The sequence below is a fragment of the Marinobacter bryozoorum genome, from assembly GCF_023156245.1.
Taxonomy (GTDB): domain Bacteria; phylum Pseudomonadota; class Gammaproteobacteria; order Pseudomonadales; family Oleiphilaceae; genus Marinobacter; species Marinobacter bryozoorum.
Genome location: NZ_JAKZAH010000005.1, coordinates 1 through 115,343 on the forward strand (window position 1 = coordinate 1; position 115,343 = coordinate 115,343).

General features: G+C 61.0%; 106 protein-coding genes and 2 tRNA genes (1 of these 108 running past the window's edge). 29 read left to right on the forward strand and 79 right to left on the reverse strand.

The genetic code is table 11. The annotated features are described in order from the left end of the window. Positions 1 to 95: 95 nt before the first annotated feature. Entirely contained in the window at positions 96 to 401 is a 306-nt protein-coding gene (locus MLC59_RS04210; RefSeq protein ID WP_248231165.1) for a PilZ domain-containing protein, read from the forward strand. Positions 402 to 454: 53 nt separating this feature from the next. On the opposite strand, the gene rraA is transcribed toward MLC59_RS04210, so the two are convergent. Together rraA and ppsA are read right to left on the reverse strand one after the other, a co-directional pair. Further along, complete coding sequence (gene rraA / locus MLC59_RS04215; protein WP_248231167.1) at positions 455 to 931, reverse strand: ribonuclease E activity regulator RraA; 477 nt, start codon at positions 929 to 931, stop codon at positions 455 to 457. 39 nt (positions 932 to 970) lie between these two features. Continuing rightward, positions 971 to 3,343 carry a phosphoenolpyruvate synthase gene (gene ppsA / locus MLC59_RS04220; protein ID WP_248231169.1) on the reverse strand — a complete coding sequence of 791 codons (2,373 nt, stop codon included), beginning with the start codon at positions 3,341 to 3,343 and terminating at the stop codon, positions 971 to 973. Between the two features lie 192 nt (positions 3,344 to 3,535). Between ppsA and ppsR the strand changes: the two genes are divergently transcribed. Continuing rightward, positions 3,536 to 4,351, forward strand: a complete 816-nt coding sequence (ppsR, locus tag MLC59_RS04225; RefSeq protein WP_248231173.1) for a posphoenolpyruvate synthetase regulatory kinase/phosphorylase PpsR — start codon at positions 3,536 to 3,538, stop codon at positions 4,349 to 4,351. Between the two features lie 116 nt (positions 4,352 to 4,467). Here ppsR and MLC59_RS04230 read toward each other — a convergent pair whose 3' ends face one another. Then, positions 4,468 to 7,392, reverse strand: a complete 2,925-nt coding sequence (locus tag MLC59_RS04230) for an insulinase family protein (protein WP_248231174.1) — start codon at positions 7,390 to 7,392, stop codon at positions 4,468 to 4,470. Positions 7,393 to 7,635: 243 nt separating this feature from the next. Here MLC59_RS04230 and MLC59_RS04235 point away from each other — a divergent pair, with 243 nt between their 5' ends. The 3 genes from MLC59_RS04235 to MLC59_RS04245 all read left to right on the forward strand — a co-directional run bounded on the left by MLC59_RS04235 (position 7,636) and on the right by MLC59_RS04245 (position 10,224). After that, positions 7,636 to 8,115 carry a hypothetical protein gene (locus MLC59_RS04235; RefSeq protein WP_248231176.1) on the forward strand — a complete coding sequence of 160 codons (480 nt, stop codon included), beginning with the start codon at positions 7,636 to 7,638 and terminating at the stop codon, positions 8,113 to 8,115. A gap of 109 nt (positions 8,116 to 8,224) precedes the next feature. Next, positions 8,225 to 9,238 (forward strand): response regulator, encoded by a 1,014-nt coding sequence (locus tag MLC59_RS04240; protein WP_248231178.1) that lies wholly within the window; start codon positions 8,225 to 8,227, stop codon positions 9,236 to 9,238. 137 nt (positions 9,239 to 9,375) lie between these two features. Continuing rightward, positions 9,376 to 10,224, forward strand: coding sequence for a 6-pyruvoyl trahydropterin synthase family protein (locus tag MLC59_RS04245; RefSeq protein WP_248231180.1), 849 nt, complete (start codon positions 9,376 to 9,378; stop codon positions 10,222 to 10,224). A gap of 666 nt (positions 10,225 to 10,890) precedes the next feature. Here MLC59_RS04245 and MLC59_RS04250 read toward each other — a convergent pair. From MLC59_RS04250 to gltX, 3 genes are all read right to left on the reverse strand, one after another. Beyond that, positions 10,891 to 10,966 (reverse strand) — tRNA-Glu (locus MLC59_RS04250). Between the two features lie 7 nt (positions 10,967 to 10,973). Further along, positions 10,974 to 11,049 (reverse strand) — tRNA-Ala (locus tag MLC59_RS04255). A 112-nt stretch (positions 11,050 to 11,161) separates the two neighbouring features. Continuing rightward, a complete protein-coding gene (gene gltX / locus MLC59_RS04260; RefSeq protein WP_248231185.1) occupies positions 11,162 to 12,649 on the reverse strand; it encodes a glutamate--tRNA ligase in 1,488 nt (495 codons plus the stop codon). Positions 12,650 to 12,822: 173 nt separating this feature from the next. On the opposite strand from gltX, the gene MLC59_RS04265 reads away from it, so the two are divergent. Next, the gene (locus MLC59_RS04265; protein ID WP_248231186.1) at positions 12,823 to 13,815 is read left to right on the forward strand and encodes a zinc ABC transporter substrate-binding protein; all 993 of its coding nucleotides are present in this window, start codon (positions 12,823 to 12,825) and stop codon (positions 13,813 to 13,815) included. On the opposite strand, the gene MLC59_RS04270 is transcribed toward MLC59_RS04265, so the two are convergent. The 5 genes from MLC59_RS04270 to potA form a co-directional block, all read right to left on the reverse strand. Then, entirely contained in the window at positions 13,786 to 14,709 is a 924-nt protein-coding gene (locus MLC59_RS04270) for an AEC family transporter (protein ID WP_248231187.1), read from the reverse strand. The genes MLC59_RS04265 and MLC59_RS04270 overlap by 30 nt on opposite strands. A 111-nt stretch (positions 14,710 to 14,820) precedes the next feature. Next, on the reverse strand, positions 14,821 to 15,867 hold the full coding sequence (locus MLC59_RS04275; RefSeq protein ID WP_248231188.1) for an extracellular solute-binding protein: 1,047 nt from the start codon (positions 15,865 to 15,867) through the stop codon (positions 14,821 to 14,823). Next, a complete protein-coding gene (gene potC / locus MLC59_RS04280) occupies positions 15,864 to 16,634 on the reverse strand; it encodes a spermidine/putrescine ABC transporter permease PotC (RefSeq protein ID WP_248231189.1) in 771 nt (256 codons plus the stop codon). Before potC ends, MLC59_RS04275 begins: the two co-directional genes overlap by 4 nt. After that, complete coding sequence (gene potB / locus MLC59_RS04285; RefSeq protein ID WP_248231190.1) at positions 16,631 to 17,491, reverse strand: spermidine/putrescine ABC transporter permease PotB; 861 nt, start codon at positions 17,489 to 17,491, stop codon at positions 16,631 to 16,633. Before potB ends, potC begins: the two co-directional genes overlap by 4 nt. Next, positions 17,484 to 18,605: a spermidine/putrescine ABC transporter ATP-binding protein PotA gene (gene potA, locus MLC59_RS04290; RefSeq protein WP_248231192.1), complete on the reverse strand. Its 1,122-nt coding sequence runs from the start codon at positions 18,603 to 18,605 to the stop codon at positions 17,484 to 17,486. The genes potB and potA overlap by 8 nt, the downstream gene beginning before the upstream one ends. Positions 18,606 to 18,756: 151 nt before the next feature. Here potA and dusA point away from each other — a divergent pair, with 151 nt between their 5' ends. The 5 genes from dusA (at position 18,757) to MLC59_RS04315 (ending at position 23,393) form a co-directional block, all read left to right on the forward strand. Further along, a complete protein-coding gene (gene dusA / locus MLC59_RS04295) occupies positions 18,757 to 19,782 on the forward strand; it encodes a tRNA dihydrouridine(20/20a) synthase DusA (RefSeq protein WP_248231194.1) in 1,026 nt (341 codons plus the stop codon). A 186-nt stretch (positions 19,783 to 19,968) separates the two neighbouring features. Beyond that, complete coding sequence (gene tal, locus MLC59_RS04300) at positions 19,969 to 20,934, forward strand: transaldolase (protein WP_248231196.1); 966 nt, start codon at positions 19,969 to 19,971, stop codon at positions 20,932 to 20,934. Positions 20,935 to 20,952: 18 nt separating this feature from the next. After that, a complete protein-coding gene (locus MLC59_RS04305; protein ID WP_248231198.1) occupies positions 20,953 to 21,411 on the forward strand; it encodes a tellurite resistance TerB family protein in 459 nt (152 codons plus the stop codon). 69 nt (positions 21,412 to 21,480) lie between these two features. Then, positions 21,481 to 22,608, forward strand: coding sequence for a 3-deoxy-7-phosphoheptulonate synthase (locus MLC59_RS04310; RefSeq protein WP_248231199.1), 1,128 nt, complete (start codon positions 21,481 to 21,483; stop codon positions 22,606 to 22,608). Then, complete coding sequence (locus MLC59_RS04315; protein WP_248231200.1) at positions 22,605 to 23,393, forward strand: glycerophosphodiester phosphodiesterase; 789 nt, start codon at positions 22,605 to 22,607, stop codon at positions 23,391 to 23,393. The genes MLC59_RS04310 and MLC59_RS04315 overlap by 4 nt, the downstream gene beginning before the upstream one ends. Before the next feature lie 50 nt (positions 23,394 to 23,443). On the opposite strand, the gene sthA is transcribed toward MLC59_RS04315, so the two are convergent. The 10 genes from sthA to MLC59_RS04365 all read right to left on the reverse strand — a co-directional run bounded on the left by sthA (position 23,444) and on the right by MLC59_RS04365 (position 34,014). Beyond that, positions 23,444 to 24,838, reverse strand: coding sequence for a Si-specific NAD(P)(+) transhydrogenase (gene sthA / locus MLC59_RS04320; protein WP_248231202.1), 1,395 nt, complete (start codon positions 24,836 to 24,838; stop codon positions 23,444 to 23,446). Between the two features lie 103 nt (positions 24,839 to 24,941). Next, complete coding sequence (gene nqrM / locus MLC59_RS04325) at positions 24,942 to 25,187, reverse strand: (Na+)-NQR maturation NqrM (RefSeq protein WP_248231205.1); 246 nt, start codon at positions 25,185 to 25,187, stop codon at positions 24,942 to 24,944. Positions 25,188 to 25,199: 12 nt separating this feature from the next. Beyond that, positions 25,200 to 26,237: an FAD:protein FMN transferase gene (locus MLC59_RS04330; RefSeq protein WP_248231207.1), complete on the reverse strand. Its 1,038-nt coding sequence runs from the start codon at positions 26,235 to 26,237 to the stop codon at positions 25,200 to 25,202. A 21-nt stretch (positions 26,238 to 26,258) separates the two neighbouring features. Further along, the gene (nqrF, locus tag MLC59_RS04335; RefSeq protein ID WP_248231208.1) at positions 26,259 to 27,485 is read right to left on the reverse strand and encodes an NADH:ubiquinone reductase (Na(+)-transporting) subunit F; all 1,227 of its coding nucleotides are present in this window, start codon (positions 27,483 to 27,485) and stop codon (positions 26,259 to 26,261) included. Positions 27,486 to 27,522: 37 nt separating this feature from the next. Further along, positions 27,523 to 28,131, reverse strand: a complete 609-nt coding sequence (gene nqrE / locus MLC59_RS04340) for an NADH:ubiquinone reductase (Na(+)-transporting) subunit E (RefSeq protein ID WP_248231210.1) — start codon at positions 28,129 to 28,131, stop codon at positions 27,523 to 27,525. Then, positions 28,131 to 28,796 (reverse strand): NADH:ubiquinone reductase (Na(+)-transporting) subunit D, encoded by a 666-nt coding sequence (locus MLC59_RS04345; RefSeq protein ID WP_248231211.1) that lies wholly within the window; start codon positions 28,794 to 28,796, stop codon positions 28,131 to 28,133. Before MLC59_RS04345 ends, nqrE begins: the two co-directional genes overlap by 1 nt. Before the next feature lie 2 nt (positions 28,797 to 28,798). Continuing rightward, positions 28,799 to 29,602: a Na(+)-translocating NADH-quinone reductase subunit C gene (locus MLC59_RS04350; protein WP_248231212.1), complete on the reverse strand. Its 804-nt coding sequence runs from the start codon at positions 29,600 to 29,602 to the stop codon at positions 28,799 to 28,801. Further along, positions 29,595 to 30,803: an NADH:ubiquinone reductase (Na(+)-transporting) subunit B gene (locus MLC59_RS04355; RefSeq protein ID WP_248231215.1), complete on the reverse strand. Its 1,209-nt coding sequence runs from the start codon at positions 30,801 to 30,803 to the stop codon at positions 29,595 to 29,597. The genes MLC59_RS04350 and MLC59_RS04355 overlap by 8 nt, the downstream gene beginning before the upstream one ends. Before the next feature lie 3 nt (positions 30,804 to 30,806). Further along, positions 30,807 to 32,153: a Na(+)-translocating NADH-quinone reductase subunit A gene (locus MLC59_RS04360; protein ID WP_248231217.1), complete on the reverse strand. Its 1,347-nt coding sequence runs from the start codon at positions 32,151 to 32,153 to the stop codon at positions 30,807 to 30,809. Positions 32,154 to 32,517: 364 nt separating this feature from the next. Next, positions 32,518 to 34,014, reverse strand: a complete 1,497-nt coding sequence (locus MLC59_RS04365; protein ID WP_248231220.1) for a glyceraldehyde-3-phosphate dehydrogenase — start codon at positions 34,012 to 34,014, stop codon at positions 32,518 to 32,520. A gap of 307 nt (positions 34,015 to 34,321) precedes the next feature. Here MLC59_RS04365 and mfd point away from each other — a divergent pair, with 307 nt between their 5' ends. Next, positions 34,322 to 37,828, forward strand: coding sequence for a transcription-repair coupling factor (gene mfd, locus MLC59_RS04370; RefSeq protein ID WP_248231222.1), 3,507 nt, complete (start codon positions 34,322 to 34,324; stop codon positions 37,826 to 37,828). A 92-nt stretch (positions 37,829 to 37,920) separates the two neighbouring features. Continuing rightward, entirely contained in the window at positions 37,921 to 38,670 is a 750-nt protein-coding gene (locus MLC59_RS04375; protein WP_248231223.1) for a CsiV family protein, read from the forward strand. A 77-nt stretch (positions 38,671 to 38,747) separates the two neighbouring features. On the opposite strand, the gene MLC59_RS04380 is transcribed toward MLC59_RS04375, so the two are convergent. The 6 genes from MLC59_RS04380 to MLC59_RS04405 all read right to left on the reverse strand — a co-directional run bounded on the left by MLC59_RS04380 (position 38,748) and on the right by MLC59_RS04405 (position 43,225). Then, entirely contained in the window at positions 38,748 to 39,539 is a 792-nt protein-coding gene (locus MLC59_RS04380; RefSeq protein WP_248231225.1) for an S-methyl-5'-thioinosine phosphorylase, read from the reverse strand. After that, complete coding sequence (locus MLC59_RS04385; RefSeq protein ID WP_248231461.1) at positions 39,536 to 40,783, reverse strand: mechanosensitive ion channel family protein; 1,248 nt, start codon at positions 40,781 to 40,783, stop codon at positions 39,536 to 39,538. Before MLC59_RS04385 ends, MLC59_RS04380 begins: the two co-directional genes overlap by 4 nt. A gap of 45 nt (positions 40,784 to 40,828) precedes the next feature. Then, a complete protein-coding gene (locus MLC59_RS04390; protein ID WP_282450848.1) occupies positions 40,829 to 41,365 on the reverse strand; it encodes a L,D-transpeptidase family protein in 537 nt (178 codons plus the stop codon). A gap of 88 nt (positions 41,366 to 41,453) precedes the next feature. Further along, entirely contained in the window at positions 41,454 to 42,143 is a 690-nt protein-coding gene (locus MLC59_RS04395) for a TetR/AcrR family transcriptional regulator (RefSeq protein ID WP_248231228.1), read from the reverse strand. A gap of 55 nt (positions 42,144 to 42,198) precedes the next feature. After that, positions 42,199 to 42,390: a hypothetical protein gene (locus MLC59_RS04400; protein WP_248231230.1), complete on the reverse strand. Its 192-nt coding sequence runs from the start codon at positions 42,388 to 42,390 to the stop codon at positions 42,199 to 42,201. Further along, positions 42,371 to 43,225, reverse strand: a complete 855-nt coding sequence (locus MLC59_RS04405; RefSeq protein WP_248231234.1) for a hypothetical protein — start codon at positions 43,223 to 43,225, stop codon at positions 42,371 to 42,373. Before MLC59_RS04405 ends, MLC59_RS04400 begins: the two co-directional genes overlap by 20 nt. Before the next feature lie 243 nt (positions 43,226 to 43,468). Between MLC59_RS04405 and MLC59_RS04410 the strand changes: the two genes are divergently transcribed. After that, the gene (locus tag MLC59_RS04410; RefSeq protein ID WP_248231236.1) at positions 43,469 to 44,083 is read left to right on the forward strand and encodes a riboflavin synthase subunit alpha; all 615 of its coding nucleotides are present in this window, start codon (positions 43,469 to 43,471) and stop codon (positions 44,081 to 44,083) included. Here MLC59_RS04410 and MLC59_RS04415 read toward each other — a convergent pair. The 3 genes from MLC59_RS04415 to MLC59_RS04425 all read right to left on the reverse strand — a co-directional run bounded on the left by MLC59_RS04415 (position 44,062) and on the right by MLC59_RS04425 (position 51,345). After that, positions 44,062 to 45,270 (reverse strand): class I SAM-dependent methyltransferase, encoded by a 1,209-nt coding sequence (locus tag MLC59_RS04415; protein WP_248231237.1) that lies wholly within the window; start codon positions 45,268 to 45,270, stop codon positions 44,062 to 44,064. The two genes, MLC59_RS04410 and MLC59_RS04415, sit on opposite strands and share 22 nt — an antisense overlap. Next, on the reverse strand, positions 45,267 to 46,367 hold the full coding sequence (locus MLC59_RS04420; protein ID WP_248231239.1) for a class I SAM-dependent methyltransferase: 1,101 nt from the start codon (positions 46,365 to 46,367) through the stop codon (positions 45,267 to 45,269). Before MLC59_RS04420 ends, MLC59_RS04415 begins: the two co-directional genes overlap by 4 nt. Positions 46,368 to 46,479: 112 nt before the next feature. Next, a complete protein-coding gene (locus tag MLC59_RS04425) occupies positions 46,480 to 51,345 on the reverse strand; it encodes an NAD-glutamate dehydrogenase (RefSeq protein ID WP_248231240.1) in 4,866 nt (1,621 codons plus the stop codon). A gap of 159 nt (positions 51,346 to 51,504) precedes the next feature. On the opposite strand from MLC59_RS04425, the gene MLC59_RS04430 reads away from it, so the two are divergent. From MLC59_RS04430 to MLC59_RS04455, 6 genes are read left to right on the forward strand one after another with little or no spacing between them, the layout of a single operon-like run. After that, positions 51,505 to 52,470 carry an AAA family ATPase gene (locus MLC59_RS04430; RefSeq protein WP_248231241.1) on the forward strand — a complete coding sequence of 322 codons (966 nt, stop codon included), beginning with the start codon at positions 51,505 to 51,507 and terminating at the stop codon, positions 52,468 to 52,470. 15 nt (positions 52,471 to 52,485) lie between these two features. Further along, positions 52,486 to 53,442 (forward strand): DUF58 domain-containing protein, encoded by a 957-nt coding sequence (locus MLC59_RS04435; RefSeq protein WP_248231244.1) that lies wholly within the window; start codon positions 52,486 to 52,488, stop codon positions 53,440 to 53,442. Then, a complete protein-coding gene (locus MLC59_RS04440; RefSeq protein ID WP_248231246.1) occupies positions 53,439 to 53,897 on the forward strand; it encodes a DUF4381 domain-containing protein in 459 nt (152 codons plus the stop codon). The genes MLC59_RS04435 and MLC59_RS04440 overlap by 4 nt, the downstream gene beginning before the upstream one ends. Then, positions 53,891 to 54,919: a vWA domain-containing protein gene (locus MLC59_RS04445; RefSeq protein ID WP_248231248.1), complete on the forward strand. Its 1,029-nt coding sequence runs from the start codon at positions 53,891 to 53,893 to the stop codon at positions 54,917 to 54,919. Before MLC59_RS04440 ends, MLC59_RS04445 begins: the two co-directional genes overlap by 7 nt. Next, positions 54,916 to 56,706 carry a vWA domain-containing protein gene (locus tag MLC59_RS04450; RefSeq protein ID WP_248231250.1) on the forward strand — a complete coding sequence of 597 codons (1,791 nt, stop codon included), beginning with the start codon at positions 54,916 to 54,918 and terminating at the stop codon, positions 56,704 to 56,706. The genes MLC59_RS04445 and MLC59_RS04450 overlap by 4 nt, the downstream gene beginning before the upstream one ends. Further along, complete coding sequence (locus tag MLC59_RS04455) at positions 56,700 to 58,115, forward strand: BatD family protein (RefSeq protein WP_248231253.1); 1,416 nt, start codon at positions 56,700 to 56,702, stop codon at positions 58,113 to 58,115. Before MLC59_RS04450 ends, MLC59_RS04455 begins: the two co-directional genes overlap by 7 nt. A gap of 65 nt (positions 58,116 to 58,180) precedes the next feature. Here MLC59_RS04455 and ccmI read toward each other — a convergent pair whose 3' ends face one another. The 9 genes from ccmI to ccmA all read right to left on the reverse strand — a co-directional run bounded on the left by ccmI (position 58,181) and on the right by ccmA (position 65,605). Next, positions 58,181 to 59,485: a c-type cytochrome biogenesis protein CcmI gene (gene ccmI / locus MLC59_RS04460; RefSeq protein WP_248231255.1), complete on the reverse strand. Its 1,305-nt coding sequence runs from the start codon at positions 59,483 to 59,485 to the stop codon at positions 58,181 to 58,183. 42 nt (positions 59,486 to 59,527) lie between these two features. Then, on the reverse strand, positions 59,528 to 60,013 hold the full coding sequence (locus tag MLC59_RS04465) for a cytochrome c-type biogenesis protein (protein WP_248231257.1): 486 nt from the start codon (positions 60,011 to 60,013) through the stop codon (positions 59,528 to 59,530). Next, positions 60,010 to 60,549, reverse strand: coding sequence for a DsbE family thiol:disulfide interchange protein (locus MLC59_RS04470; protein ID WP_248231260.1), 540 nt, complete (start codon positions 60,547 to 60,549; stop codon positions 60,010 to 60,012). Before MLC59_RS04470 ends, MLC59_RS04465 begins: the two co-directional genes overlap by 4 nt. Next, on the reverse strand, positions 60,546 to 62,588 hold the full coding sequence (locus MLC59_RS04475; protein WP_248231262.1) for a heme lyase CcmF/NrfE family subunit: 2,043 nt from the start codon (positions 62,586 to 62,588) through the stop codon (positions 60,546 to 60,548). The genes MLC59_RS04470 and MLC59_RS04475 overlap by 4 nt, the downstream gene beginning before the upstream one ends. Positions 62,589 to 62,629: 41 nt before the next feature. Beyond that, the gene (gene ccmE / locus MLC59_RS04480; protein WP_248231264.1) at positions 62,630 to 63,094 is read right to left on the reverse strand and encodes a cytochrome c maturation protein CcmE; all 465 of its coding nucleotides are present in this window, start codon (positions 63,092 to 63,094) and stop codon (positions 62,630 to 62,632) included. Further along, positions 63,091 to 63,351, reverse strand: a complete 261-nt coding sequence (gene ccmD / locus MLC59_RS04485) for a heme exporter protein CcmD (protein ID WP_248231267.1) — start codon at positions 63,349 to 63,351, stop codon at positions 63,091 to 63,093. The genes ccmE and ccmD overlap by 4 nt, the downstream gene beginning before the upstream one ends. Positions 63,352 to 63,355: 4 nt before the next feature. After that, entirely contained in the window at positions 63,356 to 64,123 is a 768-nt protein-coding gene (locus MLC59_RS04490; RefSeq protein WP_248231269.1) for a heme ABC transporter permease, read from the reverse strand. A 63-nt stretch (positions 64,124 to 64,186) separates the two neighbouring features. Then, the gene (gene ccmB / locus MLC59_RS04495; RefSeq protein WP_248231464.1) at positions 64,187 to 64,849 is read right to left on the reverse strand and encodes a heme exporter protein CcmB; all 663 of its coding nucleotides are present in this window, start codon (positions 64,847 to 64,849) and stop codon (positions 64,187 to 64,189) included. A gap of 72 nt (positions 64,850 to 64,921) precedes the next feature. After that, the gene (gene ccmA, locus MLC59_RS04500) at positions 64,922 to 65,605 is read right to left on the reverse strand and encodes a cytochrome c biogenesis heme-transporting ATPase CcmA (protein WP_248231273.1); all 684 of its coding nucleotides are present in this window, start codon (positions 65,603 to 65,605) and stop codon (positions 64,922 to 64,924) included. Positions 65,606 to 65,777: 172 nt separating this feature from the next. On the opposite strand from ccmA, the gene fliK reads away from it, so the two are divergent. Both fliK and MLC59_RS04510 read left to right on the forward strand, forming a co-directional pair. After that, entirely contained in the window at positions 65,778 to 67,169 is a 1,392-nt protein-coding gene (gene fliK, locus MLC59_RS04505; protein WP_248231274.1) for a flagellar hook-length control protein FliK, read from the forward strand. Positions 67,170 to 67,190: 21 nt separating this feature from the next. Next, entirely contained in the window at positions 67,191 to 67,475 is a 285-nt protein-coding gene (locus MLC59_RS04510) for an EscU/YscU/HrcU family type III secretion system export apparatus switch protein (RefSeq protein ID WP_248231277.1), read from the forward strand. 14 nt (positions 67,476 to 67,489) lie between these two features. Here the strand turns inward: MLC59_RS04510 and MLC59_RS04515 are convergent, their stop codons facing one another. The 14 genes from MLC59_RS04515 to flhA all read right to left on the reverse strand — a co-directional run bounded on the left by MLC59_RS04515 (position 67,490) and on the right by flhA (position 82,121). Beyond that, positions 67,490 to 67,888: a DUF2802 domain-containing protein gene (locus MLC59_RS04515; protein WP_248231467.1), complete on the reverse strand. Its 399-nt coding sequence runs from the start codon at positions 67,886 to 67,888 to the stop codon at positions 67,490 to 67,492. 102 nt (positions 67,889 to 67,990) lie between these two features. Then, entirely contained in the window at positions 67,991 to 68,479 is a 489-nt protein-coding gene (locus MLC59_RS04520) for a chemotaxis protein CheW (protein WP_248231279.1), read from the reverse strand. A 218-nt stretch (positions 68,480 to 68,697) separates the two neighbouring features. Next, positions 68,698 to 69,492, reverse strand: a complete 795-nt coding sequence (locus MLC59_RS04525) for a chemotaxis protein CheW (protein WP_248231281.1) — start codon at positions 69,490 to 69,492, stop codon at positions 68,698 to 68,700. Between the two features lie 114 nt (positions 69,493 to 69,606). Then, on the reverse strand, positions 69,607 to 70,395 hold the full coding sequence (locus MLC59_RS04530) for a ParA family protein (protein WP_248231282.1): 789 nt from the start codon (positions 70,393 to 70,395) through the stop codon (positions 69,607 to 69,609). 177 nt (positions 70,396 to 70,572) lie between these two features. Beyond that, positions 70,573 to 71,376, reverse strand: a complete 804-nt coding sequence (gene motD / locus MLC59_RS04535; protein ID WP_248231283.1) for a flagellar motor protein MotD — start codon at positions 71,374 to 71,376, stop codon at positions 70,573 to 70,575. Positions 71,377 to 71,397: 21 nt separating this feature from the next. Further along, positions 71,398 to 72,141, reverse strand: a complete 744-nt coding sequence (locus MLC59_RS04540) for a flagellar motor protein (RefSeq protein ID WP_248231285.1) — start codon at positions 72,139 to 72,141, stop codon at positions 71,398 to 71,400. Beyond that, positions 72,141 to 73,301: a protein-glutamate methylesterase/protein-glutamine glutaminase gene (locus tag MLC59_RS04545; protein WP_248231286.1), complete on the reverse strand. Its 1,161-nt coding sequence runs from the start codon at positions 73,299 to 73,301 to the stop codon at positions 72,141 to 72,143. Before MLC59_RS04545 ends, MLC59_RS04540 begins: the two co-directional genes overlap by 1 nt. 28 nt (positions 73,302 to 73,329) lie before the next feature. Then, positions 73,330 to 75,465 (reverse strand): chemotaxis protein CheA, encoded by a 2,136-nt coding sequence (locus tag MLC59_RS04550; RefSeq protein ID WP_248231287.1) that lies wholly within the window; start codon positions 75,463 to 75,465, stop codon positions 73,330 to 73,332. Positions 75,466 to 75,478: 13 nt separating this feature from the next. Next, positions 75,479 to 76,261 carry a protein phosphatase CheZ gene (locus MLC59_RS04555; RefSeq protein WP_248231288.1) on the reverse strand — a complete coding sequence of 261 codons (783 nt, stop codon included), beginning with the start codon at positions 76,259 to 76,261 and terminating at the stop codon, positions 75,479 to 75,481. Positions 76,262 to 76,308: 47 nt separating this feature from the next. Further along, positions 76,309 to 76,692, reverse strand: coding sequence for a chemotaxis response regulator CheY (cheY, locus tag MLC59_RS04560; protein ID WP_248231289.1), 384 nt, complete (start codon positions 76,690 to 76,692; stop codon positions 76,309 to 76,311). Positions 76,693 to 76,886: 194 nt separating this feature from the next. Further along, entirely contained in the window at positions 76,887 to 77,636 is a 750-nt protein-coding gene (locus MLC59_RS04565; RefSeq protein WP_248231290.1) for an RNA polymerase sigma factor FliA, read from the reverse strand. A 31-nt stretch (positions 77,637 to 77,667) separates the two neighbouring features. Next, positions 77,668 to 78,486 carry a MinD/ParA family protein gene (locus MLC59_RS04570; protein ID WP_248231297.1) on the reverse strand — a complete coding sequence of 273 codons (819 nt, stop codon included), beginning with the start codon at positions 78,484 to 78,486 and terminating at the stop codon, positions 77,668 to 77,670. Between the two features lie 89 nt (positions 78,487 to 78,575). Continuing rightward, complete coding sequence (gene flhF / locus MLC59_RS04575; RefSeq protein WP_248231298.1) at positions 78,576 to 79,919, reverse strand: flagellar biosynthesis GTPase FlhF; 1,344 nt, start codon at positions 79,917 to 79,919, stop codon at positions 78,576 to 78,578. Positions 79,920 to 79,943: 24 nt separating this feature from the next. After that, complete coding sequence (gene flhA / locus MLC59_RS04580; RefSeq protein ID WP_248231468.1) at positions 79,944 to 82,121, reverse strand: flagellar biosynthesis protein FlhA; 2,178 nt, start codon at positions 82,119 to 82,121, stop codon at positions 79,944 to 79,946. 194 nt (positions 82,122 to 82,315) lie between these two features. Here flhA and upp point away from each other — a divergent pair, with 194 nt between their 5' ends. Both upp and MLC59_RS04590 read left to right on the forward strand, forming a co-directional pair. Continuing rightward, entirely contained in the window at positions 82,316 to 82,954 is a 639-nt protein-coding gene (upp, locus tag MLC59_RS04585) for a uracil phosphoribosyltransferase (RefSeq protein ID WP_248231299.1), read from the forward strand. A gap of 1 nt (position 82,955) precedes the next feature. Beyond that, the gene (locus tag MLC59_RS04590; protein ID WP_248231300.1) at positions 82,956 to 84,257 is read left to right on the forward strand and encodes a uracil-xanthine permease family protein; all 1,302 of its coding nucleotides are present in this window, start codon (positions 82,956 to 82,958) and stop codon (positions 84,255 to 84,257) included. 259 nt (positions 84,258 to 84,516) lie between these two features. Here the strand turns inward: MLC59_RS04590 and flhB are convergent, their stop codons facing one another. From flhB to MLC59_RS04700, 22 genes are all read right to left on the reverse strand, one after another. Further along, positions 84,517 to 85,653, reverse strand: a complete 1,137-nt coding sequence (gene flhB / locus MLC59_RS04595; protein WP_248231302.1) for a flagellar biosynthesis protein FlhB — start codon at positions 85,651 to 85,653, stop codon at positions 84,517 to 84,519. A gap of 255 nt (positions 85,654 to 85,908) precedes the next feature. Further along, positions 85,909 to 86,694, reverse strand: a complete 786-nt coding sequence (fliR, locus tag MLC59_RS04600) for a flagellar biosynthetic protein FliR (RefSeq protein WP_248231304.1) — start codon at positions 86,692 to 86,694, stop codon at positions 85,909 to 85,911. A gap of 7 nt (positions 86,695 to 86,701) precedes the next feature. Continuing rightward, entirely contained in the window at positions 86,702 to 86,971 is a 270-nt protein-coding gene (gene fliQ, locus MLC59_RS04605; RefSeq protein ID WP_248231305.1) for a flagellar biosynthesis protein FliQ, read from the reverse strand. Positions 86,972 to 86,982: 11 nt separating this feature from the next. Then, positions 86,983 to 87,729: a flagellar type III secretion system pore protein FliP gene (gene fliP, locus MLC59_RS04610; RefSeq protein WP_248231309.1), complete on the reverse strand. Its 747-nt coding sequence runs from the start codon at positions 87,727 to 87,729 to the stop codon at positions 86,983 to 86,985. Beyond that, positions 87,729 to 88,199, reverse strand: coding sequence for a flagellar biosynthetic protein FliO (gene fliO / locus MLC59_RS04615; RefSeq protein ID WP_248231310.1), 471 nt, complete (start codon positions 88,197 to 88,199; stop codon positions 87,729 to 87,731). The genes fliP and fliO overlap by 1 nt, the downstream gene beginning before the upstream one ends. Continuing rightward, positions 88,196 to 88,705, reverse strand: a complete 510-nt coding sequence (gene fliN, locus MLC59_RS04620; RefSeq protein ID WP_248231311.1) for a flagellar motor switch protein FliN — start codon at positions 88,703 to 88,705, stop codon at positions 88,196 to 88,198. The genes fliO and fliN overlap by 4 nt, the downstream gene beginning before the upstream one ends. After that, entirely contained in the window at positions 88,698 to 89,696 is a 999-nt protein-coding gene (fliM, locus tag MLC59_RS04625) for a flagellar motor switch protein FliM (RefSeq protein ID WP_248231312.1), read from the reverse strand. Before fliM ends, fliN begins: the two co-directional genes overlap by 8 nt. Before the next feature lie 74 nt (positions 89,697 to 89,770). Further along, positions 89,771 to 90,268 carry a flagellar basal body-associated FliL family protein gene (locus tag MLC59_RS04630; protein WP_248231313.1) on the reverse strand — a complete coding sequence of 166 codons (498 nt, stop codon included), beginning with the start codon at positions 90,266 to 90,268 and terminating at the stop codon, positions 89,771 to 89,773. Between the two features lie 269 nt (positions 90,269 to 90,537). After that, positions 90,538 to 91,815, reverse strand: coding sequence for a flagellar hook-length control protein FliK (locus MLC59_RS04635; RefSeq protein WP_248231314.1), 1,278 nt, complete (start codon positions 91,813 to 91,815; stop codon positions 90,538 to 90,540). A gap of 149 nt (positions 91,816 to 91,964) precedes the next feature. After that, on the reverse strand, positions 91,965 to 92,312 hold the full coding sequence (locus MLC59_RS04640) for an Hpt domain-containing protein (protein ID WP_248231316.1): 348 nt from the start codon (positions 92,310 to 92,312) through the stop codon (positions 91,965 to 91,967). Positions 92,313 to 92,452: 140 nt separating this feature from the next. After that, on the reverse strand, positions 92,453 to 94,174 hold the full coding sequence (locus MLC59_RS04645) for an ATP-binding SpoIIE family protein phosphatase (RefSeq protein WP_345799749.1): 1,722 nt from the start codon (positions 94,172 to 94,174) through the stop codon (positions 92,453 to 92,455). 63 nt (positions 94,175 to 94,237) lie between these two features. After that, a complete protein-coding gene (locus MLC59_RS04650) occupies positions 94,238 to 94,543 on the reverse strand; it encodes an STAS domain-containing protein (protein ID WP_248231318.1) in 306 nt (101 codons plus the stop codon). A gap of 193 nt (positions 94,544 to 94,736) precedes the next feature. Continuing rightward, a complete protein-coding gene (gene fliJ / locus MLC59_RS04655) occupies positions 94,737 to 95,180 on the reverse strand; it encodes a flagellar export protein FliJ (RefSeq protein ID WP_248231324.1) in 444 nt (147 codons plus the stop codon). Then, positions 95,177 to 96,556 (reverse strand): flagellar protein export ATPase FliI, encoded by a 1,380-nt coding sequence (fliI, locus tag MLC59_RS04660; protein WP_248231325.1) that lies wholly within the window; start codon positions 96,554 to 96,556, stop codon positions 95,177 to 95,179. Before fliI ends, fliJ begins: the two co-directional genes overlap by 4 nt. Continuing rightward, positions 96,537 to 97,385 carry a flagellar assembly protein FliH gene (locus tag MLC59_RS04665; RefSeq protein WP_248231327.1) on the reverse strand — a complete coding sequence of 283 codons (849 nt, stop codon included), beginning with the start codon at positions 97,383 to 97,385 and terminating at the stop codon, positions 96,537 to 96,539. The genes fliI and MLC59_RS04665 overlap by 20 nt, the downstream gene beginning before the upstream one ends. Further along, a complete protein-coding gene (gene fliG, locus MLC59_RS04670; RefSeq protein WP_248231329.1) occupies positions 97,385 to 98,422 on the reverse strand; it encodes a flagellar motor switch protein FliG in 1,038 nt (345 codons plus the stop codon). The genes MLC59_RS04665 and fliG overlap by 1 nt, the downstream gene beginning before the upstream one ends. Further along, on the reverse strand, positions 98,415 to 100,127 hold the full coding sequence (gene fliF, locus MLC59_RS04675) for a flagellar basal-body MS-ring/collar protein FliF (RefSeq protein WP_248231331.1): 1,713 nt from the start codon (positions 100,125 to 100,127) through the stop codon (positions 98,415 to 98,417). The genes fliG and fliF overlap by 8 nt, the downstream gene beginning before the upstream one ends. Before the next feature lie 35 nt (positions 100,128 to 100,162). Then, positions 100,163 to 100,531, reverse strand: a complete 369-nt coding sequence (gene fliE / locus MLC59_RS04680; protein WP_248231340.1) for a flagellar hook-basal body complex protein FliE — start codon at positions 100,529 to 100,531, stop codon at positions 100,163 to 100,165. A gap of 245 nt (positions 100,532 to 100,776) precedes the next feature. Continuing rightward, a complete protein-coding gene (locus tag MLC59_RS04685; RefSeq protein WP_248231341.1) occupies positions 100,777 to 102,255 on the reverse strand; it encodes a sigma-54-dependent transcriptional regulator in 1,479 nt (492 codons plus the stop codon). Positions 102,256 to 102,280: 25 nt separating this feature from the next. Then, positions 102,281 to 103,543 carry a sensor histidine kinase gene (locus MLC59_RS04690; RefSeq protein ID WP_248231342.1) on the reverse strand — a complete coding sequence of 421 codons (1,263 nt, stop codon included), beginning with the start codon at positions 103,541 to 103,543 and terminating at the stop codon, positions 102,281 to 102,283. Positions 103,544 to 103,686: 143 nt separating this feature from the next. Then, positions 103,687 to 105,138 carry a sigma-54 dependent transcriptional regulator gene (locus tag MLC59_RS04695; RefSeq protein WP_248231344.1) on the reverse strand — a complete coding sequence of 484 codons (1,452 nt, stop codon included), beginning with the start codon at positions 105,136 to 105,138 and terminating at the stop codon, positions 103,687 to 103,689. A gap of 178 nt (positions 105,139 to 105,316) precedes the next feature. Continuing rightward, complete coding sequence (locus tag MLC59_RS04700) at positions 105,317 to 105,649, reverse strand: SOS cell division inhibitor (protein WP_248231346.1); 333 nt, start codon at positions 105,647 to 105,649, stop codon at positions 105,317 to 105,319. Between the two features lie 174 nt (positions 105,650 to 105,823). On the opposite strand from MLC59_RS04700, the gene MLC59_RS04705 reads away from it, so the two are divergent. Then, positions 105,824 to 106,297 (forward strand): DUF6586 family protein, encoded by a 474-nt coding sequence (locus tag MLC59_RS04705; protein WP_248231349.1) that lies wholly within the window; start codon positions 105,824 to 105,826, stop codon positions 106,295 to 106,297. 31 nt (positions 106,298 to 106,328) lie between these two features. Next, positions 106,329 to 106,589: a hypothetical protein gene (locus tag MLC59_RS04710; protein ID WP_248231350.1), complete on the forward strand. Its 261-nt coding sequence runs from the start codon at positions 106,329 to 106,331 to the stop codon at positions 106,587 to 106,589. Positions 106,590 to 106,607: 18 nt separating this feature from the next. Here the strand turns inward: MLC59_RS04710 and MLC59_RS04715 are convergent, their stop codons facing one another. Further along, positions 106,608 to 107,027 (reverse strand): cell division inhibitor SulA, encoded by a 420-nt coding sequence (locus MLC59_RS04715; RefSeq protein WP_427901699.1) that lies wholly within the window; start codon positions 107,025 to 107,027, stop codon positions 106,608 to 106,610. A gap of 53 nt (positions 107,028 to 107,080) precedes the next feature. Then, entirely contained in the window at positions 107,081 to 107,698 is a 618-nt protein-coding gene (gene lexA, locus MLC59_RS04720; RefSeq protein WP_248231354.1) for a transcriptional repressor LexA, read from the reverse strand. Positions 107,699 to 107,934: 236 nt separating this feature from the next. Between lexA and MLC59_RS04725 the strand changes: the two genes are divergently transcribed. The 3 genes from MLC59_RS04725 to MLC59_RS04735 are packed head-to-tail and all read left to right on the forward strand — an operon-like array spanning position 107,935 to position 110,411. Then, complete coding sequence (locus MLC59_RS04725) at positions 107,935 to 108,930, forward strand: amidoligase family protein (protein ID WP_248231356.1); 996 nt, start codon at positions 107,935 to 107,937, stop codon at positions 108,928 to 108,930. Further along, positions 108,923 to 109,699, forward strand: a complete 777-nt coding sequence (locus MLC59_RS04730; protein WP_248231359.1) for a gamma-glutamyl-gamma-aminobutyrate hydrolase family protein — start codon at positions 108,923 to 108,925, stop codon at positions 109,697 to 109,699. Before MLC59_RS04725 ends, MLC59_RS04730 begins: the two co-directional genes overlap by 8 nt. Then, positions 109,692 to 110,411 carry an SIMPL domain-containing protein gene (locus tag MLC59_RS04735; protein WP_248231361.1) on the forward strand — a complete coding sequence of 240 codons (720 nt, stop codon included), beginning with the start codon at positions 109,692 to 109,694 and terminating at the stop codon, positions 110,409 to 110,411. Before MLC59_RS04730 ends, MLC59_RS04735 begins: the two co-directional genes overlap by 8 nt. A gap of 38 nt (positions 110,412 to 110,449) precedes the next feature. On the opposite strand, the gene MLC59_RS04740 is transcribed toward MLC59_RS04735, so the two are convergent. Both MLC59_RS04740 and MLC59_RS04745 read right to left on the reverse strand, forming a co-directional pair. Continuing rightward, positions 110,450 to 114,202 carry a translocation/assembly module TamB domain-containing protein gene (locus MLC59_RS04740; protein WP_248231363.1) on the reverse strand — a complete coding sequence of 1,251 codons (3,753 nt, stop codon included), beginning with the start codon at positions 114,200 to 114,202 and terminating at the stop codon, positions 110,450 to 110,452. After that, positions 114,199 to 115,343, reverse strand: partial view of an autotransporter assembly complex protein TamA gene (locus MLC59_RS04745; RefSeq protein ID WP_345799750.1) — the 3' portion only. Its footprint extends 610 nt past the window's final position; the window shows 1,145 of its 1,755 coding nt (coding positions 611-1,755); its start codon lies off the right edge, out of view; its stop codon occupies positions 114,199 to 114,201. Before MLC59_RS04745 ends, MLC59_RS04740 begins: the two co-directional genes overlap by 4 nt.

The following is a 115,343-nucleotide window of genomic DNA, read 5'->3' on the forward strand; positions in this document are numbered from 1 at the left end:
GCCCAGAATCTGGCTGTAGAGCTGTGTATCTTTCATGAGGACAAGGCTAATCTACCCACTCGATTTGGTGAAGGCCCAAAAAGGGAAAGGTATTCATGTCGATGATGACTATGAGGAGTTACTCGGAAAAGCGGGACTTTCACCGGATGCAGGTAAATTCTGAAATCCAGATTACCGACGGTGACGGCCGGTCCTACAGCGGAATCTGTCGAGACCTCAGCGGCACTGGCATGCAGCTGCAGGTGGCAGAGTGTGTTCCGGAGGGGACACTGCTCCACACCGTGTTACCGGCCAGCAGCGATGATTTCCCGCCTTTCGAGACCGAGGTAAGGGTTTTACGCTCGGAGCCTAGCGGTGATGTGTTCCTGCTGGGCGTCGCCATCGAAAAGGTCAGGCACTGACAAAAAAGCCCCGGCGGAAAACCGCCGGGGCTTTTTTCTAACGGTAGCAGGGTTCAGCCAAGCTTCTTCTCTGACACCACGATGCCGTTATTGTCTGCATAGATGTACTGACCAGGGCGGAACGTTACCCCACCAAAGGTGACTGGCACGTTCAGGTCGCCGATACCCTTCTTTTCGGTCTTGCGGGGATGGGTCCCCAGTGCCTGGACACCCAGATCGGTTTTGCCGATAACATCTACGTCGCGGATGCAGCCGTAAATGATCAGACCGGCCCAGCCGTTTTCCGCCGCTTTCTCCGCCAGCATGTCGCCCAACAGGGCAGCCCGCTTCGAGCCGCCACCATCAACAACCATGACACAGCCGTTCCCCGGCTTGCCCACCTGCTCCTTGACGATGGAGTTGTCTTCAAAGCACTTCACCGTGACAACCTCGCCGCCAAAGGCGTCGACGCCACCAAAGTTACGGAACCCGGGCTCCACTACCTGAACTTCGGGATGATCGTCGCAAATATCGGGAGTTACGATGTCCACGTTGTCTGCCTCCTTTTCGCCGGCCCGGTGTGGCCGGTATCAGTCAATGGTTTCGTCAGCCAGGAAGAACCAGGTATCCAGCACAGAGTCCGGGTTCAGGGATACGGTATCGATGCCCTCATCCATCAGCCACTTGGCGAGATCCGGGTGATCCGACGGACCCTGGCCACAGATGCCGATATACTTGTCAGCACGCTTACAAGCCTGGATGGCATTGGATAACAGTGCCTTGACCGCCTCATTCCGCTCATCAAACAGATGGGCAATAATTCCGGAATCCCGGTCCAGGCCCAGGGTCAGCTGGGTCAGGTCGTTGGAACCGATGGAGAATCCGTCGAAGTGCTCCAGGAACTGGTCAGCCAGCAATGCGTTAGCAGGCAATTCGCACATCATGATCAGGCGCAGGTCGTTTTCGCCGCGCTTCAGACCGTTCTCTGCGAGCAGGTCCACGACCTGGCTTGCCTCGCCGACAGTGCGCACAAATGGCACCATGATTTCCACATTGGTGAAGCCCATCTCGTCGCGGACTTTCTTGAGGGCGCGACACTCCAGCTCAAAGCAGTCACGGAAGGTGTCCGATATGTAGCGGGAAGCGCCACGGAAACCGAGCATCGGGTTCTCTTCGTCCGGCTCGTACAGGGTGCCGCCGATCAGGTTGGCGTATTCATTCGACTTGAAGTCTGACAGGCGCACAATGACCTTTTTGGGATGGAAGGCCGCCGCCAGGGTGGAAATACCCTCAACCAGCTTGTCTACATAAAAATCTACCGGCGACGTATAGCCCGAGAAACGTTTCTCAACGGTCTGGCGGATATCCCGGGGCAGGCTGTCGTAATTCAACAGGGCCTTGGGGTGCACGCCGATCATGCGGTTAATGATGAACTCCAGCCGCGCCAGCCCCACACCCTCATTGGGAAGGGACTGAAAATCGAAGGCCCGGTCCGGGTTACCGACGTTCATCATGATCTTGAACGGAATGGCCGGCATGGACTCAACGGTATTTTCCCGCAACTCAAAATCCAGGCTGCCTTCGTAGATCAGGCCGGTGTCACCCTCGGCGCAGGACACGGTAACCTCCTGGCCATCCCTGAGTACCTCGGTGGCATCGCCGCAACCAACGACAGCCGGGATACCCAGCTCACGGGCAATGATTGCTGCGTGACAGGTACGCCCGCCCCGGTCGGTCACGATGGCGGCAGCACGCTTCATCACCGGCTCCCAGTCAGGGTCGGTCATATCGGTGACCAACACATCACCCGGCTGGACCTTGTCCATATCCTTGATGCTGTCCACAACGCGCACGGCCCCACTGCCGATCTTGTGACCGATGCTGCGACCTTCAACGATCACCTTGCCCTGCTCCTTCAGCAGGTAGCGTTCCATGACATTGGCAGAAGCCCGGCTCTTCACCGTTTCCGGACGGGCCTGGACGATGTAGATGCGACCATGGTCGCCATCCTTCGCCCACTCAATGTCCATGGGACGATCGTAGTGCTTTTCGATGATCATGGCCTGCTTGGCCAGTTCGGTCACCTCGGCGTCGGTGATAGAGAACCGGTTACGGTCATCCTGCTCCACCTTCACCGTATCGACGAAGTGGTCGGAGTCCTTGTCAGCTGAGTAGACCATCTTGATGGCCTTGCTGCCGAGGTTCCGGCGCAATACCGCCGGCCGGCCTGCGTCCAGTGTCGGCTTGTGTACGTAGAACTCATCCGGGTTTACGGCACCCTGAACCACGGTTTCACCGAGGCCGTAGGAGGCGGTCACAAACACCACGTCACGGAATCCGGACTCGGTATCCAGGGTGAACATTACCCCACTGGCGGCCGTTTCACTGCGAACCATCTTCTGGATGCCCGCTGACAGGGCTACCAGTTTGTGGTCGAAGCCATGGTGGACCCGGTAAGAAATGGCGCGGTCATTGAACAGGGAGGCGAACACCTCCTTGACCGACTTCTTCACCTGCTCGAACCCCACCACATTCAGGAAGGTTTCCTGCTGGCCGGCGAAGGATGCGTCGGGCAGGTCTTCGGCTGTGGCCGAGGAGCGCACAGCCACGGCCAGGTTACGGTTGCCGTCCTGGAGCTTGATAAACGACTGCTCCAGGTGTTTCTCCAGGTCTGCGGGGAACGGCTGTTCCAGCACCCACTGGCGAATATCCGCGCCGACGCGGGCCAGCTCGTTAACATCATTGATATCAAGGGCGTCCAGCGCTTCGTCAATGCGATCCCGCAACCCGTCCTTGGCTAGGAACTCCCGGTAGGCATGGGCCGTGGTCGCAAAACCACCTGGTACAGACACGCCGGCATTGGCCAGATTGCTGATCATTTCACCGAGGGAGGCGTTCTTGCCCCCTACCCGCTCAACATCTGACATGCCCAGGTTCTCAAACCAGATAATATAATCTTCCAAAGCGCGTCTCCCTTGGTTCAGTCGAGCAAACTGCAAAGAATAGAGGAGCCTTCATTCCCTGTAAATAATCGGGCCGGCGCGGCAGACAGGGCTGCCTCAATGGGCCCGGGGAATGGTAAGGTTGCTCCCGACTATCGAATTTGGCGTGTATCATACTGTAACCTGTGAAGATTACCTAGGGAACCTCTGCTCATGAAACGCACAGTCTTCTTCATCTCCGACGGCACCGGCCTTACCGCCGAGGCACTCGGCAACAGTTTGCTGGCCCAGTTCGAGAAAATCCAGTTCGAGCGGGTAACGGTCCCCTACGTCGACGACCAGGAGCGGGCGGAAGACCTGGTGGAGCGCATCAACACCGCTGCAAGGCAAGATGGCGTGCGGCCACTGGTCTTCGACACCATCGTGAAAAAGGACATCCGGGCGATCATCAGTGAGGCTGAAGGCTTCATGATTGATATCTTCGGTACCTTCCTCGATCCCCTGGAGCAAGAACTGCAGGCTTCGTCGTCATACACCGTCGGCAAGTCCCACTCGATCAACAACGAGGGCAGCTACGAAAAGCGGATCCATGCCGTCAACTTTGCCCTGGACAACGACGACGGCGCCCGCACCCGACATTACGACGAAGCCGACCTGATACTGGTGGGCGCATCCCGTTCCGGCAAGACGCCCACCTGCCTGTACCTGGCCCTGCAATACGGGGTAAAGGCAGCCAACTACCCGATCACCGAGGATGACCTGGATGATCAGCAATTGCCGGAAGTGCTGCGGCCTCACCGGGATAAAATCTTCGGCCTCACCATCGACCCGGACCGCCTGGCGGTGATCCGAAACGAGCGCCGCCCCAACTCCCGCTACGCTTCTATAAAGCAATGCATGCATGAGATCGAGGAAATCGAAACCATGTACCGACGTGAGCGGATTCCGTTCATGAACACCACGGCTTATTCAGTGGAAGAAATCTCCACCCGCATCATGGTATCCACCGGTCTCAAGCGACTACGCTGACAGCGCCGGGCTCCAAGCCGGGCGAGGCAGCACGAAAAAGGGGCGGCGTGATTGTTCACGCCGCCCCTTTTTTGTTCCTTTGCTCGCTGTGACGCCTCAGGTGAGGCGCACCCTGGTTAAAGCTCCCGGATTTCCAGCCCCAGGCCTTCTACAAGCCCACGGTTATCGTGGCTGGTAATAACAGCGGTACTGGCCTTCTCGGGCCGCAGCCAGTCCCGGGCTACCCGCTGCAGATCCGCTACCGTGACGGCCAGCAAACGCTCACGGAACCGGGCCTGCTGCTCTGGCGTCCGGCCAAACAGCCGGCTGTGGAACGCGTGGCGGGCTTCGCCGGCAGGTGAACGGGGCTTGTCGAGCTGACCAACCACGCCCAGAACGGCTTCTTCAAGGGACTGCGGGTCGTGGGCCTCTTCCCCCAGCCATTTCAGCGACGCATCGAAATCGTCCAGGGTTTCGCCCAGGCGTGGATCCCGGTAGGAGAAGAACCGGAAGGTACCGTTGACGTTATCCTGCCCGGCACCACCGCCATAGGCGCCACCCTTTTCACGAATAGCCCGGTGCAGGAAGCCGTTGCGCAGGAAGCCACCCAGCACGGTCAGTGCCGCCGCATCCGGATGGTCCGGCGCCACGGTGGGATAGGAGCGAGCACAGAAGTTGACCTGGGTCGAGGTGAGCCAGGCCTCGTGGGTATCGTAGCTGACCGGATCCATGTGCCATTGCTCACCACTGACTTCCGGTGCCTCGGGCCACAGGCCGGTCACACCCTCGGCCATGGCATCGAGGTGCTCGCTTTCAGCCACCAGCAGGAATTGCCGCTTCTGGCTGCGGAACTTCTGATGCAGGTTGGCCAGGTCGTCACACAGCTTGTCCAGGGCTGCGCTGTCGTCCAGGGTGTCGTCCAGTGCCTTGGTGCCCTTGATTCCGGCCAGGCCAGCGAGACGGAATGACAGCCACGCGCCGGGGCTATGCCCCTGGGACGCAGCCCCCATGGCAAGGCCGTGACCGCTGCCGGTCGCCGCCTGTTCACGACGGGCACGGATCTGGGCTACCAGCTCCCGGATACGCCCCTTTTCATCGAAGCGGGCATTGTCATAGACATCCCGCAACAGCTCAGAGAGCGCCTTGCGGTTGCGAGCGAGTGCCTTGCCGCTGAGGATCAGATAACCGTTCAGGCTTTGCACGTCATCCACAGTGCCCCGGGCCGAAATGCTGGCCCCGATTCCGCCACTGCACGCGGAAATCCGGTCCTGCATCTGCAGGTAGTCCAGCTCACCACAACCGACTTCGGTCAAGATGGTGGTGTACAGGGGCAGCAGAAGCAGCTCGTCCCGGGACAGTGCCGGCAACTGGAAGATAGCCTGTTCGTAGACCAGGCCATTGGTACCCTGGGCATACAGCGCTGCCGGGAAAGCCTCCAGGTTACGCCCCTCCGGGACATGGATCTTCAGGGGCACATCGGACAGGTCCACCTTGGGCAGTATGGAGTCGTCGTCCTTTTGCAGCTGACGGGCTTCCAGGGCCTGGGCGCGGGTCACGATGTGCTGTTTTTCTTCATCCGACAGCCGGGCCTTGCGCGCCTCCAGGGCCTGGCGCACCGCCTCCTGGCGGCGATTTTCCAGCTGGTCGTCAGGGCGCAGGGTCAACGTTACCCGGTGGGGGTTGTCGATCAGCAGGCGACGGATCAGACCCGGCACATAGTCGGGATCACTGATCCGCTCCCGCATGGTTTCCAGTACCGGCTCCAGGTCCAGCAGCTCGACAGGATCGCCGCCATGAACCATGGGAGAAATCGCGGTCATGATCAGCTGCAAGCCATAGGGGAAACTGTCACCGGCGATTTCCCGCTGATGCAGTTCCAGCTGGTGAAGAATGGCTTCCAGGCGTTCCAGGGGTACGCCTTCCTTCGCCACTTTCTCCAGCACGCCCTCAACCAGGGCCTCCAGGTCTTCCCGACGCTCCGGCTCGGAGCCTTCCACCCCGCAGACAAAGGTCATTTCCCGGTTGGAGTCCTCCAGGCCACACATGGGCGACGGGGCCGCCGCTATGTCCGTGGTTTCCAGCGCGTGCAGCAGGGGGGACGCGCTGTTCTCCAGCAGTACACTGGCCACCAGCTGGGCTTCCAGGTTCTGCTGCAGGTCAAAGCTGTGACCCAGCAGCCAGCCCATCACCATATGGGTCTTGCGTTCCACGGGCTCCCCGGCACTGACCGCATAGCCCTGCTCTACCCTCAGCGCCGAAAACAGCCGCTTTTCATCCCGCACGGGGAGGTCCACTTCCAGGGCGTCGAACCGTGACAGGGCCAGCTCCTCAAAGCGCTCATGGTGCTCTCTGGCCGGAATGTCGCCATAGGTACAGAAAATGGCATTGCTGGGATGATAATGGTGACGATAGAAGGCGACGAGATCGCCGTAGCTCAGGTCCACGATATGATCCGGCTCACCGCCACTGTTATAATGATATGTGGTCGTGGGGAACAGGTGACTGGACAGGTTTTGCCACAGCTGGGACGTAGGCGCACTCATGGCGCCCTTCATTTCGTTGTAGACCACACCCCGGTAGACCAGCGGCGTGGAGGGGTCATCCGGTGTCTCGAATTCCAGCCGGTGCCCTTCCTGGGCAAAGTCCAACGGATCCAGCTTGGAAAAGAACACCGAGTCCAGGTAAACCGAGAGCAGGTTGTCAAAATCCTTGCGGTTCTTGCTGGCAAAGGGATAAGCCGTCCAGTCACTGCTGGTAAAGGCGTTCATGAAGGTATTGAGCGAACGCCGGATCATCATGAAAAAAGGATCCCGCACCGGGTACCGCTCGCTGCCACACAGCGCCGTGTGTTCCAGGATATGGGCAACACCGGTGGAGTCCATGGGGAAGGTACGCAGGGCCACGAAGAACACGTTCTCGTCATTGTCCGCCGCCATGTGCAGGTGACGCGCACCGGTCTTGCGGTGAACATACTCCTCCATGGTCAGGTTCAGGGCCGCGATGGGATGACTGCGAACCCGCTCGAAGGCCGGGTGTACACTGGACTCACTGGTTACGCTCATGCACTCGTCCTGTCTGGGAAATGGTTTTGTGTAGCTTATCACGGTATCCTCTGACCCATATTGTCAGACGGATTGCCGTCAGTTGTGACCGGGAACGATCTTCCCCGATAATAATTCCCCTATGATGGTGACGAGGTCGAGGTTTTGAAACCCCGACCCCGGAACGAATGTCACGGATATACCTCAGGCAACCGCGCCTTTCTCGTGATATTCGCCCGGACCAGTCGAATATCGAGGTAAACCATGATCACGACCGACACGCCAAGCGAGCCCGGCCGCTACCTGTCCAGCCCACCGGTACCGGATGCCAGCGCCTATCACAACGAACGGCGCCGTTACCTCGCCCGCGCTCGCCGTAACCCTGGCCTGCGCCAGCGCTACCTGCGCAAACTTGCCAGCTACCTGGTGCTTCGGAGTGCCTGGTCATTCGGCTTTTTCCCGGTCATCCTGGCCTTCTGGGTACCCCTGGTCATGGCCGAGTTCAACCCCGTAGTCATGGTTCAGTCCATATTGCCGCACCTGGAGGCCTTCGTTTCGTCAAATCCTGAAGTCCAGGCCAGGACCATCAGCATGCTGCTTGCCGGCTGGGGATCCGTCGGGCTGTTCTTCTTCCTGTTCGACGTGGTAATCAACCCGTTCCACTCACCCTTCCAGAAAGAAGCCGACATCCACATGCGGGCCTGGTCCCAGAGTCAGGGACTGGTACCTCCGGACGAAGTGTGAACGGGGTTTGATTCAGCAACAATAACCCTGCCGCTCTGTAAACTTTTGTATCTGTGCCGCGGTACACTCTTCCTCAGACTACGGACTGAGTACTGGGGAGAAAACCCGGATGGACATTAAAAACGCCTTGTTGGTCGACGACTCCAAAGTCGCCCGCTTCACACTCAGCAAGCTGCTCAGGGGCAGCAACATGGAGGTCAGTACCGCAGGCTCCGCCGAGGAAGCCCTGGACCTGCTGAGCAACAGCGACCAGCCGGACGTGATCTTTATCGACCACCTGATGCCGGGAATGACTGGCGTCGAAGCCGCCCGCGCCATCCGTAACAACCCGGCCACTGCCCACATCCCCATCGTGATGTGCACCTCGGGCAAGTCCGCTGAATTCGAGGAAACCGCCCATGCCATGGGTGTGGACGTCATACTGCCGAAACCGCCGGAGCAGGACGGAATTGCGCGAGTACTCGACAAACTGCGTGCCATGCCCGAAGCCCGGCCCGTTACGGTCAGCGAGGAGAGCCAGGTGCCGCCGGCAAACGATCCCGACATTCCATTGCTGACAGAAGACCAGATCGCCATGGCCGCCCGGGCGGAGGTCAAGTCGCAGATCAGCGAACAGCTCCACGAGCGCCTGACCCACCTGTTCGACGAGCAGGCAGGCTACCTTCGCCAGGGCATGGACCAGCACAACAGCCTTAATACTTCCCTCATCAATGAAAAGCTTGCAGCGCTGGAAGCTATCCTGGACGTTCACCAGGAAGCCGTCGCAAGAACAGTAACCCGGGAAGTGGACGAGTTGTTGAAGAAGCTGCTCAGCCAGCACCAGCGGGCCACCGTTAAAACCATCGCGACACTCCTGGCAGACAGGGACCGCTATCTTCAAGAAGAGCTGGACCGGCAACGGGAACAAGACCAGGAATTCTGGAAATCACTGCAGGCGGACACCCTGCAAGAGGCCGCAGAATCCTCCCGCCAGCACGCCGAACAGGTGGCCCGCCACCTGGACGAACTGGCCGCCAACAGGCGCCGGAAATCCACCCGTAACACCTACCTCGGCATACTGCTTGGAAGCCTGGTTGTGGCAGGTATCAGCCTGGCCTGGGCCAATGGACTGCTGACACCCTGAACCCGGCGAAAAAGCACGGAAGCTTCGGGTTTTGCTACCCCAAAAGGAGCCACCAGGGCTCACCCACCGGCACGGAACTTTGGTAGAATGCGACCTGTTCTCAACCCACGGTCTCAGTCCTCCTGCCGGATGTTTTCATGAATCACCTGTTTATCGACAACCTCACCGTTATCGACTTTGCCTACCTGGACCACCACCGTGGCCTGGTCGGCGAAAGCTGGATTGCCGACATCGTACTGGGCGGCGAACTGGATGAGCAGGGCATGGTGTTCGACTTCGGCAACGTGAAGCGCACCATCAAACGGGTAATCGACGAACGGGTAGATCACCGGCTGGTGGTACCGGCCGGCGCAAGCTGCCTTGTACGGGGCGACAGCCCCGGGCATCTCACCTGGACCCTGGCAGACCGCAGCCAGATCCGCCACGAGGGGCCAGAACAATCGGTGGTCTACCTGGACCACTCCGAGGTTGTCCCCTCTGCGGTAGCGCGGTTACTGGAGCAGGAGCTTAAAGCAGTTCTGCCAGCGAACGTGACCGATGTGGAGGTCTCCCTGCGGGAGGAGCTGATCGAGGGCGCCTATTACCATTACGTCCATGGCCTCAAGAAGCACCTTGGCAACTGCCAGCGCATTGCCCACGGCCACCGGTCGCCGATCCGCATTGATGTCAACGGACGCCGGGACACAGATCTGGAGAAGCATTGGGCACGGGAGTGGCAGGATATCTACATCGGTACCCGCGAAGACCTGAGCCAGAGCTGGACGGACGGGGATGGCACCGAGTATGTGAGTTTCCATTACGACGCAGAGCAGGGTGAATTCCGGCTGACCTTGCCCCGCCAGCGGGTGTGGTTCCTGGAAACCGATACCACTGTTGAGTTGATTGCAGCTTACCTAGCGGACCAGATCAAGGCTTCACACCCCGGTGATGAGGTTCGTGTTCGGGCTTTCGAGGGGGTTGGTAAGGGCGCGATTGCTGTTCGCTAAGCTGGTGGTAGCTGATCTTACTGCGTAGGCGGCCTGCTGATTTGGATTAGCAGCCTGCTAGATTCGGGTGGCGGAGCTGAGGCGGTAAGACTTTTCTGGACACGCCCCGCGAGTACGTCCCTGGCCGATTTTTGCTCCTGCAAAATCGGCATTTCCGCCATCCTTCGCGGTCATAGAACTCCGTCGCGCCATCCCTGGCGCTCCAGGGTCCTGAAAAGTCTTCCCACCCCAGCTCCTGCAAACCTTTCCGATATCTCTACGATAAAACAACACAACTACTTCTAGCACTCTGCGTAGTGCCGAAACGGGCAACGTATAGGCTGTTTATGTCTAGCTTCAGGAACGGTGCTATGCCCCACAGTTCCACGATGTTCAGTCGCCACCAAACATGGTCGGCGATATCAGAGCAGTTCATAGGGAGTGGGGTTGGGGACATCTTTCAGGACCCTGGAGCGCCAGGGATGGCGCGACGGAGCCCTCCAGGGATGGATTCACGGGGCGTGTCCTGAAAGATATCACCGGCCCCGGTCCCCGCCACCAGGCCAACCATTCCAACCGTACAGTTGGAAAACCGAGCAAACCGAGCCTCAAAAATCAGACACAAAAAAACCGCCCGAAGGCGGTTTTTTTGCTGATAACCCGGTGGACTAAACCGTGTTACCAAATTGGCGTCCCCTAGGGGGTTCGAACCCCTGTTGCCGCCGTGAAAGGGCGGAGTCCTAGGCCACTAGACGAAGGGGACTAGAAATTGGTGGAGCCAAGCGGGATCGAACCGCTGACCTCAACACTGCCAGTGTTGCGCTCTCCCAGCTGAGCTATGGCCCCTCAACGGCTGCGTATATTAAGGATCCGCCCCGGGGGCGTCAACACTTAAAACGCATTTTTTTCAGTTTTCTGAACATCCCTGTCCAGACCGATCAAAACACCACCAGATCGCTTATTCTGCGATCAATGTAGCGTACTCCTTCTCCACTCGCTTGGTTTCCTTCTTGGAAAAACCACCCAGAACATTCAGCGCATGACGCAAACGGGCACGGGTCATGTCCGGACCCAGCAGCGCCATGGAGTCCATAACCGACCAGGAATTGGGCGTACCGGCAATGGCAACGAAGATAGAGAACATAAAATCGCCCATCTTCAGGTCCATGGCTTTCGCCAGGCCCTTGATGTCCCCGAAGATATTCTCCTTGCTCCAGTGACGCTGGGCCTCCAGCTTCCACAGGGCAAACTGCAACACCCGCTTCACCTGGCCTTCGTCCAGTTTGTTGTGGGCAAAGTCGTCCGCCGTCAGCTCCAGCATGCCTGAGAACATGAAAGAAGCCATGGGCGCCACATCCGAGAAGACCTCCGCCCTGCCCTTCACATGGGGCACCAGCGCCCGCAGGGAATCTTCGTTGAACCACCACTCACGAAGTCGCGCGACAAACTGCTCATCCGAGACGTCTTCACGCAGCCACAAGCCATTCAGCCAGCGCAGCTTCTCCACATCGAACACCGGGCCACCTAGGGATACCCGGTTGATGTCGAAGTGCTCGATCATCTCGTCCAGGGTGAACTTCTCCCGCTCGTCCGGCATGGACCAGCCCATGCGGCCCAGGTAGTTGGTCACCGCCTCCGGCAGAAAGCCCATGCGCTCATAGAAGTTGATCGAGGTGGGATTCTTGCGCTTGGACAGCTTGCTCTTGTCCGGATTACGCAGCAGCGGCAGGTGGCACAGCACCGGCATGTCCCAGCCAAAGTATTCATACAGCAACTGGTGCTTGGGTGCAGAGTTGATCCACTCCTCGCCACGCAGAACATGGGTGATGCCCATCAGATGATCATCCACCACATTGGCCAGGTGATAGGTGGGCATGCCGTCGGACTTGAGCAGGATCTGGCAGTCCACCTGGGACCAGTCAATCTCGATCACGCCGCGGAGCATATCGTCGACCTTGCAGACGCCCTCGTCCGGCACCTTCATACGGATCACATAGGGCTCACCCGCGTCCAGGCGACGCTGCACTTCGTCCGCCGGCAGTTCCAGGTCACCCTTGATGCCCGGGTTTTCACCCCGGGCCTTGCGCTCCTCGCGGATGGCGTCGAGCTCTTCCGGGGTACGGAAGCAGTAGAACGCATGGCCCTTCTCCACCAGTTCCATGGCGTACTGGCGATACGAATCCTTGCGCTCGGACTGGCGATAGGGGCCGTGCGGGCCGCCCACGTCGGGGCCTTCATCCCACTCCAGCCCGAGCCAGCGCAATGCCCGGAGAATATCCTGTTCCGACTCGGCGGTGCTGCGGGCCTGGTCGGTGTCCTCGATACGGAGGATAAACTGGCCACCGTGCTGGCGAGCAAAGCAGAGGTTGAACAGGGCGACAAACGCTGTGCCCACATGGGGGTCGCCGGTGGGTGACGGAGCAATTCGGGTACGTACAGTCATCAAAGGATCCAGCCTGACGCAGTGAGTGGAGGAAAAGCCGCCATTATACCGAGCCGCGCCGGAAATCCCATGAATGCAGGTACGGTTGTCCACTCAGACCAACCCGACACTTCCCTCACCACCAATAATGTAATATTATAACATTCTCTTTAAGACGAGCAGAGCAAGTCTCCATCATGAAGCAGATCACCAATTTTCTACCGATAGCCGGTCTTACAGCAGCCCTGGCCCTTGGAGCCGTAACCGCCCACGCCACGGACGAAAAGCCGAACATAGTAGCCTCCCTCGCCCCGATCGAACTCCTGGTGAGGGCTGTGGCCGGTGATCAGGTGACGGTTTCCACGCTGGTGCCCGCCGGTGCCAGCCCGCATACCTACCAGCTGCGCCCCTCCGAGCGCCGCCAACTGGCCGCCGCTGACCGGATTTTCTGGGTGGGACCGGGCATGGAGAACTTCCTTGAGCGCCTGCTGACGGGACCGGATTTTCGCGACCGGAGTGTAGCCCTGGCCCCGGGCGCCGACGCACCCGGCGATGACGACCACGGGTACCACCACGAGGACGATCACGATAGCCACGCTGAAGCGGAACACGGGCCGGAGCATGACAGCGCCGACGCTCATGCCCATGGTCACGACCACGGTGACGGCGGAGACCCCCATATCTGGCTGGATCCGGCCCTCGGGCTGGACATGGCAGGAAAGATTGCCCATAGCATCGAACAGCTTGAAGGTATCGATGCTAAAGAGATCGATGAGAACCTGGCGACGTTCGAAGCCTCGCTGAAAGACCGCGAGGCATCTATTCGCCAGCAGTTACAGCCAGCGAAGGACCTGGACCTGTTCACCTACCACGGTGCCTTCCGTCGCTTCGCGGAGCACTACGGGCTGACAATAGCCGGCGTACTGACCCTCAGCCCCGAGCGCAGCCCGGGTGCCCGCCACCTGGCAGAGGTACAGGAACGATTGCAGCAGGCAGACCAGCCCTGCCTGCTGACGGAACCCCAGTTCAACCGGCAATGGTGGGAGTCGTTGATGACCGACGCCGATATACCGGTCAGCACCTGGGATCCCCTGGCCGGTGATATCGAGCCTACCGCCACAGGTTACCTGGAATTCCAGCAGAGCCTTGCGGATGCCGTTCTACGCTGCCTGCCAGAGAACGCCGAGTAACAGCGGCAGGGTAACCATGCCCAACAGGGTCTGCCCGCTGATGATAGCGGCCATCAGCGGGGCGTCGCCCCCCAATTGGCGAGCCAGGATGTAGGATGAGGTGGCGGTGGGCAGTGCCGCCAGCAGGATGGCCACCTGCACCAGGGTACCGCTCATACCCAGCAGCATGGCCAGGCCCAGGGTGAGTACCGGGAAGATCACCAGCTTGGCGAAGGATGACACCAAAAAAGGTGCCGAGGCATTGCGCAGCGCTTTCAGTTGCAGCCCGGCGCCCACACACATCAGCCCCATGGGCAATGCCAGGTCACTCAGCGGTGCCAGGATGCCGGCCACCACCGGATGGAAGCCGATACGGAAGAAACTCCAGATCACACCGATCACCGATCCGATAATCAGCGGATTGGTGACGATGGCCCTGATCACTGGCGCCAGGCGCAGCTTCCCCTGCCGACAGGTCACCGAGAACATCAGTATGCACAGCAGGTTCAGCAGAGGTACCTTCACCGCCACGGCCACCGCGATCAGTGAGATCCCCTCGTCCCCCAGCAGCATGCCAGCAGCCGCCAGGCCAACATAGGAATTGAAGCGGATGCCGCCCTGGAACACCGACGAATAGACCGGCCCCGGCCAGCGCCAGACCAGCTGGATCAATACAAAGATCAGCGTCATGGCCACCAGCATGGCCACGGTCAGCAGCAGTATGTCGCCGTAGGCGGATGCCGGCAGGCGCGCCTGGCCAAGCTTGTAGACCAGCATGGCCGGGAACAGGGCATAGTAGGTAAAGCGTTCAGCCTGGATCCAGAAACCCTCGCCAGGGAACTGCCAGCGCCGGAACAGGTGCCCGATCACTATCAGCACGAACACCGGCATCAGGGCCTGAACCACAACTGACATATCTGTCCCTCAAGGCTGAAAAGCTGAGGATACTACCATTATCGCTCCCCGGGGTCTGCCCGGGGAGCCTGCAGGACGGGCGGTCTAAACCGCCCTTGAATTACACCGGGCTTAGCGGCTGGTCTTCAGCTGCTCCCAGTAGCGGTTGTAGACCTGCATGGCCTCATCACCCACGTCTTCCTGGAACTCGGCGTTTTCCATATCCTCCGCCGTGGGATAGCTGGTGCGATTGCTGGCCACTTCCTCCGGCAGCAGGTCACGGGCGGCCAGGTTTGGTGTGGCGTAGCCGATGTCCTCGCTGATCAGCGCGGAGATCTCCGGCTGCAATACGAAGCTGATGAACTTGTGTGCAGCTTCCGGATTGGCGGCATTCTTGGGGATCACGAAACTGTCGAGCCACACAATGACGCCCTCCTCCGGGTAAATGTATTCCAGGGACGGCATGTCTTCCTTGCCCATAAAGGCTTCGCCGTTCCAGATCATGCCGATATCGGTCTCGCCTTCGAGATAGGGCATGCGGGGGGCGTCGGAATTGAAGGTACGTACCGACGGCATCAGTTCGGTGAGCTTCTGATAGGCTTCCCCGATTTCCTCCGGATCGGTGCTGTTACCGGAGTAACCCAGTACGCGCAGGCCGATATGGAACACTTCCCGCATATCGTTCGTCAGCATCACCTGGCCTTCATACTGCTCGTCCCACAGGTCGGCCCAGCCGGTTACGTCGCCCTCTTCCACCGCGTCACTGTCGATGGCCAGGCCGGTGGTGCCCCACAGGTAGGGTACGGAGTAGGCGTTGTCCTTGTCGAAGCTCTGGTCGACCAGCTCCGGGTCCAGGTTATCGAAGCCTTCGATCTGGTTGTGATCGATTTCTGTCAGCAGGCCTTCCTTGCGCATCTTGTTGACGTAATAGGTGGACGGCACGGCAAGATCGTACTGACTGCTGTCGTCCAGCAACTTGAGACGCGCATACATGGCTTCGTTACTGTCGTAGGTGGTGTAGACCACCTCAATGCCTGTTTCTTCCTCGAACCGGTCCAGCACTTCCTGGGGCATGTACTCTGACCAGTTGTACAGGTTCAGTACCTGCGCCTCTTCCTCCTGGCCGCTGCAACCCGCCAGGGAAACCGCTGCCAGACCGGCAATGGCAAGTTTCTTCATCGTTTACTCCTCATCAGAATCCATTGGGATAACACAAGCATCAGCAGCGAAAACACCAGTAACAGGGAGCCCAGTGCATTCACCTCGGGTTTCAGGCCCACACGCACCATAGAGTAGATGCGCAGCGGCAGGATTTCATAACCGGGGCCACTGACAAAGGTGCTCACCACCACATCGTCCAGGCTCAGGGTAAAACCGAGCAGCCAGCCGGCCAGCAGTGCCGGCATGATCACCGGCAACAGTACCGTGCGGGTCATGGTGAAATCCGACGCCCCCAGGTCCCGGGCCGCTTCCGGCAGGCTTTCATCAAAGCCACTGAGCCGGGCCATAACGGTAATCACCACGAACGGCAGACAGAAGGTCACGTGGGCAAGCAGCAGGGAGAAGTAGCCCAGCTGCACACCCACCAACAGGAACAGGGACAGCAGGGAGATGGCCAGCACGATCTCCGGGGACATCATGACCACGAACAGCATCCCCTTGAGGGCCTTTTTGCCCCGGAAGCGGTAGCGGTGCAGTGCCAGTGCGGTCAGCGCCCCGATCAGCGTAGACAGGGTGGCGGCAGAAACCGCCAGCCACAGGGAGTTCCACAGCGCCTGCATCATGGCGTCGTTGGTAAACAGGGCTTCATACCAACGCCAGGTAAAGCCACCCCAGCGGTAGCCGGTGCGCCCGTCGTTAAACGAAAACACCACCAGCACGGCAATGGGAATGTACAGGGCCAGGTACACCAGGGCCAGGTAGGCCCTCGGCAGCCAGCGAGTCATACGTCACCTTCCTCACCCAGGCGGCGCTGGCTGAGACGATGGGTAAACAGCAGCAGCGCCATGGCCAGGGTCAGCATGATGGCGGCGGCGGCACCAAACGGCCAGTTGCGGGCATCGAGGAACTGGTTCTTGATGACGTTACCCACCAGCAGGTTGCGGGAACCGCCCAGGATATCCGGCACAAAGAACAGCCCCATGGCTGGCAGCAGCACCAGCATGACGCCCGCCAGCACGCCCGGCAGGGTCAACGGTATCACCACATGGATAAAGGTGCGGAAACGCCCTGCCCCCAGATCGTGGGAAGCCATCAGCAACTCCCGTCTCAGGTCATCAAACACCGAGTACAACGGCAGGATCATAAAGGGCAACAGCAAGTAGACCAGCCCGACAATAACCGCCCCTTCGGTATACAGCATGCGCAGGGGTCCATCAATCAGGCCCAGCTCCATCAACCCGGTGTTGATCAGGCCATTGGTCGCCATCAACAGCTTAAGGGCGTAGGTGCGCACCAGTGAGTTGGTCCAGAACGGCACGATCAGCAGGAAAATCAACAACAGCTGACGGTCCTTCGCCACACGGGACAGGGCCCAGGCAAACGGATAGCCAATGAGCAGGCACACAAGGGTGGTGATCGAGGCCATGTACAGGGAGTGAAGAAACACCTCCAGGTACAACGGATCCAGCAGGTTGCGGTAGTTTTCCAGGGTCACCGGAAGTGACAGGAAGGTGCCCGGGTCCCGGGTGAGGAAACTGGCGCCGATTACCAGCAGGTTTGGCGCCAGCACCAGGGCCAGCAGCCATGTCCACACCAGTAGCAGCACACCGGTCCGGAAGGGTTGCCGCAGCCCCCTAAGCATTCGCCGCCTGGTCCTCCGGGACGCCGCCGTTTTCAAGGGGGAGGAGCCACTCCCAGCCTTCCACCCAACTTACCCGAACCGGCTCGCCCAGGCGGTAGTCAAAGGCGGGGTCGTCCTCATCAAAGAATTCGCTGGCCAGCACCTCGGTGCCATCTTCCAGATGAATCACCGAGTCCAGGGTACTGCCTTTATAGTTCCGCTCCACGACCTTGCCGGCAAAACCGTGGTCTGCATCCGGCTCCAGCACCCGGATATCCTCGGGCCGCAGCAATACATGAACACCCTCGCCCTCAGACACCGGGAACCCTGGTCGCCTCATGGTGCGCCGGTAGCCGGAGACATTCACCGTTATGCGCTGTTCATCCACCTGTTCCAGGACACCCGGGAAAAGATTGGTTTCTCCCACAAAGCGGGCAGTGAAAAGGTTGGCCGGGCGTTCGTAGATCTCCCGCGGCGTGCCCTTCTGCTGCACCTTGCCCGATTGCAGTACCACCACCCGGTCTGACATGGACAGCGCTTCTTCCTGGTCATGGGTGACGAAGACAAAGGTAATGCCCAGTTCCCGTTGCAGGCGTTTGAGTTCGATCTGCATGGTCCGGCGCAGCTTGTAGTCCAGCGCCGAGAGGGGCTCATCCAGCAGTAACAGTTTCGGGCGCTTGACCACCGCCCGGGCGATGGCAACCCGCTGTTGCTGGCCGCCCGACAACTGGTGCGGCTTGCGTCGCGCAAACTCCCCCAACTGCACCATGGCAAGGGCTTCCTCGACCCGTTGGTGGATTTCGTCCTTGGGTCGTTTTTCCATTTTCAGACCGTAGGCGACGTTGTCGAACACGGTCATATGGGGGAAAAGCGCGTAGTGCTGGAAAACCGTATTCAGGGGCCGCTGCTCCGGCGGCAGGGCCGTAATATCGGCGCCGTTGAGCTCAATGGTGCCACTGTCGGGTATCTCGAAACCCGCCAGCAACCGCAACAGGGTGGTCTTGCCGCAGCCGGAAGGCCCCAACAGGGTAATGAACTCGCCATCCGCAATATCCAGGTCAAGGGAATCCAGCACCGTCTTGCCGGAGAACTGTTTGCCCAGATTTCGAAGTGAAAGCAGCGTCTTCTGCGTCATCAACGGCGCCCCTGAAATGAGCGGGCTATTTTTTCAGAAAATGGGCTCGCGGGCAAAGCCCACGCCGGATTTTAACGGGTTTCTGCTACATCGCCGATAGCAGGTTCAGGTACAATGCCGGCCAGATTCACTGCTCAACCGGGCCACACTCATGTCTATGTCAGAGACACTCCCAAATCCGTCTGCTCCGCTGTCCCGTCGATTCTGCGTGGCACCCATGATGGACTGGACCACGCGCCACTACCGCTACCTGGCCCGTATCCTTAGCCGGCGGGCATTGCTGTACACCGAAATGGTCACCACCGGCGCCCTGATCCACGGCGACACCGCCCGCTTCCTGCAGCATGACCCGGCCGAATACCCGCTCGCCCTGCAGCTGGGCGGCAGCAATCCGGGCGAGCTGGCCCGGTGCGCCGCCCTTGCGGAGGACTATGGCTTCAGTGAGGTCAACCTGAACGTGGGCTGTCCCAGCGACCGGGTGCAGAACAACATGATCGGTGCCTGCCTGATGGGACACCCCGACAGGGTCGCGGAGGGTGTCCGCTCGATGATCGCCGCCACCTCCCTGCCGGTAACCGTCAAACACCGGATTGGTATTGACGGGAGAGAGTCCTGGGAAGACCTTTGCCACTTTATCGAGACCGTGGCGGCCGCAGGGTGCCGGACCTTTATCGTCCACGCACGTATTGCGATGCTTGAAGGACTGAGCCCCAAGGAGAACCGGGACATCCCGCCGCTCAAGTACCCATGGGTGTATGACCTGAAGGCCCGGTACCCGGAGCTGGAAATCATCATCAACGGCGGTATCAAGACCTTCGATGAGTGCCACCATCACCTTGAGCACACCGACGGCGTCATGCTCGGCCGGGAGGCCTACCATAACCCCTGGCTGCTGGCTGGCGTTGATCCGGAGCTGTTTGGTGAGTCACCACCGGTGACCAGCCGCCATGACGCACTGCAGGCCATGCTGCCGTTTATCGAGGCCGAGCTGGAACGGGGCGTCTACCTGACGCACATCACCCGCCATATTATGGGTCTGTTCCATGGCCAGCCCGGAGGACGCCAGTTCCGTCGGCATATCAGCGAGAACGCCCACCGTCCGGGTAGTGGTATCGAGGTGGTGCTGGATGCACTGGCGAAGGTTAGGGAACCTCTGCCCCAGCCAGACCCGGCATAGCGTTCACCATGACGGCCCGGTAAGCCCTTGCTGTCTTGTTCCAGCCCCGCCAGCCGGTTATCGTAGCGATATACTGACGACCTTCAGGTAGCCTCCGGTCTTTTACCAGCCTTGCCGAAGGCCACATACGCTTTGACGCATCCGGAAGCATGCCTGCAAACAACAGGGACACAAGGAACATTACCCATGACCAGCAAACTTGAACAACTCAAAGCCATGACCACCGTGGTTGCCGACACCGGTGACCTGGAGGCCATTGCCGAGTGGCGCCCCCAGGACGCCACCACTAATCCGTCACTGCTGCTCAAGGCCGCCGGTTCCGACGCCTACCGTCCCATGCTCGACCAGGCGGTCGCGTTCGCATCCCGCCAGGGTGGCTCCGACCAGGAACAACTGGGCTGGGCCACGGATACCCTTGCGGTGCTGGCCGGCAAACAGATCCTGGAGCTGATTCCCGGTGTGGTGTCCACCGAAGTGGACGCGCGCCTTTCCTTTGACACCGGTGCCACCATCGACAAGGCCCGCCGCCTGGTTGAGCTGTATGACAGCCAGGGCGTGGACACCAGCCGGGTGCTGATCAAGATCGCTTCAACCTGGGAAGGGATCCGCGCGGCGGAACAACTGGAAAGGGAAGGTATCCACTGCAACCTGACTCTGCTGTTCTCCTTTATCCAGGCGGCGGCCTGTGCCGATGCCGGCGCCTACCTGATCTCACCGTTTGTGGGTCGCATCCTCGACTGGCACCTGGCCCACAGCAACCGGGATGCCTTCCAGCCGGAAGAAGATCCGGGCGTGCTTTCAGTCAGCCGGATCTACAACTATTACAAGGCCAATAGCTACGACACCGTGGTCATGGGAGCCAGCTTCCGCAATGTCGGGGAGATCGAGCAACTGGCGGGCTGTGACCGGCTGACCATCAGCCCTGCCCTGTTGCAGGCCCTCAAGGAAGATGCCGGGGAACTGCCCCGCCGCCTGTCACCGGATAACGCCCGCAGTGCGGACCGGCCGGTCGACATTGACGAGCGCCTGTTCCGCTGGGAGTCCAACGAAGATGCCATGGCGACCGAGAAACTGGCCGATGGCATCCGTCGCTTCGCCGCCGACCAGGTCGAACTGGAACAAAGGGTCAGCCAACTCGCCCGGGCGGCCTGACCGGAGGACAATAGCCTGATGATCAACCAACTGCGTCAATTGCTGTTTCCCGATACCGGTGAAACGGGCGCATCGCCAGACCCGGACCATCACCAGCTGGCGGTGGCAGCCACCGCGCTGATGGTGCAGCTGGCCCGCATTGACAGCCATGAGGATGAGCGTGAGCTGGAAACCATCGTCGACTGTGCCGTCAAAGTGCACCAGGTAACTCCGGAAGAGGCCCGCGAAATCCTTGAAGACGCCCTGAACCATGCTGATGACTCTACCTCTCTCTACGAGTTTACCGGCAGCCTCAATGAACAGCTGAGCCAGGACGCCAAGCAGCGGGTCCTTGAAAGCATCTGGCGCGTGGCCCTGGCGGACGGTCGTATCGACAAGTACGAAGAACACCTGATTCGGCGAATAGCCGATCTGCTGCACCTTAATCATCGGGAATACGTGCAGGCCCGCCACCAGGCCAGTGACGAACCGGCCTGACCGGCGCCCACAATTCCCAGCTCCCCGGGCCGATACTCGCCCGGGTCACCTAGTCTCAGGAGAACCACCATGCTCGCCATACTGCACCCGGACACGCCGCTGGACAGCGACAGCTATCGCCAGACCATGAGCTTCCTGGAACAGCTACCCGGTGTGGCGATCAAGGTCCATGAAGTAAAGGGGGCCACTCAGCGCCTCACCGAAATCTACCTGCTCGGCGACACCAAGAGCCTCGACAAGGACGAAATCGAAGCCCTGCCCGCAGTCGAACGGGTTATCCGGATCTCTGACGACTACCGGATTCTGGGGCGGCACCGGGACGACCAGCGCCAGTCAGGATTTACCTATAACGGGGTGGAGTTCAACCAGAACAACCTGAACGTGTTCGCCGGCCTGTGTGCCGTGGATACGCAGGAACACGTGGAAATCATGATGCGGGCCCTGAAGGAACAAGGGCAGCACTGCACCCGTATGGGCGCTTACAAGCCCCGTACCAACCCCTATTCCTTCCAGGGTCACGGCAAGAGCTGCCTGCCCTGGGTATTCGAGACCGCCGGCAAGCATGATATCCGGGTGGTGGCCATGGAGATCACCCATGAGAGCCACATCGAGGAAATCGACGAGTGCCTGGAAAAGCTGGGGCGCCCCACCGGGGTCATGCTGCAGGTGGGCACCCGCAACACCCAGAACTTCGAACTGCTCAAGGCCATCGGTCGCCAGAAGACCTACCCGGTGCTGCTGAAACGGGGCTTCGGTATCACCCTGAACGAGTCCCTCAACGCGGCGGAGTACCTGGCCAGCGAAGGCAATGCCAATGTGGTGTTCTGTCTGCGCGGCATGAAAAGCGACGCCGGCCAGCCCCACCGCAACATGGTGGACTTTGCCCATGTGCCTACCGTGAAACGCCTGACCCGTATGCCGGTGTGTATCGACCCGTCCCACTCGGTAGGCAGCCGTGACAAGGCACCTGATGGCATCCCGGATGTCATGCACGCTACCGCCCAGGGGGTGGTAGCCGGCGCCAACATGGTACTGGTGGACTTCCATCCCCGTCCGGAAAAAGCCCTGGTGGATGGCCCCCAGGCACTATTGATGGACGAACTGCCCGCCTACCTTGAAGATGTCAGCCAATGCCACCAACTCTGGAAGAAACGCCAGGAGCTATACCGGAACACAGGAGAAGTCAGGGCAAAATGATCGTCTATGGTCATCGCGGTGCCCGGGGCGAAGCCCCGGAAAATACACTGGCCGGCTTCACCACTGCCTATCGCCACGGAATCCGGCACTTTGAACTGGACGTGCAACTATCGTCCGACGGCATCCCCGTCGTTATCCATGACCTGAGCCTGGAAAGGACGACCGGCAAAAGCGGCAAGGTGGCCAATCACAGTGCCGCCGAGCTGTCCCGCCTGGATGCCCGCCGAAACACAACGCCCTGGCCGGATCCCGTGGGGATACCCGCCCTGGAGCAGATTATGGATGCCTGCCCCGAGGTCGCCCACTACCAGCTGGAGGTCAAGCCGGATGCGCGCAACCGGCTCAACGTCCTGTGCAACCGGCTGACGGAGCTTATTCAACACCGAAAGCTGTTTGAAACCGTGGTGGTTACCTCATCCGATGGCTGGTTTCTGCAGGAGATCAAACGCCGGAACCGGAAGATTCACACCGGGTATGTGGCAGGCCGGCGCTTTCCCAGGCCGGTCATCACAGCCCGACGCCTTGGGTGCAGCTACCTGGTTCCGAGCTGGCGAATCTGCTCGTCCGAGATGGTCAGCCAGGCCCACCGCCAGGATATGCAGGTCTCGGTCTGGACGGTGAATCGCATCCACGACATGCTGGCAATGCAGGATCTGGGGGTAGACAGCATCATCACGGACTTTCCCACCAGCACCCGCATATACTTCGACAACCAGGCGACGAGGCTACCCCGGCCGACGGAAAAAGTCGGTGGAGACCGGAAAAATGAAGGGACAACGGCCTGACTGTCAGTTGCCAGGCAAGGCAATGACAGACCAGGCCGGTGAGCTCCGGACTACTCGAAAATCCGGTTGAGGCCGTTCAGGGCAGCCACCCGGTAGGCTTCCGCCATGGTCGGGTAGTTGAACGTGGTGTTGATGAAATAGTTCAGGGAGTTGGCCTCCCCTTCCTGGTTCATGATGGCCTGACCGATATGGACGATCTCGGCTGCCTGGTCACCAAAGCAGTGAATGCCCAGGATTTCACGGGTCTCCCGGTGGAACAGGATCTTCAGCATACCCACCTTCTCGCCGGTGATCTGCGCCCGTGCGAGGTCCTTGAAGAACGCCTGGCCCACGTCATAGGGCACTTTCTTCTCGGTCAGCTCCCGCTCTGTGGGGCCCACTGAACTGATTTCCGGAATCGTGTAGATACCCGTCGGCACATCGGAGACAAACCGGAAGTAGTCATCCTGCACCACATCCGAAGAGGCGGACCGCCCCTGGTCATAGGCGGCACTGGCGAGGCTTGGCCAGCCAATCACATCCCCGGCAGCGTAGATATTGGGCACGGCGGTACGGTAGTGCTCATCCACCTGCAGCTGGCCCCGGCTGTTGGGCTCAAGCTCCAGGTTTTCCAGCCCCAGGTTGTCGGTGTTACCAGCCCGGCCATTACACCACAGGAAGGCGTCGGCACGGATCTTCTTGCCGGACTTCAGCGATAGCACCACACCATGGTCATCGCCATCCACGGACTCGTACTCCTCGTTATGACGAACCAGCACGCCGGTGTTCCGCAGGTGGTAACTCAGGGCATCGGAAATCTCGTCATCCAGGAACGACAGCAACCGGCTGCCCGGGTTGATCAGGTCCACCTTGACGCCGAGCCCCGCGAAGATAGAGGCATACTCCGAGCCGATCACCCCGGCACCGTAGATAATCAGTGTGCGCGGCGTGTGGGACAGGTTCAGTATGGTGTCGCTGTTATAGATGCGCCGATGGCGGAAATTTACATCCGGCGGCATATACGGGCGCGAGCCGGTGGCAATGATGGCCTGCTTGAAGTTGAGCACCTCGGCGGTCCTGGCACCACGCACCTCAAGCCGGTTCTTGTCCAGGAAGAAGGCCCGGCCGTTGATCAGATCGACCCGGTTGCGGGAATAGAACTGCGTGCGCAGCTTGACCTGCTTGTCGATCACCTTCTGGGCATTCTGCAGTACCCGGGGGAAGGAGAACCAGCGTGGCTCACCGATATCCCGGAACATCTGGTTGGTATTAAACGTAATGATCTGCTTGACGGAGTGCCTGAGGGCCTTCGAGGGAATGGTGCCCCAGTGGGTACAGTTGCCCCCCACCGCGGGCTTGTCTTCAATGATTGCAACGCGCTTGCCATGCTTGGTGGCATTCATGGCCGCACCTTCACCGGCGGGGCCTGCGCCAATCACCACGACGTCATAATGATGTTCAGCCATCAGGACGATCACTCCTTATCGCGTGGTTGTTAAAAAAAATACAACCCGCCGGCAGTCAGGAGACCACCGGGGGCAGGAATCAACTTGTTATGCCAGCTCGGTATCAGGAACCGCTGCGCTTGCCGGCGTCGGCCGCGTCATAGGCCAGGTTGCTGTTTACCTGGCCTTCTTCTTCGCTGTTCTCACATTTGCTGGTATCACCACCACAGATCTCACACGGTCCGGTGATACCAGCCGCACCCAACCCACCGCAGGTGCCGGTGATGGGCTTGCGACCAAAGATAACGCCAACCGACATGGCGACCATCAGCAAACCAACAACCAACAGTGCCAGTAAAAAGGTGCCCATGTCTTACTCCCCTTATTCAATCAACCAGGTGTCGAAGGCAGGGGTGTGGTAGGTCTCGAACCCCTCCCCTTCACGCACAATAAAATAGACGGCCAGGTTCTCCTGTAACGCCAGCCGGTAACCCTCCTCAAACCCCAGCACCGTAAACGCGGTGGCCCAGGCATCGGCCATCATGGATGAGTCATCGATAACCGTGACCGACGCCAGGCGGTGATCCACAGGTCGACCGGTTGCAGGGTCTATGGTATGTGAAAATCGCTGCCCATCCGATTCGTAATAGTTACGATAGTCCCCGGATGTTGCCATGCCGTTCCGGTCCATGGCCACAACCCGGTTGACCTGCCGGCCCTCTGCATCGGGCTGCTCAACCGCCAGGCGCCAGGCCGAACCATCCGGTTTGCGGCCGCTGACCCGGACCTCGCCACCGATCTCCACCAGGTACCGGTTGACGCCCTCGCTTTCAAGATAACGGGCAACGGCATCCACGCCGTAGCCCTTGGCAATGGCCGACAGATCCAGGTACTGCTTCCGCCCTGCCCTGATGGCCTGTTTTTCGGGGGCCAGCTCCAGGAAGCGGAACCCTGTGCTGGCAAGCCGGTCCGCCAGCACCTGGTCCTCCGGCACCTTGTCAGGGCGACCTTCCGGGCCAAACCCCCAGAGGTTGACCACCGGGCCGATGGTGATATCAAAGGCGCCCCCCGAGCGTTCGGACACCCGCTGTGCTGCGGTCAGCACCTCGAACAGCGGATCAGACACCGGCACCCATTCCGACTGCTCATCGCTGCTGTTAAACCGGCTGAGCTCCGAGTCCTCCCGCCAGGTGGACATACTGGCGTCCACGGTTTCAAGGACTTCCGTGATACCTTGCGACAGATCTTCAAGGGTTTCCCTGTCGTCGGTCAATACGACGTTAATATGGTACCGGGTACCGAAGATCCCCCCGGAAATTTCCCAGGTTTTTTCCTCTGGCTCAAACGAACAACCCGCCAGGGCGACCAGGGCCAGCACCGCAAGGGTACTGGCCAGGGTCACCCTGACGGGTCGTGACATGCCGGATGTCATCTGAGTGTCTTAACCCCCGAAGTCGTCCAGCATGATGTTTTCATCCTCTACACCAAGATCCTTGAGCATCTTGATGACGGATGCGTTCATGATGGGGGGCCCACACATGTAGTACTCACAGTCTTCCGGTGCCGGGTGGTCCTTCAGATAGCTCTCATACAGTACGTTGTGGATAAAGCCGGTTGGCCCTTCCCAGTTGTCTTCAGGCAGTGCGTCAGACAGGGCGACGTGCCACTCGAAGTTCTCGTTCTCCCGCGCCAGCATGTCGAAGTCTTCCACGTAGAACATCTCGCGGACACTCCGGGCACCGTACCAGAAGCTGATCTTGCGCTTGGAGTTCAGGCGCTTGAGCTGGTCGAAGATGTGAGAACGCATGGGCGCCATGCCGGCACCACCACCGATAAAGACCATTTCGGCTTCGGTCTTCTTGGCAAAGAACTCCCCGAACGGCCCCATCACGGTCACCTTGTCACCCGGCTTCAGATTGAAGACATAGGACGACATGATGCCCGGCGGATGATCGGTGCCGGGAGGCGGTGTGGCGATCCGGATGTTGAACTTGAGAACACCCTTCTCTTCCGGATAGTTGGCCATGGAGTAGGCGCGGATAGTCTCTTCCTTGTTGACCGCTGTGTAGCGCCAGATGTCGTGCTTGTCCCAGTCCTCATGGAACTCCTCCTCGATATCGAAATCCTTGAAAGGGATTTCGTAGGGAGGACACTCCAGCTGCACGTAGCCACCGGCGCGGAAGTCCACTTCCTCGCCTTCCGGCAGCTTCAGCACCAGCTCCTTGATGAAGGTGGCAACGTTGTGGTTGGAAACCACCTCGCACTCCCACTTCTTCACGCCGAAGAACTCTTCCGGCACCTCGATCTTCATGTCCTGCTTGACAGGAACCTGGCAGGACAGGCGCCAGCCTTCCTTCTCTTCCCGGGGGGTGAAGTGGGTCTTTTCGGTGGGCAGCATGGCGCCGCCGCCATCAAACACCTTGCACTTGCACTGGGCACAGGTACCGCCGCCGCCACAGGCGGAGGACAGGAAGATACCGCTGTTGGCCAGCGTGCCCAGCAGCTTGCCACCGGCACTGGTTTTCAGGGTGTGCTCGGGGTCATCGTTGATTTCAATGGTCACATCACCGGTGCTTACCAGCCTGGAACGGGCCGCGAGGATAATCGCCACCAGCGCCAGCACGATAACGGTGAACATGACCACGCCGAGAATAATTTCTGTATTCATGGTCTCGCCTTTTCGTTAAACCGAATCACCGGGTTGATTACAGGGAAATACCGGAGAAGGACATGAAGCCCAGGGACATCAAACCAACGGTAATGAAGGTGATGCCCAGGCCACGCAGGCCCTCGGGAACGTCGCTGTACTTCAGCTTCTCACGGATACCCGCCAGTGCAACGATGGCCAGGGCCCAGCCCACGCCGGCACCAAAGCCATACACCAGGCTTTCGCCAAAGGTGTAATCCCGCTCCACCATGAACAGCGACGCACCCAGGATGGCGCAGTTCACTGTGATCAGGGGCAGGAACACACCCAGTGCCGCGTACAGGGCCGGAATGTACTTGTCCAGCACCATCTCCATGATCTGTACGATGGCAGCGATAACACCGATGTAGGTCAGCAGGCCAAGGAAGCTCAGGTCCACGTTGGGCAAGCCCGCCCACTCCAGGGCACCTTCCCGCAGGATGCTGTTATACAGCAGGTTGTTCACCGGCACGGTGACGGTCAGAACCACCACCACGGCGATACCGAGGCCAGTCGCCGCTTCGATCTTCTTGGAAATGGCCAGGAAGGTACACATCCCCAGGAAGAAGGCCAGCGCCATGTTCTCAACGAAAATGGCCTTGAGGATCAGACTGATATAGTGCTCCATCAGAAGGCCTCCTTGGTGGTGTGGCGAGACATCTTGAAGTCAGGCTCTTCCACCTGCTCCGGTTTCCAGGCGCGCAGGCCCCAGATGGCCAGGCCGATGATGAAGAACGCGCTCGGCGGCAACAGCAGCAGGCCATTGGGCACGTACCAGCCGCCTTCGTTCACGGTCGGCATCAGGGCGAAGCCGAACAGCGAGCCGGCGCCAATCAGTTCGCGGAAAAATGCGACGAACAGCAGCATGACCGAGTAGCCGAGACCGTTACCAATACCGTCGAGGAAGCTCAGCAGCGGCGGGTTGTTCATCGCAAAACCTTCCGCGCGACCCATAACGATACAGTTGGTAATGATCAGCCCGACAAACACCGACAGCTGCTTGGAGATCTCATAGGCATAGGCCTTGAGGATCTGGTCCACCACGATAACCAGTGAGGCAATGATGGTCATCTGCACGATGATCCGGATGCTGCCCGGAATCTGGGTACGCACCAGCGACACGGCCAGGTTGGAGAAGCCTGTTACCGCGATAACCGCCAGGCACATCACGATGGTCACGTTCAGGCTGGTGGTCACCGCCAGCGCGGAGCAGATACCGAGGATCTGCAGCGCGATGGGGTTATTGCTGAAGATTGGTTCGAAGAGAACCTGTTTGGCTGAAGCGTCTGCCATGATCAGACCTCCCCTTCACGAAGTTTTTGCAGGAACGTGGCAAAACCGCGATCCCCCATCCAGTAATTCACCAGCTGCTCGACGCCGCGACTGGTCAGGGTTGCCCCGGACAGCGCGTCTACCTTGTGCTCCTTGTCACGGGCGTCGCCGCTCACGCCGCCCTTGACCAGCTGGATCTGCGGCTCGGTCTTGTCTTCACCGTACAGCTCCTTGCCAACCCACTGCTGTTTCCAGCGGGGATTGTCCACTTCACCACCCAGGCCCGGGGTTTCCGCGTGGGCGTAGAAGCCGAGGCCTTCAATGGTATTCAGGTCGCCTTCCAGCGACACAAAGCCGTAGAGGGTGGACCAGAGGCCATAGCCGTGAATCGGAAGTACAACCCGCACCATCTCACCGCCTTCTTCCAGGACGTAGATCTTGGCGACGTCAGGGCGACGCTTGATGCCGGCCTTGTCTTCGCTGGACGGAATGTTGGTGGACATGTCCGGGTCTGAAGCTGCCTTGTACATGTCGTACTTCATGGGATCTTCAACACCGACGGTCGAAGGCTCCACGAATTCACCGGTTTCAAGGTCCACCAGGCGTACGTCAAAACCGGCAAAGCTCTCCTCGATGTCCTCGACACTCATGCCAGGCTCGAGCATGCCGGCCGCTGACAGGATGTTGGTCTTGATGTCCAGGTTCTGGTTCTGGATCTGCGCCGGGCGGAGCATGACGGCGGCAGTGGAGACAACCACCGAGAACACGATGCTCAGCACCAGGGCAACCATCAGGGTTCTGGAGACAGTATCTTTAGCTTTAGCCACGGGCAAGCCTCCGTTTGATGTTGGCCTGAACCACGTAGTGATCCATCAGCGGTGCGAACAGGTTGGCGAACAGGATCGCCAGCATGATGCCTTCCGGGAATGCCGGGTTGACCACACGAATCAGCACGGTCATGACACCCACCAGGATACCAAAGCACCAGCGACCGGTATTGGTCATGGCAGCGGAAACCGGGTCAGTAGCCATGAACATCATGCCGAAGGCAAAGCCGCCCATCACCAGGTGCCAGTGGGGACCTACCGCGAAGAACGGGTTGGTCTCGGAACCAAGCACGTTGAACAGCAAGGAGGTGGCGATCATGCCAATCATCACGCCTCCGACAATCCGCCAGGACGCGATCTTCATCACCAGCAGTGCAATACCGCCAATCAGTACCGCCAGGGTTGAGGTCTCACCCATGGAGCCCTGAACAGTACCCAGGAAGGCGCTCATCCAGCCGATATTCTGCTCCAGCGCCTCCAGGCCACCGGATGCTGCCCAGCTCAGGGCCGTCGCACCGGAGAAGCCGTCAATGGCGGTCCAAACGGTGTCGCCGGAGATCTGGGCCGGGTAGGCAAAGTACAGGAATGCGCGGCCGGTCAGGGCCGGGTTCAGGAAGTTCTTGCCGGTTCCGCCAAACACTTCCTTGCCGATGACCACACCGAAGGTGATACCCAGCGCCACCTGCCACAGGGGAATGGTGGGCGGACAGATCAGGGCAAAGAGAATGGAGGTCACGAAGAAGCCTTCGTTCACCTCGTGGCGACGCACGGTGGCAAACAGCACTTCCCAGAAGCCACCCACAACGAAGGTGACAAAGTAGATGGGAATAAAGTACGCCATGCCGTAGACGAAGTTATCCCAGATCCCTGCCCCGGAACCGGTTACTGCCAGGGCCTGGATAAAGGCAGTCCGCAGGCCACCGTCGCCAACCAGTGCATCCGGGTTTTCCGCCAGGAAACTGTTGGCCTGGAAACCGATATTCCACATACCGAAGAACATGGCCGGGAAGGTACACATCCACACGGTGATCATGATGCGCTTGAGATCAACGCCGTCACGTACGTGGGAGGTGGTAGAGGTTACGCTGTTGGGCGTATAGAAGATGGTGTCGACCGCTTCGTACAGGGCGTACCAGCGTTCGTACTTGCCACCTTTTTCAAAATGATGCTCGATGCCATCGAGAAACTGTCGGATTGCCATCGGTTAGCCCTCGATCTCGATTCGGGTCAGGTTCTCACGGAGAATCGGACCATATTCGTATTTGCCCGGGCACACGAAGGTACACAGGGCCAGGTCTTCTTCATCCAGCTCCAGTGCGCCAAGCTTCTGTGCCATCTCGGTGTCACCCACAATCAGGATACGCAGCAGCTGTGTCGGCAGGATGTCCAGGGGCATGACCTGTTCGTAGGCTCCCACTGGCACCATGGCCCGCTCACTGCCATTGGTTGTGGTGGTAAAGTCGAACTTCTTGCTGCCCATGAGTTTGGACAGGTAGATGTTCAGCACCGAGAACTTGTTGGCACCCGGCGACAACCACCCCATGAAATGGCGCTTGTAGCCTTCCTCGAGCACGGAGACCTGGTTATCAAAGCGACCCAGGTAGGCACAGGGACCAGTACCGCGACGTCCGCCGAATACCGAACCGGAAATCGGACGGATGTCGCAGTCAGTAGCGGCTTCATCCTTCAGCAACTCTTCCAGGCTGGCACCCAGACGGGTACGTACCAGGCGCGGCTTGCTCGCCTTCGGGCCACCGATAGCCACCACGCGATCCACCGGCAGCTCACCGGTTTCGAACAGCTTGGCAATGGCGATGACGTCCTGGTAGCCAATGCTCCAGACCGTCTTGCTCAGGGACACCGGATCCAGGTAGTGGATGTGGGTACCCACGTTACCGGCCGGGTGCACACCGTCAAACTGCTCGACCTGGATGGCATCGGATTTGGGCACAGGCACGTCAGAGCCCGGCTTGCCGGTAACGAAAACCTTGCCATTGGTCAGTTTGGTGAGAATCTGCAGCCCCTTTTCAAAGGCAGCAGCCTGTTCCTTGATGATGACAACCGGGTCCGCCGCCAGCGGGTTGGTGTCCATCACGGAGACAAAAATGGAGTTGGGGGCACTGTCGATGGCGGGAACCTTGCTGAAAGGCCGGGTGCGGAACGCGGTCCACAGACCGGATTCCACCAGGTTATCCACCACCTGCTGACGCTCCAGGGAGGCCAGGTCGCCCTCGCTGTAGCGGGCAAAGGTCTCAGCCTCGTCACCGTCGACTTCAATGACGATGGACTGGAACACCCGCCGCTCACCGCGGTTGATCTCTTTTACAACACCGGCTGCCGGTGAGGTATAGCGAACGCCTTCGGTCTTCTTATCCGTAAACAGCAGCGACCCGCGCTTGACGCGGTCTCCCTCTTTGACTTCCATCGTCGGCTTCATGCCGTTGTAATCAAAGCCGATCAGCGCGACGTGGCGTACCGGCTTTCCTTCTGAGATGGTCTGATCAGGAGCGCCGCTGATGGGAAGATCCAGGCCTTTTTTGATGTTGATCATTAGCCTCGTCCAATCATCAGGAACTATTAAAAGGATTGTCACGCCTGGCCCTGCAGCCTTGTTCCCCGACATGTCAAACAGGCCTCGTACAGCCCGGATAACGACTGACCGTACCGGCGTTGCACACGGTTTGCGGTCATTGCTCAGGAAATCGACAAGAAACGGGTGCCAGACGTACCCAAAATCGCGCCAATTATAGAGATTAAGAGAAGCTATTTCTACCGGTAACCTGGACCCGTTAGAGGATTTATCCCTTCCAGCCAGGGTTGGGCGACCTCCAGCGGGCCATGCTGACGGACCAGGGGGGCGCCAACAAAAAACCCCGGGAGCACTGAGCTGCCGGGGTTTTCATCAAGCACTGACCTCAGTCAGCCAGGGCCTGTGCCCATTCCCGCGAACGCTTCGGGAAGATCGGGTAGGTAATGCCAGCCATCTGGTTAACGCAGCGAATTACCTGGGCACTGTAGCCGAATTCATTGTCGTACCAGACGTAGAGGATCAGGCGCTTGCCATTGGCAATCGTTGCCTGCGCATCTACTACGCCCGCATGGCGGGAGCCCACAAAGTCAGTAGAGACCACTTCCGGGGAGTTCACGAAGTCGATCTGCTTCTGCAGCTCGGAGTGAAGGGCCATTTCCCGCAGGTACTCATTGGCGCTATCAACCGTCACGTCTTTCTCGAGGTTCAGGTTGAGGATAGCCATGGACACGTTGGGCGTCGGCACCCGGATCGCATTCCCACTGAGCTTGCCCTTCAGCTCCGGCAGGGCCTTGGCAACCGCCTTGGCGGCCCCTGTCTCGGTAATGACCATGTTCAGCGGCGCACTGCGACCACGACGACTGCCCTTGTGGTAGTTATCGATCAGGTTCTGGTCGTTGGTATAGGAGTGCACGGTTTCCACGTGGCCATCCAGGATGTTGAACTCGTCATGGATAGCCTTGAGCACCGGCGTAATGGCGTTGGTGGTACAGGACGCCGCAGACAGAATGCGATCCTCGTCGGTAATGGTATCGTTATTGATGCCATAGACGACGTTCTTGATATCACCCTTGCCCGGGGCCGTCAGGATCACCCGGCTGGCACCCTTCGACTTCAGGTGCAGGCCCAGGCCCTCTTCGTCCCGCCACTTACCGGTGTTATCGATAATGATGGCGTTGTTGATGCCGTACTCGGTGTAGTCCACCTTGTCCGGACCATCGGAGTAGATCACCTTGATGAAGTTGCCGTTGGCAATCAGCGCGGAGTTTTCCTCATCAACGGTAATGGTACCGTTGAACGGGCCATGTACCGAGTCACGACGCAGCAGGCTGGCACGCTTTTCCAGGTCGTTGTCGGCACCACCCTGCCGTACCACAATGGCCCGCAGGCGCAGGTTGTTACCGCCACCGGCCTTTTCGATCAGGATACGGGCCAGCAGGCGACCGATACGACCAAAGCCATAGAGTACAACGTCCTTGGTTTGCTCAACGGCGTTCTTCTCGGACTCGGCATGGTGCTGACCGACAACCGGTCCGATCTCGTCCCGCAGGAAGTCCTCCAGCGAGCGACCATTACCCTCGGCCTTGAACTTGACGGCCAGTTTGCCGATATCGACGTGGGCCTGGCCCAACTCCAGCTTATCCATGGTCTCCAGCACTGGCAGGGTATCGTGAACTGACAGTTCGCTGTCTTCCACCTGGCGGACAAAGCGGTGAGCACGAAGGATACCAATCACTGACTGGTTAATAATGGCGCGACCATAGACCGACGTGACCACGTTGTTCTTGCGGTACAGACGACCGATCAGGGGAATCATTGCTTCAGCGGTGGACTCCCGCTCGGTCCAGTTGGACAGGTGCTGGTTGATCTGTTCGTGACTCACGCTTGAACCTCTGCAAGTTGGCACTGGAAAAATGGGGTGCGTATTATCCAATTTAAATTCCGTGATCGCAAACCACCACCGGCGAAGCCCTTACTGCCGAAGTCCCTTTAACGTTAACTGGGGACGTTTTTTTGGCAGGTCAGCGACGGACCGGCTTTAAACGTGCTGTCATGACAGTTCAGTCTGTCACCGCTAGAATACCCCCCTTTCCGGAACGGTCGCCATCCGTAATAAGGTCTCCGGGCTTACCGTCCGTTCATGATTCGCAAGCCATCCGTCAGGCCAACGCCAGGAGCTGATCATCCCGATGAAACCGGGCAAACCGCACACTCCCATCGCCGACTTTGTCCCCGCTGCCCCTACCCGCCCCGCGGATCACAGGATATGGGACCGACTGAATGGCAGCGCCGATGCCCTTGCCATCAGTGAAACCGCCCGCACTACCGGCGGCCTGACCCTGGTGATCACTCGCAGCACGGATGAGGCCATTCGACTGGAGCAGGCGGTCCGCTTCTACCTGGACCTGCCGCCGGATGAAGAGGCTGCCTCCATTACTGACGATGGCCTCGAACTGTTGTCCTTGCCCGACTGGGAAACCCTGCCCTACGACCTGTTCTCACCCCACCAGGACATCGTCTCCAGGCGAATTCGTACCCTGCACCGGCTGCCACAAACCCGGCACGCCATACTGATCGTCCCGGCGCGGACCCTGATGCACCGATTGCCACCGGTCTCCTACCTTCAGGGCAACACGCTGCTACTGGAAGCGGGCCAGACCCTCGACCCCGCCCAGTGGCGCCTGCAACTGGAAGCGGCCGGCTATCGCCATGCGGAGAACGTCTACGAGCACGGTGAATACGCGGTGCGCGGTGCCATTGTCGACATCTTCCCCATGGGCGCAAACCAGCCTTACCGCATCGACCTGTTCGACGACGAAATCGAGACCCTGCGTACCTTCGACCCGGAAACCCAGCGCTCCCTGGACCGCATTGACCGGATAGAACTGCTGCCAGCCTTCGAGTTCCCCTGGAGCAAGGATGCCCGCTCGGGTTTCCGCAACCGCTGGTTCGAATACTTCCCCAACGCTGACCGCAGCGCAGCGGTTTACCAGGATGTCACCCAGGGCATCACCCCGGCCGGCATCGAGTACTACCTGCCGCTGTTCTTTGATGAAACCGCTACCCTGTTCGACTACCTTCCTGGTGAAACCCTGGTATTCACCGCCGACGGCCTTGACGAAGCCGTCGACCTGTTCCAACAGGACACGGCCAACCGCCATGAAGAACGCCGCCACGACCGCATGCGGCCGATCCTGCCGCCGACAGACCTGTTCCTGAAGACCGATGAGCTGTTCGGCCTGTTGCGCCAGCGCCCCCGGGTCACCCTGGTGCATGGTGAGACCACCCGGTCCGGTCAGGGCATTACCTCCCTGCACTCCGAACCGCTGCCGGATGTCGCCATGGACGGCCGCGCCAGTGACCCCGCCGCCCGCCTGCGCCAGTTTATCGGCGAGTTCGATGGCCGGGTGCTGATCTGCGCTGAATCCTCCGGGCGTCGCGAAGCATTGCGGGACAACCTGTCAGAGAACAGCCTGAAGGTTGAAACTGTAAATAACTGGCTGGCTTTCCTGACTTCCGACACCAGCCTGGGTATCACCGTCGCACCCCTGGAGCCGGGGCTGCTGTTGCCGCGGGAGGGCCTTGCCCTCATCACCGAGACCCTGTTGTTCGGTGAGCGGGTACTGCAACGACGGCGCCGGGAGAAACCCACCGAAGTGGACGACTCCGGTTACCGCGACCTGTCCGAGCTTCGGGTCGGGGCACCGGTGGTGCACATTGATCATGGTGTAGGTCGTTATCAGGGCCTGGAAACCATCACCGTAGATGGCGATGCGACGGAATTCCTGACCCTGGAATACGCCGGCGGCTCAAAACTCTATGTACCGGTTTCCAGCCTGCACCTGATCTCCCGCTATTCCGGCTCGGATACAGAGCACGCGCCCCTGCACAAACTGGGCACGGACCGCTGGAGCAACGCCAAGCAGAAGGCCATGGAAAAAATCCGCGATACCGCCGCGGAACTGCTTGACGTCTACGCCCGGCGGGAGGCCCGTAAAGGCTTCCAGTTCAGCGATCCGGAGGAAGCCTACCGGCACTTTGCCGCCGGCTTCCCGTTCGAGGAAACCCCGGACCAGCAGGCAGCCATCGAACGGGTGATCGAGGACATGACCGGTGAGCGCCCCATGGACCGTCTTGTCTGTGGCGATGTTGGCTTCGGCAAGACCGAGGTCGCCATGCGCGCCGCCTTCATTGCCACCTGGTCCGGCAAACAGGTGGCGGTCCTGGTGCCCACCACCCTGCTGGCCCAGCAGCACTATGAATCCTTCCGGGACCGTTTCTCCGACACCCCGGTCACCGTGGAACTGCTGTCCCGCTTCCGCAGCACTGGCGAGACCCGCAAGGCCATTGAGCGCATTGAAGAAGGCAAGGCGGACATTGTCATTGGCACCCACAAGCTGCTGCAGGGGGATATCCGTTTCAGTAACCTGGGACTGGTGATCATCGACGAGGAGCACCGCTTCGGGGTCGGCCAGAAAGAAAAGTTCAAGGCCCTGCGCGCGGAGGTGGACATGCTCACGCTGACCGCCACACCCATACCGCGCACCCTCAATATGGCCATGGGCCACCTGCGGGATCTGTCCATCATTGCCACACCGCCGGCCCGGCGCCTGTCGGTGAAGACCTTTGTGCGCCAGAAAGACAACGCCATGGTCAAGGAAGCCATCCTGCGGGAAATCCTTCGGGGCGGCCAGGTGTACTTCCTGCATAACGATGTGGCCACCATCCAGAAAACTGCCGAGGATCTGCGCAACCTGATTCCCGAAGCCCGCGTGGGCGTGGCCCACGGGCAGATGCGGGAACGGGAGCTGGAACAGATCATGTCGGACTTTTACCACAAGCGCTTCAATGTGCTTGTGTGTACCACCATCATCGAGACCGGCATCGACATTCCCAGCGCCAACACCATCATTATCGAACGGGCAGACAAGTTCGGCCTGGCCCAGCTGCACCAGCTGCGGGGCCGTGTCGGCCGCTCCCACCACCAGGCCTACGCCTACCTGCTGACCCCGCCCCCCAAGGCCATGACAGCAGATGCCCGCAAACGACTGGATGCAATTTCCGAGGCCCAGGACCTGGGCGCAGGCTTTATGCTCGCCACCCATGACCTGGAAATCCGCGGTGCCGGCGAACTGCTGGGGGACGAACAGAGCGGACAGATCGAGAGCATCGGTTTTACACTCTATATGCAATTGCTGGATGAAGCCGTGCAGGCGATCCGCGAAGGCCGGACACCCAATGCCGACCTGCCCCTGAGCCACGGCACGGAAATGAACCTGCGCATTCCGGCACTGATACCTGACGATTACCTGCCGGATGTGCACAACCGCCTGATGCTCTACAAGCGTATCGCCAGCGTGAAAACCGAGGAAGAGCTCAAGGAGTTGCAGGTGGAAATGATCGACCGGTTTGGCCTGCTGCCACAGCCGGCGAAGAACCTGGTCCGCCAGAGCAGCCTGCGTATCCGCGCCGAGGTCCTGGGGGTGATCAAAGTGGATGCCGGCCGTGACTGGCTCAAGCTGGAGTTCGGCAACAACACCACGGTCGACCCGCTCAGGCTGGTGCAGAAGGTCCAGCAGGCTCCGGACCAGTATCGCCTGGAGGGCGCAAATACCTTCAGCGTGCGGCTGAAAGACGACACAACCGATGGTAAACTCGACGCCATCTCGGCGGCATTGACGGAACTGGCAGCGTAACCCGATCGCTGCATTGCCCCGGATGGATAAGGAGATAGCCTGTCACAGTTGTGCAGGCCATCGATTCCGACGAATGGATCAGGAGACATCCCTTGTACAAACCGGCCCTTACCTTTGCCAGCCGACTGCTTGCCAGCCTGGCCCTGCTGACGGCTCTGTCTTCGGCTGCCCTGGCCCAGGATCGCTACCGCGCTGAAATCGTCGTCCTGGAGCGACTGGCAGACCCGATTCTTGAAGAAAACATGGCCGGCAAGATACCTGAACCGGTCACAGGCAACGGGCGCCTGTGGGTAGTGGACAGCAGCGGCAACCAGGTATCCGACATCAACACCACGTCCAACCTGACCCTCAACAACGCCGCTGCCCGCCTGGAAAACAGCGGCAAGTACCGGGTGCTGATGAAAACCGGCTGGTTCCAGCGCTTTCCGCCCAATTACAACGGCGAACCGCTGCAGATCGAACTGGGTGACTACCTGGAATCCGCGGGTCACCGGGCCATCGAAGGCACCATTGAGATTAACCGGCGCCGATATTTGCTGGTTACGTTAGAGCTGAATCACTGGCAGGAAGCCAGCGGGAACAACTCCCCGGCTCGCTCGACAGCCTCATCCGGGGAAGCTGACCGCAAGGGCCAGGAAGAGCAGCAGCCGCCAGGCGACGGCGAAACCTCGAGCGAGGACAGCCCGATTGCCACGGGCAGCGCGGGCACTGCCCCATCGGCATCGTCGAACAAGGAGCTGATCACCTGGATTCGGGAAACCCGCCGCATGCGCAGCAAGGAAGTCCACTTTGTGGACTCCCCCACCATTGGCGTACTGATTTACTTCCGTCCGCTGGACTGACCGCCTCGTATCAACGCAAAACGCCCGGGAAACCCCGGGCGTTTTGCGTTATATTCCCTTTCCTGCACAGCCTACCCCTATGACGCTTTAAGGGCGGGTATCACCTCTTCGAGGATGGCTTTCACACCGCTCATTCCCTCCGCCAGGGCCTGGCCAATCTCTTCCATGGTAATGATGTGATCCGACTTGCCGGCCGCCCAGTTCACTGACAGGGCCAGGCAGGCGTAGGGCAGGCCAAGCTCCGCCGCCAGCGCGGCCTCCGGCATACCGGTCATGCCCACCAGGTCGCAGCCGTCCCGCTCGAGCCGGGTTACCTCGGCAGCACTCTCCAGGCGCGGTCCCTGGGTGGCCCCGTAAACCCCGTAGTCCACCGCCATGACCTGACGACGGGCAGCGGCCGCCAGCAGGGCCTGGCGGAGGGATTCGTCGTAGGGAAACGTAAAGTCGATATGGGTAACACCCTCAAGCAGGGCATCGCCCACCTGCTCAAAATAGGTATGCCCGCGACCCCAGGTGTAGTCGATAACCTGGTGAGGGACGGCAATTCGGGCGGGCCCCATGGCGGAGGTAATGCCACCAACGGCGTTCACCCCGATCACCCGGGCTGCGCCTGCCTCCCGCAGCGCCCAGAGGTTCGCCCGGTAGTTCACCTGGTGGGGCGGAATGTGGTGGGGATGGCCATGGCGGGCCAGGAACAGTACCGGGTGCCCGCGGAAATCCCCTCGTACCACCGGCCCGGACGGCTCTCCCCAGGGCGTATCAATGGCCAGCTCCTGCACCACGGCCAGTCCTTCGAGCTCGGTCAGGCCGGTTCCGCCAACAATAGCGGTCTCACCGGCCCCGGCTGCCACTTTGACATCAGCCGTCATGACTCGCCCTCATCACCGAGGGTGGTTTCCTGGCCAGCGCCGGAAGGCTCTCGCACCGCCCCGCTGTCAGCTGCCTTGCCTTCATTGCCCTGCTGCCGGCGCCGGTTACGGGCGCCCCCATCGTGTTCGCGACCTGGATCTTTATCCGGCTCGTCGCCATCCCGGCGTTCCTCGCGGTCAATACGGACCGTTTCGGCCACGTGCAATGTGCGTGTGGGGAAGGCCACCTCGGAACCGTAGGACTCAATAATATCGCTGATCTGCAGCAACACATCCTGCTTGACCTCATGGAACTTCACCCACTGGGTGGTCTTGGTGAACGTATACACCATGATATCCAGGGACGAACTATTGAAAGCAAGGAAGTTGACGATCAGAGTCTGGTTGGCGTCAATTTCCTCATGATTCTCCAGCATGGTCCGGATATCCGAGACAATGTTCGACATTTCCTTCACGTCGACATAGCGGATGCCGATGGTTTCATAGATACGCCGGTTCTGCATGCGCGACGGGTTCTCTACCGCGATCTGCGTGAAAGCTGCATTGGGCACGTACAGCGGGCGCTTGTCGAAGGTACGGATGGTGGTCAGGCGCCAGCCAATAGCCTCCACAATACCTTCGATTTCCCGGTCCGGGGAGCGGACCCAGTCCCCGACCTTGAAGGGACGGTCCAGGTGGATAATAAAACCGCCAAAGAAGTTGGCCAGCAAGTCCTTTGCGGCAAAGCCCACAGCAATGCCACCGACGCCACCGAAGGCCAGCACACCGGAAATGCTGTAACCCAGGGACTGCATCACCGTCAGCAATGCGGTAATAGCCACCACTGCCCGCAGCAGCTTGCTGATGGCGTTAACCGTGGTGTAGTCCATCGGTCGCTTCATCTTGACCGGTGATGTCAGAATCTCTTCCGCCTGCTTGATCACCCCGAACAGGGTCCAGACGATGATGAAGACAAAGCCCAGCTCGAGCAGCATATCGTTGGCCGAGAAAATCTCTGCGTCGGAGTACTTGTGGGCGACCTCCGCCGCCCAATAGACCCCCTGCAACCAGATAAACCCGATCATCGGGCGACGCAGGGCGTGTAGCACTGCGTCATCCCACAGGTTCTGGGTTCGCTGGAACCTTCGCTCCAGGAGCAAAATGATTCGACTGACCAGGAAGGCGACGCTGGCAGTGGCGAAGACCAGCCCAAAAACAACAATGGCGACACGCCAACTCTGGGAAAGCAGCTCCCAGTTATTCATCAAGCCAACCACCAGCTCTGGAGTTTCTTCCACAGATATTTCCTCTTACGGCTTTTCTACTGACGAACGGGGACCTGGCTCAATGGTAACCGGCACCCCTGCCTCCAGCCGGTCAAACAGGTCAATCACAGCCTGGTTACGCATGCGGATGCAGCCATGGGAGCGTGGCTCGCCCATGGGCTCTGTATCCGGGGTGCCATGAATGTATATGAAGCGACCAAAGGTATCGACACCAGGGCCACGGTTGATGCCTTTTTCCAGGCCACACAGCCAGATAATGCGCGACAGGATCCAGTCGCGCCGTGGCTGCTGCCGGGACAATTCCGGCGTCCAGAGTTCGCCGGTAGGGCGGCGGGCGACAAATACCGTACCCTGGGGTGCACCGCGGCCAACCAGGGCCCGGACATAGTGACGCCCCCGGGGCGTACAACCGGAATCCTGGGCTTCACCCGGGCCTTTAAGCGCCGTGGAAACCGGCCAGCTCAGGTGCTCGCCATAAGGGCCAAACCAGTCCAGGGTCTGATCCGACAGACTGATCACCACATGCTGTGCGCCGTTCCGGGACGAAGTTCGAGAGGCCAAACCGGTGCTCCTGCCAGAATAAAATCAAGGAGCAAAGGCTAGCGAACCCGGCGCAGGGTGGCAACTGCAAACTCGCCGGGAGGCGGGTTCAGTCCGCAGCCCGGTTAGCGGAAACGGTGGCCTCTGGCCGGGGCACCATCATCAGGTCCGGTGCCTGCATGCCTGCGGCCAGGAATGGTATCAGGCGGGCAGCGATTTCCTGGATCGGTGTTTCCACACCGGTCTTGGTATGCAGGATATCGCGAAGGGCATCACTGGAGGACATGGTAAAAGCAGTGGCTCCCAGCATGAACTGGATACGCCAGTAACGATCCACGGAGGTGAGCTGCGGTGTGGCCTGTTTCAGGAGGGACATGAAGCGGCTGAATATTTCCCGGTACTCCTCTTCCAGGTACTCCCGCAGGTGACCCTGGGACTGGGTATAGGCCAGCCCCAGCAATCGCATAAAAATGGAAATGCCCCGCTCATTGCGCTGGGGCATCCGCACTGCGCTGCCGGTTACGGCCCCCAGAATTTCCTCCACGGTAAGGACGCGGTCGCCGGGGCGGGCTTCCAGCTCATCAAATTCCCGGTCCAGGGTAGCCGAATAAGGTGTCAGGAAACGGGCGAAAACGGACTGGATCAGGGCATTCTTGGACCCGAAATGATAATTCACCGCTGCCAGATTGACACCGGCCTTGCTGGTTATCATTCTGAGAGAGGTTTCCGCGAAGCCACGGTCGGCAAACAGCTCCTCCGCCGCATCGAGAATCCGGTCAACGGTATCTGACTGGGCCACAAGACATTCCTCCAGGAAACAGGTGTTTAAAACATACGTTTCAAACGGAAAGCTGTCAAGTTTCCTTGCCCTGCTGGCTTGTCGAGTCGTCCGCTGTTACATCCTCACCTTGCCCCGTAGTTTGCGCGCCGCCTGACGGGTTCTGAGCCTGTCCCTGGTCCACGCCGGAGTCGGTGACGGCTTGCGCCACCGATTGCCAGCCCCGGTCAATGGCTTTATGGTGCCCCTCAAAATAGGCAGCCTGCATGCGCTCGTAGCGCTTTCTCGGCCTCCAGCATGAAAATCAGGTAAAGCCGGAAATGCTCCCGGCGGGTCAGGGACGGTGCCAATCGCCGTTGTTCCGACAGATGACGCAAGGTACTGAACCGGGGCGCCGCCAGGGCCGGATTGAACTCGGATAACTCGTTACACTGCCAGATCAGTCCCAACTCACCTTCCAGGTGGGCCACATGGCGCCGGGCGTCCCGTATCAGCTGTTGCCGGTAGAACACCAGGTCCAGGTATGAGGGGTTCGATGTATAAAGCCGCCGCACAAACGGAACGCCCAGCAGCAGGATGACCACGAAGGCACCGAAGCCTCCGCCGGCGAGCCAGGCCGGCACCATGCCTGTGAGACCGCTCAGAAACACCAGTGCAGCGACAGTGGCCGACAACAGCCAGCTGTCGCGGCGCCGGCGTGCTGCACTCAGTGTGTAACTGTCCGGCCAGCCAGAGAGCGACAGTAGATTGAAATCCATCAGGTTGACCCGCTCACACTGCCGTAACAACCGGCGCAGACGGCGCTGGTAGGATTCGGCATAGCGGCGCTCCACCTCATCCTGTTCTGCAGAAGCATCAGGGCTGTCAGTGCTATCGGAGGTTTCCGTGGTGGTCTGCGACTCGCTGTCAGGGTTGCCAGACCCAGCCTCGCCCTGCTGTGCACCCGGCCCGCCTTCAACGACTGACTGCCCGGAGGAGTGCGAAGGCGTGCCAGCCTGGCCTTTGACAGCCGGCACTGACGAACCACCAAGGTCGGGGTCTGCGGGCCGGCCAGGGCGAAGTACCGGCTCCTGTACCGAATGTTCGGTATCGCGATTTTTCAAGGTGGAATCTGCCATCACTGTCAGCCGTCTCACTACGGAATACCCTGCAGCCCTGACTGCGGGTCGTTGCCCGGGCACGTTACCAGCGCCCTTCGAAAGTCATTCGCCCTGAAAGGTTATCGCCTGCCAGCCGGGTTTCTTTAGCGACCGGGCCACGGGTTAACCTTTTTGATCACCGACCTTTTGATAGCTTACCTTCGGGGAGATACACTTGCGTGTTCCGAAATGTAACGAGGTGCAACCATGTTTACCGGTATCGTGCAGGGCATTGCCACGGTGGAATTACTGATCGCCCGGCCCGGGCTGACCACCTTTGTCATCCGTTTTCCGGGGGGCAGTCTGGAAGGTGTCGCCATTGGCGCGTCCGTAGCGATCAATGGCACCTGTCTGACCGTCACCGCCCAGGAGGACCACCGACTCTGGTTCGATGCCATGCAGGAGACCCTGCGCCTGACCACACTGGGGCAGCTTGCCCAAGGCAGCCAGGTCAATTTTGAGCGCGCCGCCCGCATCGGTGACGAGATCGGCGGGCACCTGCTCTCCGGCCACATTCACTGTACCGCCCGGGTGACTGGCCGGGAACAACCGGAGAACAATTGCACGCTCTCCTTCGAGGTGCCGGAAGACTGGCAGAAATACCTCTTCCCCAAGGGTTACATCGCCATTAACGGCGCCAGCCTGACCATCGGGAATGTGGAAAGCTGTCGCTTCAACGTTCATTTGATTCCGGAAACCCTGCGGGCCACAACCTTCTCTGATATACAGGAGGGCGACCTGGTCAACATCGAGGTGGACAGCCAGACCCAGACCATTGTCGACACCCTGGCCAGGATGGGTTACGAGCGTCCACCGGCATGACGCGGGCCGGAGCAGCGGAACACCACGAAACGGGGGGACGCCTGCAATTGCTCCACCCCGGTGAAAAACTGGCGCAGACTGCGGTGATAACCTAGGTGGCGATTACCCACCATCAGTAACTCACCGTCGTGTGCCAGGTGCCGGGATGCTTGCTCGAATAATCGCAGCGCAATGTGATCCCCCACAGCGCCGCCCTCATGGAAGGGCGGGTTCAGCAATATCAACCGGAAGGGACCTGACTGGACCGGAACACCGTCACTGTGGAAATACCGACACCGGTCATCGTCAATATTCACCCCGGCGGCGGTAACATTGGTCCGTGCGCTGACAATTGCCTGGGACGAAATATCCGCAAAGCTGACAGCAAGGTCCCTGCGCTCAGTCATCGCTGTCAGCCCGAGCAGGCCGTTGCCGCAGGCCAGGTCCAGTACGGGGGCCTCCTGAGGCAGCGACGAAACCGTCTCCCGGATGAAAGGCAGTAACTCCCGGCTACCAACGTCGAGTCGGTCACGGGCGAAAACCGCCGGTAATCCCATTACCGGTGCCGGCAGGTCCTGGAGGGTATAGCCGCGCCATAGCCGGTCCCAGCCCGCAAGGGTCGGGGCACCACGCCGGCACAGAACCAGGCGGGCCTTCTTCTTCGCCGGCAGCACGGCTTCGGTTTCCACCAGTTCCTGGTAGAGCTTTACGGCCTGGTCCGGCAGGTGCTTGATCATCCCCCCGGTCAGCAGCCAGCCATGGGGGGCAAGCACCTGGTTGCACCAACGCAGCAGGAACGCCAGGTATTCCAGCTGCCGGGGCACCTTGAGGATCACTGCATCATACAAGCCCTCCCCTGGCGCAGTGCCGGTGGCAGGGTCGCCATCTGCCAGCACCCGTTCCCAGCTGACGACCCGGGGCACCGGCAAGCCATTGGCGGTGGCGTTCTGTGCAAGGCCTTCCCCCAGCGCCGCGCTGTCAGCCACCACGTCCGGCCCATAGCTGGCCATCCCCAGGGACAGGGCACCGAAACTGTCATCCACCACGGCCACCCGCTGTCCCGGCACCAGCCTGGAGAGCGCTTCAGCCACCAGCTGTTCGTCGGCGGCATCCCAGGCTCTCAGGCTACGGCCGCCCCGATGGGGCCGGTTCAGAATCAATGGGGATTCCCCTGCCCTGAACAGGGCCTCCCGGTCGGAGCGGCTCAACGTACCCTGCTCCTGTCCCGTCCCCTGGCCGGTTTCTCACGGAAGGCCTGGTACACGGTATAGCGCCGGTCTTCCGACAACACCTTACAGGGACCAATAGATGCTTCGATCAGCCCCCGATAGGGCAGGAACCGATTGGCCACCAGCCGAAGTTCCCCACCCGGTTGCAGGTGGCGCCGGACCTGCTCGAGAAAGGCCTCGGTCATGGAGGTATCCGTACGAACGCCGCTATGGAAGGGGGGATTGGTAACGACCGCCTGGTAAAGGCCCAGGTCTTCCGGCAGGCCATCGCTGGCGACTATGGTTCCATTGGCGTTATTGCGGTCATAGGTCTGGCGGGCACAGAAAACCGCCTGGGCCTGGACATCAACACCGTCCACAGGGCCCTGGCCAGGCGAACGTGCCTGGAGCCAGGCACCGATAACACCCGCACCGCAGGCAAAGTCCAGCACCGGTCCGCCGACCGGGATCTCAGCCAGGGACTCCAGTAGCCGGGCGGTGCCTTCATCCAGGCGACCGTCGCTGAAGATCCCGGGCAATCCGGCGACGGCTATCTGCGTGCCTGCGCAGGCAACCTCATGCCACTGCAGCCATTGGCTCAGGTCAAAGCGCTCACTTGCCCCTGGCAGCCGTGCCGTCCACACCTGGCAGTGCCGGGCGCTATCCACCTTTTGCGCATCCGGTGCCAGGCCCAGCAGCTGCCGCGCGGCGCCGGCAATGCCTTCGCGCTTTTCACCCACCAGCACCACCTGCCCCTGCGCTGACAGCAGGTACCGGGCCAGGGAGAGATACAGGTTCAGGGTGTCGCGGGCCTTGGGCACGAAGATCACCAACGTGTCCAGCGAGCCCTGATCCGTTTCAGGGGCCTGGTAGCCAAACAGCACACGGCAGCCACCGCGTCGCTCCAGTCCGGCCGCTACGCCGGCATGCTCGGTAATCACCAGGGGCTCGTCACCGGGGGGCAGTGCGGGCAGTTCAGGAATGAGCAAACCCAGCAACCCTGTGCGGCCTGTGAGCAGGCTGGAATTTCGCTCCAGCGCCGCCAGGGCATTGCGCCCCCCGGCCTCGTCCCGGTTGGTTGCCTTTCTTGCCGTCATGTCCTTCCCCCAGCCAATGTTTCAGGTGGGGCGAATTGAACGGCATTCAGCAGAGAATCGCAACATCCGTCGGTATCTCCTCCTCCGTGTTCGGGGAGGAGGAGACCCTGGCTCATTCCGCCAGCGGCGCGTGTATGCTGCTTTGCGCCAGGTCCAACAGCTCCCTCAGGGCCACCGAGAACATGGCATATTCGGGCTGGCGCGCGCCCTTGAGTTCCGCCAGCATGCTCTTCCACCGATGGATCATGGTGCCGTGCTGGGCCATCCAGCTTTCCACGCACTCATCCACCTTGTGGTAGTCATCTGCCATTCTCAGTACACCCGTTGTCAGCGCGCGCTGTTGCCAGTCCAGGTCCTCACGGAAGCTCTCCCGGGCCAGGGCCTGCCAGTGGGAGGCCGGCTTGAGGTTGGCAATGGCAGAAGCGAACCAGTTCAGGTCCAGCCGCTCGCCGAGGGTGTAGTAGAGGTTGGCCACCGTCTTGAGGGGCACACCTGCCGACTCCTGGGCCTCGATAATGCCAAGGGCGGAATAGAGATAGGAACTGCCGGATACCACCGCTGCCAGGTCGGCCGGTACCCCCTGTTTTTCCAGTTTTTCCAGCTCGTCCTTCCAGTCTTTTTCGGCACCCTGCCCCAGGTAGTCCGGCAGGTTGGCGGAAATCCTGGCAATGCTGTCAGTAAACCGGTCCAGGTGGGACTGGATATTGAGCTCGCTGCGACGATTCCTCAGCAGCCAGCGCACCGCCCGGCGAACCAGGCGCATGAGATCGTTCATCAGGCTGATCTGCAAGCTGGCCGGTACCTGGTAGTCCAGTTCCTCGATTTTGCGCCACCAGGTGTCCAGACTGAACACATCCCGGGCGATGATCCAGGCCAGGGCGATGGCCGGGGCATCAGCGCCGGTGGACTGGATCAGCCGGTCCACAAAGGTGATTCCCATGTGGTTGATCATGTCATTGGCTATCTGGGTAGCAATGATTTCCCGGCGCAGCTGGTGGGCCTCCAGCTCGGCCGGAAATTTCTCGACCATTGGCCGCGGGAAGACCTTGTACATCTCCGAGACAAGCAACGGATCATCTGGCAGGTCACTGTCGATCAGGACCTGTTTCAGGTCACCCTTCACATAGGAAATCAGCACCGCCAGTTCCGGTCGCGTCAGGCCCTTGCCCGCGGCCTTGCGCTCCTCCAGTGCTTCGTCATCGGGCAGGAACTCGAGTTCACGGTTAAGCTTGCCGTCGGCTTCGAGGCCATTAATCAGGCGCCGGTACTCCTCCATACGGCCGGCCGCCTCCTCATTGGCCACACTGAGCGCCTGGGTCTGGCGGTAGTTGTTGGCCAGCACCAGGTCGGCGACCTCCTCGGTCATCTCCTCGAGCATGCGGTTACGCTGCTTCTCCGTGAGGTCACCGGCAACCACAACCCTGTTAAGCAGGATCTTCATGTTTACTTCGTGGTCGGAACAGTCCACGCCACCGGAGTTATCGATAAAGTCCGTGTTCAGACGACCACCGTTGAGGGCGAACTCCATTCGCCCCAACTGGGTCATGCCCAGGTTGCCCCCTTCACCGACAATTCGGCAATGCAGGTCGCGCCCATTAATCCGCAGGCCGTCGTTGGCCTTGTCACCGACTTCGGCATTGGATTCATGGGCAGACTTCACATAGGTGCCTATGCCGCCAATCCACAAGAGGTCCGCCTGCGCCTTGAGAATGTGGGTGATAAGCATATTCGGCGGCACCCGGTCCGACTTGATGCCCAGCAGTTTCTTCATCTGCGCGCTCACCGGAATGGACTTGGCGCTGCGGCTGAATACCCCGCCGCCTTCAGAAATCAGCGACTCGTCGTAGTCTGCCCAGGATGACCGGGGCATTTCGAACAGACGCTTGCGTTCGGCGAAGCTGCTGGCCGGATCCGGGTCCGGGTCCACGAAGATGTGCATATGGTTGAACGCCGCTACCATCCGTGCCTTGTCAGAGCGCAGCAGACCGTTACCAAACACGTCGCCACCCATATCGCCGATACCGATGACCGAGAAGGTGTCGTTGGCCGGGTTGATGCCAAGCTCCCGGAAGTGACGCTCTACAGACACCCAGGCACCACGGGCGGTAATGCCCATTTTCTTATGGTCATAGCCGTGACTGCCCCCGGATGCGAAGGCATCCCCCATCCAGAAACCGTATTCTGCCGCCAGGCCATTGGCGATATCCGAGAAGGTCGCGGTGCCCTTGTCGGCGGCGACCACCAGGTAGTGGTCATCGCCGTCATGGCGAACCACTTCCCGGGGCGGCTGTATGCCGCTGTCCACCAGGTTGTCGGTAATGTCCAGCAGGCCCCGGATAAACGTCTTGTAGGCCGCGATCCCCTCCGCCTGGAACGCTTCCCGGTCGGACGGGTCCGGCAGGCGCTTGGCGACAAAGCCACCTTTGGCCCCTACTGGCACAATCACCGCATTTTTCACCTGCTGGGCTTTGACCAGGCCCAGTATCTCGGTGCGATAGTCCTCGAAACGGTCAGACCAGCGCAGGCCACCCCTGGCCACCTTGCCCCCCCGCAGGTGAACCCCTTCTACCCGTGGGGAATAGACAAAGATCTCGAACATCGGCAGCGGCAGTGGCATGTCCGGGATCTTCGCCGGGTCCAGCTTGACGCTGATGTAGGGTTTGGGCTGGTCGTCACTGCCCCGCTGGAAGAAGTTGGTTCGCAAGGTGGCACGTATCAGCTCCAGGTATAGCCGCAGCACCCTGTCCTCACTGAGGTTCTCCACCTCATCCAGGCCGGCATTGAATTCCAGCTCCAGCTTCTGTTGGGCGGCCTCGCTCTTGGCCTGGCTTTGCTGGCGACCCGGGTTCAACCGGGTATCAAACATCTGCAGCACCAGGTTCGCCAGTCCGACATGGTTCACCAGGGTAGTGGCGATAAATGACTGACTGTTACTGAAGCGAATCTGCCGCATATACCGGGCATAGGTACGCAGGATGGCAATATCACGCCAGCCCATATAGGCCGCCAGCAACAACCGGTTGAAAGCGTCGTTCTCGGCTTCTCCGAACCAGACCCGTTCGAACAGCTCCTCGAAAATCGGCCGGATTCGGTGGATGTCCACCGTTGTACCGGAGCGCGCCTGGAGCGAGAAATCATGGATCCATACCACCTTTCCGTCATGGTCCACGATTTCAAACGGATGCTCGCCAATCACCCGGAACCCCAGGTTCTCGAAAATCGGCATCACATCGGACAGGGGCAGCTGCTCGGTGGGATTGAACAATTTGAAGTGAACCGTGTTCCCCTCTTCTTCCAGCGCCCGGTAGAAGCTCATGGCCATGGGACGGCCTTCAGACACGGCACAGATATGTTCCAGGTCAATCGCCGCCCGGCGGGGGGAGAACATATCCTGGTAGCTGGCAGGGAAAGCCGATGCGTAGCAGCGCATCAGTTCGTTGCCACGCTCCTCGCCCCAGGTTTCATGCAGTGCCTCCGAGAGGCCCTCTCGCCAGGACTGGGCCAGTTCGATTACCCGTTCCTGGATTTCTGCCACCGGCAGCCGACGGCTGCCTTTACGGGGTACGCGGATCGTAAACTGCACCCGGGCCAACACTGATTCAGAGAAGTGCGTGACAAAGCTGATATCGTCAGCTTCCAGGTGGTCACACAGGACGTTTTCTACCCGTAAGCGAAGCTCGGTGTTGTAGATATCCCGCGGGAAGAAGGCCAGGCAGGTGACAAACTGGCCGTATACGTCCTCACGCATGAACAGGCGGATCTGGCGACGTTCCTGGATGTAGAGTATGTCCAGGGCGGTCTGGTACAGCTCCTCAAGCTCAATCTGGAACAACTCGTCCCGGGGATAGACTGTCAAAATCTGATCCAGCTCCTTGCCGGCATAGTCGTCCTTGAGGAAGCCGGAGCGCTCGACGACGGCCTCGACCTTGCGGCGCAGCAGCGGGATGTCCTCAGGGCGACCACTGTAGGCGCGGGAGGTATAAAGGCCGAGGAAACGCCGCTCGCCAACCACTTCGCCCTTGCTGTTGAATTTTTTCACCGCGATGTAGTCCGGGTAGGCCGGGCGATGCACCCGTGACCGCTGCGCTGACTTGGCGAAAATAAACAGTTCATCGGTACGGGTCATCTGGCTGCGAGTGCGCCGTGGCAGCTCACGCATGGCCACCTTGGCGCTGCGTTCATTGTTCACTCGCAGGATACCCAGTTCGGAATTCTCCACCCGGCAGACATTGGTGCCCTTCTTGTCGCCGACGAAGTCGTACTCGTCATAGCCCAGGAAGGTGAAGTGATCGTCGATCAACCAGTCCACGAAGGCCCTGGCCTCCTCCACGTCATCCGGGGTGATATCGGCAGGCGAGCTGTCCAGTTCACCTGCGATCTCCAGGGCTTTCTGCTTCATGGCGTCAAAATCAGACACCACGATACGCACCTCATGCAGCACTTCCTGCAGCAAGTGCTCCAGGTTGGTCAGGTCCTTCTCGTCGCTGTGGCGGTCGATTTCCAGGACAATAAAGGCTTCGTGGCGGCCACCGTCGCTTTCATCAGGGGCTTCCAGTGACACCAGGCCACCGTCCTTGTCACGTTCCACCGTCAGGATCGAGTGATGGATGGTGTGGGTGCCGATATCCCGCCGGTTGATGGCCATGCGAACCGAGTCAATCAGGAACGGGATGTTTGGATGCAGAATGAAGATAACCGTGTGTGTAGACTGCCAGCCATCGCTTTCCAGGTCAGGATTAAACACACTGACCGGTGTCTTGCCCTCGGGTCGCTGCTGCAGGAACTGCCAGGCCGCCAGCACAGAACCATAGGTATCATGGAATGCCCGGCTGAGCAGTTCATCCAGGGGCAGGTGCATCAGATGTTGACGACTGAAGTGACTGATCCGTTCCGCTTCTTTGTTTGGCAGTTTGCGGAATAATTCCTCGTTCAGCTGCTCGAGGAACTGATCCTTGCTGGTCACGGTCAGGGTATTCATCAATCACCTCTGTAGTTCGGGTGCCCGCCGCGAGCGGCCGGCACTGATGTGAACGAATGGTAACTCCATCATAGTCAAACCCTTGATAATTTGCTGTAAATTCGCGAAAACTTCATACGGTAAAACCGAGATATCCTTACTTCCGGAGTAGTCAGCCCCATGCCTTCCCTGCAACAGATTTTCGGCGAGCTGAAACAGCACCTCGCGGAACGAATCATTGGTCAGCACGCCCTTGTCGAGCGCCTTCTGATCACCCTGCTGGCCGACGGCCACCTGTTGGTTGAAGGCGCACCCGGGCTCGCCAAGACGACCGCCATCAAGGCGCTGGCAGAGCACCTGACCGGCGACTTTCACCGCATCCAGTTCACCCCTGACCTGCTTCCTTCAGACGTAACCGGCAGCGAAATCTTCCGGCCCGAAACCGGTCAGTTCGAGTTCCAGCGCGGCCCGGTGTTTCACAACCTGGTGCTTGCTGACGAGATCAACCGCGCGCCCGCCAAGGTGCAGTCCGCCCTGCTGGAGGCCATGGGAGAACGCCAGGTCAGTGTTGGCATGCGTACCTTTCCGCTACCGGAACCGTTCATGGTCATGGCCACCCAGAACCCCATCGAGCAGGAAGGCACCTACCCCTTGCCCGAGGCTCAGCTGGACCGGTTCCTCATGCACGTTACCATTGGCTATCCGGAGCCAGCGGCCGAACGGAAAATTCTCCACCTTGTGCGTCAGCAGGCACGGACCTCCGGGGCACCCGCCCCCACGCCGGTTACAGCCGACCAGGTCAGTGAGGCACGGATCGCAGTGAGTGACGTATTCATGGCCGATGCGGTGGAAGACTATGTGCTGGCCCTGGTGCTGGCTACCCGTGACCCACAGGCGCTGGACGACGACCTCGGGCGCTGGCTGTCGTTCGGTGTCAGCCCCCGGGCCACCATCGCCCTGGACCGTTGCAGCCGGGCCCTGGCCTGGCTGGATGGTCGTGACTACGTCACACCGGATGACGTGCGGGCCGTGGCTCCGGATGTCATGCGTCACCGGCTTATCCTGACCTTCGAGGCGGAAGCCGCCGGCATAACCCCGGACCAGGCAGTCCAGCGCCTGCTGGAACGGGTTCCGGTGAGCGCCTGAGGAGGCCGGCCGACCATGAGTGTTCTGACCGGCGCCTCACAGCAAGCAGGCCAGCACCGTACCTTTATAGGGCTGGACCAATTGCTACGCCTGCAGGTCCAGGCCCGGACTCTGCAACTGCCCTCGGCACGCCGGGCCCTGCGCCAGCGCCGGGGTGGGCATCATTCGCTGCTGCGGGGCCGGGGCATGTCGCTGGCCGAGATCAGACCCTATCAGCCGGGGGACGATGTGCGCCGGATCGACTGGCGAGTCACCGCACGGCGCCACGAGCCCCATACCCGGGTCTACGAGGAAGAGCGGGAACGCCCGGTACTGGTGCTTTGCGACCTTGGCCCAACGCTGTTCTATGCCAGTGAGGGCAGTTACAAGCAGGTGCGGGTTGCCGAACTGGCTTCGCTGCTTGCCTGGGTCGCCCATGGTTCCGGCGACCAGGCCGGGGGTATCGTATTCGGAGGCGCCATTACGGCGATCCTCCGCCCTGCCCGTCGGCGCCGTTCGGTTATGCAACTGCTGAACGCCCTTGCCTCCAACCAGCGCCGGCAGCCGGCTGCAGACACGACGACCGGATCCGCCCAGCTGAACGCAGCCCTGACCGAGGCGCGGCGCATCGCCCATACCGGCAGTCGGGTGTTTATTCTCAGCGACTTCCTCGACGCCAATGAAGACACCCGGACCTTGCTGGCAGGACTTGCCATGCATAACCAGGTAACGGCAGTCGTCATGACCGATCCGCTGGATGAGCAGCTGCCGTCCGGTGGCCGCTTCGCGGTTTCAGGGCCTGCCGGCACGCTCTGGTTCAACGGCGCGGACCGGGCCCTGCAGCGAGCCTGGCAGGAACAGGCCAGCGCCCGGCGGGCAAACCTGGGCCAGCTGTTCCGGCAGGCTGGCGTCAACGGCCTTACCCTGGGCACCGGGGAAGACCCGGTCACCCTGATGCATGGACTGACATCGGCGGGAGGACGACTGCTGTGATTCCCCACGAGATATTGGCCCAGCTCCATGACATCGAAACCCCGCCACCAGCAGGCCCCTGGCCACCGGCTCCTGGCTGGTGGCTGCTGGGGGGACTGGTCCTGGCGCTCCTGGTCTCGGGTACCTTCATGCTCTGGCGCCGGTATCAACGTACCGCGCCCCGGCGGGAAGCGCTGGCGCAGCTCGCCGCCCATGGCGCCCCCGACCGGGCCGGACCGGACTGGTACGCTGCCCTCAACCGACTGCTGAAACAGACCGCACTGGCCCTATACCCGGAACAGAATCCCGTTGCCCTCAGTGGTGACCAGTGGCGGGATTTCCTGGCCCGCACCTCTGATGTTCCCCGGGACTCCTGGCAGCAACTGGTGAATGCCAGCTATGCGCCAGCCAGTGACCTGGCACCGGACCAGGCACACAAACTGGCTGAACACTGGATACGGAGGCAACCATGGTAACCCTGGCCTGGCCCTGGCTGCTGACCTTGCTGCCACTGCCATGGCTGGTGCGACGGTTGCTGCCGGGGCCTGCCAGCACCGATACGGTGCTGGCGCCGGCCTTGCCGATACAGGCCCGGCTGGCCGGACTGCCCGGGGTCGGCAGCCCGGGCCAGGCCCATCGCCGCTGGCTGAAACTGTTGTTCGCGCTGGCCTGGGCGTTGCTGGTCATCGCCCTGGCCCGTCCGCAGCACGTGGGTGAAAACACCCAGGTGCCGGTCACCGGCCGTGACCTCATGCTGGCAGTGGACATATCACCCAGCATGGAAGAGCGTGACATGGTTATGCAGGGGCGGCCGCTGAACCGACTGGAGGCCCTCAAGGTGGTGCTCGATGACTTCATCAACCACCGTGCAGGCGATCGCATGGGGCTGTTATTGTTCGGAACCGAGCCCTATATCCAGGCGCCACTGACCTTTGATCACAAGACCCTGAGAACCCTGCTGTTCGAGGCTGGCCTTGGCATGGCCGGCCGTGCCACCGCCATCGGCGACGCCATAGGCCTGGCCGTAAAGCGTCTGCGTGATCTTCCCCAGCAACACCGGGTACTCATCCTGCTCACTGACGGTGCCAATACCGCCGGCAACCTCAGTCCGGAGAAGGCCCGGGATATTGCGGCGGACAGCAACGTACGCATTCACACCATCGGCATAGGCGCGGAAACCGCCGTGCGCCAGGGCCTGTTTGGCAGTAGGCGGGTCAACCCTTCCAGTGACCTGGACGAAGGCCTGCTGCGGGACATTGCCGCGGCCACCGGCGGCCAGTATTTCCGCGCCCGCAGTATCGAGGAACTCCAGGGCATCTACCAGGAGATCGACCGCCTGGAGCCTATGGAGCTGGAAAGCAGGAGCTGGCGCCCTGTCACCGACCTCTACGCCTGGCCAGCAGCGGCAGCCCTGACCCTCTGGCTAGCCGTCCTGGCCTTTGCCAGGGTACCGGTACTGGCGGCCAAAGCCTCGCCTGCTGGCTGGAGGCGGTCATGATCGACTTTCAGTTCCTGCGCCCCCTGTGGCTACTGGTGCTACTACTGGTACCGTTATTGATCTGGCTGCAGCGCCATGGCGTCGCCAGTCAGAGCCAGTGGCACCGGGTGATACCGCCGGCACTACTCAAGCCCCTCCTGCCAACCGGTCGTGGTTCCGCGCTTTCCGGAGGCCGCGCCCGGCTGATAGCGCCCTTGTTACTGATGCTGGCCGCCGTCGCACTGGCTGCTCCCTCGTTTCGCTCTGCCCCCTCTCCCCTGCAGCAGCAGGACGACTCACTGGTCGTGGTACTGGACCTGTCACTGTCCATGCTGGCCACTGACGTGGAACCGGATCGGCTGACCCGGGCCACCCGCAAGGTTCGCGATTTACTCGCCACGCGGGAAGGCGCCTATACAGCCCTGGTGGTCTACGCCGCCGATGGTCATGTGGTCACTCCGCTGACCGATGACCGGCGAACCGTTGAAGGCATGCTCAGCGCCCTCGACCCGGTCATCATGCCCGCAGCCGGAAACCGGGCCGACCTGGGCGTTGCCCGGGCCGTCGAGCTGCTGAACCAGGGGGCACCCGGGCGTGGCCGCATCCTGCTCATCACTGACAGCCTGAACCCCCGCTACGCAGACCGGATTCGCCAACAACTGACCGACACACCATGGCAGCTCAATGGCCTGGTGGCAGGCACAGAAAATGGCGCACCCATTCCCCTGCCGGAGCGTGGATTTATCCGCGATGGAGACAACGTGGTTATTACCCGGGCGAGCCTGGATGAACTTCGAAATACCGCCTCTGCCACCGGCGGCGACGCCCTGGAAATGACCACAACCGACGACGACATTACCCGACTGGGATTGCGGGCGAAGGACCACGATAGCTGGCAACAGGCTGCCCGGGAGCGCACCACCGAGCGCCGCCAGGATGACGGCTACTGGCTGCTCTGGCTGACCCTGCCCCTGGCCCTGATTGGCTGGCGCCGGGGGGCACTGGCCCTGGTAGCCTGCAGCCTGTGGTGGACGCCCGCCGGGCCCGCCCAGGCAGCAGACTGGCAGCAACAATGGCAAGGCCTGTGGCAAACCCCGGAACAGAGGGCACCGGAGCTGATCAAGGATAATCCCGCCGAGGCGGCCAGTCAGCTGGACGATCCCCTGTGGCAGGGCACGGCACTGTACCGCGATGGCCAGTACGACGGCGCGGCCAATGCGTTCGCCCGGGATAATTCGGCCACGGCCCACTACAACCGTGGCAATGCCCTCGTCCGTGCCGGCAAGCCAGAGGCCGCCCTGGACGCCTGGCAGGAGGCACTGGCGCGGAACCCGGACCACGAAGGTGCCCAGCAGAACCAGCAAATTGTCCGGCGATACCTGGAGCAACAAGGGCAAAAACAACAACAGCAACAGGCATCCGGAGACAGGCAGAATGGCAGCTCCGGGCAGCAGAACCCGGGGCAAGGTGAAAACGGTCAGGGTGAAGGCACACCACCCGGGGATAGTCAGGGTCAGGGCGGAAAGGGCCGCGGCAACCAACAGGACAGGGCTCAGCCCGGATCAGACCAGTTCGACGGAGCCTCCAGCCCTGACCGGGGCGATACATCGTCCAGCGAAGACGGAGAACCAGGCGATGGCGGTGCCGGTGAGCAGGACGGCCAATCCCACGCCGATGCCCTCAGCCAGTCCCAGGAACAGTGGCTGCGAAGAATACCCGATGACCCGGGTGGGTTGCTCAGGCGCAAGTTCCTGCAGCAATCCCGCAGCCGCAACATACAACCGGACGAGAACGACACACCATGGTAGAACCCACCGCCAGCCTGGCGCGGAGCGCACTGATCGTGCTGCTTGCAAGCCTTTGTGTTGCCCTGGCAAGTTTGCCGGCACAGGCCCGGGCGGAAGAGACCCGGCAGGCGTTCATTGAGCTATCGGCCAGTGACGACGAGCTCTATGTGCAGCAACAGCTGCATCTGCGGGTCAAGCTGTACTACACGAATAACGTAATCCAGGGTCACCTGAACGACCCGGAACACCCGGATGTGGTAATCGAGCAACTCGGAGAACAACGCCAATATCGTGAACTGCTCGGCGGCGAAAGCTACCGTGTGGTTGAACGCAACTTTGTGCTGTTCCCCCAGAAGCCAGGGCAGCTCCAGCTACCCCCCATCGAATTCCAGGGTACTGCCAGGCACCCCCGCGGGCACCAATACCGGGTCAGCCATTCGGCCACCCTGTTCCCGCTGGATATCCGGGACATCCCCGAGAGCTTCAGCGGACGTACCTGGTTGCCTGCCCGGTCCGTGGAGATCCACGAACAAGGGCTGGACCTGGACCGTCCGGTCGAGCCGGGCGAAAATCTCAGCCGCACACTGACCCTCACAGCGGAAGGCCTGCCCGCTACCACCCTGCCTGACCTGGCCCCGCCTTATCCGGACACGCTGCGTGCCTATCCGGAACCCGCCCAGCGGCAGTCCTCTGCGACCGAAGAGGGCGTGCTCGGACAACTGCGGCAGACCGTCGCCCTGGTACCAGTACCCGGACATAACGGGGAAGCCACCCTGCCTGAACTACGGATTCCCTGGTGGGATGTGGAAGAGGACCGGGAGAGGGTTGCGGTATTGCCTGCGCGAACTCTGCGCCTTGCCGGCCCGGTGGGCAAGGCCAATGCCAGGCCTGCAGCATCCGCAACGGACGAGGCGCAGGCCACGGCCACTTCGTCCGCCGACATTCGTAAAGCGGAAGCCGGCCACTGGGTATGGCCACTGATAGCAGCCCTGTTCGCGTTGGGCTGGCTGACCACGGCCGCCGCCTGGTGGCTTCAGCACCAGCGGGCGCGCCGGCGTGCTTCCGCCACTGCCGCACACCCGGAAGAACGGGGTGAAGGCGAACGAAGGTGGTTTGCAAGGGTCTGCGAGCAGTCCCGCTCACTGAACCCGGCCTTTTTTGACAGCTTTCCGGTATGGGCAAGACAGCTCACCGGGCGGCCATCGCCGACGCTGGAGGCCACCCTGGGCCAGCTTGGTGACGAAACACTTCGTCAGCTCATCCAGCAGTGGCAACAGTCTCTGTTCGGGAGGAATGCGGTGCCGGCCCCGGATGGAAAGGCACTGGAGGAAGCCCTGAAAACTACCCGCAAGGCCTGGCAGCAGCGCCGCCACGGAGGCAGCGGCAAACACCGGCTACCCGACTTCTATCCGGAAGGTCTCAGGCCCTGAACGCCACTTATCGTGCCGGCCGGGGGCCTGTCGGCTTTGTCACTTGCTGATCCATGTGCCAGTAATCACTGCGTTCCGTGCAGCTGCTCGTCGATAGTCAGCACCACGGGGTCGCTTTCGTCGCTAACCACCGGTACGGGCTCATCCCGGATACCCTGGTAATCCCCTGGCTGGGGCGTGGCCGAGCCCGACGGACTGATCCGGGCCGCGACCACCACCTCGTCTGCGCCTGAAATGCGGAACTGCGGCGCCATGGCAAGGCGGTCATCCAGGCGGAGTTCCGCAGGCAGCTGCCCTGCCTGAAGCCTGGCCACCGCCAGTGGTGCTGACTGCATATCCGGCGTACGGGCGTAGACGAACAGGGTTGTGTCAGGGTCCACCTGGCCGGCAAACGCCTCGTCAAGCTCTACCCGCACGGTCACGCCACGGTCGGATACCGGTTCGCCGCCGGTCGCCTGCTCACCACGAATGTTTTGCGGCACATCCATACCCAACTGCTGGTAAGCCCGGGCGACGCCTTCGCGAATGGATGGCAGCTGCGGGTGGTCCGGCGCCACCTCGATGATCTTCTCCCAGTGGCGAATGGCGTCCTCGAAGTTGCGCTGCTCGAAGGCATGGATACCCAGCAGGCCAAGGGTATTCACCTCGTCGGGATTGAATTCCCGGGCCCGGTCCATGGCACGGGTAACCTCATCGGTCATCGCCCCCTGGCTTTCAAAAAACCAGGCCTGGGCGGACAGGCCCCAGGCGACGGCCCGGGCATTGTCCGGCCCCGCCACTTCCGCCAGGCGCGCAAAGGCCCTCGCTGCCTCCGGGTAGCGCTCCATGCGCATATAACTGCGGCCCAGCATGGCCCAACCATCGGGATTGTCCGGCTCAGCTTCCAGCCGCTCGGCCAGCTGGCGCGTGAGCTCATTCATCTGGGCCATACGGTCGCCACTTTGATCCAGCGCCTGCATGGCGTGATACTGCTCTACCTTACCCAGCGCACCCCACTCCTGGTACAGGAGGAACACTCCGACAGGCAGCAGCACGATGGCCAATACCACAACGGCCCAGGTACTGCGGCGCCGATGGTCCATTCTCAGGTCGGTCGCGCGCACTTCTGCAGCCGGTTGCTCCTCACCTACATCTTCCAGCATCGCGCCCGCCAGTTCCTCCCGCAGCATGCGGAAGTTTTCCTCGTCGATGGTGCCCTGCTGGTATTCCTCTTCCAGCTCGGACAGGCGGGTACGGTAGGCCAGCAGGTTCTGGTTACGAATGTCCGCCGATACCCGCTTTTCAGGACGGCTGAAAAACAGGGGGTAAAGCACGAAAAGACAGGCCAGGACGATCAATATCGCCGTGATGATCCAGAAGGTATTGGTCATAAAAGTCAGTCAGTTGAATCCGGAAATGGGTTCAGGTGCCGATCACTGGCGCCGCAGAAGTTCGTCCGCCTGCCGGCGTTGTTCATCGGTAAGGCCGGCACCATCATCGTCACCGCCATTGCCGGAACGACGGACGATCACAACAATCACCAGCAGGCCGACCAGGATTACAATGGCCGGCAATAGCCACAGCAGGGCGGTACGGGCATCGAAGGCCGGCTTGTAATGCACAAATTCGCCGAAACGGTCCACCATCGAGTCAACAACCGTCTTTTCATCGGCGCCATTCTGTACCATGCGGTAGACCTCCTCCCGCATATCCTCCGCGATGGGTGCATCCGAATCAGCGATGTTCTGGTTCTGGCACTTCGGGCAGCGCAACTCGTTCAACAGGCGATCAAAACGCTCCCGGTCTGCCTCCGACGCCAGCGGATAGATGTCCTGCGCGGAGGCCGATGAGCCTTCGGACTGTGCCAGCGCGAAGGGGGCAATCAGTACCAGCACCAAGGGAATCAGCCAGTACTTCATGAGCCCTCCTGCTGGTAACGGCGAACCACCGGACCCAGCTTTTCTTCCCACACCTCAGGGTTCACCACCCCGACATGGCGATAACGGACGATGCCCTGCTTGTCGATCACGTAGGTTTCGGGGGCGCCATAAACCCCCAGGTCAAACCCTAGCTTGCCCTGGGGATCAAACAGGGTGATCTGGTACGGGTCGCCCAGGTCCTGCAGCCAGCGCAGGGCCTGGTTGCGATTGTCCTTGTAGTTCAATCCAATGACCCGGATGCCCTTTTCTTCCGCCAGCCAGATAAGGTCATCATGCTCATCACGGCAGGCAGGACACCAGGTACCCCAGACGTTCAGCAGGGAGACCTGGCCCTGGAACACCTCAGGGGTCAGGGTCCGGTCGGGGTATTTCAGGTCTGCCAGCTCGAAGGCGGGTACCGGCTTGCCAACCAGGGCCGATTCCAGCTCCTGGGGGTCCTTGCCAAGCCCGGTATAGAGGAAAATGCCAAAGGCTATGGCGACGATAACCGGCAGGAACAGCAGTGCACGCTTCATACCCCTGCCTCCGCTGGCCGGCCTTCGGCACCTGCACCACCGGCTACCGTCGCTTTGCGCCGCTCCGTCGCCTCATCCTTGATGCGATAGCGACGATCTGCAATGGCCAGGAAGCCACCAATGGCCATCACCAGCGCACCCAGCCAGGTCCAGCGGACAAGGGGTTTGTATTGCAGCCGCACCGCCCAGGCATCGCTGGATACCGGTTCCGCCACTGCCACAAAGATGTCACGCAGGAAACCGCCATCAATACCTGCCTCGGTCATCACATTTCGCTGTACCACGTAACGTCGACGTTCGGGATAGAGTGTACTGACCGGTTCGCCGTCCCGGCTTATGTCAAAGCGGGAGACCAGAGCGGTGAAGTTCGCGCCTTCCCTTTCACCCACGGAGTCGAAGTGGAACTGATAGTCGCCAACGGTGGCAGTGTCGCCCGGACTCATGCGAACGTTGCGCTCAATGCCGTAGTTATTGACCACGGTGGCACCGGCAATCACCATCGCCAGGCCCAGGTGGCCCAGCACCATGCCGTAGAAACTGCGGGACTGCCGACGCAGGCCGTGCAGACGGCCATGGCGGGATCCGGACTTGTTCCAGACATCCTGCAGGGTCGCGGCCGCACACCAGCTGGCCGACAGTACCCCGAAAAATGCCCATAAACTGAAGCTGCTCCAGAATCCGGTCCCTTCCGCTGACACGGCACTGCCCATGGTAAGCACCACGGCGAACGCCACCACCAGGCTGACCACCGTAGGCACGATCATCTTGCGAAGCAGGTAGCCTTCGTCGGTCTTCTTCCAGCGGGAGAAGATGCCCACGCCCAGCAGGATGCCCACCACGACGGCAATGGGGCTGAAGGTCAGGTTAAAGAAGGGCTCACCAATGGAGATATTACCCAGCTCGAAGTAGTCCGCAATGAGCGGGAAGATGGTTCCGACCAGCACCAGCAGCATGGCGGCCAGCAGCAAGACGTTGTTCAGCAGCAGGAAGACTTCCCGGGACAGCGGGCCGAACTTCGCCCGGGTGTGTACCACCGGCGCACGGAAGGCGTACAGCGTCAGGCTGCCGATAACGGTAATGGCCAGCAGCAGCAACAGGAACGCGCCCCGGGTGGGGTCGGAAGCGAAGGAGTGCACCGAGGTGATCACACCGGAGCGGACCAGGAATGCCCCCAGCAGACTCAGGGCAAAGGTAAGGATGGCCAGCAGTACCGTCCAGCTCTTGAACACGCCCCGCTTCTCGGTCACCGCCAGGGAGTGCATCAGGGCGGTACCGGAAATCCAGGGCAGCAGGGACGCGTTTTCCACCGGGTCCCAGAACCACCAGCCACCCCAGCCAAGTTCGTAGTAGGCCCACCAGCTACCCAGGGCGATACCCAGGGTCAGAAAACCCCAGGCCACCGTGGTCCAGGGCCGGGACCACCGTGCCCAGGCCGCATCCAGGCGGCCGTTGATCAGCGCGGCAATGGCAAAGGCAAAGGCCACCGAGAACCCCACGTACCCCATGTAGAGCATGGGCGGATGCACGATCAGGCCGAAATCCTGCAGCAGCGGGTTCAGGTCTGCCCCGTCCGCCGGCACGTTGGGCAGGATGCGATCGAAGGGGTTGGAAGTCATCAGGATAAACAGCAGGAAGCCAACAGCCACCATACCCATCACGGAAAGCACCTGGGAGACCATCACCGATGGCAACCGGCGGCTGAAGGTCGCAACCGCCAGGGTCCAGCCGCTGAGCATCAGGATCCACAACAGCAGGGAGCCTTCGTGGCCGCCCCAGACCGCACTGAACTTGTAGTACCAGGGCATCAGGCTGTTGCTCTGGTTGGCGACGTAGGCCACGGAGAAATCATCGACCAGGAAGGCATTGGTCAGAATGCCAAAGGCAATGGCAATAAACACGAACTGCCCGGCGCCAAGCGGGCGGGCAAACGCCTGAAGGCTGTCACGGGCCGTCAAGGAGCCGTACAGTGGGATTATCGCCAGCAGCACCGATAGCAGCAGGGCGATAATGAGGGTGACTTGTCCGAGTTCGGGAAGCATGGTTCTCTCCGGTCAGGAGTCGGGTAAATGGCGTCGGGCAATCAGTATTCAGGCATCTCCCGGCCCTCTTCCCGGGCGCGGGCGGCGGACCGTTCCAGGGCCTCGCTGACCTCCGGCGGCATGTACTGTTCATCGTGCTTGGCCAGCACCTCGCTGGCGACAAACTCCCGGTTCTCATTAAGCTGGCCAGTGGCTACCACGCCCTGCCCTTCTGCAAACAGGTCCGGCAGGATGCCTTCATAGTGAACGGTTACAGACGACGAGTAATCCGTCACCCGGAACTGGACCTTCAGGCTGTCCGGGTCTCTTGCCACGGAGCCTTCTTCGACCATGCCGCCGGCACGGATGCGCACGTTAACAGGTGCTTCGCCGCCGGCGATCTGGCTGGGGTCATAGAACAGGTTGATGTTCTGCCGGAAGGCATAGGTGGTCAGGCCAACGGCAACGGCAACACCTGCGAGCAGGAACAGGACGATGGTGAGCTTGCGCTTGCGTGCTGGGTTCATGACTTGCTGATCGACTCGCTTTGGGAAGTGGGAATACGTTGAAAACCGCCACCGGTGCGCTCATTGCGAACGGTATCAGTCTGACCGGGAGATGCCACTGTTTGTTCTCGCTGCTGGGTACGTACAACCCGGCGACGATCTCTCACGGAGAGCCAGGTTATAAGCGCCATCAGCAGGAAGAACACGCCGTAACAGGTCCATACATAGGGGCCGTGACCCTCCATGATGATAAAGGCACTGAAGGAATCAAACGCCATGGTTTCAGGCTCCTCCGGATTTCAGTTGCGAACCGCCGCCGGCGGCAATGACATCTTTCACCCAGCGGGTACGACGTTCACGCCGCAACACTTCGGTCTGCATTCGGTAAAGGGAGACCCAGCCAAACAACAGGTAGGTTCCCAGCACCGCCAGCAACAGCGGCACCCACATCTCGGGCACCATGGTGGGCTTTTCAGTCAGTTTGAAGGTGGCCGGTTGATGCAGGGTATTCCACCAGTTCACCGAGTACTTGATGATGGGAATATTCACCACCCCGACGACAGTCAGGACCGCCACCGCCCGGGCTGCAGTTTTCTCATCGGAATAGGCGTGGCTGAGGCCGATTATGCCCAGGTACAAAAACAACAGGATCAGCATGGACGTCAGTCGTGCATCCCAGATCCACCAGGTGCCCCAGGTGGGCTTGCCCCAGACCGCCCCGGTAAACAGGGCCAGCACGGTGAGGATAGCGCCGACCGGTGCTGCTGCGCGCACAAAGACGTCCGCCAGTTTCATTTTCCAGACCAGGGTGATCACCCCGGCGACCGCCATCATCATGTAGACCGACTGGGCCAGGAAGGCGGTGGGCACATGGATAAAGATGATCCGATAACTGTTGCCCTGCAGATAGTCCTGGGGCGCGAAGGCCAGTCCCCAGACAATACCGGCCAGAGACAGAACAAGGCCCAGCCCCAGCAGCCAGGGCATGAAGCGGCCTGCGATTCCGTAGAACCACTTTGGTGACCCCAGCTTGTGAAAGAATTGCCACATCGGGTATATCCCCTGATCCTATACCTTTAGGCGATAAAAACCTGCGCGATGGATGGTCGCAAGCTAGGACGCCGATAAACTGATTTTCAGAGCTGCAGCGGCCGCCAGCGGCGCCAGAATGACCGCCAGCATCAGCATGGCAGCCATCAGTGCCAGGTGCCCGGATACATCCGAACCACCGGCCGCAGCCATGACAGTTCCGGTACCGAAAATCAGCACCGGAATATACAGAGGGATCACCAGCAGCGACAAGAGTACGCCCCCGGCCCGTAATCCCACGGTCAGCGCTGCTCCCACCGACCCGATCAGGCTCAGTACCGGCGTTCCGATCAGCAGCGTTAGACACAGAATGGCAACAGAGTTCCCGTCCAGGAACAACATCATGCCCAGCATTGGTGTAAGGATCACCAGGGGCAAGCCGGTTGCCAGCCAGTGGGCCAGGGTCTTGGCCAGCACCAGCACGAAGAGCGGCTGCGGCTGCAGCGCCATTTGTTCCAGGGTGCCGTCCTCGTAGTCAAACCGGAACAGATGGTCCAGCGACAACAGGGTAGCCAGCAGCGCGCCGACCCACAGGATGCCTGCCCCCGCTTCCTTGAGGAATTCTGACTCAGGGCTCACGCCCAACGGGAACAGGGCCACCACCATCACGAAGAACAGCAACGGGTTCAGCAGGTCCTGTTTCTGGCGTATGCTCAGGCGCAGATCACGCTGCAGCACCGCAACCATCGACTGAAACAGCCCTGGTGACGTTGTGACCGGATCAAGCACCGTTATCGACAGGGATTGTTGCTGCCCCATTCAGTCCACCTCCCCGACGGCCCGGGTGACAGGCCCCTGCTCACCAGCGCCCCCCAGGCGAATGCGACGCATCCCCTGCATGGCGGGTTCGTGGTGTGTGGTCATCACAACCGCCCCGCCCTGACGCACCCGATCCTCAAGCAGCCGCTCAACCGCGGCGACCGCATCGACATCCAGTGCGGTGAAGGCTTCATCCAGCAACCACACCGGTTCATCGGCAAACAGCAACCTGGCCAAAGCCACCCGACGCTTCTGGCCGGCGGACAACTGGCCACAAGGCACGTGGCTCCAGGGCCCGATACCGACCTGCTCCAGTGCCTGGCCAAGAACACGCCCCGGGACCTGCTGGCGCCCCGCCACCAGGGCCTGGAGGTTTTCCAGCGGCGTCAGCAACATCTTGATACCCGGACGATGCCCCAGGTAGAGCACATTGCGACGCACCAGGTCCCAGTGTTTCTGACGAGGCTGGCCGCACCAGTAGACCTGTCCCGACCAGTTGTCATTAAGGCCCGCCAGTATTCGCAACAGGGTTGTCTTGCCGGAACCGTTGGGGCCCTCGACACGGGTAAGGGTTCCCGGCACTATGGAGAAACTCAGGTCACTGAAGAGCGTCCGGCCATCTCGCTCGCATTCCAGGCCCTCGGCCCTCAGCAAGTGGTCAGCGTGTTGCAGCGGCTCAGTCATCAAGGCCCCGAAGTACGGGGGGCAGCCTCAAGGGCCACCCCGGATAATGCGATTTCGCCGGTAGTTCCGGCTGCGACCGGGTGCAGTCCCGGTGAGACCGCTATTATATAGAAATGGGCCATTGATTACTCTTGCCTGACATCAAAACCACGCATCGCACTTAACAAAAGCCATGAAATTACCGCACGGTAACCCGATCCCGCCCCAGCCGTCGAACCGGTCAGCCCCGCCACAGCCCGCAGGCCAGCCGGATGCGATGCAACAACTCCGGCAACTGCATCTGGAAAACCGGCAGGCGGTCGTAGCCCGGGTCGCTGAACTACTGGCGCAAAGAGGCAGCCAGCAGGCGGTGCTGGATGTGCGGGGCCAGCGAGTGACCGTGGACTTGCCAAATAACGGCCCCGAACTGAAAGCCGGTGACCTGATTCGCATAATGCGCGAAGGCCAGTCCCTGACCCTGCTGGACAAACTGCCGGCTGCCGCCGAGACCCGCCTGGGGCAGGCACTGCTGCGCCACCTGCCCTGGCAGCAAAACCTCGACAGCGGCCTGACCCGACTGTTAGCCGCCCTGAGCACCGGGCTCAACAGCGCCCCCGGTACCGCCCTGCCGGGCACAACCGAGCCTCTGCCGGCATCGGTGCGGGAAGCGCTGCAGGCCATCGTCCGGCTGCTGCCAAGGGCATCTGCCGAGAACGGAGCGCCGTCGTTCAGGCCAGTAACCGGCCAGTCCCCCGCCAGCCCCGGGACCTCCGCCGCCCTGTTGACGGGCACGGGCGCGCCGCTGAAAAACCCACTGGATGCAGCCGCGGTCAAACAGTGGCTGGCCACCAGCGGTGTGCTCGCCGAGGCTGGCCTGGCCCGGGGCACAGCACAGCCTGGTCCAACCGACCTGAAGCTTGCCCTTGGCCGACTCGCCCTGACTCTGTTGCAACACCAGAATCTGGGCAGTGACCAGTTCACCCGCTTCACCCCCCTTCCCAGCCAGGAGCTGATCAGCGCTCCACTGCAGTTCCCGGCACCGACGACACCGCCGGTCACCATGACCGAAGCCCGGGAACCGACATCACCCGGGCAAATGCTCAGGCTGCTGGCCGGCATGCTCAACCGGATCACTGTCAATCAACTGCACAGCCAGCTGCTGACCACGCGGGCAGGCGGCGAGGCCGGTACGCCCGTCAATACCCTGGTCACCGACCTGCCCTGGATGGCCCCCGGAGGCGAGGTAAAAACCGCACAGCTGCGCATAGACTACGAGAGCCCGGATCAGCAGGGGGCATCGAAGGCCCGCAAAGCGAGCGTGGCCGAGTGGCGACTGTCCCTCGCCATGGACCTGGACGAGGCGGGCAAGGTGTTCTTTGACGTTGCCCTGCGACAGAGCTCGGTCTCCGCCCGGGTCTGGGCCGAACAACAGGCTACCGCGCGCCAGGTCACCCGGCAGCTGGGAGACCTGCGCACACGACTGACCGACCTGGGGCTGGAAGTCTCAGAGCTGGAGTGCCGCCGGGGCCAGCCACCGGTCACACCGACACGGCTGGAACACCGGCTACTGGACACACGGGCATGAGCAGCGATAAAGGCTGGCACAATGACTGAACAGAACAAAACGGGAAGGGAAACCGCCGTTGCCCTGAAATACGACGGTAAACGCGCCCCGACGGTAGCCGCCAGTGGCCTTGACGAGGTGGCGGAGGAAATCATCCGCATCGCCCGGGAGCACGACGTCCCTCTTTACGAGAACGCCGAGCTCGCCGGAATCCTGGCGCGACTGGACCTGGACGAGGAAATCCCGGAAACCCTGTACCGGGTGATCGCGGAAATCCTGGCGTTTGCCTTCCACCTGCAAGGCAAGACGCCAGACGACGCTGAGTGAGTTGACTGGTGAGCTTACGCGGCCCGCTGCTGTCGGCGGCGCAGGGCGGACACCAGCTCGGCTTCTGGCCGGGAGATGCCACAGGTATTCATCAGGTCATCCACATCCGCCCCGAGGTCCACCAGGCGGGAAGCCTCATCGTAGGAGACCCGCAGAGGGTCATTCTGGCGCATTTCGTCAAACTGGGTGCGCAGCTCATGGAGCTGGCGTTCGCAGGCAATCACCCGGTTGCCCACACCAATGCTGCCACTGCTGGTGGCATGGAGCTCACGAACCAGGTTTTCGCTGTTGTCCCGCAGCTGCTGACGCAGGCGGGCAATGCGCCGGGCGTTGAGTATCCCCTGCGCACCCAGCAGAAGCAAAGCCATTACGGTCAGGGCCCAGGGGGCCAGGGTAGTCCAGTCGGTGGTCATCATCACTCATTCCTCTCAGGTGGTGATCACGCCAGGCGGTGGACCGGCCCTGACCGCTGTATTCCGACCGTCCTCCCCGGGGGAAGGCGACCGTGCTCAGGGTCAGAGTGCGGCGATCTCCGCCCACTCGTGATCAGACAGCATCTTGTCGAATTCAACAAGGATGATCAGTTCACCATCCTTGTTGCAGACACCCTGGATGAACTTGGCGCTTTCCTCGTTCCCCACATTGGGTGCCGTCTCGATCTCACTGGCCTTCAGGTACACCACCTCGGCAACGGAATCCACCAGGATACCCATCACCTGGCTGTCAGACTCCATCACCACGATGCGGGTGGCATCCGTCACCTCCGCATCCACCAGGCCGAACCGGCGGCGGGTGTCGATCACCGTGACCACGTTACCGCGCAGGTTGATGATGCCCAGCACATAGTCCGGGGCACCGGGAACCGGCGCGATCTCGGTGTAACGCAGCACTTCCTGGATCTGCATTACATCGATGCCATAGGTCTCGTCATCCAGACGGAAGGTGACGTACTGAAGAACCTTGTCGTCTCGGGCCTGACTGTTCTGTCCGTTATCGGATGCCATAATGCCTCATCTCCTGGCAGGCCATCCGTCAACAGGACAGCCTGATGTCAAAAAACCATCGTCAGCGCCCCATACTATAGTCAGGGGCACAAACCGTGCCAGAGTGGTACGGTTTCATTTGGTAACTGCCGGCGGGTGTTGTCGTGCCAGCCTGTGGTAGATATCGGCCGGCGCCGGTGAAAACTTGAGTATTACCCTGAAATCCGTGCAGAAATTGCCTATTCCAGGTCCAGCCGCTGCTCCCTCTCGGCCCTGGCCAGCAACCGGGCCATGGCGCCCACATCGATCAGGGCACACATATGCTGCACCACCGTACCCGCCAGCCATGGGCGCTTGCTGCGAGATGTACGCCAGCGTACCTGATCCGGATCGAGGGTGAAGGATTCTGCCACCTCGTCACAGGCCAGTGACCAGTCACTGTCGTCCAGGCGGATTACGAACCGGTAGCCTTCCCGGGCGTCCGCCGGCGCGCGACCGGGCATGATCCACTGGGCCGAGTCCACTACCTTCAGGTTCACCCCCCGGTCCGGCAACATGCCCATGTACCAGGGAGGGCGTCCGGGGATCGGCTTGATCCGGTCCTCGATACGGTGAATCGCGCCCAGCAGCACCAGGGGCACCGCCAGTTGCAGGCCTGCCACCCGGAAAATCAGGCACTCGAAGGGGCGTTCCGCCCAGTCCGGGCGCCCTTCCGTCGTGGGTTCCGGCTCGGGCCCTGCCGGCGTTTCCACCTGTTCGGCCACCACCGGCTCAGCCACCGGTACCGGTACCACTGACTCTGCCACTTCAGGCCCTGGCTCCGGCGGAACAGGGAGCTGCTCCGGCGGAACCGCCTCTTCCACCCGGGTTTGGGTATCAGCGGCAGGCGGCTCTGTCCGGGATTCCGGCGTTTCCTCCTCCACCTCCGTCAGGGTCGAGGTAGCCGTATGCAACAGGTCATCCAGGTAACTGACCAGCGCAGACGAAGGATCCGCCAGGTCGGCCTGCCGACGGGAGCCACGTTCAGCCGCCATGGTACCCCCTGTCCGGAATCACGCACCGCGCCGGAAATCCGTCACACCAAAGACCCTCCGGGAACAGGCCCGCCAGGGGGATCGTATCGGAGCCCCTTTCTATCGCGCGATCACCTAGTTGTGCTGCCATGAGGTGGTTCCCTCCTGCAGGTCCTGCAACAGCCGCCGGTAGGCCCGCACGCCCCGGGAATCCGGGTCCAGCCTGGAGGGCACCACGCCCGCCTGGCTGGCATCCCGGAACCGCGTATCTACCGGCACCATGAAGCGCCACAACTCTTCAGGATAGGTGCGCCTGAGTTCGTTCAGGGTCTTCACCGACGCCTGGGTACGCTTGTCATAGAGTGTCGGCACGATGGTGTATTCGAGCCGGTTTTTCTGGGATCGCATGATCATCTGCAGGGTGTGCAGCATTCGCTCCAGCCCTTTAAGCGCCAGGAATTCGGTTTGTACCGGCACGATCAGGTGCCGGGCCGCAGCCAGGGCGTTCACCATCAGAACACCCAGTGACGGCGTGTTATCCAGCAACACATAGTCAAAGTCATCCCAAAGCATGGCCAGTGCCCGGGACACAATCAGCCCCATGCCCTCGACGCCGACCATTTTGCGCTCCAGGGTCGCCAGTGCGGTGCTGGCCGGTAACAGTGACAGGTTTTCACAACTCGTTTCGGTAACCAGCTGGGCCGGCAGATCCTCGGGCACCTTGCCGTTGTGCTGGAACAGATCAAATACACTGTGCGCCAGGCGGTCCGGGTCATAGCCAAACCAGCTGGTCAGGGAGCCATGGGGGTCCAGGTCGGCCACCAGCACCCGATGGCCCTGTTCCGCCAGGAGCCCCCCAAGGGTTACCACTGACGTGGTCTTGCCCACGCCCCCTTTCTGATTTGCTACTGCCCAGATCCGCACAAACGCTTCTCCTGCTCCGGTATCCCTCTGGGGAGACCGTTGTTACTCTGAATCTGCCGATGCGCCCGGGCCGGCAACCGATTGCCGGCCCGGGCCTTTTTCATGGTCAAATCCGGCCTTTCCGGACATTGATACAGATATCGTGCCACCCTTATCAGACAGCATCGCTCCATCGATTTACGGTGACCGGACCACGCCCCGGATCGCGGCATCACGGGAGATCAGCAGCACTACCCGCCGGTTACGGCGCCGGCCTTCGTCGGTGTCGTTACGGGCCACCGGCTGCCAGGCGCCATAGCCAACAGCCGCCATCCTCGATGCATCCACCCCCTCGGCGGCCAGCATGCGCACCACCGCCGATGCCCTTGCTGTCGACAGCTCCCAGTTCGACGGGTAGCGACTGGTCCGGATCGGCCGGTCGTCGGTAAACCCCTCCACCCGTATGGCGTTGTCCTCATCCCTCAGGATATCTGCGATCCGCTCCATCACCGGAAAGGCATCATAGTGCGGTTCCGCCTCACCGCTGCCGAACAACAGGCTGTCACGCATACTGAGCTCAATCCATTTGTCGTTGCTTTGCAGGCTGACCACCCCCTGCTCCATCAGGCTATCGAACTCCAGGGCAAAGCGGTTGGCCATCTCCTGCAGGGCCTCGCTGCGAAGGTCCTGCTCACGGACCGTGGTGGAAGGCTCCTCGGCGGGCACCGGCTCAGGCGCCACCGGTGGGGGAATTACCTGGTCCCCGGTGGGCTCTGTCAGGGCTGGCTGATCGCCCACGGGAACGGGCGTCATGGATCGCTGGGGCGCGTTGAAGACGCCCGTCAGCGTTTCGGAGAGCACCTTGTACTTGCCTTCGTTCACAGAAGACACCGAGTACATGACCACGAAGAACCCGAACAGCAGCGTGATGAAGTCCGCATAGGAAATCAGCCACCGCTCCCGGTTCTGGCTTACCTCAGCCCGCCTGGATCGACGCCTCATGGGTTCCCCCTGCGCGTTGGCTCATGGTTGCACGAACCCCCGCAATCGCATCTCGATGGCGCGGGGATTCTCGCCTTCCGCGATGGCAATAATGCCATCAATCATCATGTCCTCGTACCGGGTCCGACGCCGCACAATTTCCCGCATCTTGTTGGCAATGGGAAAAAACAGCAGGTTGGCCAGGGCGACCCCGTATATGGTGGCCACGAAGGCGGTAGCAATACCGGCACCGAGGGTGGAAGGGTCGGTCAGGTTGGTCATGACCTGGATCAGCCCCATAACCGCCCCGATAATACCGATGGTGGGCGAGTATCCCCCCATGGCTTCGAACACCTGGGCGGCCTCCAGGTCGCGCTGCTCCCGGGATTCCAGGTCCACTTCCAGCACGCTGCGAATGGTCTCGGTTTCGGCACCGTCCACCAGTAGCTGCAGGCCTTTGCGGGCAAAGGGTTCGGGCTCTTTCTCGGCGATGCCCTCGAGGCCGAGCAGGCCCTGTTTGCGGGCCTTGACGCTCCAGTCCATGACCTTGCCCACGCCCTCCTCGAGGCCGATGTAAGGCGGGAAAAACACCCAGCGGGCCTGGCTGAAGGCCCGGCGGAGAAGGCCCGCGGATGTCTGCAGGATGGTGGCGGCCAGGGTACCACCGACCACGATCAGTGCCGCCGGCAGGTTGAACAGGGAGGCCAGGGTGCCCCCTTCGAGCATATTGCCCCCCAGCAGCGCCGCAAAGGCTAGGATAATGCCCAGCAGGCTGAGGATATCCATCAGTGGACCCCTTCAACCAGGCGGGGCCCGACCTCGTCCAGGGGCAGGATTTCATCACTGAGCCCGGCCCGGGCAACAGCCATGGGCATGCCGTAGATCACCGAGGATTTTTCATCCTGGGACCAGATCACCGACCCGGTCTGTTTCATCATCCGGCTGCCTTCCTTGCCGTCTGCTCCCATACCAGTGAGGATCACGCCCAGGGTCTTGCCCGGGAAGCTGCGGGCCAGGGAGCCAAAGGTGACATCGACGCTGGGCTTGTAGTTGAGCCGGTCATCCCCGGGCAGGATACGCACCCTGCCCTGGCCGCCCCGGTTCTCGATCATCATCTGTTTGCCACCCGGTGCCAGCAGTGCCAGGCCCGGACGCAGCATATCGCCGTCCTCGGCCTGGCGAACCTGGATGCGGCAGAGTTTGTTCAGCCGCTCGGCGAAGGCCGGGGTGAAACTGCCGGGCATATGCTGAACCAGCACCAGTGGCGCCGGGAAATTGGCAGGCAGGTTGACCAGTACCTTCTGCAGGGCGATAGGGCCGCCGGTGGAGGTGCCAATGGCCACCACATCATAGTGACGGTTGGCCGTGCGGCGGCGAGCGGGGCGCGCCGGGGCACCTGGTTCCTGTCGCGACGCCGGGGGGGCAGCGGGCGCCTGGCGTGCGCTAACACGGCTGGATTCCTGTCGGTGTGCAGGAGGAGTGGCCGGGCGTGAGCCAGCCGGTGCATTCGGGGGCGTTGACGGCGCCTTACTACGGCCTGCCCGGGGGCTACTTCGGGCCACATCCAGTATACGCTGTCGCAGGATGCGCTGGAGCTCCGAACCGTCCTTGGCAATATCTTCGAAATTCTTCGGCAGGAAGTCGACGGCACCGGCTTCCAGGGCATCCAGGGTTACCCGGGCGCCCTCGTAGGTCAGGGAGGAGAACATCAGTACCGGCGTCGGGCAGCGGCGCATGATTTCCTTCACCGCTGCAATACCATTCATCACCGGCATTTCATAATCCATGGTGATGACATCCGGGCGAAGCTTCTCCGCCATTTCCACGCCTTCACGGCCATTGGTGGCGGCGCCCACAACCTTGATGGTGCCGGAAGCGTTGAGAATTTCCGTCAGTCGCTTGCGGAAGAACCCGGAATCATCAACGACCAGCACAGAAACTGTCATTCACTCCCCCTCTCTGATACCCGTCCGGTCAGCCGTAGTGCTGCAACAGGCTGGGCACATCAATGATCAGGGCGATGCGGCCATCGCCGGTAATGGTGGCACCCGCCATGCCCGGCGTGCCCTGCAAGGCACGACCCAACGGTTTGATAACCACCTCTTCCTGGCCAATCAGCTGGTCCACCACAAAGCCCACCTGGCGCGTGCCCATGGCCACGATCACCACATGGGCATTCTCAGGCTCGGCCGTGCCGGTATCCGAGGGCACCAGCCACCGCTTGATATGGAACAGCGGGAAGACCTTGTCCCGCACGACGATGCATTCACGACCGTCGACAACATTTTTCTTGCTCAGGTCCAGGTGGAAAATCTCCACCACGTTGACCAGCGGCAGGGCAAAGGACTGGTTGCCCAGCATGATCATCAATGTGGGCATGATCGCCAGGGTCAGCGGCACCTTGATACGGATCGCCGTACCCTTGCCCGGACTGGATTCCACATGGACCTGGCCATTGAGCTGGCTAATCTTGGTCTTCACCACGTCCATGCCGACACCACGACCGGACACATCGGAGATCTGGTCCTTGGTGGAGAAACCGGCGGCGAAGATCAGGTTGAAACACTCGTTGTCGGTCAGGCGGTCTGCCGCATCCTGGTCGTAGATGCCCTTCTCTACCGCCTTGCGACGCAATTTTTCCGGATCCATACCGCCGCCGTCGTCCTCGATGGACAGCAGGATATGATCCCCTTCCTGCTCTGCCGACAGGGTGACCGTGCCCTGGCGTGGCTTGCCGGCCTGCTCACGGGCATCGGGCATTTCGATGCCATGGTCCACGGAGTTGCGCACCAGGTGCACCAGCGGATCGGCCAGGGCTTCCACCAGGTTCTTGTCCAGGTCCGTGTCTTCGCCGTGCATGACCAGGTTGATTTCTTTCTTCAGGTTCCGGGCCAGGTCACGGACCACACGGGGAAAGCGCCCGAATACCTTCTTGATGGGCTGCATCCGGGTCGCCATGACAGCAGACTGAAGGTCCGTAGTGACGACATCCAGGTTGGAAACCGCCTTGTGCACCTCACTGTCTTCACTCTCCGAGCCCAGGCGCTGCAGGCGATTACGGACCAGGACCAGTTCACCCACCATATTCATGATGTCGTCCAGCCGCCGGGTATCCACCCGCACCGAGGTTTCCGCCGGCGCCTGGTTTGTCTGGGCAGGGCTCGCTGACTTGGCCGCCGCTGCCGGCTTGGCGGGCTCAGGCGCCGGCTCTGGCTTCTTCTCGGCTGGCTTGTCGCTGGCAGCCTTTGGTGCGGGCTGCTCTGGATTTGCCGCACCGGCCGAATGCGCCGGGCTCTTGCCCTTGCCGTGGAGGTCGTCAAGCAGGCGCTCGAACTCGTCGTCTGTAATCAGGTCGCTGTCGCCAGCGCTGGCTTTGTCGTCATCGCCTGCAGGCGCCTCCCCGGTACCTTCATCCGGGTCCGGCACGTCAGTGGAAGCCACTTCGCCGGAGAACCTGCCCTTGCCATGAAGCTGGTCCAGCAGGGCCTCGAATTCGTCGTCGCTGATATCATCACTGTCTGACGGGCCGCTGGCCTCACCAGCACCGGCATCAGCGGGAGCTTTGTCGGCTACGCTTCCCTTGCCATCGTCAAGGGCATCCAGCAGCTGCTCAAATTCATCGTCGGTAATATCACCGTGGTCGTCACCACCAGCAGTGGCCGTAGCCTCTTGTGCAGGTGCAGCCGGGGCGTCGGCCTGGCTGTCCAGGGGTGACTCACCCTCAGGCAGGGCGTACTGCCCGAGGGTGTCGATCAGCGACTGGGGTGCCGGGGTTGGTTCTTCCCGGTTGCGTACCTGGTCGAACATGGCGTTGACGTTATCCAGGGCCTGCAGCACCACGTCCATCAGGTCCGAAGTGACGGCACGCTTGTGGTTACGCAGCGTGTCAAACACGTTCTCGGCCGAGTGACAGCAGTTGACCAGCGCTTCGAGCTGGAGGAACCCGGCCCCCCCCTTGACGGTGTGAAAGCCACGGAAGATGGCATTGAGCAGATCACTGTCTTCCGGGTGCTGTTCCAGGTCCACCAGTTGTTCAGAGAGCTGTTCCAGGATTTCCCCGGCCTCCACCAGGAAGTCCTGGAGAATCTCTTCGTCTGCATCAAATGCCATGCAACTACCTCACTTAAAAGCCGAGACTGGACAGCAGGTCGTCAACGTCGTCCTGTCCGGACACAACGTCAGACCGCTCTGCGGCGCGCATCTGGGGTCCTTCCCCCTTGATCGAGGCATCCTTTTCCTTGATTTCGTGGACGGTTCCGGTGAGCTGGTCCACGTGGCTGGCCATCACAACAAGGCTCAGCAGGTTCTCTTCTACTTCTTTCACCAGGGCGGTGACCTTCTGGATCACCTGCCCGGTCAGGTCCTGGAAATCCTGCGCCAGCAGGATTTCCGAGAGATCGGTGTACATCTTCTCGGCGTCGTCGGCCAGGCTCTCGAAGAACCGGTCAATGCGGCCATACAGCTCACGGAACTCGGACGGAGCCATCTCCCGGCGCCGCAGCCGTTGCCAGTCATCCCGCAAGGATCGCGCCTGTTCACACATGGCGTTGGCCCGGGGCATGGCATCTTCCACCAGGTCCATGGTGCGGTTGGCGGCCTTGCCGGTCATTTCCACCACGTACTGAAGCCGGTCCGAGGCATCGGACATCTTGGACAGGGCTTCCTGCTGCTCCGCATTCTGCGGCTGGATCTGGAAATTGCGGATGGCCTCGTGGAGGCTGCGGGTCAGGCGACCCACTTCCCGGTACAGACTCTGATCCCTCACCTCGCTCAGGTCATTGATCAGGGTCATGGCCCGGGCATAGTCACCGGCATTGACCTGCTCAACAAGCTCCTGGGCCTGTTCCTTGAGCTTGCTGGTGGTTTCCGGGTCCAGGCCGGGGCTGTTCTGTTTGTCTTCGCTCATGGGAGCACATCCGGACAGTCAGTTCAGGGTTCAAGGCGCTGGCGGCCTTACTGGATTCGCTCGAAGATCTTCTCGATCTTCTCCTTGAGTACGGCGGCCGTGAACGGCTTGACCACATAGCCGTTGACGCCGGCCTGGGCCGCCGCCACGATCTGGTCGCGCTTGGCCTCGGCCGTCACCATCAGGATCGGCAGATCCTTCAGGTCTTCGTCGGCCCGTACCGCCTTGAGCAAATCGAACCCGGACATGCCCGGCATGTTCCAGTCGGTCACCAGGAAGTCGTACTTGCCCGTCTTGAGCATGGGCAAGGCGGTATTGCCGTCATCCGCCTCGTCGGTGTTGGTGAATCCGAGATCACGGAGCAGGTTCTTGATGATCCGTCGCATCGTGGAGAAGTCGTCCACGATGAGAATTTTCATGTTCTTGTCCAATGGGACCTCCAGTTGGTCGTCGCCGGAATATTGACCTGGCCCTGTGCGGGCCTTTGGCAGGCGATAACCTGCCTGCACTGCTGTCAGATCCTCAGCTGTGGCGTCATTCTAGCAGCCTGAGCGATGCTTACCGTTTCAATGTGTTATCGAACGATTCTGCTGTAACCGTCTGTCTGCCCGGACCGTGCCAGGCGTCAGAGGGCGCCTGCATCCCCGGCCTGCCAGTCCGACAGCCGGCCCCGCAACCGCAGTGCGGCCTGGCTGTGGATCTGGCTGACCCGGCTTTCACTGACGCCGAGTACCGCGCCGATTTCCTTCAGGTTCAGTTCGTCCTGGTAGTACAGGCTCAACACCAGCTTTTCCCGCTCCGGCAGATCATTGATGGCCGATGCGAGGTTCTGGCGGAATGCCGCTCCGGACACATCATCCAGCGGATTATCCGTGGCTTCCTGTTCGTGTATCGGCAGCTCTCCGGTTTCATTGAGCTCATCGAGGGAAAAAAGTCGACCGGAGCTGGCGTCACTGAGGCAGGAGTGGTATTCGGTCAGGGTCATGCCCAGCTCGTCGGCCACTTCCTGGTCCTGGGCTTCGCGCCCTTCCCGGTCCTCAACCGCCTTGATGGCAGCCGCGACACGGCGGGCATTGCGATGGACCGAACGGGGAACCCAGTCACCCTTGCGGATTTCGTCCACAATGGCGCCGCGTATGCGAATGCCGGCGTAGGTTTCAAAGGAGGCACCCCGGTCATCCTGGTACTTGGCCGCAGCTTCCAGCAGGCCGACCATGCCAGCCTGGATCAGGTCGTCCAGCTGAACGGAGTCGGGCAGCCGGGCCATCAGGTGCAGGGCGATTTTCTTGACCAGCGGCGCATGCTGCTCAACCAGCTGATGGGTACTGCCCCGACCGGTCTGGTGGTAAATTCCGAGTCTTCTGGCCAATGTCATGTATCCGGTTAACCCGTACTTCAGGAATGGATCAGGCGTTACTACCTACCAGGCGCTCAACGAAAAACTCCAGGTGCCCCCGGGGCGATGTAGGCAGGGGCCAGTTGTCGACCTGCTCCGCCAGGGCCTTGATGGCCAGTGACGCCTTGGCCCGGGGGTAAGCGTCCAGTACCGCCCTCTGACGTTGCACTGCCTTGCGCACAGATTCGTCGTAAGGAACCATGCCCACGTATTGTAATGCAACATCAAGGAACCGCTCAGTGACCCGGGTCAGTTTACCGAACAGATGCTTGCCTTCCTGCTCATTACGGACCTGGTTGGCGAGGATGCGGAAACGATTGACACCATAGTCGCGGTTCATCAGCTTGATCAGGGCATAGGCATCGGTGATTGACGTCGGCTCGTCACAGACCACCAGCAACAACTCCTGGGCAGCACGCAGGAAACTGACCACGCTCTCCGAAATACCGGCGGCCGTATCGACAATCAGGACATCCACCTGGTCACCCAGTTCGCTGAACGCATTAATCAGCCCGGCATGTTCCATGGGTGAAAGCTGGGTCATACGCTGGGTGCCCGACGAAGCAGGCACGATCTTTATGCCACCCGGGCCATTCACCAGCACATCACGAAGGTCACACTCACCGGACAGTACGTCGGCCAGGTTACGCTTGGCGCCGATTCCCAGCAGCACATCAATATTCGCCAGGCCCAGGTCGGCATCCAGCAGGATAACCCGGCGGCCCATTTGCGACAGGGCAATTCCCAGGTTGACCGAAACATTGCTCTTGCCCACGCCACCCTTGCCACCGGTGACTGCGATTACCTGAACCGGATGTGGTCTGCTCATAGTGGTTGTCTGTTCCCGCTGAGGTTGTTCTCATTCATACCAATAAGCCTGCAGGGTGCCGACCACGTCCGGCTGCCGGCAAGGGCCACTCAGGCACCTTCTGCCATGGTCTGCTGCTTGCGTACGTCCCGCAGGCGTTCCACACCCAGGCGCACCAGTGATGCCGCATTGGCCGGGTGAAGGTCCTGCGGAATCTTCTGGCCATCAGTGACCCAGGCAACCGGCAGGGCGGTTTCCAGCGCAAACCCGAGAACCTCGCCGAGGGTCAGCGCCTCATCCAGCTTGGTCATGATGCAGCCTGCAAGACCCGACATCTTATAGCAATGCCACATGGATTTCATGATCCTGGGCTGGCTGGTCGCCGGAACGACCAGGTGCGGACTGACACGGTGCCGGCTGTTCGCCAGCTCTGCCAGCTGCTCCTGGCATCCGGGGTCGGCGCCGGACAGGCCGGCAGTATCGATCAGCACCATATGGCGGCCTTCCAGCTCATCCAGCACGTCATCCAGGCTGTGGCTGTCATCCACCACCCGTACCGGTACATTCAGGATACGACCAAACACGAACAGTTGCTCATGGGCTGCCACCCGGTAGCGATCGGTGGTCACCAGCGCCAGGGAGTCGGCACCATGCTCCAGTACGTACTGGGCGGCAATCTTGCCGATGGTGGTGGTCTTGCCGGAGCCGGTGGGACCCACCAGAGCGTAGATACCACCACGGGTCGCCCAGTCACTGTTGCCGGTTTTCAGACCCGCGGCCAGTGTGCGCAGAGCCCGCTTCCAGTTGTCTTCCAGCTTGCCGCGACCACTCTGGCGGGCCAGCGTGTCGGCCAGGGTGCTGCTCATGCCAAATTCTTCCAGACGCTCCGCCAGCCGCTTGCGCACCGCGTCCGGCGCCTCCGGGGTATGCTCCTGCGAGCTGGCGAACGACGCAACAGCGCCAGTTCCCTGTTCACTGATCATCGCCCGCAGCGAGTCCAGTTCACGACGCATCGCCGCGAGTTCATTGCTGCCGGCACCCTCAGCATTGTCGACCTGTGCCCCGGCCGCCTCGGGCTGACGGTTTTCCGACAGCGAAGGCAGGCTCTCGGTGTCAAGGTGATCCTGGAGCTCTTCGTGACGCTGGCGGGGCTCATAGCCACCCCGCTGCTCACGCAGGTGCCGGATACGACTGCGAGAGCGATCAAGCTCATCCTGCAGGCGCAGGTGTTGCTCCGCCTGTAATTCCGCCAGCCGGCCGTCACTGGTGGCGTCTACCGCTGCATCGCCAAGTTTCTGGCGGGCCATGTTTTCGTCATAGTCCAGTGCCGTCACAATCTCCACACCGCCATCGACCCGGCGGCTGGACAGGATTACCGCGTCATCGCCCATGGACTCGCGGACCTGCTTGAGGGCAGCGGACATGGTTGCCGCAAAGAACCGTTTTACTTTCATCTGTCTCTACCTCCCAGTGGGTCGTTACTTACCGACCGACGCCACGATGGTGACCTGCTTGTTATCCGGCACTTCCTGGTACGACAGCACGTGCAGGCGTTCTACCCCGTAGCTGGCGAACTTCGCCAGTACGGGCCGCAGGGGCGCTGATACCAACAGGATGGCGGGCTTGCCCATCATTTCCTGCCGCTGCGCACTCTCCTGCAGGGACCGCTGTAACTTCTCCACCATACCTGGCTCGAGCACCATGCCGATGTCGTCACCACCGCCGGATTGTTGACTCTGTTGCTGACTCTTCAGCAATAACTGTTCCAGTTCCGGATCCAGAGTGATTACCGGAATCTCCTGGTCGTTGCCGCAGATGCTCTGCACAATCATCCGTCGCAGGGCCTGGCGGGCCGCCGTGGTCAGCACGTTCGGGTCCTGGCTCTTGGGATGGACGTTAACGATGGCTTCGGCAATGGACCGCATATCCCGTATCGGCACCTCCTCCCGCAGCAGGCTTTGCAGCACTTTCAACAAAATGGAGATAGACACGGTGGTGGGCACCAGCTCTTCCGACAGCTTGGGCGAGACCTTCTCCAGCTGGTCCAGCCACTTTTGCACTTCCTCGTGGCCCAGCAGTTCGTGGGCGTGGCTCTGCAGGATCTGGTTCAGGTGGGTGGCCACCACAGTACTGGCATCCACCACGGTATAACCGAGGGTCTGGGCGTTATCTTTCTGGTCTGGCTCGATCCAGATGGCATCCAGGCCAAAGGCCGGGTCCTTGCCGGCAATACCTTCCACCTGACCAAACACCTGACCGGGATCGATGGCCAGTTCCCGCTCGGGATGAATCTCCGCCTCGGCGATGGTGACGCCCATCAGGGTGATCCGGTAGACGTTGGGCATCAGGTCCAGGTTGTCACGGATATGCACGGACGGCATAAGGAAGCCCATGTCCTGGGACAGCTTCTTGCGAACGCCCTTGATGCGGCTGAGCAGCTGACCGCCCTGGGACTTGTCCACCAACGGAATCAGGCGATAACCCACTTCCAGCCCGACGATGTCTACCGTGGCCACATCGTCCCAGCCCAGCTCCCTGTTCTCCGGCGGTGCCGGCAAGCCCTGCCCCTGGTCGGCCGCCTCCGGGCGGGCACCACCAGACGGCGCCGGCTGGCCGCCACCACTGCGGGCAGCCGCCGGCCAGCCGCTGCTGCCGTCTTCTTCCACAGCCTGGCGGCCCTGCTTCCAGACCCACCAGGCGGCACCGGCCGCCAACAGGCCCAGTCCCAGGAAGGCGACATGGGGCATACCGGGAATCAGCCCGAGCAGGATCAGGATAGCAGCGGCAATGGCCAGGGCCTTGGGGGCATCGAACATCTGCTTGAGGATCTGCCCGCCCATATCCTGGCTGGTGGTGACCCGGGTTACCATGATGGCCGCCGAGGTCGACAACAGCAGTGACGGAATCTGGGCCACCAGGCCGTCACCGATGGTCAGCAAGGCGTAGTTCTGGGTGGCACTGGCAAAGTCCAGGCCGTGCTGGATCATGCCGATGCCGATGCCGCCAATAAGGTTGATAAACAGAATCAGCAGGCCGGCGACGGCGTCCCCTTTAACGAACTTGCTGGCACCGTCCATGGAGCCGTAGAAGTCGGCCTCCTGGGCGATTTCTTCCCGCCGGTGCTTGGCATCATCCTGGTTGATCAGGCCCGCATTAAGGTCGGCGTCGATAGCCATCTGCTTGCCAGGCATCGCATCAAGGGTAAACCGGGCGCTGACCTCAGACACCCGGCCGGCACCCTTGGTGACCACCAGGAAGTTAATAATCATCAGGATGGCGAACACCACTATACCCACGGCGTAGTTACCGCCGATCAGCACCGCACCGAACGACTCGATCACCTTACCGGCGGCATCGCCGCCCTCGTGGCCGTTAAGCAGGACAATCCGGGTAGAGGCCACATTCAGGGCCAGTCGCAACAGGGTCGCTACCAGCAGCACCGTCGGGAAGGCCGCAAACTCCATGGGCCGCAAAGCGTAGACGCACACCAGCAGGATGGTAATGGACAGGGCAATATTGAAGGTAAAGAGCACGTCCAGCAGGAACGCCGGCATGGGCAGGATCATCATGCCCAGCAGTGCCATGAGCATAATCGGAATGCCCAGGTTTCCCCGCGTCAGGGATTTGACGTTATTCAGGACAAGGGCCCGGTCCATGTTGACGGATCTCTCCACACTGGTCGTTCTTGCTGCAAAGGCCGGGGCCGATTTTTTGACGCCCTGGCCGACTTACAGGGACTAGCGGCAAGATCCATACCATTTCTTACATTTTCTCCAGAATCCCCCCTGACTGAGTCGCTTCGATACGGTATCCTTGCGCAAATCCCACCCGACCAGCTGACAGGTGAACCATGCCCATTCACGAAGTCAAACACCCGCTTATCCAGCACAAACTCGGCCTGATGCGCCGCGCCGATATCAGCACCAAGAATTTCCGCGAACTGGCCCAGGAACTAGCGTCGTTATTGACCTATGAAGCCACCAAGGACTTCACCCTGAGCAAGGAAACCATCGATGGCTGGGCAGGCCCGGTAGAGGTGGAACAGATCGGCGGTAAAAAGGTCACCATCGTACCCATCCTGCGGGCAGGCCTGGGCATGATGGACGGTGTACTTAGCCTGATCCCGGTGGCCCGGGTCAGCGTGGTGGGCCAGATTCGCAACGAGGAAACCCTGGAAGCCTCCACCTACCTGGAAAAACTGGTGGGCGAACTGGACCAGCGCATGGCGCTGATCGTCGACCCCATGCTGGCAACCGGGGGCTCGCTCATCTCCACCATCGACCTGCTGAAAAAGGCAGGCAGCACGGAAATCCGCGCACTGGTCCTGGTCGCGGCCCCGGAAGGCGTGGAGAAGGTTCTCGAGAAGCACCCCGACGTGTCCATCTATACCGCCTCGGTGGACGAGCGCCTGAACGAGAAAGGCTACATCCTTCCCGGTCTTGGGGATGCCGGCGACAAGATCTTCGGCACCAAGCAGAAGGATGTCTGATATGCAGGATGCTGATCACACCACATCCCTGAGGGAAGACTACGCCGGCGAGCCCGTCTGGCGCCAGGCCCTGGCCGGCTCCCAGATGCTGCTGGTGGCTTTTGGTGCCCTGGTGCTGATGCCCCTGCTCACCGGCCTGGACCCGAGCGTGGCATTGTTCACTGCCGGCCTTGGCACGCTGATTTTCCATATTGTCACCGGTGGCAAGGTGCCCGTGTTCCTGGCCTCTTCCTTTGCCTTTATCGCGCCGATCATGGCGGCCAAGAGCCAGTTCTCCATTCCGGAGATTCTCGGCGGCCTGGTGGCGGCCGGTATCCTCTATATCCTGCTCAGCGGCGCCGTGCGCCTGCGGGGCACCGGTTTCATTAACCGCCTGCTGCCGCCTGTGGTCATTGGCCCTGTAATCATGGTCATCGGCCTGGGCCTGGCCCCGGTCGCGGTGAACATGGCCACCGGCCACACCGGTGATGGTTCCGCCGAACTGGTGCCCTACAAGCCTGCCATTGTGATTGCCATGATTTCCCTGCTGGTGACCATCGTGGTTTCCGTATGGGCGAAAGGCATTTTCCGGCTGATTCCGATTATGGTCGGCATTATCGTTGGCTACCTGCTTACCTGGCTGGCCGGTGTGTTCGAGGTAACCCCGGTTATCGTGGACTTCTCCCCCATTGCGGAAGCCGCCTGGTTTTCCATGCCGGCCTTCCAGAGTCCTTCGTTCAGCTGGGGTGCCATCCTGTTCATGATTCCGGTGGCCATTGCCCCGGCCATTGAGCACATCGGCGACGTGCTGGCGATCAGCAACGTGACCGGCAAGAACTTCCTCAAGAAGCCTGGCCTGCACCGCACACTGCTGGGCGACGGCCTGGCCACCAGCTCCGCCGCGTTCCTTGGCGGGCCACCCAACACCACCTACTCAGAAGTAACCGGAGCGGTGATGCTGACGAAGAACTTCAATCCGCGGGTGATGCTGTGGGCTGCAGGCGTGGCAATTGTACTGGCCTTCGTGGGCAAGTTCGGCGCCGCCCTGCAGACGATTCCGGTGCCGGTGATGGGTGGCATCCTGTGCCTGCTGTTCGGTTCCATTGCGGTGGTGGGGCTGAACAGCCTGATCCGCAACCAGGTGGACCTGTCCCAGGCCCGCAACCTGGTGATCGTGGGTGTGACGCTGGTGTTCGGCATCGGTGGTATGACGATCTTCGGGGTTGAGGGTATCGCCCTGTGTGGCATCGTTGCCATTCTGCTGAACCTGGTTTTGCCGGGCTCTGACAGTGCCTGGGGGGAACGTGTTCACCACGAGCACTGAGGGTGAATCCTTCCCTCGGACGGAAGTCGTCTACCTCTGTCCCTAGCCTGCGGGTTATGGGGTAGGCGGCAACCAGGGGGGAGGCTTTTTCCGCCGCATTGGAGGGGCGTCCTGCCACCCCAATGCTTCCGCGACATCCCTGTCGCTGCTCCAAAAGCCTCCCCCCTGTTCACCGCCAGTTACTCTGGTCGATATCGGTTGTATTAGAAATGTATAGGGGGTTGCGCTTGCCCTACGCTACGAAGCGCTGAGCATGAACTTATATATCCCGACGCATATCCTTGGGAATGGGGAAGTTCGGCATAGTCGGCTTGGGCGCATGCCCCTTGCGGAACTGCCGCAGCTGGAAGATATAGGCCAGCACCTGGGCCACCGCCATGTACAGCCCGTCGGGAATCTCCTCCCCCACCTTGGTGTTGTGGTAGACCGCACGGGTCAGTGGCGGCGTACGCAGCAGCTCCACCTTGTTCTCCCGGGCAACCTCCATGATCTTGAAGGCCACCTCGTCTGAACCCTTGGCCACCACCACCGGCGCTCCCATCGAGTTCTGGTCGTACTTCAACGCCACCGCGTAATGAGTCGGGTTGGTGATAACCACATCGGCGCCCGGCACATCCGCCATCATCCGCCGCTGGGCCATCTCCCGCTGCAGCTGACGAATCTTGCCCTTCACCTCCGGCTTGCCTTCCGTGTCCTTGTACTCGTCCTTCACCTCCTGCTTCGTCATCCGCAGTTTTTTCTGGTGATCATAGATCTGGAACGGCACATCAATGACGGCGATAACGATGGTGGCACAGGCCAGGAAGAAAAAACTCCACGCCATGGTCCACACCACATGGGCCATGGCCGGTACCGTCGGCTCCTCGGAAATACTCAGCAGATCCTCGGTACGCAGGTTCAGTATCAGGATCGCCACCGCCAGCACCAGGCTCACCTTCAGAATCGCCTTGACCAGCTCAACCAGCGACCGGGCAGAGAACATCCGTTTCAGACCCTTGAGGGGGTCCATACGATTCAGCTTGGGGGCAATGGCCTTGCCACTGAACAGCAAACCGCCGATACCGATGGGCCCGGCGATTGACGCAATCAACAGCAACAACAGCAGCGGACCAAGGGCCACGGTTGCTTCCCATGCGGAGCCAATCAGCTGGGTACTCATAAAGCGGGTATCAAAGATTTCCCCCCGCTCCAGCACAAAGGCGCCCCGCATGATCTGCTCCATGGAAATGGCCATGCTCTTGCCAAACACCAGAAGCCCGCCGGCCCCAGCCAGCAGCACAGCCATGGTGGCCAGTTCCTTGGAACGAGCGGTCTGGCCATCCTCCCGGGCCTTCTCAAGGCGTCGGGGCGTCGGCTCTTCCGTTTTCTCCTGACTGTTGTCGTTCTCTTCGGCCATATCAGCAATCAAAGTCCAAGCAGGCGCGGCACACAGTTAAAAGGGCATGGCCGGGGTGCTCCTTTCCGGAACCGTGAGGCGCCACATGCGGCGCCGCCCGCGCTCTACGACCGCCACGGATGGCGGGAGTGCCGATTTTGCAGGAGCATAAATCGGCCAGGGACGTACTTGCGGGGCGTGTTTCAGAAAGGGGTACCCTAGCCGTGACCCTGCACACAGATAAAAGGCAACGCCAGGGTATTGTTTGTAAGAATTTCAAGGCTGTCCCTGAAGCTGTCTCATAAACTCAAAAGTCTCACGGGTATACTGCTCAAAGTGCGGCAGAAAATTGGCATGCAGCACCCATATGGCAAACAATCCAAAAATCAGGCCAATCGGGAAACCCAGGGCAAAGATGTTCATCTGGGGCGCCGCCCGGGTCATCACACCAAAGGAAATATTCACGATAAACACCGCCGTCACCGCCGGCAAAGCCAGCAACAGGGCAGCAGCAAACATCCACGAAATCCGGTGGGCCAGCTGCCAGACTCCCTCCTGCCCCAACCCCTCAAGGCCAATGGGCAGGGTGCGGAAACTCTCCAGGAACACCTCGATTGCCACCAGGTGCCCGTTCATGGCCAGGTACAGCAGCGTGATCGTAATGGTGTAGATCTGGGAGAGAACCGTCACATTGACCCCGTGGGAGGGGTCGTTCATGGACGCAAAGCCCAGGCCCATCTGCATGGCGATCATCTGCCCGGCGATGGTAAACAGCTGGAACAGGGCCGTCAGCGCAAAGCCCATACCCACGCCGATCAGAATCTGCTGCAACGTGATAATGACGGCCTCGCCACTCATGGCCTCCACCTGGGGCACCGGCGGCAGCATGGGCACTACAAGGATCGTGGTCAACAGTGCCAGGCCCAGGCGAATCCTCGCCGGCACCAGCTGGGTGCCGATAAACGGGATCACCATGAAGAAACTGGCGATGCGGAACAGCGGCCACAGGTGCTGCCCCACCCACTGGCTCAGAACGTCCGCGCTGAGGTCGGCGGGAATCATGCCCGCCTCATCCGATCAGGTAGGGGATGCTGCCAATCAGCCCCTCGGCATGGTCAATCAGCTGGGTCAGCATCCAGGGACCCGCAAAGATAATCACCAGCAAGGTGACCAGCAACCGTGGCAGGAAACTCAGGGTCTGCTCGTTGATCTGGGTGGCCGCCTGAAAGGTACTCACCACCAGGCCAATCACCAGGCCGGGGCCGATGATAAAGGCCGCCAGCATCACGATCATCCACAGCGCTTCACGCATGATGTCGATGGCGGTTTCCGGCGTCATGGCAGGCCTCCCTATATTCCGTAGCTGGCGGCCAGGGTGCCCATGATCAGGGCCCATCCGTCCACCAGTACAAACAGCATGATCTTGAACGGCAGTGAGATGATGATCGGTGACAGCATCATCATCCCCATGGCCATCAACACACTGGCCACCACCATGTCGATAATCAGGAACGGGATGAACAAAATGAAGCCGATCTGGAACGCGGTTTTCAGCTCACTGGTCACAAAGGCCGGCATCAGCACCCAGAAAGAGACGTCCTCCGGGGTATCGTACTGCTCGTCAGCAATGCGCATAAACAGGCCCAGGTCACTCTCGCGGGTCTGGGCCAGCATGAACTCCCGGAAGGGTCCACTGGCGGCCTCCACGGCCTCGATGGAGGTCATCTCCTCTGCCAGGTAGGGTTGCAGCCCCACCTGGTTGGCCTCTTCGAAGACCGGCTTCATGATGAAGATACTGAGGAACAGCGCCAGCCCCAGCAGGATCTGGTTGGAGGGCGTGGATTGCAGTCCGAGGGCCTGGCGCAGGATGGCGAAGACCACGATGATGCGGGTAAACGACGTCATCATCATCAACATGGCGGGCAGGAAGGTCAGCGCCGTCATGAAGGCCAGAATCTGCAGGGTGACCGAGTACTCTTCCCCCTGCTCTCCCGGCGTCACGGTGACGGCCGGAATGCCCGGTATACCGCCAATGCCGTCCTGGGCAAACACATCCGGGGCCAGTGCAAGACCCGCCAGCAGCAACAACCAGCGCATCAGTCTGACTCCCCCTTCCGACCGGTGTCGCCAGGTTTCCAGTGCCGTCCCATAAGGCTTTGCAGCTTCCTGGCGAAGTCACCGTTGACAGCCTGGCCCGGCGCCACGACCGGTTCATCAAACACATGGAGGGTGCGGATGGAGCTGGGGGTAATGCCCACCAGTATCTGGGTGCCAGCCACGTCAATCAGGGCGATGCGCTCGCGTGCACCCAGGGCCATGACCGAAATAACCTTCATGGCGCCGCTGTTCATGCCGGTCAGTCCGTTCATGCGGCGGATCAGCCAGGCACATCCAAAAATCAGTGCCACCACCACCAGCAGGCCAATACCCATGGTGGCCAGGGTGGCAACCGCATCGGACTGGCTACCACTGCGCTCCGGCGCCTGCTGAACGGTTTCGTCCTGTGCAAGGCTCACGGCAGGTACCATCAGCCAGGCGACCAACGCCGCGGCACGTGCCTGTGTCATGATTTCTGAAGGCGCTTGATGCGCTCACCGGGGCTGATCACATCGGTCAGGCGAATACCGAACTTCTCGTTCACCATTACCACCTCACCGTGGGCAATCAGGGTGCCATTAACCAGCACATCCAGTGGCTCACCGGCCAGGCGGTCCAGTTCGATCACGGACCCCTGGTTCAACTGAAGCAGGTTGCGTATCGGAATCTGAGTGTTGCCCACTTCCATGGAAATGGTCACCGGGATGTCCAGGATGACATCCAGGTCCGGCTCGGTGGCCGGCACGCTGCCGGACTCTGACCCGACCCCGAAATCTTCCATGGGCGCAGTTCTCACCTGCTTGCCGGGGTCCTCTTCAGAATCCTCGGCCTCGGCCATGGCAGCGGCCCATTCGTCGGCCCGGTCTTCACCTTCCTTTTCGTCGCTGTCGCCGGATTCTTCCATGGCCGCTTCCCACTCGGCAGCCAGCTTTTCGTCTTCGCTGAGCTCGCGTTCGTCTTTGTTATCGTCAGCCATGTTTACCTACCTTCAGTTGTTTCTTCACCTTCGGAAGCCGGGTACGCTCCTTGATTCTCAAGGCCATCTTGCCGTCGCGGGTACCCAGGGTTGCCTTGTAGATGGGAATACCGTTTGCCGTCATGTCCAGCGCTTCCGGCATCTCCACGGGAATCACATCACCTGGCTTGAACTTGGCCACATCTCGCAGGGAAATACGGCGCCGGCATACTGTCGCGTTGACCGGCACCAGGACTTCCTTGATATCTTCCTGCAGGGCATTGACCCAGCGCTCGTCCACATCGTCTATATCACTCTGGACACCCGCATCGAGCACTTCCCGTATGGGCTCGATCATGGAATACGGCAATGCCATGTGCAGTTCACCGCCGCCGCCGTCCAGCTCCACATGGAAGGTGCTGATAACCACCACCTCACTGGGGCTGACAATATTGGCCATGGCCGGATTGACCTCGGAGCTGAGGTACTCGAAGTCGACCTTCAGCACCGCATGCCAGGCCTCTTTCATATCCACAAAGACCTGGTTGAGTACCATCTGCACGATGCGGGTCTCGGTGGGGGTGAATTCCCTGCCCTCAATCTTGGCATGGCGCCCCTCACCCCCGAAGAAGTTGTCCACCAGCTTGAACACCAGCTTGGCATCGAGAATAAACAGACCAGTGCCCCGCAACGGCCGGACCTTGACCAGGTTCAGACTGGTAGGCACATAGAGAGTATGGATGTACTCCCCGAACTTCATGATCTGGATGCCGCCTGTGGAAACGTCGGCATTTCGGCGCAGGAGGTTGAACAGACTGATGCGTGTATAACGGGCGAACCGTTCGTTGACCATTTCCAGGGTCGGCATACGCCCCCGGACAATCCGGTCCTGGCTGGCGAGGTCATAGGTCTTGACCCCCTCGTCATCAACCTCGTCATAGGTGTCGATATCGCCGTCGTCCACCCCGTGGAGCAGCGCATCGATTTCATCCTGTGAGAGTAAGTCCTGCATCGTTATCAGCCTCTGACTGCCTGCAGTCTGGACGTATACCGGTCAGCGATCCCGGTACCCGGCCTTCGTGTGTTTTACTGAACAACAAAGTTGCGCAACAGCACCCGGTCCAGGGTGGGCTCCCCCTCTGCCGCCAGGGTCTCATTGACGGCAGCCAGCAATTGATCGGGCAGGCCCTGCCGACCTTCCGGGGTCTGCAGCACCATGAACTCCTGCTGTCCCAGCTCGGAAATCAGCCTGTTACGGACCAGCGGCATATGCTTTTCAGCCGCGGCCAGGGCATCCGCCTGCTCCGACTCAAAGGCCAGGTATACCTGGATATAGCGCTGCCGGCCGGGATGGCGGACGGTGGTAACCAGCGGCCGTTCCATCACCAGGTAACTCGCCGGGACAAAGGCCTCTTCTTCTGCGGCTGCCGGGGCGGCCGGGTTACCTTCCCCGCCCCTGGTAAGGAACCAGAGTGTACCCGCCACAGACAGACCAATCGCCAGAACCAGGATAATGACCAGCAGCAGTATGGTCTTGAACTTGCCTTTTTTGGGTGGCCCAGCCACCGAGTTGTCTTCCGCCATTCCGGAGTCCGTCAATTTTTTGCCGATGCGGGTCAGAAATCCCCTTGCAAGAGATTAAAGCAATCCCTGCGCCAATCCTGACCAAGCCTGAAGTTATGTCGCCAGAGTGTAACCCTGTCAGCCTGCGAACCGAAGCACCCCGGCCCGCAAACACAAACGCCAGCCTGATGGCTGGCGTTTGTGACATAACTCACCAGAGTGTAACCCCTGACCCGCCCGGTGGCGAATACTTTGAGCACTCCGGCAAAGGGAATAACCATCAACCGGAATCAGGCATAGAGGTCCACTTCGCCTCGCCAGGACAGGTCCAGTGAGCCAGCCGCGATGGTATCCGCATCAGTGTCGTCGCCCTCATCGGCCAGCTGGCCGGGGCCAGGTTCGCTGCGCCCCTCGCCATCACCTTGCTGGTCAGCGGTTTCACGGCTGCTGGAGTCGCTCACGTCAAAGCCTTCGAGGCTGAGCCCCTGTTCGCTGAGCATGTCCCGCAGCCGGTGGCCATGGAGTTCGAGCTGTTCCCTCACCGCCGGAGTAGTGGCATGCACCGTTACCGTGGCCTGGTCGTTCTGTACCTGCACCCGCACATCAAGGGGGCCCAGCTCCGGTGGTGTGATATGGATCTCCGCTACCGACATCTGGCTGGCGGTCAGCCAGGCCAGCTTGCCCATAACCTTCTCGCCCCATTCATTGTCTCCAACGGGCGAGTCAACACTGGTGGTATAACTGCGCATCAGTGCCTGGGCCTCCTGCCCACGCAGGGTCGCTGACTGGCTCAGGGACTGGGTCAGCTCGGGCGCCGACATTCGGGCCATCAGCGTATCCGCAAACTTACCCGATGACTCGCCAGACAGCTGACTACTGCCACCCTGAAGCCCTGCCAGCAGGCCCCCGCCCTTCGCAGAGGATTCCTTGCCGGCTTCCAGCATGGCGGTAAAGAGTTTACCAACGGTCGGGGATGCTCCGGGCTGCTGGCCGGTCAGTCCCGGCGCCAGCAAGCCAGCCGCCAGGGAACCATTGAGAGCCTGGGCAGTCCCTGTCTGAAGCTGTCCGTTAACGCCGAGTATGAACGGCGCCTCGGCCCCCTCGGCCAGGTCCAGCAGTTCGGCGCTTTGCTCTTCCAGGGAGCGGATATCGATTGCCGTGTCCGTTTCAGGTTTGCCCCCGGCGTCGGCAGCCTGACCCTTACGACCCGGGTCCACTTCCGAGCTGGCGTTACGATCCGCAGGCGCCTCTGGGCGGCCTTGCCTTGCCGTTTTAGCGGCAGGCTCCGCCTCCCTGGCCTCCGGGTGGCTGGTTGCCTGTTCTTCCCTGCCCTTGCCAGCGCTGTCAGTACGACGGGATTCCGCCTGGCGTTCCTGTTCCATTTTCCGGTCGCGAGCCCGGTCTTCGAGACGCCATTGCTCCAGCCTCTTCTCCTGTTGGCGTACAATTTCGTCGTACCGGCTCGGGCCATTATCGGCCGGAGCCTGGGGGGACGGGGTTTTACCAGGCGCCTTTCGGTCAACGCCCGGTTCAGGGTTAAGTAACTGAGTAAGCACCATTGAGGACATGGCAACCTCTTGCCGCAGAATCGCTGAAATCCGCACGTAAGGCGGGTTTTCCAGGAAACCTGCAAACACAATGCCAGAGACGGCAAGGGAGGGAAAAGAGCCGGCGCGAGCAGCGCTGATTCTGGCCTGGGCGCCTTGCGGACAAGGCCTCAGGCGAGGAGTGCGTCTTCCATCAGGCGACGAACGGTGGCGAATTCGGTCTCCAGGGGGGCCATGACCTGGCGGGCAGCGTCCAGGTCACCTTCACGGCCAGCCTTTTCAACTTGCAGGCACAGGTCACCCAGGCGGGAGGCACCGATATTGATGCTGCTGCCCTTGAAGCTGTGAGCCGTCCTGGAAAACGCGTCCGGATCATTCTCGGACAGGGCCTGGTGAAGTGACTGGATTCGTTCACGGGAGTCATTGATGTACGTCTGTATGAGGATGTCGAATTCATCCTCCATCACATCCCGCAGTTCCGCGAGGGCCTCTTCATCAAGGTGTGGCTTGGTGTTCATAACCGACCTCACAGGAGCCACCGGTAGCGGTGACCCTTGATGTGTTTATCTGATCATAGTCGAGCCAGCCGGGAAAATAACAGCCCGGTCCGCTGCCCCGCAAGCAAACCCGACAGGCTTTACCGGTTGGCCAGGGAGCGTTAGCCCCCGTTCTCGGATAACTCCCAATCATATACTACTTCAGCCTGATTTCCTTGTTTGTTGTAGCTCAGGCCACTGGACAACTGGCGGATCAGGCTCAGTCCCCGGCCCGCATAGACGCTCGTGCCGCCCTCACCCTCCGGCGCATCAGGGTCGAAGCCACGACCGGAATCCTGGCACCGTATCACCAGCTGTCCACCATTACCCTCCATGCGATGCTCCAGTTCAAAGCGGATATAGTGGCCATCAACCCTGGCCAGCCGGCGCTCCCGTTCAGCGTAGTAGCGGGAAAAGCCTTCCGGGCCATTTTTCCAGCCTGAAGGCAGCTCGAGTACCCCGTGTTCAAGGGCATTGTTGTACAGCTCCGCCAGCAGGGTGTAGATCTCACCGCTGTGTTGTCGCAGGCCAGCCACGGCCATACACACGTGGAGTAACAGGGGCAACGGATTAAACTGCCCCAGGGTCTGCCCCTCCACCTGGTAGCTGCAGCGCCAGAACGCCGGCCCGGTCACCGCCGACCGTGCGGCTGAGACCGACTGCAGGGCCACCGGGTCCTGGCCGGTAACCCTCAGGCCCAGCAGGGTCAGGTCGTCACTCTCCCGGGCACTACCAGTGAAGCCCTGTACCGCCTGGACCAGGTGATCCACCGGTGACGCGCCCGTCGGCCGGGCCCCCAGTGTCTCGGCCAACCGACGCTCACCAAAGTGTTGCCCCTGCTCATCGGCCGCCTCCAGCACCCCGTCGGTCATCAGCAGAAGCTGGTCTCCCGGCTCGACCCGGTACTCCTCCATGGCGGCAACAAACCGCTCCGGCGCCAGTATCCCCAGCGGCAGGTGCCTTGAGGCGAGGGCCTGATGGTCACCGCTCTTGTACATCAGGTAACCATCCGGCAAGCCGCCATTCCAGAACCGCAGCATGCCCTGCCGGAAGTCCACATCAGCAAAGGCCGCGCAGCAGAACATTCCGGTCGGCAGGATCCGCACCAGTTTCTGGTTCAACTCCCGCAATACATCCGGCCCACTGAAGCCTTTGCTGGTCATACCGTAGAAAATCTCCGCCACAGGCAGGGCACCAATGGCGGCTGGCAGCCCGTGGCCGGTAAAATCCCCCACCAGCAGGTGTACTCCACCGGCCGGACGGGGGCAGGCAAACAGGATGTCACCGTTGAACACTGACATCGGAGAGGCGTGGTACCGGATATTGGGAGCGTTCAGGCAGCCGGTGTGGGCGATGTTGTCAAAGACCCGGCGGGCAATGATCTGCTCCTCCAGCAACTGTTCGTTGCGCGCCTTGATCAGGTCCCGTTGCTGGCTAAGGGTTTCATGCATGCGGCGCATGCGATCAAAGGCACGGAGCTTGGCTTCGATAATCACCGGATTGTAGGGCTTGGGCAGGAAGTCATCACCGCCGGCGTCCAGGCACTGGGCCAGGGACCCTGCATCGGTCAGCGAGGTCAGGAAGATCACCGGCACCAGGGTTTCGCCGGCAAGGGCCTTGATTTGCCGGGCTGCCTCCACGCCGTCCAGGCGTGGCATCATCACATCCAGCAACACCATATCCGGTTGCCAGCAGTCATAGAGCTTCAACGCAGCCTGGCCATCTTCCGCGGCCTGGACCTCGTGGCCCTGGCGTCGCAACATGGCCTGCAGGATCAGTCGGTCAGTGTTGCTGTCATCGGCAATCAGCAGCCGCAATGGTCTGGGATTCTCTGGCTCTGTCACGGGTGCGTCCTCTCACCCCTGAGGGCATTGTGGCCACTGGCCGCAATATCCCCGACGGTATCGTCAACGAATGGAAAACAACTGCTCGAAATTGGAAATGGCCAGGATCCTGCGCACGTCACCGTTGCAGTTTTCAATGTGGATACTGGCCTTGTCACCACCGGCGTAGTCTCGCAGCAGCAGCAACATACCCAGGGCGGAGCTGTCCAGGTAACTGGTGTCGGACATATCAATCACCCAGTGATGAACGCCCTCGGAGCCCTTTTCGTAGGCGTCACGGAACGCCTGGTGGGTACTGAAATCAAACCGCCCTTCAATGGCAATGGTGCGGGTTTCACCGTCGTCGCTTTGTCGGGTATGCACAGGCATGGTGTTTCCCTCCACTAACCGGGGCCAGGAGTCTGCAGGATGTCTGCGGCACAGACTGCTGGAATCGTTTGGGTAATCCTGCTGTTAATCGGGTGCCACTGCAAGGCGTTTGTCCAGCTGCAGAACGGCCACTACGCCCTACAGGATAGCGAATGGAAAGGCATTTGTATTGCGGGTGCTATCGGCGCCGCGATCAGCGCCGGCGGGAAAACTGACGGGCGGCGGCTTCGTCGGCCTGCTTCTGCTCAGCGAGGTCGCGGGCGCGCTGCTCCTGGACACGGCAGGTATCAATGTACCTTTCCATCCCACGCCTGCGCTCCCAGGCCTGCTGCCATTGCTGCCGAGCCTGTTCAACCCGTTGTTCCGCCTGGCTGGCCCGGGCCTGCTGCTCACCGATGAGCAGATCCAGCCGGGCGATAAAGCTCTGCCACCCCTGCAAACGGGAGACCGGCACGGTACCTTGCTGCTGTTGGCGCATCTGTTGGTGGTATTCCTGTTGATAGCTCTGCAGCTCTGCGAGTCGGTCCTGCTCCGCCTGCCACTGGCGGCGAACCTCGTTCATGCGGTCCAGGGCCTGTTGTTCCTTGCGCTCCTCCAGCTCCAGCACCACCTGGAGACGCTCCGACCGCACCGTCATTCACGACCCCCGGCCTGGTTCTTTTCCGCACCAGGTGCCTTGGCGGGCTTCGCCGGCAATAACGCCAGCAATTGCTCGACGGACTGTTCGAAGGGCGCCGCCTCATCCAGGCCCTGCTGCAGGAAGTCCCGCATGGCATCAATGTAGCGGATCGCAAAGTCGGTTTCCGGGTCCGAGCCCTTTACATAGGCACCGACGCTGATCAGGTCACGGGCCTGCTGATAGCGGGAATAGACCTGCTTGAAGCGCTGGGCCCGGGCGAAGTGATCTTTTTCGGTGACATGGGGCATCACCCGACTGACGGAAGCCTCCACATCAATGGCCGGGTAGTGCCCCTCTTCCGCCAGACGGCGGGAAAGCACGATATGACCATCCAGGATAGCCCGGGCCGAATCCGCCACCGGATCCTGCTGGTCATCCCCTTCAGTCAGCACGGTATAGAACGCGGTAATCGACCCACCCCCGGGCTTGCCGTTGCCCGTGCGTTCCACCAGCTGGGGGAGCTTGGCAAATACCGACGGTGGATAACCCTTGGTGGCTGGCGGCTCACCCACCGCCAGTGCGATTTCCCGCTGGGCCTGGGCGTAACGGGTCAGGGAGTCCATCAGCAACAACACCCGCTTGCCCTGGTCGCGATAGTACTCGGCAATACGGGTGGTCAGCATGGCGGCCCGCAGGCGCATCAGGGGCGAGTCATCCGCCGGCGACGCAACGACCACGGAACGGGCAAGGCCCTCTTCCCCCAGGATGTCGTCGATGAATTCCTTGACCTCCCGACCCCGTTCGCCGATCAGACCAACGACGGTGATATCAGCGTCGGTGAAACGGGTCATCATGCCCAGCAGCATACTCTTGCCCACACCACTGCCCGCAAACAGGCCCAGGCGCTGACCCTGGCCTACGGTCAGCAGGCTGTTGATGGCACGGATACCCACATCCATGGAGGTGCGAACCGGGGCCCGGTCCAGGGGGTTGATGATCTCACCGGTAAGTGGCACCCGGGCTTCCGCCCGTAACGGGCCATGACTGTCGAGGGGTTCACCATTACCGTTGACCACGCGGCCCAGCAACCCTTCACCCACCGGCACCTTGCTGGCAGCGGAGAGAGGCACCACGCGGGCGCCGGGACGAAGCCCGTCAATAGCGGTCAGGGGCATCAGGTAAACCCGGTCATCCTCAAAACCAACAACCTCGGCTTCCACTGTGGCATCACCCTGACCCAGGATCAGGCAGCGGTCGCCCACCACCATGGGGCAGCCCACGCACTCCAGGGTCAGGCCGACCATACGGGTCAGGCGTCCGGACAGTTCCGGTGCGGGCTCTGAGGGGATATTGGCGGAAAGTTGCTGAAGCCGGTCAGCCAGGCTGCTGGTCATCGTCGGACTCCCCCGGCTCGTCCAGCACCTCACGATGGAAATCGGACAGGTCTCCCATCGCCGCTCCCGGCTGATCGCCCTCACCGGCGGAGGCAGTGCCGACCTGCTTTTCCAGCATGGCCTGGACGGCTTTCTGGAAACGTTTCTCGATCGTGTAGTCCACCAGTGAGTGCCGGGTTTCCACCTTGCAACCACCGGCCAGGATGGATTCGTCAGTGGTCACCGACACCTCGGCATCCAGCCGTGAGGCGACCTCATTCACCCATTCCTGGTCGGAAGGATTGATCCGTATGCGGACGTTTTCCCGGGTGGACGGCAAACTGTTTACTGCATCGGTAACCACCTGCCGGATCTGGGACGAATCCAGTGACAGCTCCCGGTGAATCACCGCCCGGGCCAGCACCGTGGCCAGGTTGACCAGGGCGGATTCCAGCTCGTCCTGGTGCCGCTCGATGGGGGCGACCAGTTCAGCCATCACGCTTTCCAGCCGCGCCAGTTTTTCGTCGATGGTGCTGCGGGTGTCCTGCTCGGCCTGCGACCGGCCTTCCTGTTCACCGGCTTCCCGGCCTTCCCGGTAACCCTGTTCGCGGCCTTCTTCCGCTCCCTGTTTGAAACCTTCATCGTGACCTGAACGGCGGCCCTCTTCCCTGCCTTCTTCCCAGGCAGACTGGCGAATGGCTTCAATGTCCGCGGCGGTCAGGGGCTTGACCTCGACCTCTTCTTCGCGGGGCACCTCGTTACCCTGTCCATCCAACAGGGGCAGCTCCCAGCGTTCCCAGGCACTGAGCTCTTCGCGGGGAATATTGTCGCGGCGACGGGAATCCTTCATCACATCATTTCTTCGCCGGCACCGCCGAGGGTGATTTCACCCGCTTCAGCCATTCGACGGGCAATGGTAATAATGTCTTTCTGCGCCGTTTCCACTTCACTGACACGGACCGGGCCCTTGGCTTCCAGGTCATCCTGCAGCAGCTCGGCCGCACGCTTGGACATATTGCGGAAAATCTTGTCCTTGACGGAATCATCCGCACCCTTGAGCGCGACAACCAACACGTCGGAAGAGACTTCCCGCAACAGGGCCTGGATGCCCCGGTCGTCCACTTCCACCAGGTTGTCGAAGACAAACATCAGGTCCTCAATGGTGGAGGCCAGGTCCGGATCCATGTCCTTGATGGAATCCATCAGGCCACCTTCGATGGCCCGGTCCATGAAGTTCATGATATCCGCGGCACGTTTGACGCCACCAATGCGGCTGGTCTGGGCACCGGAACCACCGGAGAACTGTTTCTCGAGAATATCGTTGAGCTCCTGCAAGGCCTGGGGCTGGATGCTTTCCAGTGCGGCCACCCGCATCATCACGTCCAGGCGTACCTTCTCATCGAGTGTGGCAAGGATTTCTGCGGCCTGGTCCGGATCCAGGTAGGAGATAACAATGGCCTGGATCTGGGGGTGTTCATAGCGAATGATATCCCCCACCGCCCGGGGTTCCATCCACTTGAGGGTGTCCAGGCCGGTGGTGTTCCCACCGATAAGGATCCGGTCGATCAGGCTGGCAGCCTTGTCGTCGCCGAGGGCCTGGGTCAGCATGGCGCGGATATAGTCGTCGTTACCGACGCCCAGACCCGTCTGGCCACCAACCGCATCGACGAACTCATTGAGCACGAACGACACGTCGTCCTTGCTCACATCTTTCATCTGGGCCATGGCTACGCCCACTCGCTGGACTTCCTTCGGGCCCATATGGCGCAATATTTCGGCGGCGTCGGACTCACCCAGGGACATCAGCAGGATTGCGGCCTGCTCGACCCGGGGAATCTTGCGGCGGAGCTGTTTCTTGTCCCCGTCCTGGCGGTTTTCTTCACTCATCGACGTTCACCCACTGGCGCATTACCTGGGCAACCCGGGCCGGGTCCTCGGCAATCAGCCCCTTCAAAGCGTTCAGGTGCCTATCATAGCTGTCAGTAGCCCCGGGCAAAAGCAGCTCGTCCTGGCCGCCCATGGCATCCGCCAGGGCTTTGTCCGCTCCCATGCCCAGGTCATCGTAGGAGCCGCCGCCAGATTCAAAGTCATCTTCCCGCTCGCGGCGGCCACCGCCGGAGATGGACTTGAGCACCGGACGCAGCAGCCCCAGCACCAGGGCCAGGATAACCACCCCGGCAAGTACCTGCTTCATCAGGTTCCAGAACCAGGGTTGCTCCCAGAACGATGGCTCCACATATTCCACCGACTCTTCCGGTGCGAAGGCGGTGTTCATCACCGTCACACTATCACCCCGGGCAGCAGAGTAACCAACGGCGTCGCGAACCAGCATATTGAGCCGTTGCAGCTCCTGTTCTTCCCAGGGCTGGTAGGTAACCTCGCCGGTATCCGGGCTGACCACCCGCTTGTCATCCACGGCCACCGCCACGGTCAGACGTTTGACGTCGCCCTGGGCCTGGCGAATGTAGCTGACCGTGCGGTCCACTTCGTAGTTGCGGGTCGACTCGCGGCGGATATCCACCGGCTGGGTCTGGCCACCTTCGTCATCGTCCTCGTTACCTGCCCCAGCCTGCTCAGGCACCGTGGCGGCGCCCGGCGGCTGGTTGGAAAGGGCTCCGGGAATCCCACCTTGCGCCCCGGCGACCCGCTGCTCGGACGACTCCCGCTCACTGCGTATGGCCTGTTGCTCCGGGTTGAACAATTCTTCGGCCTGCTCCACCGACGAGAAATCCAGGTCGGCGCTGACCTCTGCCCGGAAGCGGCTGTCGCCTACAATCGGTGCAATCATCGAGGCTACCCGGCGGGTAAGGCGATCTTCTACCCGCTCGGTGTACTCATACTGTTCCTGCATATCCCGGCGGCTTTCATCTTCATCACGGCCGGTAAGCAGGTTGCCATTCTGGTCCACCACCGTGACCTGGTCGCGCTGCATTTCCGGCACACTGCCGGCTACCAGGTTAACAATGGCCTTGATCTGCTCCTGCTCGACCCGGCGACCCGCAAACACATTCAGGAAGACAGACGCGCTGGGCTGACGGGCATCACGAACGAACACGGAACGCTCGGGAATCGCCAGGTGGACGCGGGCAGACTTGACGCTACGCATGCTGCCAATCGTGCGGGCGAGCTCGCCTTCCAGGCCCCGGCGGAAGCTGACGGTCTCCATAAACTGGGAGGTACCCAGCCCCTGGTCCTGGTCCAGCAATTCATAGCCGATGGTGTCCCGGTCTGTCACACCCTCCGCAGCCAGTTTCAGGCGGGCATCATAGACATCATCGGAAGCCACCAGCAACGCGCCGGAGCGCCCGTCCATACGGTACTGTATACCACTCTGGTCAAGGATGCGGGACACATCTTCCGGGTTGTAACTGGACAGGTCTCCCAGTACCGGCTGGTAATCCGGTTCCTGGGCCCACAACACGACAGCCACGCCCAGTGCCACGCTGGCAGCCAGCCCTACCATAAGGCCGATCTGCCGCAACAGGTTCAGGCGATTGAAGCCGAACAACAGGTCGCTGCGGCTTTCGTTCTCGGTGTCCGAGCCGGTGGTGGACAGCTCGGTGGAGGTGGCGTCTGCAGGTACACTGGCCATGGATTTGCTCCGCTGCTAACTCGTTATACCGGCCGTCAGATCGGCATGTTCATGATGTCTTCGTACGCCTTCACCACCCGGTTACGAACCTGGGACAGCGCATCAAAGGCGACAGAAGATTTCTGGGAGGCAATCATCACCCGGGTAATATCCACGTTCGGGTCACCCTGTTCGTAGGCGGTTCGCAAATCGCCGGTGGTGGACTGGAGGTCATTCACCTTGTCCACCGCCTGGCTGAGCATATCGCCAAAACCCGGAGTTTGATTGGCTTTCTCGGGACCCGCCGGCTTGTCTACCTGACCACGTACCGCCAGGTCATTGTCCATACGCTGGTTCTGCGTCATCTGCGCCCGCAGGTTGCGCATTTCAGACAGGACGTTGTTAATGTCGGCTCGTTGGACCATTGCTCATCTCCCGGTTCCCAAAGCTGTTTCCAGGCCCCACGTCATACTCGGGGCTGAACAGGTTTGATCCGTTCAATGCAAACTCCTGACCAACTCATAATTAATCATTAATTACAGTCAGTTAAGCGGGAACTCAAAATGCTGACCGAAGGATATGCCGGGATTTTGACGAGCTGACAGGGGCCATCGAAGGCCCAGAAACACGAAAGGCGCCCGCAGGCGCCTTTACGCATCCATGGTCAGTGTCAGCCAGCCATGGCCAGCTCGGCGTCCAGGTCGATACCGAAGTCACGCATCTGGGCGAGCTTGTAGCGCAGGGTGCGGGGACTTATGCCCAACTGCTCTGCCGCCCGGTTGCGGCGGCCACGCTCGCGTCGAAGCGTATCGATGATGATGCGGAACTCCCTGCGGCGGACTTCATCTCCCAGTGAGGCAGACTCCGCTTCGGGTTCCGGTGTCACCTGCGAGTGCCCTGCCGTGTCACCATGCTCAGCGACCGGTGCGCTGACCGGCTCAGCCTGCACTGGTGCCGGCGGCGCCTGGGTAACCGGTGCGGTCGGGCTGGCAGCCACGCTGCCCAGTCCGGTAATACCCATATCCAGGCACAGGTCCTCCGCCTGGATCTCGGCACCCTGGTGCAGTACCAGGGCCCGCTGTATGGCGTTATCCAGCTCCCGCACGTTGCCGGGCCAGCCGTGATTCTGAAGCGCCTGGCGAGCCCCGCCTCCCAGGGTAATACCGGTGAGTTTCATCTTGCGACTGTGCTCGCGCAGCAGGTGCTCAGCCAGGGGCAGGATATCCTTCGGGCGATCCCGCAACGGGTGCCAGTGCATGGGCAGTACGCTCAGACGGTAATAGAGGTCTTCCCGGAACTTGCCTTCACGGACGTAGTCTGCCAGGTCCCGGTTGGTGGTGGCCAGTACGCGTACATCGAGGGAAATGGTGCGGCGCCCACCGACCCGCTCCACTTCCCGCTCCTGCAATACCCGCAAGAGCTTGGACTGCAACCCCAGGTCCATCTCCGAAATCTCGTCCAGCAGGATGGTGCCACCGTTGGCCTGCTCGAACTTGCCCGGTACCGAGGCATGGGCGCCGGTAAACGCGCCCTTCTCGTGACCGAACAGAATGGCCTCAAGCATGTTCTCGGGAATGGCAGCGCAGTTGATGGCTACGAAGGGCTGGTCACTGCGACCGGAGTTCTGATGGATAAAGCGGGCCAGCACTTCCTTGCCGGTGCCACTCTCGCCGGAAATCATCACCGTGGAATCACTGGCAGCCACTTTCTTTGCCAGCTGGAACAGGCGCTTGCTGATGGGATCTTCCGCCACCGGGTCGTCACTGTTGCGACGGCGACTGACCGTGGCACCCACGACCTTGTCCACCGCTTCCACCAACACCTGCGGCTCGAAGGGCTTGACCAGGTAGTCAATCGCGCCGGTCTGCATGGCGCTCACCGCATCGCTGATCTGGCCATAGGCAGTAATCAGCATCATGGGCAGCCCGGGGTACTTCTTCAGCACTTCCGAGAGCAACTCATGGCCGGACATACCCGGCATATTAACGTCACTGACCACCATATCCACCGGCCCACGGGCCAGTTCCTCCAGCGCCTTTTCACCGGATGCGGCTTCCCGCACCCGGAAACGGGCCAGCTCAAGGGTGGTAACCAGCGCCTCGCGCAGGTCGTGGTCGTCTTCAACGATAAGAATCTGGGGTCGGGCCATGATGTCCTCCGACGGTCCTTTTCTGTCAGGATGTTGTTTTCAGGTTACGGGCGGCGGGTAAACGCACCGAGGCACAGGCGCCGCCAGCAGGCATGGGTACCAGGCTGAACTGCCCGTTATGGGCCTTGACCACAGCCTGCACCACCGCCAGGCCCAGACCGGTGCCATGGGACTTGGTGGTGTAGAACGCTTCCATCAACTGGCCGGCCTGTTGCTCAGGGAAGCCGGGGCCATTGTCCGCCACTGCGATAATCAGTTCGTCGCCGTCCCCTGTCACAGAGACTTCCACCTTTCCGGCACCAGCTTCCAGGCTGTTATTCACCAGGTTCATACAGGCCCCTACCAGGGCTTCCTGGTTGCACATCAGCGGCACCCGGTTACCCCGGACAACCAATTCCACTTGCTGACTGTCAGTAAGGTTCAAGCCATCCACCGCCGCCCGCAGACCATCTTCGATGCGCTCGGATGACAGCGCTTCCGCCAGCCGGGTTTCACCCCGGGCAAAGGTCAGCATGTCACGCACCTGGGACTCCAGGTGGGTCAGGCGGGACATAAGGCGACTGGCACAACGCTGGCGCAGTTCCTCGTCCAGCTCTGGCTGGGACAGGTGGCCACCGTAAAGGATGGCCGCCGACAGCGGGGTGCGGATCTGATGCGCCAGCGACGCCACCATGCGGCCCATGGCGGATAGCCGTTGGGCATGGGCAAGCTGGGACTGGAGCTGACGGGTTTCGGTGAGATCGGTGAGCAGGATCAGCTGACCCGGCTCGTTTTCCATGGTACGGATTTCGATACTGACCCGGCGACCGTCCTTCAGGGACACTTCGTGGCCGTCGTCCCGGCGGGGGGCAAAGCAGCGCTGGATAACGCTGACCCAGCGTTCGCCTTCCAGGGGCTCCCCCAGCAGGGCGACGGCAGCCGGGTTGCACTGGGCAACCGTGCCCTGGCTGTCCAGTACGACAACGCCAGCGGGCAGGGCCGATAACAGGGTTGAGAGGCGGTCCGCCAGGCGCTCTTTTTCTTCCAGCTCTCGCTGGCGTTGACGGGTCTCGGCGGTGAGTTCGCCGGAAAGCTGGTTCACCCGGGACTCCAGTGTACGGTAGGAGTCGGTGATCTGGCGGGACATCTGATTGAACAGGTCCAGGGCAGAGTCCACCGCAGCATCGTCATCCTGCGCCGGGAACAGCGCGGTCACCTTGTCGTTGGCGTCCGCCGCGGCATCCCTTGAACTTACGGAACCGAACTTCCCGGAACGGGAGGCAGGTACTGCCGTCTGGATCTGTCTCATGCTTCCCCCTGACCATAATGTAATGATTCAGGAGGGTATTAGCAGGACCCGTGCCAGAAGATTTTTATTGTTTTAATTCAGATTGTTGCAGGAATAAAAAAACAGATCCCCAGGTCCCTTTAACGGACAGTGACAGAAAACCGTCAGCTGTCACCCTCTTCCCGAAGACCGTATTTTCGAACCTTCTCTACCAGGGTTGTCCGGCGAATTCTCAGCTTTTCAGCCGCCCTGGCGACCACGCCACTGGCCTCGTCAAGGGCCTGCTGAATCAGCTGCTTCTCCAGGTTGGACAGGTAATCCTTTAGGTCGAGCCCATTAACCGGCAACAGCGCCGGCGCATCCAGGCCTACCAGCCCGGGCATGCCTCCGGCGGGCATGGCGTCTTCGTCTCCCGGCAGGCCCTCGTCGTAGTCATCGACATAGCGGAATTTTTTCGGCAACTCCTGTACCCCGATAACACCGTAGGGGTGCATGATGGCAAGTCGCTCCACCAGGTTGGCCAGCTCACGGACATTACCAGGCCAGTCGTGGCGGCAGAGGCTGAGAATGGCGGCGGAGTTCAGGCGCAGCGACCCGCGCTTTTCCTTTTCCATCCGGGCAATAAGCTCATTGATCAGTAAGGGGATGTCTTCGGCCCGTTCCCGCAGTGCTGGCATCTCGATGGGGAATACATTGAGGCGGTAATAGAGATCTTCCCGGAAGTCGCCCTTCTCAATCATGTCTTCCAGGTTCTTGTGAGTGGCAGCAATAATGCGCACATCGGCACTCTGGGTCTTGTTACTGCCCACTCGCTCAAAGGTACGCTCCTGCAATACCCGCAGTATCTTCACCTGCATATTGAGGGGCATGTCGCCAATTTCGTCCAGGAAAAGGGTGCCCCCTTCGGCCAGCTCGAACCGCCCCACCCTCGCCGTAATGGCACCGGTAAAGGCACCTTTTTCATGCCCGAACAGCTCGCTTTCCAGGAGCTCGGCGGGGATGGCGCCGCAGTTAACCGGTACGAAGGGCTTTTCACGCCGGGGAGAATGATAGTGCAGGTTGCGGGCGACCACCTCCTTGCCGGTACCAGACTCGCCTGTCACCAGCACGCTCACGTCCTTATCCGCCACCTGGCTCATGAGGTCACGTACAACCTTGACAGTGCGGGAAGTGCCTACCAGGCTCCGGAACAACATGACATTGCGCTGCTGACCACGCCCCCGTGCCCGGGTGTGCTGATCACGGTAGATCTGGGCCCGGTACAGCGAGTCGATAAACTTGGTGTAGTTAGGGGGCCACTCCAGGCGAGCGATCACCCGCTCGCGGTAGTCCTTGTCCAGGTCCGCCAGGTCGGGGTCACCCACCACCAGGATCGGCAGTCCTGCCTCGGCGTTACAGACCGCCTCGATATCTTCACGCAGCTGCCTAGTATCCTCGCCGTCGACCACTGCCACGCCCAGCTCTGCCAGGGCGTCTTCATCGCCGCTGGCCAGGCGTTCGCGGGAGGCACTGTCGTCCAGAACCGTCTCCTTGCCAATGAATTCGAGTATGGTTTTCAGATCCCTGGCCCGTGAGTCATCCCTACCCAGCACCAGCACGGTATCAGTCATCGACATTCAGATTGTATCTCTTGGTCAGCACAGCAAGAAAACGGACCAGGTAAAGGGATACCCTGATCTGCCCGGCGATATTGTTTGTGCAGTATTTAAGACTTTTAACGGATGGGAGTCAATTTTATGACGCGGATCCCGCGTCCGCCGGTGACACAAGTCAAAACCGACGTGAACCGGAACGTCAGGAGCGATTACGATCCGACACATTGGCATAGGCACTGGCGGCCTTGCGGTTCTGCCCGACCTGCTCAAGGGCCTCCTTGGCCTCATCGCGAACCTTCCGGGCCTGGGTATCGGCCTGTTCGACAAATTGCTCCAGGGTACGAAGGCGCTTCTGCACTTCCGTCGGCGACAGCTGTCGCTGCTCCATGGCCACCATCACCGGGTCAATCAGGTCACGGACGTCATTGTTGAGATCTCCCAGGCGCGTCCAATCCCGGTCTTCCAGCGCTTGTTGTAGCTGACCAATGCGCTCATCCAGTCTTGCGAGGGCTTCCTGGGCATCTTGGGTCATTGTCATCTCCGGATCGATGGCCCCGGCCAGGCGTATCCAGTGGCCAGGGGGGAACTCGCTACAGGTTAACCAGTATACTGGTCCTGACCATGCCATAAACCAGGAGAAACTGAACGTCGATTCTGGTAAGCTGTCACGTTATTCAGCGATTCACACGACGAGGTACAGCCAGCCATGTCAGCACAGTGGCAGACACTGGTGTCACAGAAGCTCTACCTGGCTAACCAGCTGGCCGGACTGTCCCGCAAACAGGCTTCAGCCACTGACCGGGAAGCCACGTTGCAGGGCGCAATAGAGCTGGCGCTGAGGGCTCGCAGACTGATGTTTGCTCTGGTTGCACGTTACCACCAGCACAATCGCGCGATGCCTGCTTCGGTCAATGAACTTGTCGAACTGATTTCCGATACGCCCGACGCAGAGATACTGGCCGACCTGCTCCGTACGCCAGACAGCTGGCTGAGCCACCTGGAGCAGCTGGAAACGGCTCAGAGCGAGCCGCCCAGGCAACAAAAAGCCGTATCGGAAGAGAATATCATCGCTGTATCGACGGCTGCCGGGCCGGACCGCTCTGCGGACGGCCTGCTGGAAACGCTGGCAGCCATGAAAGCATTCATGACAGACCTGGGTGAACGCCACGCCGAATGGTAGTGCCGCTGCCCGGGCTTGATGTAAGGATTCTATGTCACCTTCATTCTTTGAAATTGTACAACTGAGTAACGGCGACTACGCACTCAAGCGCGTGGACGATGAATCAGCCCCGCTGGTGAAAATCTCCTTTTCCCAGGAAGCCCGGGAATTGATGGAAAACCGGGACATGACCGTTGCCCGCGCCATGATCGACGCAGGCATCCAGGCCGTAAGCCACATTAATGACGCCGTGGAGTGGGAAGACGCCGACCCGGAAGACTTTGAACTGCACGCCCATCACACCCTGCACTGAAGAAACCACAGTGCGCGGTTAACGGCACCGCAGAATGACCCCGTGGCTCTGCCCACGGGCAGATGCCTGCTCCAAGGCACCAAAATCCCGATTTGATAACCGGGTGGTCCACATAACCACCGCATGGCAGGTGCCTGCGCCCAGCGCCCTTTCCGCCAACTCAAAGGCAGAGTAATCCCGACTGGATCTCAGCACCAACAGCTCACTGGCAACGATGCCGTGCATGGTTTGCCACTTGCTGACCAGCTCCTGGGGCGGGTCAATCCAGGCCAGCCAGCGACGCTCCTGGTTCAGCTGGGTCAGCATGGGCAGCAACAACTGGAAGTTCTCCACCTGCCCTGGTGGCAGAATCACCTCGGTCACATTGCCGCGGGGCTCTGGCGCCACCTCGGTAACCGGCATCAACTCTGTGTTTACACTCAAACCCAGCTGTTCCATGACTTCCTCCCGGAATACTGCGGGCTGATACCGGCTGGCACCAGCCTGGACAATCAATGCACCTGGTGAAGGTCAGACTGGCGAATCACACCAACCCCCAGTCCCTCGATCACCAGCTCCTGCTCGCGCAGGTCGACCACAATCGGTTCAAACTCTTCGTTCTCTGCCACCAGGTACACTTGGGGACCTTCCCGACGGTAACGCTTGACCGTAACTTCCTCACCAACCCTGGCGACCACCACCTGGCCGTTGTGCACATCCTGGGTCCGGTGAACGGCCAGCAGGTCACCGTCGAGAATGCCGATGTCCTTCATACTCATGCCCCGAACACGCAGCAGGTAATCGGCGGAGGGGTTAAAGAACTCCGGCTGCAGGGTGCAATAATCTTCGATATGTTCCTGGGCCAGGATGGGGCTACCCGCCGCCACCTGGCCAATCACCGGCAGCCCCGGGTCTTGCTCTTCTTCCGGCAGGCGAATACCCCGGCTGGTACCCGGTACCATTTCAATGGCACCCTTGCGGGCCAGCGCCCGGAGGTGTTCCTCGGCAGCATTGGCGGAACGGAAGCCCAGCTCCTCCGCGATCTCCGCGCGGGTGGGCGGATAACCGGTTTCATCCACATGGCGACGGATAATCTCCAGTACCTGGCTTTGTCTCGCAGTGAGTTTCATGAGCAGTGGCCCTCGTGGCTGGTGCTGGTGTTATATACAGTAAGTTAACTTTATACAGTATTCTATCCAGTGTAAACCCCGCACCTGACACTTTTACGCCCCGACCCATTACGCCCCCTGCGGGCCTGTCCATGAACATTTATCAAGGTTTTTCCAGCAGGCCGGTAAGCTGTTACATTGAAAGCCTTAAACCCGATCCGGTGATGCCGGCACCACTCTCAGGGAGCAAGCCCAACATGCCAGAACGCTGCCAGATGCCCGATGTTCTTACTACCGAGGACGGCAACAAGCGCCGGGTGGGGGTAGAGATCGAAATCTCGGGCCTGGGTTACGAGAAACTCGTAGCGCTGACGGCAGAGCTCCTCGACGGCCAGGCCAGTACCGCCAGCCGCTATGTCAGCCGCATTGACTCAGACCTGGGGGAGTTCACGGTAGAACTGGACTCTGATCCGATAAAGGACCTGAACCTGCAGGACGACAGGGTGCCCGAATCCCTGCGGGAACTGGGCAGCCATGCCATGGACGTGATCGACTACGCCGCCGAGCGGCTGGTCCCCCTGGAAATCGTGTCACCGCCTATCCCCTTCCAGGAGCTGGAGACCATTGAAGCGCTGACAGACCACCTGCGGGAGGCAGGCGCCGTAGGCAGCCGCGAGGCCATCCTCTACGCCTTCGGGCTGCAACTGAACCCGGAGCTGCCGGACCTGGATGCTGGCACGCTGTGCCGTTATCTGCAGACATTCGCCGCCCTCTATGACTGGCTCAAGGGCCGCCACCAGCTGGACTTCAGCCGCAAGGTCACCACCTATATCGAACCCTGGGCCAGCAAATACGTGGATAAACTGGTGGCCGAAGACTACTCGCCGGATATGGAAACCCTGATGCGGGACTATCTGAAGGACAACCCTACCCGCAACCGCGCCCTGGACCTGCTGCCCCTGTTTGCCCACATCAACAAGGACCTGTTGGCAGAATACGTGGACGACCCCCGCATCAAGTCCCGCCCTACCCTGCACTACCGGCTGCCGGATTGTGACATCGATAACCCCCGCTGGCACTTTTCCACGGTGTGGAACGACTGGGTGGTACTGGAGCAGATCGTCGCCAGCCCGGACCACCAGCGCGAACTGAATGACCTGTTCCGTGAGAGCCGCACCCTGTCGTTCCGCAACCTGACCAGCACCTGGCGTACCCGCTGCCAGCACTGGCTGGAGAACCGGGGCTATGTCTGAAGCGGACCCGGGGCCGGAAGAGGAAGTACCCGGCCTGACCATCGGCATCAGCGGCCCGTCCCGCAAACGCACGGCTGATCGCCTGATTGCCCTGGGGCTGCGACTCTACGGTGCCCACACCCACTTTATCCGCCCCGGCAGCAAGATCGATGTCTCGCTGCTCGACGGCATCGTGCTGTCCGGGGGCAGCCACATCCACCCGGAACTCTATGGCCAGCAACCCACGATCAAGGCCCGCTACGACCGACTGAGGGACAGCACCGACCAGACTTTGCTCGCAGAGGCAGAACGACTGCACCTGCCGGTGCTGGGTATCTGCCGGGGCGCACAGCTGATTAACGTATTCCGTGGCGGTTCCCTGTGCCAGGACGTGACGCCGCTGCGGGTCAAGACACGCCACCGCCCCTTACTGCTGCCCCTGCAACCGGTGCGCATCGTGGAGCCGACCCGGCTGGGGCGCATTGCCCATACCCGGAACATCGGGGCCAACCGTATCCACAGCCAGGCCATCCAGTGGCTGGGCGATGGGCTGAGGGTCAGTGCCGTAGACAATGACCTGTTCGTACAGGCCATCGAGAACACCCATGGGCAATGGCTGATGGGCGTACAATGGCATCCGGAATACCTGCTCTACCACGGTGTGCACCGCCGAATCTTCCGGGACTTCGTGCGCACCGCCGAACAACTCAAACTGGCCCGCCTGACCCGGGGTGAATACCCGGAGCCGGAGGGCCTGCCCCTGACGTCAGAAGGAACAGACCATGACTGATCGCCGTTTTCGTTACTTCTTCAGCCCCCTGGCGTTCGCGCTGCTGCTGCCAGCAGGAACCGCCCTTGCCGAGACCCCTGAGGTCAGCCTCAGCGGCGAGGGCAAGGTGCAATACTTGCCCGACAGCGCCCGGCTGAGCTTCAGCATCAACGCCGAACACCCGGAGGCAGACCAGGCCCTGGAGCAGGTCCGGTCCACCATGGGCCAGTGGCGCGACGCCATCGAGGATATAAGGGATGAACTGGTCGACTACAGCGACGCCTCAGCCCACCTATACCAGCGCCGGGAACCACCCCGCCCGGTTCGTAATGGTGACAGCGAGGACCAGGAGCCAAAGACCATCGCCGTTGCCAGCCAGACGGTCACCTTCGAGATCCACGACCTGGAACTGCTGAACCCGGTACTGGAAAAGGCCCAGAACCTGGGCATGAACTATAGCCTGGGCCAGCACCAGTTCTTCCATTCCGACGAGGAAAAGCTCCAGCGGGAAGCCCTTGCCAAGGCCATCCGCAACGCAAGGGAAAGATGTCGCTTCGCGGCCACCCAGCTGGATATGACCTGCGGCGAAGTGAAATCCCTGAACCTGCAATCCTCCGGCGGCGGCCCGGTGATGATGCGCATGGCGGAATCCTCAGCCAAGGCGGACACGGTAAGCGACGTGGGCCCGCGGGAAATTACCGCCTCGGTACAGGCCACGTTTACGCTGGAGTAGAGAATCTGGCAGGCAAGCTGGAATGTCGGGCGGACGTGTCAGAAGTCCCGGGTATAGAAGATATCCAGTGAAGACGCCAGCCCGCTGGCCGCCTCGACATAGAAGTAGCGGCCAAGGTCGTAGCGCAGGGCCACCGTGGTAATGGGTTCAAACAGGCCGACACCATAGCGCAGGCTGAGGTCTTCCGTAAGGTAGCCGCTGGCCACGACGGCAGCGTCGTCCCCGGAACCCTCGGCTTCCAGGGTCAGGTCCTGTATACCGAAGGCTTCGCCGATATCCCGGGTCAGGCCACTGGCGCGGTTGAGCCCCAGGGAGAGAGCGGCCCGGCTGACCTGGCCCTGGTCGCCCTGACTTTGCAGGGGCCGGCCCAGAATGACATAGGACAGTGCCTGGTCCTGGGACATCGGCGGCTCCGAAAACACCGCCGTGCGCGGTTCACTTGCCGGGCCGCTGAGGCGGATGCCCGCCACCACGTTGTCAACCCGCCGCACGGCTTCGATATCCATGTAGGGTTCACCCACCGAACCCACGAACACCAGCCGTGCCTGCCGCAGCTCAAGCTCCTGGCCAAAAGCCTCGTAACGTCCCTCCACCAGCTGCAGGGCGCCGCGAGTGTCCATGTTGTTACCGATCCTCAGCTCCCCTTCGAGCTCGCCGGTGACCCCGAAACCGTCGAAGGTGACTTCATCCTCACCCACCACCACAGTCACGTCCATGTTCATGGAACGCACCGGCGGTGGCTCCGGTTCGCGGCCGACGATCACTTCGTCATCGGAGACGGTTACGGCCTGCTCCGGCAACTCCCGTACTTCGATCTGGCCCGTTGGCACGGCAACACGTCCGGCAATGGACAGGTCACCGTCCACAAAGCGCAGCTCCAGGTCCGGCGAAACCTTGAGCCGGGCATAGGGTTCGTAGTTGAGAGGCAGCTGGTCGCCTTCCAGTACCAGGGTAAGCACTGGCGAGCCCTCCCAGTCCAGGGCTCCGCCGATGTCACCACGCCCGCTACCGTTGCTCTGCCATGAGCCTTCGAGGGTGGCCCGTTTACCACTGAATGCCAGGCGAAGGTTCAGGTCAGACACGGGAATCGGCACCATCGGGTCAATCACACGACCGTCCGACAGCACCAGCTCGCCATTCACCCTGGGCTCCAGCAAGGGGCCTTCCAGGGTGCCGGAGCCTTCCACCAGGCCGCTCACCTCTTCCATGTTCAGCAAAGAGCCCACCATCGCCAGGTCAAAGCCGGTAAGGCTGAAGGTGCCGCTCGCGGGCCTGTCCTCAGCATTGGGGTCCACAGAGAGATCCACCGATAACGCACCCAGGCCCTCGCCATCCAGGCGAAGCACCACATTCGCCTGCTGGGGAGTGAGCTCGGCAGACAACGTCAGGGTCCGGTAGCTCAGGGTTTCCCAGTCCTCTTCCAGGACCACGTCCACTTCACCGGGCCCTGCTGACAACTGAACCTGTCCAACAGGGCCTTCATCCGTCAGCGTCAGCATCAGTGACGCGTTAATTGGCGCCTGCCAGCGGATGGTTTCCGGCAGCAGCGGCGCCAGGGCCGAGGCCGGGAGATTACTGATTTCCAGGTCCAGTGACGTATCCGGCACCAGTTCCTGGTCGCCGGCACACAACGTGCTGTCCTGCCAGCGCCAGCAATGGGCACCAAGCGTCAGGGTCCGGTCTTGCCAACGGAGGTCAGCCGGTGCCTCAAGTTGCCAGCTCTGGTCCGGCTCCGGTAACCGCACCTGGCCATCGGCCAGCTGCCCCAGCCACTGGCCGCCCTCGTCCGCCAGCCAGGCGCCCGCCAGGGTCAAATCGAGAACCGCCTGGGGATGGCGTACCGCCAGGGTCAACTGATGGTCATCGAGGGTGCCGGTCAGGTCGGCCTGCACCTGCTCGACAAGCTGGCCTGCCGCCTGGATGGTATCAACCGCAACCGAGGCCTCCAGGGCCTGGTTTTCATCCAGCCGGGCGCTCAGTGCCAGGTCCCCTATACTCAACTGATCCTGCCAGGCCAGCCCTTCGCCCGAGGCCTCCAGGGTACCGGCGGGCGACAGCATGGAGCCGTTTACGGCAAATTCCCCCTGCAGGCGACCAGCCAGTTCCGGGTGCAGGGCTTGTGGCTGCCGGACATCCAGCTCACCTTCTATATCCAGCCCCGGTGCCTCACCTAACGGGTCCAGTAGCTGGCCAGACAGCGCCAGCCGGTTGTCACCGATCGTCGCCATTACCTCGGGAATCTGCCACCGCCTGTCCTCTGCGGTCAGTTCACCGCGACTGGTCAGCGGGGCCTCCCGCCACTGGCCATCCAGCTCCCAGGCAGCGGACAACTCCGGCTGGCCGTCCGCATCCAGCGCGCCTTCGGAGCGAATTGCCCCGTTAATACTGGCAGACGCCTCAGGTATCCAGTAGCCGGGATCAAACTGTTCCAGGGTGATCTCTCCCTGCCAGCTCAGGGCTTCGGCAAAGCCGACCTGAGCCTGCCCCTGAAGACGTCCGCCCCCCGTGGTCATGGTCAACTCGTCCAGGCGCACCTGCTCGAGGTCACCCTGAACCCGGGTGTCCAGGGTCGCATCACCCATGGGGCCGACTGCATCCAGGTCTACCGTGGCGCTGTATGTGCCGTTACTGAACTCCCCCTGCGCCACCAGGGCGGTAATGGTGACCGGCGGCGGTGCTGTCCCGGGTAACAGGCCATACCAGGCAAAGGCACCCATCTCGACGCTGGCCCGGGCAGTAAGCTGGTCCACCCAGCTTACTGCCCCGTCCAGGCGCAGCTCGGCCTGGCTGTCATCCACGGCCGAGGGACCTGTCAGGACCAGCTGCAGGTCACGGGCAGCCTCCTGTGTGATACGACCGGACAGATCCAGGCTTACGGGGCCTTCCTGCCCCGGCAACCGGGCCGTGGTGTTGATCTTATAGCCGCTGGCCAGGTTACCCCGCGCCTCAAGCTGCCAGTCCTGCAGAGTCAGGGTTTCAGGCAGGGAGCCCAGGGCGTGGAACGCATCCGAGCGGAATTCAGCACTGACCGGCAGCTCCGGGTTCAGCGGAGCTACCTCGGCCTGCAACAGACCCTCCAGGTAGCCACTGGAAGTCAACTCGGCCCGCAGGTCGCGCACACTGCCCCCTAACTGACCAGCGATGCGCCAGCGCTCCCCTTCCGGAGGCGGCAGGGCCAGGTCCACGTCCAGCGCCAGGGGCCAGTCACCCCGGGTTTCCAGGCGACCACTGACGACCACTGAAACCTCTTCCCGTGTCAGGGCGAGTTCGCGGATATGGAAATCCGCACCGCCACCACTGCCCTGCAAGGTGAGCTGGTCCCACACCAGGGCCTCGTTGAAGTGGAACGTGCCGAGATCAACCGACCCGATGTCCAGGTTCACCGGTAGCCTGACATCAGGCAGTTGCACCGGGCCGGTCGTATCCTCCTCCTGGACGGTGCTGTCGGGCGTGCGGGTGACGTCGAGCGATGCCACCTCGAGGCGCTCAAGGCAGAAGGTTTTGCGGAACAGGCAGGTGGGCGACCAGTCGATAACGGGCGCCTCGGCAAACACCCTGACGCCATAGCCATTCCAGGACAGTTCAGAGGCCTGCCACTCACCCAGTAGCGAACCACTTGCCCCTTCAGTGACAAGCCCCGGAACCTGGTCCAATACCCAGGCAGTACCGGTGTCGGAGCGCAGCGCTGCCAGCAACGCACCGACCACAACCACCAGCAATACCAGCAGTATCAACAAGGTGATCAACAACCACTTGAGGGTTTTCGTCAATACACGGCTCACCCGGCTCATAGTTCAGGCCCCATTGAAAAGTGCAGGCGCCACCCGCCACCAAACTGCTCGTCCATGCCCCGGGCGATATCAAACCGGATAGGCCCAACCGGGCTGATCCAGCGCACCCCGACACCGACACCCGTGGCCAGCGGATCGTTCAGGTTATCGATGGCGTTACCCTCATCAACAAAGGCCGCCAGGCGCCAGTTGTCCGCCACCTGGTACTGATATTCCAGGCTGCCCACCAGCTGGTAGCGGCCGCCCACGGCGGTGCCATCACTGTTTTCCGGCGACAGGGTTTCGTAGCCATACCCCCGCACACTCTGGTCACCACCGGCGAAGAAACGCAGTGATGGCGGTACGTCAGAAAACCGGTTGGTGGCCACACCGGCAAGCTGGATACGCCCCAGGAAGCGATGGTTATCCGCCAGGGTGATCAGCCCCTTGGCTTCCGAGTTGACGTGTAATACATCCACGGTGGAGAAGGCGTCGCGAAGGCCACCGGTTACATCGAGCTGCAACCGGTATCCACGGGACGGGTCGATAGGCGAATCGGCGTGGCGTTTGGAGAAGGCAACGCCCGGCATCAGCAGGCGCGTGTTACCTGAATCGGCATTACCAATATCAAACCGCTCGTTCTCCCAACGCATGGAGAGTACGCGGGTCCAGCCATTATCCATCCGGTGACGCCATTGCTGGCCGATAGTGAACCGGTCTGACTGCACATCCTCGATGTCTTCCCGCTGGTAACCGGCGGACAGGCGAATGGAATCCGTCATCGGCGGATCCAGGGGCAGTTCGTACCAGCCGGTAATGTTCTGGCGAGGTGCCGACAGCTCGGTCTCCGCACCCCGGCGATGCCCCCATTCATTCACCCAATGCTCCGTCCAGGTGCCGCGGAAACGAGGGCCCACATCGGTTGAGAAGCCCACACCAGCCGCAACGGAACGGGGGTCACGCTCACTGACCCGGGCCGTAACCGGGATGGTGCCGTCTTCCGCTTCCATTGGCGGTGCGGTGACCAGCACCTGTTCAAAATAGCCGCTGTTGGAAAGGTCTGAACTCAGCTCGGCTACCTTATCCGCGTGGTACGGGGTACCTGGCTCAATCTGCACAAACCGGCGCAGCAGCGACTGGTCAAACACATGGTCTTCGTTGA

Bases quoted from the DNA above. Each gene is read 5' to 3' on its own strand.
- ppsR (WP_248231173.1), top strand. From the start codon at position 3,536: ATGAAACGCACAGTCTTCTTCATCTCCGACGGCACCGGCCTTACCGCC.
- MLC59_RS04685 (WP_248231341.1), bottom strand. From the start codon at position 102,255: ATGGCCCGACCCCAGATTCTTATCGTTGAAGACGACCACGACCTGCGC.
- MLC59_RS04435 (WP_248231244.1), top strand. From the start codon at position 52,486: ATGAGTGTTCTGACCGGCGCCTCACAGCAAGCAGGCCAGCACCGTACC.
- fliF (WP_248231331.1), bottom strand. From the start codon at position 100,127: ATGGCCAGTGTACCTGCAGACGCCACCTCCACCGAGCTGTCCACCACC.
- ccmI (WP_248231255.1), bottom strand. From the start codon at position 59,485: ATGACCAATACCTTCTGGATCATCACGGCGATATTGATCGTCCTGGCC.
- MLC59_RS04590 (WP_248231300.1), top strand. From the start codon at position 82,956: ATGCAGGATGCTGATCACACCACATCCCTGAGGGAAGACTACGCCGGC.
- upp (WP_248231299.1), top strand. From the start codon at position 82,316: ATGCCCATTCACGAAGTCAAACACCCGCTTATCCAGCACAAACTCGGC.
- MLC59_RS04310 (WP_248231199.1), top strand. From the start codon at position 21,481: ATGCTCGCCATACTGCACCCGGACACGCCGCTGGACAGCGACAGCTAT.
- MLC59_RS04705 (WP_248231349.1), top strand. From the start codon at position 105,824: ATGTCAGCACAGTGGCAGACACTGGTGTCACAGAAGCTCTACCTGGCT.
- MLC59_RS04555 (WP_248231288.1), bottom strand. From the start codon at position 76,261: ATGAGCGAAGACAAACAGAACAGCCCCGGCCTGGACCCGGAAACCACC.
- fliG (WP_248231329.1), bottom strand. From the start codon at position 98,422: ATGAGTGAAGAAAACCGCCAGGACGGGGACAAGAAACAGCTCCGCCGC.
- fliJ (WP_248231324.1), bottom strand. From the start codon at position 95,180: ATGACGGTGCGGTCGGAGCGTCTCCAGGTGGTGCTGGAGCTGGAGGAG.
- MLC59_RS04265 (WP_248231186.1), top strand. From the start codon at position 12,823: ATGAAGCAGATCACCAATTTTCTACCGATAGCCGGTCTTACAGCAGCC.
- MLC59_RS04710 (WP_248231350.1), top strand. From the start codon at position 106,329: ATGTCACCTTCATTCTTTGAAATTGTACAACTGAGTAACGGCGACTAC.
- fliI (WP_248231325.1), bottom strand. From the start codon at position 96,556: ATGACCAGCAGCCTGGCTGACCGGCTTCAGCAACTTTCCGCCAATATC.
- fliQ (WP_248231305.1), bottom strand. From the start codon at position 86,971: ATGACGCCGGAAACCGCCATCGACATCATGCGTGAAGCGCTGTGGATG.
- MLC59_RS04520 (WP_248231279.1), bottom strand. From the start codon at position 68,479: ATGGCATCCGATAACGGACAGAACAGTCAGGCCCGAGACGACAAGGTT.
- MLC59_RS04235 (WP_248231176.1), top strand. From the start codon at position 7,636: ATGATCACGACCGACACGCCAAGCGAGCCCGGCCGCTACCTGTCCAGC.
- MLC59_RS04695 (WP_248231344.1), bottom strand. From the start codon at position 105,138: ATGTCGATGACTGATACCGTGCTGGTGCTGGGTAGGGATGACTCACGG.
- MLC59_RS04630 (WP_248231313.1), bottom strand. From the start codon at position 90,268: ATGGCGGAAGACAACTCGGTGGCTGGGCCACCCAAAAAAGGCAAGTTC.
- MLC59_RS04730 (WP_248231359.1), top strand. From the start codon at position 108,923: ATGTCTGAAGCGGACCCGGGGCCGGAAGAGGAAGTACCCGGCCTGACC.
- MLC59_RS04345 (WP_248231211.1), bottom strand. From the start codon at position 28,796: ATGGCAGACGCTTCAGCCAAACAGGTTCTCTTCGAACCAATCTTCAGC.
- MLC59_RS04465 (WP_248231257.1), bottom strand. From the start codon at position 60,013: ATGAAGTACTGGCTGATTCCCTTGGTGCTGGTACTGATTGCCCCCTTC.
- MLC59_RS04420 (WP_248231239.1), bottom strand. From the start codon at position 46,367: ATGACGGCAAGAAAGGCAACCAACCGGGACGAGGCCGGGGGGCGCAAT.
- potC (WP_248231189.1), bottom strand. From the start codon at position 16,634: ATGACTCGCTGGCTGCCGAGGGCCTACCTGGCCCTGGTGTACCTGGCC.
- MLC59_RS04230 (WP_248231174.1), bottom strand. From the start codon at position 7,392: ATGAGCGTAACCAGTGAGTCCAGTGTACACCCGGCCTTCGAGCGGGTT.
- ccmB (WP_248231464.1), bottom strand. From the start codon at position 64,849: ATGGTTGCGGTGCTGCAGCGTGATCTGCGCCTGAGCATACGCCAGAAA.
- MLC59_RS04270 (WP_248231187.1), bottom strand. From the start codon at position 14,709: ATGTCAGTTGTGGTTCAGGCCCTGATGCCGGTGTTCGTGCTGATAGTG.
- MLC59_RS04635 (WP_248231314.1), bottom strand. From the start codon at position 91,815: ATGTCCTCAATGGTGCTTACTCAGTTACTTAACCCTGAACCGGGCGTT.
- potB (WP_248231190.1), bottom strand. From the start codon at position 17,491: ATGCTTAGGGGGCTGCGGCAACCCTTCCGGACCGGTGTGCTGCTACTG.
- MLC59_RS04470 (WP_248231260.1), bottom strand. From the start codon at position 60,549: ATGAAGCGTGCACTGCTGTTCCTGCCGGTTATCGTCGCCATAGCCTTT.
- fliE (WP_248231340.1), bottom strand. From the start codon at position 100,531: ATGGTCCAACGAGCCGACATTAACAACGTCCTGTCTGAAATGCGCAAC.
- ccmA (WP_248231273.1), bottom strand. From the start codon at position 65,605: ATGACTGAGCCGCTGCAACACGCTGACCACTTGCTGAGGGCCGAGGGC.
- MLC59_RS04525 (WP_248231281.1), bottom strand. From the start codon at position 69,492: ATGGCGGCTGAACGTGGCTCCCGTCGGCAGGCCGACCTGGCGGATCCT.
- MLC59_RS04725 (WP_248231356.1), top strand. From the start codon at position 107,935: ATGCCAGAACGCTGCCAGATGCCCGATGTTCTTACTACCGAGGACGGC.
- flhB (WP_248231302.1), bottom strand. From the start codon at position 85,653: ATGGCCGAAGAGAACGACAACAGTCAGGAGAAAACGGAAGAGCCGACG.
- flhA (WP_248231468.1), bottom strand. From the start codon at position 82,121: ATGGACCGGGCCCTTGTCCTGAATAACGTCAAATCCCTGACGCGGGGA.
- MLC59_RS04540 (WP_248231285.1), bottom strand. From the start codon at position 72,141: ATGGATATCCTCAGCCTGCTGGGCATTATCCTAGCCTTTGCGGCGCTG.
- MLC59_RS04305 (WP_248231198.1), top strand. From the start codon at position 20,953: ATGATCAACCAACTGCGTCAATTGCTGTTTCCCGATACCGGTGAAACG.
- MLC59_RS04445 (WP_248231248.1), top strand. From the start codon at position 53,891: ATGGTAACCCTGGCCTGGCCCTGGCTGCTGACCTTGCTGCCACTGCCA.
- MLC59_RS04330 (WP_248231207.1), bottom strand. From the start codon at position 26,237: ATGTCACGACCCGTCAGGGTGACCCTGGCCAGTACCCTTGCGGTGCTG.
- MLC59_RS04355 (WP_248231215.1), bottom strand. From the start codon at position 30,803: ATGGCAATCCGACAGTTTCTCGATGGCATCGAGCATCATTTTGAAAAA.
- tal (WP_248231196.1), top strand. From the start codon at position 19,969: ATGACCAGCAAACTTGAACAACTCAAAGCCATGACCACCGTGGTTGCC.
- lexA (WP_248231354.1), bottom strand. From the start codon at position 107,698: ATGAAACTCACTGCGAGACAAAGCCAGGTACTGGAGATTATCCGTCGC.
- sthA (WP_248231202.1), bottom strand. From the start codon at position 24,838: ATGGCTGAACATCATTATGACGTCGTGGTGATTGGCGCAGGCCCCGCC.
- MLC59_RS04640 (WP_248231316.1), bottom strand. From the start codon at position 92,312: ATGAACACCAAGCCACACCTTGATGAAGAGGCCCTCGCGGAACTGCGG.
- MLC59_RS04715 (WP_427901699.1), bottom strand. From the start codon at position 107,027: ATGGAACAGCTGGGTTTGAGTGTAAACACAGAGTTGATGCCGGTTACC.
- MLC59_RS04490 (WP_248231269.1), bottom strand. From the start codon at position 64,123: ATGTGGCAATTCTTTCACAAGCTGGGGTCACCAAAGTGGTTCTACGGA.
- ccmE (WP_248231264.1), bottom strand. From the start codon at position 63,094: ATGAACCCAGCACGCAAGCGCAAGCTCACCATCGTCCTGTTCCTGCTC.
- MLC59_RS04740 (WP_248231363.1), bottom strand. From the start codon at position 114,202: ATGAGCCGGGTGAGCCGTGTATTGACGAAAACCCTCAAGTGGTTGTTG.
- MLC59_RS04565 (WP_248231290.1), bottom strand. From the start codon at position 77,636: ATGACATTGGCCAGAAGACTCGGAATTTACCACCAGACCGGTCGGGGC.
- MLC59_RS04315 (WP_248231200.1), top strand. From the start codon at position 22,605: ATGATCGTCTATGGTCATCGCGGTGCCCGGGGCGAAGCCCCGGAAAAT.
- mfd (WP_248231222.1), top strand. From the start codon at position 34,322: ATGAAACCGGGCAAACCGCACACTCCCATCGCCGACTTTGTCCCCGCT.
- nqrF (WP_248231208.1), bottom strand. From the start codon at position 27,485: ATGAATACAGAAATTATTCTCGGCGTGGTCATGTTCACCGTTATCGTG.
- MLC59_RS04425 (WP_248231240.1), bottom strand. From the start codon at position 51,345: ATGAATACCCTGACCGTGACCAGCAAGGATCAGTTCCTCGAGCAGCTG.
- MLC59_RS04665 (WP_248231327.1), bottom strand. From the start codon at position 97,385: ATGAAGGATTCCCGTCGCCGCGACAATATTCCCCGCGAAGAGCTCAGT.
- MLC59_RS04690 (WP_248231342.1), bottom strand. From the start codon at position 103,543: ATGAGACAGATCCAGACGGCAGTACCTGCCTCCCGTTCCGGGAAGTTC.
- MLC59_RS04275 (WP_248231188.1), bottom strand. From the start codon at position 15,867: ATGAAGAAACTTGCCATTGCCGGTCTGGCAGCGGTTTCCCTGGCGGGT.
- MLC59_RS04450 (WP_248231250.1), top strand. From the start codon at position 54,916: ATGATCGACTTTCAGTTCCTGCGCCCCCTGTGGCTACTGGTGCTACTA.
- MLC59_RS04545 (WP_248231286.1), bottom strand. From the start codon at position 73,301: ATGACAGTTTCTGTGCTGGTCGTTGATGATTCCGGGTTCTTCCGCAAG.
- MLC59_RS04245 (WP_248231180.1), top strand. From the start codon at position 9,376: ATGAATCACCTGTTTATCGACAACCTCACCGTTATCGACTTTGCCTAC.
- MLC59_RS04385 (WP_248231461.1), bottom strand. From the start codon at position 40,783: ATGAATAACTGGGAGCTGCTTTCCCAGAGTTGGCGTGTCGCCATTGTT.
- fliM (WP_248231312.1), bottom strand. From the start codon at position 89,696: ATGCAGGACTTACTCTCACAGGATGAAATCGATGCGCTGCTCCACGGG.
- fliN (WP_248231311.1), bottom strand. From the start codon at position 88,705: ATGGCTGACGATAACAAAGACGAACGCGAGCTCAGCGAAGACGAAAAG.
- MLC59_RS04735 (WP_248231361.1), top strand. From the start codon at position 109,692: ATGACTGATCGCCGTTTTCGTTACTTCTTCAGCCCCCTGGCGTTCGCG.
- flhF (WP_248231298.1), bottom strand. From the start codon at position 79,919: ATGAAAGTAAAACGGTTCTTTGCGGCAACCATGTCCGCTGCCCTCAAG.
- MLC59_RS04455 (WP_248231253.1), top strand. From the start codon at position 56,700: ATGGTAGAACCCACCGCCAGCCTGGCGCGGAGCGCACTGATCGTGCTG.
- MLC59_RS04210 (WP_248231165.1), top strand. From the start codon at position 96: ATGTCGATGATGACTATGAGGAGTTACTCGGAAAAGCGGGACTTTCAC.
- MLC59_RS04360 (WP_248231217.1), bottom strand. From the start codon at position 32,153: ATGATCAACATCAAAAAAGGCCTGGATCTTCCCATCAGCGGCGCTCCT.
- motD (WP_248231283.1), bottom strand. From the start codon at position 71,376: ATGAGGCGTCGATCCAGGCGGGCTGAGGTAAGCCAGAACCGGGAGCGG.
- MLC59_RS04410 (WP_248231236.1), top strand. From the start codon at position 43,469: ATGTTTACCGGTATCGTGCAGGGCATTGCCACGGTGGAATTACTGATC.
- MLC59_RS04650 (WP_248231318.1), bottom strand. From the start codon at position 94,543: ATGCCTGTGCATACCCGACAAAGCGACGACGGTGAAACCCGCACCATT.
- fliR (WP_248231304.1), bottom strand. From the start codon at position 86,694: ATGATTCCCGCCGACCTCAGCGCGGACGTTCTGAGCCAGTGGGTGGGG.
- nqrM (WP_248231205.1), bottom strand. From the start codon at position 25,187: ATGGGCACCTTTTTACTGGCACTGTTGGTTGTTGGTTTGCTGATGGTC.
- MLC59_RS04550 (WP_248231287.1), bottom strand. From the start codon at position 75,465: ATGGCATTTGATGCAGACGAAGAGATTCTCCAGGACTTCCTGGTGGAG.
- dusA (WP_248231194.1), top strand. From the start codon at position 18,757: ATGTCTATGTCAGAGACACTCCCAAATCCGTCTGCTCCGCTGTCCCGT.
- MLC59_RS04475 (WP_248231262.1), bottom strand. From the start codon at position 62,588: ATGCTTCCCGAACTCGGACAAGTCACCCTCATTATCGCCCTGCTGCTA.
- fliO (WP_248231310.1), bottom strand. From the start codon at position 88,199: ATGACACAGGCACGTGCCGCGGCGTTGGTCGCCTGGCTGATGGTACCT.
- MLC59_RS04510 (WP_248231277.1), top strand. From the start codon at position 67,191: ATGACTGAACAGAACAAAACGGGAAGGGAAACCGCCGTTGCCCTGAAA.
- MLC59_RS04700 (WP_248231346.1), bottom strand. From the start codon at position 105,649: ATGACCCAAGATGCCCAGGAAGCCCTCGCAAGACTGGATGAGCGCATT.
- MLC59_RS04570 (WP_248231297.1), bottom strand. From the start codon at position 78,486: ATGAGCAGACCACATCCGGTTCAGGTAATCGCAGTCACCGGTGGCAAG.
- potA (WP_248231192.1), bottom strand. From the start codon at position 18,605: ATGACGCAGAAGACGCTGCTTTCACTTCGAAATCTGGGCAAACAGTTC.
- MLC59_RS04515 (WP_248231467.1), bottom strand. From the start codon at position 67,888: ATGACCACCGACTGGACTACCCTGGCCCCCTGGGCCCTGACCGTAATG.
- MLC59_RS04240 (WP_248231178.1), top strand. From the start codon at position 8,225: ATGGACATTAAAAACGCCTTGTTGGTCGACGACTCCAAAGTCGCCCGC.
- nqrE (WP_248231210.1), bottom strand. From the start codon at position 28,131: ATGGAGCACTATATCAGTCTGATCCTCAAGGCCATTTTCGTTGAGAAC.
- MLC59_RS04400 (WP_248231230.1), bottom strand. From the start codon at position 42,390: ATGCAGGCTGCCTATTTTGAGGGGCACCATAAAGCCATTGACCGGGGC.
- fliK (WP_248231274.1), top strand. From the start codon at position 65,778: ATGAAATTACCGCACGGTAACCCGATCCCGCCCCAGCCGTCGAACCGG.
- fliP (WP_248231309.1), bottom strand. From the start codon at position 87,729: ATGCGCTGGTTGTTGCTGCTGGCGGGTCTTGCACTGGCCCCGGATGTG.
- MLC59_RS04430 (WP_248231241.1), top strand. From the start codon at position 51,505: ATGCCTTCCCTGCAACAGATTTTCGGCGAGCTGAAACAGCACCTCGCG.
- MLC59_RS04380 (WP_248231225.1), bottom strand. From the start codon at position 39,539: ATGACGGCTGATGTCAAAGTGGCAGCCGGGGCCGGTGAGACCGCTATT.
- ccmD (WP_248231267.1), bottom strand. From the start codon at position 63,351: ATGGCGTTTGATTCCTTCAGTGCCTTTATCATCATGGAGGGTCACGGC.